Below are 108,900 nucleotides of genomic sequence, written 5' to 3'. Positions count from 1 at the left end.
CCAAGGAAGCCTTCTGGCCGACCCTGCACACCTTCTGGGAGCGCGCCACCTTCAACGAGGACGACTGGCAGGTGTTCTGCAAGGTCAACCGCGCCTTCGCCGCGCGCACCGCGCTGGAGGCCGCCGAGGGCGCCATCGTCTGGCTGCACGACTACAACCTGTGGATGGTGCCGGCCTACCTGCGCGAGCTGCGCCCGGATCTGCGCATCGCCTTCTTCCACCACACCTACTTCCCCTCGGCGGACGTGTTCAACGTGCTGCCCTGGCGCCGGCAGATCGTCGGCAGCCTGCTGCAGTGCGACTACATCGGTTTTCACATCCCGCGCCAGGTGGAGAACTTCGTCGACGTCGCCCGCGGCGTGTTCCCGCTCAAAACCCTGGAGCGGCAGAGCTGCGCGCCGCGCTTTATCACCTACGGCTGCGCCGTGGGCCTGGAGCGCATGACCACCGCGCTGGACACCGGCACCCGCCAGGTCAGGCTCGGCGCCCACCCGGTCGGGCTGGATATCGACCGCGTGCGCAGCGCCCTGGCAGCGCCGAAGATCAAGGAGCTGATGGCGCATCTGCGCGAGGAGATGCAGGGCGTGAAGCTGATCCTCTCGGTGGAGCGCCTCGACTACACCAAGGGCATCCTGGAAAAGCTCAACGCCTACGAGCGCCTGCTGGCCGACAACCCGGAGCTGCTGGGCAAGGTCACCCTGGTCAGCGTGTGCGTGCCGGCGGCCAAGGAAATGACCATCTACGACGAGCTGCAGACGCAGATCGAACAGGCGGTGGGCCGGATCAACGGCCGTTTCGCCCGCATCGGCTGGACACCGCTGCAGTTCTTCTTCCGCAGCCTGCCGTTCGAGGAAGTCAGCGCCTGGTACGCTATGGCCGACGTGATGTGGATCACCCCGCTGCGCGACGGCCTCAATCTGGTGGCCAAGGAGTTCGTCGCCGCCCAGGGCCTGCTCGGTGGGCGCGGCGTGCTGGTGCTGTCGGAATTCGCCGGCGCCGCGGCCGAACTCAAGGGCGCGCTGCTGACCAACCCGCACGATCCGGCCGACCTGGCGCAGACCTGCTACCTGGCGCTGAACCTGCCCGCAAGCGAGGCCCAGGCCCGCCTGCGCGAGCTGTTCGATATCGTCTGCTACAACGACATCCGCCGCTGGGGCGAGGAGTTTCTCGCCGGGGTACAAGTGCAGGAAGAGCCAGAGCCGTTGACGCTGGCGAGCTAGAAAGCTCCTCGCGGCTGAAACGGAATGCTGCCCAGCCGCTCCTACACCGCTCATTGCCGCGGTAGGAGCGGCTTCAGCCGCGACGGCGTAGCCCGGAACGATCCACTTCCCCCCGGATTTCGGGCTACGTTTGCCGAGAAGCTCGCCGTCAACCCTGCTGGCTATCCACCGCGCAGTTGATCATCCAGGACACACCGAAACGGTCGGTGAGCATGGCGAAACGCGTGGCCCAGAAGGTGGCCTGCAACTCCATCTGCACCGAACCGCCAGCCGACAGCGCGGCATACAGGCGCTCGGCCTCGGGCACGTTGTCCACCTGCAGGGAAACGGAACAGCCCTTGATGCCCTCATAGGGGTACTGCGGCAGATTGTCGGAGGCCATCAGCAGCTGGTCGCCGACCGTCAGGCACACGTGCATGATGCGTTGCTGGTACTCGGCCGGGACCTCCATCTCCTCCGGGCTGTCGGCGTAGCGCATCATTTCCAGCTGGCCGCCGAAAACTTCCGCGTAGCGGTTGAAGGCGGCCTCGCACTGGCCGTCGAACATCAGATAGGCATGAATCTTCATCACAGCACTCTCCTTAGTTTTCAATGCCGATGCGCGCGCGAATGCGGTCTTCCTGCTCGCGCAATTCGGGGGTGAACTCTTCGCCGAAATCCTCGGCCTCGAAGATCTGGCGGATCTCGATCTCGGAATCGCCGGGCATCGGGTTGGGGCAGCGCTTGACCCACTCGATGCATTCAGCGAGCGAGGCCACCCGGAAGATCCAGAAGCCGGCGATCAGCTCCTTGGTTTCCGCGAAGGGGCCGTCGATCACCGTGCGTTGACTGCCGGCAAAGCGCACCCGCGCGCCCTTGCTGCTGGGCTGCAGACCTTCGCCGGCGAGCATCACGCCGGCCTCCACCAGTTCCTCGTTGTAGCGCCCCATCGCCGCCAGCAGCTCCTCGCTGGGCATCACACCGGCTTCGGAATCCGCGGTGGCCTTGACTATCACCATGAAACGCATCGCCTGTCTCCTTGTTCGAGTCGAAGTAGCGCAGGGGTCTCCCTACGGCTGACACTGAACCCATGGCTGGGGTTCTGAAGACTAGTCGAGCGGGCGACGGACGATTCGACAGCGATCAGAAAAAAATTTCAGGCCGCGGATAAAGACGACGGAGGCGTGCATGGCGAAATCCTTTCCGAACCATCAACGAAGCGCCGAGCACAATCCCGTAACGAGCGCCGTGCGTAGCGGTGCAGGCAACCAGGGCATGCGGACGCTGGCCATCCGATCTGGCGGGCGCAAGGAGCCATCATCAAGGGCCGGAAGCGCCCGATATCCTTTGGCCGCGACAGGCGCGACCATTATCGGACTCTCCGGCTGGACGGTACGACCAGTGCCGATTGGCACTGGTCGCCATCTTCGCTGGATCAACCGGCCGTAACGGTCATGCCGCCATCTGCCATGACCACCGATCCGACGATGAAGCTGGCCCGATCCGAGGCGAGGAATGCCACCACCTCGGCGATCTCCTCCGGTTGAGCCGCACGGCCGATGGGGGCGGCCTCGCCATGCTGCGCCAGGAACCCCGGGCCATCCTCGACCACGTCGTTGAGGATGTTGGTGATGACGTCGCCGACGCCGATGGCATTGACCCGGATGCCGTGCTCGATGGCTTCGAGTGCCAGGGTGCGGGTCAGCTGAGCCAGCGCGCCCTTGGAGGCGGTGTAAGCAGCAATGGTCGGGAAGGCGAAGTAGGAGGCGTAGGAGGCGATGTTGATGATGGCGCCCGACTTGTTCGGCATCATTGCCTTGACCGCCTCGCGGGAATGCAGGAAGGCCGCGGTGGCGTTCACCGCCTGGATACGCTCCCAATCTTCGCGCGTCATATCGATCACCAGCTTGTTGATGATGATGCCGGCGTTGTTGACCAGGATGTCCAGCCGGCCGAACTTCTCCACAGCCAGCCCGACGGCGCGCTCGGCGGCTCCGTCCTCGGTGATGTCAGCCACCAGCGGCACCAGCCCTGGGCGAGCGAGCTCCTCGACGGCAGGGTTAAGGTCCTCGGCGATGACCTTGGCTCCCCTCGCGTGCAGCATCAGTGCGATGGCCTTGCCGATACCGCTGGCTGCACCGGTAACCAGTGCAACTTTGCCGGCGACCTCTTGGATAACGGTGTTGTTGATAACAGTCATGGTGATCTCCTTCGTCACGAGCCAGCGAGAAATTCGCGGCCCAGCACCCTGAGGCGCTGTCGTTTTCGACGGGCTCACTGTCTCGCAATGCCATGAGTCGGGCTTTGGGATAATTGCCGGCGATGTCGGAGTTTTGCGCTGAACTGGTCCTGTCGGAGAAGGGCTGCTACGCCTGTATGTCCCTGTGGGCAAGCGAGTGTTCACGGCCTGTCGTTGAGCCCGGGATAAGATGGGATCAACGTTCGAGGGAAGAGAAATGATTCAGGGCCGGCCCCCTGCGCTGGCGGGCGCTGAGATCAAGGCTGAAGGGCTCTGCAAGCCGACGGACGAATCTATCAACAGGCTTATGTTCTGTTCGTGCGCGTCGAAAACGGCAAGCCGGCTTCCAGCCGCGCATGCCTCGATCCGGCCAGGGCTGCGATCGTCCTGGACGCACCAGAGTCGGGCTGGTGGACCGAGCGCTGCAACCTGCTCGAAAACGGCGCGCTGCGTTACCCTAACGGTGCCGCCCCCTGCGCGGGGCATCGCCGATGGAGAACCTGTGGGCCCTCTCGAATCTGACGAGCGCGCTGCCAGCGGTCAGCAACGCATCGCCGCCGAATCGATGCCGCAGCACCTACCGGGCATGCCTCGCCTATTGCCGGCACGCCCGCAGCTGCAGGACACCGTGATGCAGCTGTACAGCCATCACACCGTTACCGACCCGGTTCTGGTTCCTGCGGTTGTGGAGCCGTTGCTGGTGCTGGTTCTGGCCGGATCGGCCAGGGTCGAGGAGCGTTCACTCGGCGGGCAATGGCAAGCGGCAGAGGTGCAGGTCGGCGACTTCTTCCTGACCAGCACCAGCGAACCCTATGAGATGCGCTGGCAAACCCACGGCGCCGATTGCTTCGAGGTGATGCACCTCTATCTGGGTTTGCCGCTGATCGATCTGGCTGCACGCGAGGTGCTGGGCGATCAGCAAAGGTCGGTAACCTTTCGCGATATCTCCGGTGCCCGCGATGAGCGGGTGACCGCCATGTTGCAGCAGATACGCAAAGAGCTGGTCGACGAGCAGCAACCCAGCCCTCTGTTGGTGAATTGCCTGACCCAGGCGCTCGCGGTGCATCTGGTACGCAATTACCTGGATCCGCACAGCCAAACTCGTAGAGCCAATGCGCTGCAGGCGTACAAGCTTCGCCGTGTGGTCGAGGCGATGAACGAGCGCCTTGCCGAAGATTTCAGCCTGGCCTACCTGGCTCAGATTGCGGATCTCAGCGAATACCACTTCAGCCGGATGTTCAAACGCGCCACCGGCCTTTCACCCTCGCAGTATTTCATCCGTCTGCGCATGAACCGCGCCCGGAGTCTGCTGCTCGAGACCGACCGCAGCGTCATCGACATTGGGCTGGAGGTCGGGTATTCCAGCCCGAGTCACTTCTCGCAAGTGTTTCGCCGGGAGGTGGGCGTCACCCCCAGCGCCTATCGGCAAACCTGAGCCACGCAAGATCTCAGAGATTCTGGGGCAAGAAGCGCTCACTCAGATCCAGGGTTCGACCGGCAACGCGGAATTGTCCTCGCCCCTGGTAGTGCAACGTGGCCGGCTCGGTGACGGTCGATGCCACATGCCCCTTGACGACTTCCCAGATGAACAGACCGTACTCGTCAATCTGGCTGTCATCGGCCAAGCGGCACTCGAAGCTTGCGTAGCATTCGTCGATGAGGGGCGCCTTCACCCGCGTTGCAGGCGCCGCCGTCAGGCCACAGGTTGCGAATTTGTCGGAGGATCCGCCCGAACTGTTGCCCACGGCGACGACGGCCTCGACCAGGTCGGCGGTCGGTACGTTGATCACGCATTCCCGGCTTCGGCGGATCAGCTCATGACTATGGTTGCCTTCCCAGATGTAGCAACCGAATAGCGCAGGCCTGAACTGCATCATCATGTGCCAACCCATGGTCATGATGTTGCGCTCACCTCGCCAACTGGAGGTGACCAGGACTATCGGGCCCGTCTCGAGATGACGTCGGGTTTCGACCAGCGGAAAGTCGGTTTTCTGATAGCGGCGCATGCCCGTCTCCTCTGCTTGAACAATGGAGCGCCAGGCTCCCGCAGTCCCGGCGCCTTTGCTGTCGCGAGCCTGCCTACCCTGTCGGGGAATTGCGGCCAGAAGAAGCCGGGCATCTGCGCGGCTTTTGATGCGCCTGGGACACGAGGTCCGACGACCACGGACTCGAATGGCGACTGGTTATAGTCGATCACTTGCGAGGCGCCGTGACGCGGGGATGGCTGGTGCCAGCAAGCGGAGCAGTCATCCGCTCAACGGATAGTGAGGTGGGCCGCCAGGAAATCCATGAACACTCTGACCCTGGTGGGCAACCGCCCCCCTTGCCCCACGTAGACCGCGTGGACCTCGGTTTTCACCGCGGGCAGGTAATCCTCCAGCACCGGCAGAAGCCTGCCTGCGGCCAGATCCTGCTCGACCTGACAGAAGCCGACGCGCGCGAGGCCGAGCCCCAGGAGCGCCAGGTCGCGGACGCCGTTGCCATCACTGACTCGAGCGTTGCCCGCCACCGGCACAGAGATCGCCTCGCCATTCTTTTCCCTGAAGCCCCACTCCATGGAAGGCTGGCTGAAGGTGAACCCCAAGCAGTTATGGGCCGCGAGCTCCGACGGCACCTGCGGGGTGCCGTGCGCTTCGAGATAGGCAGGCGATGCCACGATCAGGGTCCGAGTCTCCCCCAAACGTCTGGCGACCAGGTTCGAGTTCTTGAGCGGGCCACTGCGGATCGCGACGTCCGCGCGGGAGCTGATCAGGTCGACTACCTCGTCGCTCAGGTACACCTCTACCGAGACCCCTGGGTGGTGCTCGAGAAACTCGTTCAGCAGCGGCAGCAGATACAGTCGGCCGATGTCCACGTTGCAGTTGACCCGCACGATTCCCTGAGGCGCCGAACTGGCTGCAGCCTCCTGCTCCGCCTCATCGAGAGCGGCCAGGATGGTCAGGCAGCGCTCATAGAAGGCGGCCCCTTCGGGGGTCAGCAGTTGCCGACGCGTCGAGCGATTGAGCAGGCGGGCGCCGAGTCTGCTCTCCAAACGAGAAACCAGCTTGCTCACCGCCGAGGGGCTCATCGCGCAGCTTTTGGCCGCTGCCGTATAACCGCCGTCCTCGACGACCCTGACGAAGACGCTCATTTCGGCGAAGCAGTTTATGTCTAGCCGTCTCATATGAATTCAAGTCACAAGTGGTATGCCTGAGGGCCGGCTATATCGGCCGGATCATCGCTCTTACGCTGTTTCCCAGAGCCCGAGCTGAACCTCGAAATTCAGCAACAGACGTGCCACCGCAAGCGGAAATGTGTCGGGAGGATGAGATGAACAGCAAGGTCAAACTGATCCTGATCTACGAAGGAAACGACGAAGAAGCCATCGGCCCTGCGTTGGCGAGATGGGCCTCGGTGGTTATAGCGCAACGCGCCGAATTCGACTGCTGCCTGCTCGATACCTCTCAGCAGCGAGCAGCGCTTGGTCAACTCGCCAGGGCCGATGCCTTCCTGATCCTCGCGTCGGAACAAAGCCATGGTTACTCCGCCGAACTGAAGGCCTTCATCGACCAGGCGACGATTCGCTGGCAGGCCAGGCCGGTGGCCTTCATTGGCTACGGCGGTGAATCGGGTGGCATGAACGCCATAGCTCAGCTTCGCCAGGTCCTGGCGGGGCAGCACGCCGTTCCCATCTGCAGCGTAGTCACACTGCCCAATCCGTGGGCGCTATTGGATGAGAATGGATCTTGTCGCTTGTCGGATCAGGCAAGAATTCCCATGGCACGCATGTTGGTTCTACTTAACTGGTGGGCAATAGCCCTGAGGTCAGCACGGGAGCAAAAGCCTTATGAGCTGGTGAGCCAGTAACGGCACTTATGCAGGATTAGGCAATAACTGCGCAGTAATCGATTAACGACTACCAGTCCCTTAACCCTAATCTTTTTCCAGGCCCATTTGCGGGTGAACAGTGAACCGGAGAGGAAAAGACCATGAAGAATGTTGAAGGCAAGGTCATCGTCATTACTGGCGCCAGCAGCGGTATTGGTGAAGCCACTGCACGGCTGCTGGCCAGCCGCGGAGCGAAGGTGATGCTGGGTGCTCGGCGCACTGACCGTCTCGAGCAGATTGCAGGCGAGATTCAGGGAGCCGGTGGGACTGCCGCGTTTCGGGCCCTCGACGTGACCAGCAGACAGGACGTCCGGGACTTCATTGACTTCACCGCCACGCGCTTCGGTCGGGTCGATGTCCTGATCAACAACGCGGGTGTAATGCCGCTTTCCAAACTCGAAGCACTCAAGGTGGACGAGTGGGACCGCATGATCGATGTCAACATCCGTGGGGTGCTGCACGGCATCGCAGCGACTCTTCCGCTGATGCAGCAGCAACGCGCCGGGCAGATCATCAACATCGCCTCGATTGGTGCATACGCCGTCAGTCCGACCGCGGCTGTCTACTGTGCGACCAAGTACGCCGTGCGAGCCATTTCCGAGGGCCTCCGGCAGGAGGTCGGCGGCGACATCCGGGTGACCGTCATCGCACCTGGCGTAACCGAATCCGAGCTGGCTGACAGCATCTCCGATGAGGGCGGTCGCGCCGAAATGGTGGAATTCCGCAAGATCGCCATCCCTGCCGAGGCCATAGCTCGAGCAATCGCCTATGCCGTCGAACAGCCCGCGGACGTAGACGTCAGCGAGCTGATCGTGCGGCCCACGGCGAGCCCCTTCTGACCGTTGAGCAACTACGCGGCTGGCCTTCTGTGAGGCCAGCTAGCGCGCAGGCTCGCGCAGCCGCATCGCCAAGACCAGGCAAGTCGCATCTTTCCCAAGCAGAGGATCAGCAAAATGGCGAAACCGTCGGGAGATCAGAACAAGAACGTTGGCATGTGGGTGACCGCGGATGGCCGCATTCGTCACGAGCTGCTTGCCGGTGGCCGCTATGACGAAGCCCGCGGCAAGAAGAAAAGTGCCTATCAGGGGCGCTACTGGCTTGAGGGCGACCATATCGAATACGTGGACGATACCGGCTTCACCGCAGATGGCGAGTTCCGTGATGGTGTGCTCTACCACGCCGGGATGGTTCTCTATCGCGAAGAGATGGAATCCTAACTAGGAGCTGACCGTCCGCTATTGGCCGAAAGCAGCCATCCTCAAAACAACCTCAAAGCATCCCGCCCCAAGGCGAGCGGGTTGCTATTCAGAAGGCGCTTCAAAACCTGCAAGCCATTGCCCGGCGCGCGCACCATACCGGCCCGCCTATCAGGGCGCCAGGCGCTCGCGCAGCCAACCCTCGCCCTGCAGGCGGTAGTTGAGGCGGTCGTGCAAGCGGCTCGGGCGGCCCTGCCAGAATTCGATGCGCTCGGGCAGCAGGCGGTAGCCGCCCCAGTACGGCGGGCAGTGCGGCGCCTGGTCATGAAAGCGCCGCTCGGTCTCGGCCAGCAGCCCTTCGAGCTCGTCGCGCCCGGCGATCACCCGGCTCTGCGGCGAGGCCCAGGCGCCAATGCGGCTGCCCAGCGGACGGACCTGGTAGTAGGCGTCGGACTCGCCGGGGGTGACCCGTTCCACCCGCCCTTCAATGCGCACCTGGCGCTCCAGGCTGGGCCAGAAGAAGGTCATCGCGGCGAACGGACGCGCCGCCAGCTGGCGCCCCTTGGCGCTGTCGTAGTTGCTGAAGAAGGTGAAGCCGCGCTCGTCGAGGCCCTTGAGCAGCAGCACCCGGCAGTGCGGGCGGCCCTCCTCGTCCACCGTGGCCAGGGTCATGGCATTGGGTTCGACCGGCAGTTGCTCGGTCTTCACCGCCTCGGCGAACCATTGGTGGAACAGGGCGAATGGTTCCAGCGGGGCCTGGGCTTCGCTCAGGCCGTCGCGGGTGTAGTCGCGGCGCATATCGGCCAGCGTCTGGGTCATGGCAGTTCCTCACGATGGGGAAATGCCGCCAAGCTTACTCCGACTTGCTGCTTTTTCCTTGATCTACGGCAGCCACCTTGGGTCCGGCGGCGGGGTCTGCCTTGGCCGGCCGGCTGTACTTGGCGATCAGCCCATGCATGGTGTCGCGCGAGGTCAGGAGGATTTCCACGCGGCGGTTGAGGGCACGGCCGGCGGCGCTGTCGTTGGCCGCACGCGGCGCATCGGAACCGAGGCCCAGCACCTGCAGGCGGTTCTGCTTGAGGCCGCTCAGGCGGAAGATCGAGGTCACGGCGCGCGCACGCTGGTCGCTCAGCTCGCGGTTGCGGCCGGCATCGCCGCTGCTGTCGGCATGCCCGAGCACCACCACCGCGACGTCTTCGTCGGCTTCCAGCAGCTTGGCCACGCGGGTGATCGGGCCGAGGCTCACTGGCAGCAGCATGTGCGGGCGGTCCGGGTTGAACGAGCCCTGCACCGGAGCGGTGACCACCAGCAGGTTCTCGCGCCGTTCGAACTCGAAGTGGCTGCCCTTGACCGCCTCGCGCAAGCGCGGCTCGTACTCGTCGAGCCAGGCGCGGGTCACCTGCGGCGGCGGCATGACCGCCGCTTTGGCGACTTCCTTCTTTTCCGAGCCGGCGCAACCGGCGATCAGCAGGCAGCAGGTGAAAGCGAAGATCTTATTGGCGCGCATGAAGCCCCCAGGTTCTAACAGTCAAAGCGGATTTATTCACAACTTATGTTGCCGGGCAGTGTAGACCGGCCGTTACAGGCATTGCGCCAACTCGCGCGCAAGTTTCTGCGCACGTGGGTCCATCAAGACGAACGGTCCCAGATTGTTGGTGACGAAGCCGAATGCCACGTCGCGCTCCGGGTCGGCGAAACCGCTGGAGCCGCCCGCGCCGGGATGGCCGAAGGCGTAGGGCCCCATGCCGTAGGTGGCGTTGGCCAGTTGGGCCTGGTCGAGCATGCAGCCGAGGCCGAAGCGGGTACTGGTGAGCAGCGTGCGGTCCTCGCCGACACAGTGCTCACGGGTCATTTCTCCGAGCAGCTCGCCATCGAGCAGGCTGCCGTCGAGCAAGCCGGCGTAGAAGCCGGCCAGGCTGCGCGCGTTGCCGTGGCCATTGGCCGCCGGCTGCTGCATGCGCCGCCACTCGGGCTTGTTGGTGCTGGTCATGATCGACGGCGGGTTGGTGAAGGCGCGCGTGCTCAGCGCCGTCGGCTCGCTCATCATCACCTTGAGCAGGCGCTGCGCCGCGGCATCGCCGAGGTTGCCCTTGCCGCGGGCGATATGGGCGACGCGATCGAATTCGCTGTCAGCCAGGCCGACATGAAAATCCAGCCCCAGCGGGCGGGCGATGCGCGCGGCGATGCTGTCGCCGGGCCCGCGCCCTTCGACGCGGCGGATCAGCTCGCCGATCAGCCAGCCATAGGTAATGGGTGCGTAGCCATGGCCCTCGCCCAGCGGCCACCAGGGTTCTTCGGCGGCCAGCGCGGCGGTCATGGTCGGCCAGTCGTACAGCGCTTCGGCCGGCAGCATCTGATGCAGCGCCGGCAGGCCGGCCTGATGGCAGAGCAGGTGGCGCAGGGTGATGCGCTGTTTGCCGGCGGCGGCGAACTCGGGCCAGTAACGCGCCACTGGCGCGTCCAGCTCCAGCTTGCCCTCGCCGACCAGCTGCAGGGCGACCACGGCGGCGAAGGGTTTGGTGCAGGAGAACAGGTTGGCGATGGTGTCGCTGTGCCAGGCCTGCTGGCCGTCCTTGTCCATCACCCCGGCCCACAGGTCCACCACGGTCTCGCCGCCGATCTGCACGCAGAGCGCGGCGCCGCGCTCCTGCGGGTCGTCGAACAGCGCGGCGAAGGCCTCCTTCACCGCTTCGAAGCGCAAGTCGAAATAACCCTGAACCTGCACGCCTGACTCCTAGCTCACTGAATTGCCGCGCATTGTTCCAGCCCGCGGGCGCCTTGGGAACCGCTGGCAATCGGCAATCAGCCCGCAGCCCGCGGGCTTCAGTGAATTTCCCGACGAAAGGGCGGCAGCGCGTTGAGAATCGCCTTGCCGTAGCGCTGGGTGACCACCCGGCGGTCGAGCAGGGTGATGGTGCCGCGGTCGGCCTCGGTGCGCAGCAGGCGGCCGCAGGCCTGGACCAGACGCAGGGAAGCGTCGGGCACGGCGATTTCCATGAAGGGGTTGCCGCCGCGCGCCTCGATCCACTCGGCCAGCGCCGCCTCCACCGGGTCGTCCGGCACGGCGAAGGGAATCTTGGCGATCACCACGTGCTCGCAATAGGCGCCGGGCAGGTCGACCCCCTCGGCGAAGCTGGCCAGGCCGAACAACACGCTCTCCTCACCGGAATCGACCCGCGCCTTGTGCTTGTTCAGGGTCTCCTGCTTGGACAGGTTGCCCTGGATGAACACCCGCTTGCGCCAGTCGCGGTCGAGGCCGTCGAACACCTCCTGCATCTGCTTGCGCGAGGAAAACAGCACCAGGGTGCCGCGACTGCCCGCCACCAGGCCGGGCAACTCGCGGACGATGGCCGCGGTGTGCGCCGCCGCCTCGCGCGGGTCGGCCTTGAGGTCGGGCACCCGCAGCACGCCGGCATCTGCATGGTGGAAGGGGCTCGGCACCACGGCGCTGACCGCCGCCTTGGGCAGGCCGGCGCGCATGCGGTAACGGTCGAAGGTGCCCAGGGCGGTCAGGGTGGCCGAGGTCACCAGGGCGCCATGGGCGACGTTCCACAGGTTGCGGCGCAGGGTCTCGGCGGCGAGGATCGGGCTGGCGTTGACCTCGATGTCGAACAGCGCGCCGCCATCGGCCAGGGTCAGCCAGCGCGCCATCGGCGGGCTTTCCTCGGGGTCTTCGGCGGTGAAGGCCAGCCACAGTTCCCAGTTGCCCTTGGCCCGCGCCAGCAGGCTGCCGAACAGCGGGTACCACTCCTCGGCCTGGTGGCTGGCGATGCCGTTGGCGCCCTCGCCGTCCATGGCCTCCTTGAGCAGTTCGGTGACGCCGGTGAACAGATCGTTGAGCTTGGAAAAGCCCTTTTTCAGCTCCAGGCCCAGCTCGCGCAGGTGCTCGGGGACCACGCCGCCGACGAAGCGGTGACGCGGGCGCTCGCGGCCTTCCATGTCCTCGCCGGCCTTGAAGTCGGCGAGCTGCTCGCAGGCGGCGAACATGAACTGCTGCTGGGTCTTGAGCTCGCGGGCCAGCTCCGGCACCTGTTCGATCAAGCGGCCGAGATCGCCCGGCAGCGGGTTCTGCGCGAGCAGCTTGGTCAGGTTCTTGTCGATCTGGGTCAACCAGTCGGCGGTGGAACGAAGGCGGGTGAAGTGGGCGAAGTGGCCGATGGCCTTGTCCGGCAGGTGGTGGCCCTCGTCGAACACGTAGATGGTCTCGCGCGGGTCGGGCAGCACGGCACCGCCGCCGAGGGCCAGGTCGGCCAGCACCATGTCGTGGTTGGTGACGATCACGTCGACCTTGCCCATGCCTTCGCGGGCCTTGTAGAAGGCGCACTGCTGGAAGTTCGGGCAATGGCGGTTGGTGCACTGGCTGTGGTCGGTGGTCAGCTGCGACCAGCGGCTGTCCTCCAGCTCCTCGGGCCAGCTGTCGCGGTCACCGTCCCACTTGTTGCCGGCCAGCTTCTCGATCATCGCGGTGAACAGCTTCTGGCCCTGCTCGTCGACATCGATGCGAAAGCCTTCCTCCTCGAACAGCTGGGCGGTGGCGCTCTGCGCGGCGCCGTCCTGCAGCAGGTGGTCGAGCTTGGACAGACACAGGTAGCGGCCACGGCCCTTGGCCAGGGCGAAGCTGAAATTCAAGCCGCTGTTGCGCAACAGGTCCGGCAGGTCCTTGTGCACGATCTGCTCCTGCAGGGCGACCGTGGCGGTGGCGATCACCAGGCGCTTGCCGGCCGCCTTGGCGGTAGGAATGGTGGCCAGGCTGTAGGCCACGGTCTTGCCGGTACCGGTGCCCGCCTCCACCGCGACCACGGCGGGCTCGCCCAGGCGCTTGCCCTCGTCGTCGGTCTTGATCGCGCCGAGCACCTTGGCGATCTCGGCGATCATCAGGCGCTGGCCATAGCGCGGCTTGAGCGACTTGGCCTCGAGAAAGCGGGAATAGGCGCCCTGGATCTGGGACTTGAGTTCGGTACTGAGCATGGGATCTAGGGCGAAAAAGGCTGGATAAATTTTCAGTGTTTGAGCATCGGCCGCTATCATAGCGCGCTAATCGCTTCGGCGCAGATTCCATCGCGCCGCCCCTACCTCGACCGGAGACGCCGCATGACGCCTTACGCCCCGCTCTACACCCTGCACCTGTTGGCCGCCCTGATCTGGGTCGGCGGCATGTTCTTCGCCTGGATGATCCTGCGCCCGGCCGCGGTTCAGGTGCTGGAGGCGCCGGCGCGGCTGCGCCTGTGGCTGAGCGTGTTCCAGCGCTTCTTCGTCTGGGTGTGGGCGGCGGTGCTGGTGCTGCCGGTCAGCGGCGTGGGCATGCTGCACCTGGGCTACGGCGGTTTCGATGCGGCGCCGCGCTACGTGCACATCATGATGGGGCTGTACCTGGCCATGCTGGCGCTGTTCCTGCGCATCCAGGCCTTGCAGCTGCCGGAACTGCGCCGCGCGGTGGAAGCCGAGAACTGGCCGGCCGGCGGCGAGGTCCTGGGCAGGATTCGCAAGGTGGTGGGCAGCAACCTGCTGATCGGCCTGCTGCTGGTGAGCATCGCGGCGCTGCGGCCGGGCTTCTGAGGCAAGCAGGCGAGCCCGCGCGGGATCGTCGGGCCAAGCCTTGCGGGCTGCCTGTTGGGCTTCGCCGGGCTCAGCGCCAACCTACCCATCGGCGCGCATCGCGCACCGGGCGGGCAGAGGCGCGCGGCTAGAAGCGCACCACCTGCAGTTCGCCTTCGCGCCCCGGGCTGCCTTGCCGGCCGGGCTGGCCCGGCTGGCCGTCGGCGGCGCCATCGACGCTGTACAGCAGACAGCCCTTGCTCGCACCACCGCGCCCGGCCTTGCCGCCGACGCCGGGCACACCGCCGGCGCCGCCATCGAGCAGCACCTGGATGCTCTCCAGCGATGCCGCCTCCGGTACCTCCAGGCGCACCCGACCGCCCGCGGCGCCGGGTTTGCCGTCGCCGCCGTTCTGGCCGTCGTGGCCATGGCTGGCGCGCCCCCAGGTGCAGCCGCCGGCCTGGCCGTTGGCGCCGTCCAGGCCGCGATAGCCCGGCGCCCCGCGACCGCCGCGCACGTCCAGGGTCAACGACTGGATACTGGCCTGCTGCAGGCGCAGGCTCAGCTCGCGTCCCGCCGTGGCCGGCTTGAGCACCCCACCCGGCGCGCCCTGAGCGCTGATCCAGACGTCCGCGGCGACCGTCGCCTGGAGCACCTCGAGACGCAGCGGCTGCTCGCCGGGGGCGATGCCGATGCGCGCCGCGGGCCCCAGATGCAGTTCGCCGATATGCAGCTCAGTGACGCCGGCCGGAATCAGCAGGGTGCCCTGCTCGGCCACTTCCAGGCGTGCCAGCTGCAGCCGCGCCTCGGTCGCGGGCAGGCGCAACAGGCTGTGGGAAGCGACGCTGAGGTGGTTTTCGGCCCAGGCCGAAGCGCTGGCGAGGCACAGCAGCAGGGCCAGGTTACGCATGGGCCACCTCCTCGCCGCCGAGCAGCGCCGGCTCCTGCTCCGGCATGGCCGATTGCAGGGCAAGCAGGTGGAACACGCCAAACAACAGGATCTGCACGCGATCCTGCCAGGGGTTGGTGCGCCCCTTGAGCAGGGCGGCGAACAGCCAGAGTTCCAGGCCATGGATCACCAGCAGCAACGCCGCCAGCAGATAGAGCAGTTGCTCGAAGGGGCTGCCCAGCCATTTCGCCAGGGCCGCGCCGAATGCCAGCCAGAACAATCCGGCCAGCGCCTTACCCAGCATCGTCAGTGCTTGCATCCCCGCCCTCGCCTGCTCTTTTTCTAGTTGTGCCGCACCTTAACCGCTTGCCTCCCGCATGACCAGAGCCGGAAAAACACGGGGGCCTTGCGGCCCCCATTGGCAACACGCACCGCTAGCGCGACACGTGCAGCTCGACGCGCCGGTTCTCGGCCCGCCCGGCATCGCTGCCGTTGTCCGCCACCGGCTGACTCTCGCCGCGGCCTTCGGTGCTGACCTTGCCGGCCGGCACGCCCTGGGCGATGAGGAAATCCGCCACGCTGCGCGCACGCCGCTCGGACAGGCCCTGGTTGTAGACATCGCTCCCCACCGAGTCGGTATGCCCGACCACCCGGACGCTGACCAGGTTGGCGCCGGTCAGGCGCGTGGCGACGTCGGCGAGCAAACCGCGCGCCTCGCCGGTCAGCTCGGCCGAATCGAAGGCGAACAGCACGTTGCCCAGATCGCTAAGGACGATGACCTCGGCCTGCGGCGTCTCCATCGGCGGCGCCTCGGCGACGCTGGCCGGGTATTGCGGTAACGGGCAGCCGTTATGGCCGACCGCGGTACCGGCGGGGGTGTCGGGACAGCGGTCGCGGCGGTCGAATACGCCATCGCCGTCCTCGTCGCCGTCCTGCGCGTAGCAGACGATGGTACCGAGCAGCGCACCGGCGACCGCGCCGCCTGCTGCCCAGGTGGAACTCTCGATTGCACCCAAGCCGCCACCGGCCAAGGCACCAATCGCACTGCACAGGGGCCAGTTCCCCTGGTTGAGCGGCGCGTCTCCCGTACTGGAAGTCGTGGCACAACCGGAAAGAACACTGCTGACCAAGAGAAGGGGGATAAACCTGGGAAGGTTCGCTCTCATGGTGGGGTTCTCCTGTGTTACCGGCCTTATGCCGGTATCACTGGAGTAAAGACGGCCGCCCCCCGCTGCACAAGAAAGCCCGCACTGCCCAGGCAACCCTGGACAGCGCGGGCTCGGTTGCCACGCGGGGCCGGCTCAGGGCTGAGCTTCGACCTCGGCTTCCACCCGACGGTTGATGGCGCGGCCGTCGCTGGTGGCGTTGTCGGCCACCGGGCGGCTTTCGCCATAGCCCACGGCCTGCACGCGACCGGACTCGACCCCGTACTGGTTGACCAGCACGTCACGCACCGCACCGGCACGGCGCTCGGACAGCCCCTGGTTGTAGGCATCGCTACCCACCGAGTCGGTGTGTCCTTCGACCACGGTGCTGGTCTGCGGGTATTGCTTCATGAAATCGGCCAGGGCTTTGATATCGCCATAGCTCTCTTCCTTGACCTGGGCCTTGTCGAAGTCGAACTTGACGTCCAGCTCGACCCGCACCGCCTCTGCCGGTTCGGCCACCACGACCTCCTCGACCACCACTTCCTCGACCACGGCAACCTGCTCCTCGGCGCCATGCACCCAGCAGTAGGCCGCGGCCATACCGGCGCCGAGCACGGCGCCGCCGCCGGCCCAGGTGGAACTTTCGATGGCCCCCAGCGCCGCGCCGCCAACACCGCCCACCGCCGCACAGGTGGGCCAGTCGGACTTCTGCAGGCCGGCACAGCCGGTCAACAGGGTACTGGCCAGAATCAGGGGTACAGCTTTCCTTGTGATGCTCATACTTTAGGTCTCCAATGTTCATCGGCCCATAACCGACTCAAGAGTAGTAAAGACAGGAGTTATGCAATCCGCCAGCTATAGAAGGCATAGCGCATAATTTCTCCTCGCTCTAGGCCGATTGCCGGCGCCACGTTAGTCTTTGCCGCCCTGTTCGAGGATGTTCGATGACTGCCAGCCCCTCTTCCCGTACCCCGCAGCAGGCCCTGGCCGCCCTGCTCGCCCGCTATACCCCGGAGAAACTGCTGCTGGTCGGGGCCAGCGAACTGCCCGCGCTGAGCGCCTTCCACGGCGCTCACCCGCAGTGCCGGGTGGCCACGGCGCCGGCCGCCGCCCTGCCGGCCGAGCTGGCCGCCCAGCGCTTCGACCTGGCGCTGCTGGTCGACTGCCTGGAACACCTGAGCAAGCGCGACGGTCTGCAACTGCTCGGCGGCATCCGCAACCTCAACGCCAGCCGCGTCGCCGTGCTGGTCGACCTGCAGGCCGCAGACTGGCGGGAAACCGATTTCTTCGCCCTGGCCATGCAGGCCAGCGAGCAGTTCCAGCGCGAAGGCCAGACCCTGCACCTGTTCACCTACGACCTGCTCGACTACAAGCAGGTGCCGGACTGGCTGAACGCCAAGTTCTGGGCCAACCCGGAAAACTTCGGCAAGTACTGGTGGTAACGCCATGAATCCACTCGACCCCGTTTGCCCCTGCGGTAGCGGCAACCCCCTCGGCCACTGCTGCGGCCCCTACCATGCCGGCACCGCCGCGCCCAGCGCCGAACTGCTGATGCGCTCGCGCTACAGCGCCTACGTGCTGGGCCTGGTGGACTACCTGGTCGCCACCACCCTGCCGGCCCAGCAGAGCGCGCTGGATCGCGCCGCCATGGCCGCCTGGAGCGCGCAGAGCACCTGGCTCGGCCTGGAGGTGGAAAGCAGCGAGCTGTTCGGCGGCCAGCCCGAGCATGCGCAGGTCTGCTTCGTCGCCCGCTGGCACGACGCGCAGGGCGAGCACAGCCACCGCGAACGCTCGGCCTTCGTCCAGGTCGGCGGGCGCTGGTATTTCCTCGACCCGAGCGTGCCGCTGAAAGCCGGACGCAACGATCCCTGCCCCTGCCGCAGCGGGCAGAAGTTCAAGAAATGCTGCGCCGGCTACCTGGCTTGAACGCTCGCACCTGACGCCTGCGGCCTTTTCTGCTTGAGTTGTGGGCGCCCGCCGGCACGTTGCCGGGCGCGGACGCTCAACAAGGAGAAAGGCATGCACAAGCGAAGTGGTGTGGCGATCATCCTGGCCAGTCTGCTGTTCGGCTGCGCCAGCCAACCGTCCGGACAGCAGGGGGAGCGCCTCGATCTGGGCGACAGCGCGCGCGTCAGCCGCCTGTTCGCCTACCCCAACAACTGCAGCGTGATCTGCTACCGCGACTGGACGCTGGAGCAGACGGTGCAGCATTACCTCGAACAGAGCCTGGCGCGCGACGGTTACGCCGACGCCCGGGTGACCATCCACCGCCAGGGCGAGCGCCTCTACGCCGACTTCGCCGGCACGCCCAAGGGCTACGGGCAACCGCTCAAGCAACTGCTCGACGCCGGCGACCTGGCCTACGATGGCGCCAACCAGCTCAACCGCGACGGCAAATGGCAGTACGACTGGTACTTCTTCCTGCCCTTGGGCATGGCCCTGGACAACCGCAAGAGCGTCGAGCTGCTGCATTTCCCCCCGGACTATTCGCTGACCCAGGCACAGGACTACCTGCGCTCCAGCACTACCGATCGCTGGGCCGCGCTGCTGGTCAGCAACGGCGTGCCGGCGACGCAGACCCCGGCCTACCAGACCATCGTCGATATCGCCCCGATCGCCGCGCCGGCCAGCGCCGGCAGCGCCCTGCAAGGGGTCTACGGTTATTTCAACGACTACCAGCAGCGCATGGTGCGCGAGCTGAGCGCCGGCAAGGGCGGCGCCAGCCTGCCCATGGTCGCCTTCGGCAGCCCGGTGCGCGACTGGGTCAAGCAGCAGTATGGCGTGCAGCTGGCGGTGCTCGGCCTCGGCCAGATCGAGGCCGCACCGGGGCAGCAAGTGTCGGTGCTGGGCGCCAACCACCCCAGCTATATCTGGTACGCCGCCGATCCGGCCAACAACCAGGGCAGCCAGGCCAAGGCCGATGCCACCGGCATCCGGGTCATGGGCCAGGATCTCAGCGCCGCCTGCTGGCAAGCCGGCATGGGCCGGCAGCCCGCCGGCGATCCGCAGCAGACGCTCGCGAGCTGCACGCAGAAATGGCAGGTCACCGACCAGTTGCAGACCTGCGAGCTGTTCTACGTCTCGGTGCGCAAGCTCAAGCCCGAAGACGCCGAGGCCAAGTGCCAGGCGAGCTGAAACGACCGGGCCCGCAGTGGCGGGCCCGGTGTCATTCCTGCAGTTTCAGGTGCGAGGTATCCGGCGGCGGCGCGGCCGGGGCAGCCTTGGCCTGGCCCATGTCGCTGCCTACAGGCGCCAGGCTGAACTGCGACAGATCGACCTGCGGTGCAGCGGCCTCGGGCTTGGCGTCCTGCAGATCGGCGCCGACCGGTGCGATGCCGAAATCCGGCGCGTCCACCTCGCTGAAGGCGGCCATGTATTCGTCGCGCGGCGCCACCCGCAGGCGGCCGCCAGTGGCACTCGCCAGCGGCGCGGCAGGCGCAGGCTCGGCGGCGGGCGGCGGCGCCAGTTCCACCTCCTCCACCGGCAGGTCCATATCCACCACCTCGACCCGCGCGCCGGCGCGCTCCAGGGTGGCGCGATACTTCTCCGCCCCGGCGGCATCGAGGTTGTTCTTGATCACGATGCGCCGCCCGGAAAACAACTGGGCGATGCGCTGGGCATCGGCCTGGAACAGCTTGGCCAGATTGGCCTTGACCAGCTCCGGTTGGGCGCCCGGCACCAGTTGCCCGGAGAAGGCGATCTCGTAGCGACTCATGGTCACACTCCTGTCCTATTCGGCCCTCAGTATGGCGCAGGTTTTTTGACGCTAACACCGCAGGCGTCTCATCCACCGCTTTTCGGCCGACTTGGGCAGAAACCTGCGGCAACCTCGCGGCAAAAAATAATGATGGAGTGCCCAGGTTGCAGCCGAGCGGTTGCTTGTTACACTGGGGGCGTTATTGGGGGTATGACATGCTTTCTCAGGCGCAAACGATAAGAATTATCAGCCTATTGATGTTTTTTGGCCTGTTCTCGGGCCTCGCAGGATGCTCCACCTGGATGACAGGTGGTTTCAAGGACCCGGACGTCCAGCTCATCAAAGTTGATGTAATCAAGGCCAGGCTGCTCGAACAGGAGTTCCGCCTGCGTTTTCGCATCGACAATCCCAACGGCGTCAGCCTGCCGGTGCGCGGCCTCGACTACGCCGTGCACCTCAACGAGATGAAACTCGCCGAGGGCTATTCCAACGAGTGGTTCACCGTGCCCGCGCACGGCCACCACACCTTCGAGGTGCCGGTGCGCACCAACCTCTGGCGCCACGTGCGGCAGATCGTGAAGATGCTGGAGAAACCCGACGAGCCGATCCGCTATCGCCTGCAGGGCGAAGTGAAAACCGGCATGTTGTTCGGACGCAGCGTGCACCTGTCGCGCAATGGCGAGATAATTCCCGGCGATTTCATCCCGGAGTAACCGCCATGAGCAACCAACCCCACGTCCACGGCCCCGACTGCAACCACGATCACGACCATCATCACGATCATGACCACGTCCACGGCCCGCATTGCAACCACGGCTATCAGGAGCCGGTTCGCAACGCGCTGAAGGACGTAGGCCGCAACGACCCTTGCCCCTGCGGCAGCCAGAAGAAGTTCAAGAAATGCCACGGCGCCTGAAGCCCCGATGAATGCGCCGACCCTCGCCCTGCTGCTCGCCGGTCTGCTGCTGATCGCGGCTCTGGCCGCCTATGCCTGGCATCTCTGGCGCCGCGTCTGGGCGCAGCAACGCAGCCAGGCCGCCGCCCAGCAGGAGCGCCAGCAGCGCCTCGGCGGCGACCTGACGATTCTCGCTGGCAGCCTGCTCGACGAGCAGTTGCCGCTGATCGAAGGCGCCATCCGCATCAAGGTGCTGCTGGACAACTACGACAGCGAACTGAGCCGCGACAGCCGTTGCCAGGTGTTCCATCTGCTGTTCGAGGCCACCGCCGAGGTGCCCACCCATGGCGCCTGGAAGGCGCTGGACAAGCACGAGCGGCGGCGCTTCGAGAAGCGCTTCAACGAGCTCGAGCTGCAGCACAAGGCCGCCGCCCGTACGGCCGCCCGCTGGTTGCTCGACGAAGGGCTGAAGAGCGCTCGGCGAAACGCCTGAGCACCTCTTGCCAGGCTCTGCGCCCCTCATTACCGTGGCGACTTCATGGCCGATCAGCAGCGATCGGCCCGTCGCGCGCAGCCGCCACACCCCGACCTATCGCCTGCCAAGGAATTTCGCCATGCGCACGCTGGCCTGCCTGACCCTTGCCGCCTCGCTGACCGGCCTCGCCGGCTGCCAGTCCCTGCTCAACAGTCGTTATGCCGACAGCGTGCCGCCGACGCGCGGTGTGGAACGTATCCAGGGCCTGGCGGAAAGCGCCTCGATCCGCCGCAACGCCCTTGGCATGCCGCTGATCGAGTCGGGCACCTTCCACGATGCGCTGTTCGCCCTGGGCTACGTGCATGCCGGCGACCGCCTCAGCCAGATGGTCGGCATGCGTCTGCTGGCAGAAGGGCGCCTGGCGGAAATGGCCGGCCCCGGCGTGCTGGAGATGGACAGGTTCATGCGCGCGGTGAACCTCAAGCGCAGCGCCGAGGAGCTCTATGCCGGCGCCTCGCCGCGGCTGAAACGCTTCTTCGAGGTCTACGCGCGCGGCGTCAACGCCTACATGTTCCGCTACCGCGAGCGCCTGCCGATGGACCTGGCCGAGTCCGGCTACCGGCCGGCCTACTGGAAGCCGGAGGACTCGGTTCTGCTGTTCTGCCTGCTCAACTTCGGCCTGGCGGTCAATCTGCAGGAGGAGATCGCCGCGCTGGTCATGGCCCAGCAGGTCGGCGCCGACCAGCTGCCCTGGCTGCTGCCGATCTACCCCGACGAGGCGCTGCCGTTCGACGAGGCGCAAAAGCTCGCCGGCCTCGACCTCAAGGGCCAGCTGCCCGGCCTGCAGGCCGTCGGCCAGGCCGCGGCGCAGATCGCCGCGCAGCACATGCTCGGCGTCGCCGCCTCGAACAACTGGGCCATCGCTCCCGAGCGTACGCGCGGCGGCAAGAGCCTGCTGGCCAACGACACCCACCTGCCGCTGGCGATGCCCTCGCTGTGGAATTTCGTGCAGATCCGCTCGCCCAAGTACCAGGCGGCCGGCATCTCGCTGGCCGGCGTGCCGGCCGTGGTCGCCGGCTACAACGGCAAGCTGGCCTGGGGCATGACCATGGTCATGGGCGACAACCAGGACCTGTTCCTCGAACGGGTCAAGCGCGAGGGCGGCCGCCTGCTGTACCTGGCCGACGGCCAGTGGCTGCTGGCCGGCGAGCGCCAGGAGACCTTCTTTATCAAGGGCCAGCGGCCGATCCGCGAGACACTTTACGAGACCCGCAACGGCCCGCTGCTGAACTCGGTGCTGGGCGAGCGCAAACACGCGCTGCAACCAATGCGCCTGGAGAGCGGCTACGGCCTGGCGCTGAAGACCACCCAGTTCGAGCGCGACGCCAGCCTCGACGCCTTCTTCGACCTGTCCCGCGCGCAGTCGGTGGACGCGGCCTTCGAGGCCACCCGCGAAATCCGCGCCATGCCGCTGAACATCGTCTTCGCCGACGCCCAGCACATCGGCTGGCAGGTCACCGGGCGCTACCCGAACCGCCGCGAGGGCCGCGGCCTGCTGCCCTCGCCCGGCTGGGACGCACGCTACGCCTGGGACGGTTTCACCGACCCGATGCTCCACCCCTACGACCAGGACCCGCCGCAGGGCTGGCTGGGCAGCGCCAACCAGCGCAGCGTGCAACCGGGCTACGGCATGCAGCTGTCCAGTTCCTGGTACTACCCCGAGCGCGCCGAACGCATCGCCGAACTGGCCGGCAGCGGTCAGCATGACGGCCGCAGCATGATCGCCATGCAGTACGACCAGACCTCGCCCTTCGTCGCCAAGCTGCAGGCCATGTTCAACGACCCGGGCATGCAGGGCCCGCTGCGCGACGCCATCGCCGCCCTGCCGGCCGCCCAGCGCCCGCGCGCCGAGGAAGCCCTGCAACGCCTGCTGGCCTTCGACGGCAGGTTGGCCGCCAGCTCCGCCGATGCGGCGATCTACGCCGCCTTCCTGCATGAAAGCGCACGGCAGACCTTCCTCGACGAACTCGGCCCGGACAGCAGCCCGGCCTGGCAGGCACTGGTGCAGACCGCCAACACCTCCTACTCGGCGCAAGCCGACCACCTGCTCGGCCGCCCCGACAGCCCGTTCTGGAACGACCTGCGCACCCCGCAGCAGGAAGACAAGCCGGCCATCCTCGCGCGCAGCCTGGCCGCCAGCATCGAGCTGCTGGAAAGCCGCCTGGGCCAGGAGCGCAGCGCCTGGCAATGGGGCAAGCTGCACAGCTACGCATGGATCACCGAGACCACCCGCCTGGCGCCCTATATGAGCGCCAGCCAGCGCGCCAGCATCAATGCGCTCAAGAGCTACCTGGACCGCGGCCCCTACCCGGCAGGCGGCGACCACAGCACGCTCAACGTCTCGGCCTATGCCTGGGGCCAGGACTTCGACACCTGGCTGGTCCCGGCCATGCGCATCGTCGTCGACTTCGCCGCCGCCGAGCCGCTGCGCGGCGTCAACAGCTCCGGCCAGTCGGGCAACCCGGCCAGCCCGCACTATGCCGACGGCATCGAGGCCTGGCTCAAGGGCGGCTACATGAGCTTCCCGTTCCGGGCAGAGAACCTGGACAAGGTCTACGGCAACCAGCGCCTGCTGCTGATGCCGGCCAGGTGACGACCGTTCGTCGGGTGGTGCTGAACCTTTCCGTCGGCGCCTCACTCAGACTATTCGACTTACTCCATAGATCATCGTTTAAGGCGCCTCTGGCGCCTTTTCTTTTGCCTGCGCAAAAGTCGCGGCCAAAAGATGGCCTTTTTACATCATCGAATTGAACTTACCGCCGACGCCGGGTTCGGAACCTGTGCATCGATTGAAAGCTCCTGGCGCCTCTGGCGCCTTTTTTTATGGCCTGCCATCCCTGGCGCCCCCTACGGGCCGTCGCTGCGCGACGTTAAAAATGCCTCCCTGGCATTTTTTGTCCGCTCCTCGCGCCCGTCGCTCTCTAGCCTGCACTTTTCCCCTGGATCGACGTAAGCTCTAGCGCTTTACGTTTCCCCGCTTTGCAGCGCCGACCCGCATCAAGGAGCCCGAGATGAGCAACCGCCAAGCCGAAATCGCCGCCGCCCTGGAGGTGGTGCCGCCCTTTGCCGACGAAACCGCCCTGGTCGCCGAGATCGAACGGCGCAAGGCCTTTATCAAGCAGTGCCTGCGCAACTCGGGGCTGAAGGTGCTGGTGCTCGGTATCAGCGGCGGCGTCGACTCGCTGACCGCCGGGCGCCTGGCGCAGTTGTCGGTGGAGGAGCTGCGCGCCGAAACCGGCGATTCGGCGTACCGCTTTATCGCTGTGCGCCTGCCGCACAACGCCCAGCACGACGAGCACGACGCCCAGGACTCGCTGAAATTCATCCGCGCCGATGAAGAGGACACCGTCAATATCGCCAGCAGCGTGCTGGGGCTGGGCGAACAGGTCACCCACCTGCAGAAACTGAGCGATGCGCGCCGCGACTTCGTGGTCGGCAATATCAAGGCGCGCATCCGCATGGTCGCCCAGTTCGCCATCGCCAACGCCAACAACGGCCTGGTGATAGGTACCGACCACGCCGCCGAGGCGGTGATGGGTTTCTTCACCAAGTTCGGCGACGGCGCCTGCGACCTGGCGCCGCTGTCCGGCCTGGTGAAGCATCAGGTGCGCGCCATCGCCAGGCACCTAGGCGCACCGCAGCACCTGGTGATGAAGACCCCGACCGCTGACCTGGAAGAACTGCGCCCGGGCAAGCCGGACGAGGAAGCCCATGGCGTCAGCTACGCAGAGATCGACGCCTTCCTGCACGGCGAAACGGTCAGCGAGGCGGCCTATGCCACCATCGTCCGCACCTTCGATGCCACCCGCCACAAACGCGAGCTGCCGCTGGTGCCCTGAGTGCCTGCGCCGCGGGCTGGAATGCCCGCGGCAGGCTACGCTGTTTTGAAGTAACGGCCCGCCCCTAGTCGCGCGGGCTCGAGCCACTTCAGCCGGGGTACGCCGCATGTCGCCGAACGCCACGCCAGAACGGATCTTTAACCGTACCCTGCTCGACACCCTGATCCGCGCTGGCATGATCGCTGCCCTGGTGGTGGCCTGCTTCGAGGTGTTCAGCCCCTTCCTCAGCCTGATGTTCTGGGCGCTGATTCTCGCCGTCACCCTCTATCCGCTGCACAACCTGCTCAAGCCCCGCCTGGGCCACAGCGACAGCCGTGCCGCCACCTTGATCGTGATCCTGGCGATCGCCGTCCTGCTGATCCCCATCTACCTGCTCGGCACCTCGCTGACCGAGTCGGTGCAGGCGGCAATTGCCACGGTCAAGTCGGGCGCCGTGCATATCCCGCCGCCACCGGATGCGGTCGCCCAGTGGCCACTGATCGGCAAGCAACTGCATGGCTTCTGGGCGCAGCTCGCCTCCGACCTGACCGGCGTCGTGCAACGCCTGGCCCCGCATCTCAAAGACATGACCCTGGGCCTGCTCGGCAAGCTTGCCGGGGTGGGAGTCGGCATGCTGGTCTTCATCGCCGCGCTGATGATCGCCGGCATCATCATGGCCTACGGCGAAAACGGCCATCGCAGCGCCCGCCGCATCTCGGCGCGGATATTCGAGCCGGGTCGCAGTGATCAGCTGGTCGAGCTGTGCACAGCCACCATCCGCGCCGTGGCCCAGGGCGTGATCGGCATCGCCTTCATCCAGATGCTGCTGATCGGCGCCGGATTCATCTTCATGGGCGTTCCCGGCGCCGGCCTGCTGGCCCTGGCCGTCTTGCTGCTGGGGATCATGCAGCTGCCGGCCACGCTGATTACCCTGCCGGTGATCGCCTTCGTCTTCTTCAACGAAGGCGCCACCCTGGCCAGCATCGTCTTCGCCATCTACGTGTTCGTCGCCGGCCTCGCCGACAACGTGCTCAAGCCGCTGCTGCTCGGCCGCGGCGTGGACGTGCCGATGCCGGTGGTGCTGGTCGGCGCCCTGGGCGGCATGGTCAGCGGCGGCATCATCGGCCTGTTCATCGGCCCGGTGCTGCTGGCGGTGGGCTACAAACTGTTCTGGCAATGGGTCGACACCCCGCCCGCCAGCAGCGCGGCTGGCCCGCGGGATGGCGATTAAGCAGCGCCGCGCCTGGGCATTGCTGGCCGCAGCCAGCCTGGCTGGCTGCGTGCGCCTGGGGCCGGACTTCCAATCGCCGCGGCAGGCCTGGATCGACCACTGGGACAGCCAGGCGCTGAACGCGGCCAGCCAACAACACCCGCAGCCGGACAACCGGCAATGGTGGACGCAGTTCGACGACCCGCTGCTCGAGCGCCTGATCGCCGAGGCGGACGTCCACAACCCCAACCTGCGCATCGCCGCCCTGCGCATCCTCGAGGCCCGCGCCCAGCTCGGCATCGCCCGCAGCGGGCGCTACCCGCAACTGCAGCAGGCCAGCGCCGACGCCTTCTACCTGGACCGCAACCAGTACGGTGGTGACACCGAGCTGGACAGCAGTGCCTGGCAGTACGGCGCCGGCTTCGACATCGGCTGGGAGCTGGACTTCTGGGGGCGCTACAGCCGCGCCATCGAATCCGCCGATGCCAGCTACTTCGCCGCCCGGGCCAACTACGAGGACGCCCTGGTGCTGCTGCGTGCCCAGGTGGCGCAGACCTACTTCGCCCTGCGCACCGCCGAGGCGCGCCTGGGCATCGCGCGCGACAACGCCAGGCTGCAGCAGCGCAGCCTGGAGATCACCGAACGCCTGTTCAACAGCGGCAACAGCGACGAACTCGACCTGCAGCAGGCCAAGACCCAGTACCTGGGCACCCTGAGCAGCGTGCCCGAGCTGGAGGCCCAGGCGGCGCAGACGCGCAACGCCCTCGCCGTCCTGATCGGCCAGCCGCCGGGCAGCCTGCCCGAGCTGAGCGCGCAGACCGGCCTGGTGCCGCTGGTCGACCAGGCCCTGCTCGACGACGTGCCGGCCAACCTGCTGCTGCGCCGCCCCGATGTACGCGCCGCCGAACTCCAGGTGGCCGCCCAGTCCGCCCTGATCGGGGTGGCCGAGAGCGACCTGTACCCCTCGCTCAGCCTGCTCGGCAGCATCGGTTGGTCGGCCAGCAGCCAGGCCGGCAGCCCCGATACGGTGAGCCTCGGCGCCGGCCCCAGCCTGACCTGGAACCTGTTCGACCACGGCCGCCTGCGCAACAACGTGCGCGTGCAGGATGCGCGCCTGCAGCAACTGATCGAGGCCTACCGCGACCGCGTGCGCCAGGCCGCGCGCGAAGCCGACGACGCCGCCACCGGCCTGAGCAAAGCCCTGGAGCGCGAACGCATCCTGCGCCAGGCCGCGTTCTCGGCCCAGCGCTCGCTGACCCTGGCCAGCGCCCAGTACCGCGAGGGCTACTCCGACTTCCAACGGGTGCTGGACGCTCAGCGCGCCCTGTTCGTCCAGCAGGATGGTTATCTGGTGGCGCGCAGCGCCGCACTGAGCAACCTGATCGACCTCTATCGCGCCCTCGGCGGCGGCTGGTACAGCAGCCAGCCATTGCTCGACGACGCCACCCGCGAGCAGATGCGCCAGCGTACCGACTGGGGCGAGCTGCTCGACGAACAATCACCACCGTCCGCCCAGGCAGCCACGCCATGACCGACAGCCCGGAAACTACCGACCAGCCAGCCGCCAAACCCGCGGGCAAGGAGCAAGATCCCAGCCGCCGCGGGGTGCAGATCACCCTCGCCGCGATCGGCCTGACCCTGGTCTGGTACCTGCTGGCCGACCGCTTCACCCCCTATACCCAGCAGGCGCGGGTGCAGGCCTACGTGGTCGCGGTGGCACCGGAGGTGGCCGGGCGCATCCAGCGGGTGCTGGTCGGCAACAACCAGACGGTCGAGGCCGGCCAGGTGCTGTTCGAACTCAACCCGCAGCCCTACGAGATCGCCGTGGCCAAGGCCCGCGCCGAGTTGGAAAACATGCGCGGCCAGGTCGGCGCCAGCACCGCCGCCATCGACTCGGCCCTGGCCTCGCAGCGCGCCGCCGAGGCCGGCGAGCTGGAAGCCAGGCAGGATCGCGAGCGTCTGGAACGCCTGTATCGCGAAGACCCCGGGACCATCTCCCTGCGCCGCCTGGAAATCTCCCGGGCCAATTTGCAGCAGGCCATCAGCCAGGTGGCCGCGGCCCGTGCCGAAGTGCAGCGCGCCCGCGAAAGCGAGGGTGGCAGCGGTGCGGACAACGCCCGCCTGCGCAGCGCCGCCGCGGCACTCGAGCAGGCCGAGCTGGATCTGAGCAAGACCCAGGTACGCGCCGCCTCCGCCGGGCTGATCACCGACCTGCGCAGCGAAGTCGGCCAGTATGCGGCGGCCGGCAGCCCGCAGATGACCCTGATCGGCCTCAACGACCTATGGATCAGCGCCGAGATGAGCGAGAACAACCTCGGCCACCTGCAGCCCGGCACGGCGGTTGCCATCGTCCTCGACGCCCGCCCCGGGCATGTCTATCGCGGCCGTGTGCGCAGCATCGGTTACGGCATCAGCGTCGGCCAGAGCACCCCGCCCGGCAGCCTGCCGACGGTGGAGAACAGCCGCGACTGGCTGCGCGCGGCACAGCGCTTCCCGGTGATCATCGAGTTCGCCGAGGGCGAACTGGGCGACTACCAGGGCCTGCGCGTCGGCGGCCAGGCCGAGGTGATGGCCTTCCCCAGCGAGGGCAACCCGCTGAACCTGCTCGGCCGCGCCTTTCTGCGCGTGATGAGCTGGCTGTCGTTCGCCTACTGATGGCCGGCCCGACCGATCCACGCCCGCAGCGCGCCCTGCGCCTGGCCTGCGGGGTGGCCTGTGGCACCGTGCTGGGCTTCGGCCTGGGCCTGCCGCTGCCGTTTCTCACGCCGGTGCTGGTGCTGCTCCTGCTGGCGATGAGCAACCAGCCGCTGACCCTCAGGGCCAGCCTGAGCCTGGCCCTGGTGGCCGCCCTGACCTGCGGCAGCGGCCTGCTGCTGAGCCCGCTGCTGCGTCACTCGCCGTTCAGCGGCGTGCTGCTGGTGGCACTCGGCCTGTTCTTCAGCTTTCGTTTCGCCCTGCGCGGCGGCAATGGCCTGCTGTCGACCTTGCAGGTCATCGGCCTGACCCTGATTACCGCCGCCGGCACCAGCTCCATGGCGCTCGGCCAGGAAGTGGTGATCGCGCTGATCAAGGCCGTGCTGCTGACCACCCTGTGCGTGGCGATCGGCCACTGGCTGTTTCCCGAACCCGCAGGACTGCCGCCCGCCGCCAAGCCGGCGGCCATGGGTCAGGCGCGTTCCGAGTGGATCGCCCTGCGCGCCATGCTGGTGGTGCTGCCGGCCTGGCTGCTGGCGCTGATCGACCCCGCCAGCTACATACCGCTGGTGATGAAAGCGGCCAGCCTCGGCCAGCAAGTGTGCGGCACCAGCGCCCGCGACGCCGGCCGCGAGCTGCTCGGCTCGACCCTGCTCGGCGGCGCGCTGGCCATAGCCTTCTGGGCACTGCTGAGCATCCTGCCGCACCTGTGGCTGTTCTTCCTGCTGATGCTGCTGTTCATCCTGCTGCTGGCGCGGCGCCTCTACCAGTTGGTGGCCAACCGCCTGAGCCCCGGCTTCTGGCTGAACAGCGCGATGACCCTGATCATCCTGCTGGGCCAGTCGGTGCAGGACAGCGCCCTCGGCAAGGATGTCTACAGCGCCTTCGCCATCCGCATGGGCCTGTTCGTCCTCGTCACCCTGTACGCCTGCGCGGCGGTTTACCTGATCGACCGGCGCGTCACCATGCCCCCTGAGGAAAAGCCATGTTCCTGAACCTGCTGATCGGCCTGCCCATGACCATGCTGTGCCTGCTGCTGCAGGCCGTGATGGTCGCCCTCAGCCTGCGTCGTTATATCGACTATCGGCATGGCCTGAGCCGGCCATCGCTCGGCAGCACCATCCTGACCCTGAGCCTGGTGATGCTGTTCATGCTGTTCGGCAACTTCCTGCAGATGAGCATCTGGGCAGGGCTGTACGTCGTGCTCGGCGAATTCGAAACCTTTGCCCAGGCCCTGTACTTCTCCGGCGTGACCTTTTCCACCCTGGGTTACGGAGATCTGGTGCTCTCCCCGCCGCGGCAGCTGCTGAGCGCACTGGAGGCGGCCAACGGCATCCTCATGTTCGGCGTCTCCACGGCCGTGCTGACTGCCGCACTCGGCGACGTGCTCAAGCACTACGCCCAGCAGCGCAAGACCGCACAGGAGCCCTGAGGCACTGCGCCGGCTGGCAAACGGCTAACCGCTGGTCGCCAGCCGCTTATCGAGCGGGGCAAAGACGAAAAAGCCGAGCAGAGGCTCGGCTTTTTCGGATGCAGCGGCCATTCAGGCCTTGGGCAGGGTCACGCCCAGCTGGCCCTGGTACTTGCCGCCGCGATCCTTGTACGACACCTCGCAGGCCTCGTCCGACTGCAGGAACAGCATCTGCGCCACGCCCTCGTTGGCGTAGATCTTCGCCGGCAGGGTGGTGGTGTTGGAGAACTCCAGGGTCACATGGCCTTCCCACTCCGGCTCCAGCGGCGTGACGTTGACGATGATGCCGCAGCGCGCATAGGTGCTCTTGCCCAGACAGATGGTCAGCACGTCGCGCGGGATGCGGAAGAACTCCACGGTGCGGGCCAGGGCGAAGGAGTTCGGCGGGATGATGCAGACGTCGCTCTTCACGTCGACGAAGCTCTTCTCGTCGAAGTTCTTCGGGTCGACGGTGGCCGAGTTGATGTTGGTGAACACCTTGAATTCGTCGGCGCAGCGCACGTCGTAGCCGTAACTGGACACGCCGTAGGAGATCAGCCGCTCGTTGCCTTCGGTGCGCACCTGGCGCTCGACGAAGGGCTCGATCATGCCGTGCTCGAGAGCCATGCGGCGAATCCACTTGTCCGATTTGATGCTCATGGCGAGGTGTCCTGAATGGGCGGTGGCGAAAAAAGTGAGCGCATCTTACCGACCCCGGCGCCCCGCTTCAAAGGCTGTCGACCGGCGTCACGACCGGCCGCCGCGAGTTATTTGCAAGAAAGACGCACGCAGCATTCGCACTCGACGATAAAAACACGTATGGTGTGCCCACTGTGCTGCATGTGTCACCGCGAATCGCTACTAGATGCCTAGATCTCGATCCAAACATCGTCCGACTCCTAGTACTCGTTGCACTCAGTCCCGGCCTGGGCTTTTCCAGGGCTGTTATTACTTTTGTTAGGAGACATCACATGTCCAATCGTCAGACTGGCACCGTTAAGTGGTTCAACGATGAGAAAGGCTACGGCTTCATCACCCCGCAATCCGGTGACGACCTGTTCGTACACTTCAAAGCCATCCAGAGCGATGGTTTCAAGAGCCTGAAAGAAGGCCAGCAAGTGACTTTCGTGGCCACCCGTGGTCAGAAAGGCATGCAGGCTGAGGAAGTTCAGGTTGTCTAACCTGAGCTGACCCGCTTGAAAAGAGCCCCGCCTAGTGCGGGGCTTTTTTATGGCCAGAAGAAATACCGGCCAATGGGAGACGACTGCAGGAATGCCAGAGGAGGCATGGCGATTCAGATCAGCCCCCCCTCCCGCCCCTCGGGCACCCTCTCCCATAAATGGGAGAGGGTCATCAGAAGGCCGCTTTCAGTCGTCGCTGATCTCGATGCTCGGCATCGCCGGCTGGCCGGCCTGGGCGATGCGCGCGCCGACCTTGCGCGCCAGGTCCTGGTAGATCATGGCGATCTGGCTTTCCGGATCGGCGATGGTGGTCGGCTTGCCGTCGTCGGCCTGCATGCGGATGGCCATCGACAGCGGCAGGGACGCCAGCAGCTCGACACCGTATTGCGCCGCCAGCTTCTCGCCGCCACCCTCGCCGAACAGGTGCTCGGCATGGCCGCAGTTGGAGCAGATGTGCACGGCCATGTTCTCCACCACGCCCAGCACCGGGATATGCACCTTGCGGAACATCTCCACGCCCTTCTTGGCATCCAGCAGGGCCAGGTCCTGCGGCGTGGTGACTATCACGCTGCCGGCCACCGGCACCTTCTGCGCCAGGGTCAGCTGGATGTCACCGGTGCCCGGCGGCATGTCCACCACCAGGTAATCCAGGTCGTTCCAGGCGGTCTGGGTGATCAGCTGCAGCAGCGCGCCGCTGACCATCGGCCCGCGCCAGACCATCGGCGTGTTGTCGTCGGTGAGAAAGGCCATGGACATCACCTGCACGCCATGCGCCTCGAGCGGCACGAACCACTTCTGTTCGCGCACCTGCGGCCGCGTGCCTTCGGCGATGCCGAACATGATGCCCTGGCTGGGGCCGTAGATATCGGCGTCGAGAATGCCCACCCGCGCGCCTTCGCGGGCCAGGGCCAGGGCCAGGTTGGCCGCGGTGGTGGACTTGCCCACCCCGCCCTTGCCCGAGGCCACGGCGATCACGTTCTTCACCCCGGCCAGTGCCGGCACCTGGGCCTGGCCCTGGTGCGACTCGATCAAGCAATCGACCTGCACCCGTGCACTGTCGACGCCATCGAGGCTCTCCAGCGCCATCTGCAGCATCTGCGCCCAGCCGTTCTTGAACAGCCCGGCGGCGTAGCCCAGCTGCAGACGCACATTGACCTGGCCACCCTGGATCTCGACCTCGCGCAGACAGCCGGCGCTGACCGGGTCCTGGTCCAGATGGGGGTCGGTGAACCGACGCAGACAGGCTTCGACCGCTTCGCGGGTGACGGCACTCATGCAAGAACTCCAAGAACAAGGCAGGGCAGAAACAGGCGCCCATCATAGCAGCAGCGCCATCGGGCGATGGAGCACGGCGCTTTTCCGTGGCGCAGGTAGCTTGAAGCTTGTCGCTTCCCTTATAGTTGCCGACTTCCCTCGTTTTACCAGTGCAGCCGATCACCATGACCGAAGCCCGCAAGATTCTCGTTACCAGCGCCCTCCCCTACGCCAACGGCTCGATCCACCTCGGCCATATGCTCGAGTACGTGCAGACCGACATGTGGGTGCGCTTCCAGAAACTGCGCGGCAACCAGGCGATCTACGTGTGCGCCGACGATGCCCACGGCTCGGCCATCATGCTGCGCGCCGAGAAGGAAGGCATCACCCCCGAGCAGCTGATCGCCAATGTGCAGGCCGAACATACCGCCGATTTCGCCGACTTCGGCGTGGACTTCGACAACTACCACTCGACCCACTCGCAGGAGAACCGCGAGCTGTCGGCGGCGATCTACCTCAAGCTGCGCGACGCCGGGCATATCGCCACCCGCTCGGTGACCCAGTACTTCGACCCCGAGAAGGGCATGTTCCTCGCCGACCGCTTCATCAAGGGCACCTGCCCCAAGTGTGCGGCCGAGGACCAGTACGGCGACAACTGCGAGAAATGCGGCGCCACCTACGCCCCCACCGAGCTGAAGGACCCGCGCTCGGCGATCTCCGGCGCGGTGCCGGTACTCAAGGACTCCAAGCACTTCTTCTTCAAGCTGCCGGACTTCGAGGCCATGCTCAAGCAGTGGACCCGCAGCGGCAGCCTGCAGGAGGCGGTGGCCAACAAGATCGCCGAATGGCTCGACGGCGGCCTGCAGGAATGGGACATCAGCCGCGATGCGCCCTACTTCGGCTTCGAGATTCCCGACGAGCCGGGCAAGTACTTCTACGTCTGGCTGGACGCACCGATCGGCTATATGGCCAGCTTCAAAAATCTTTGTGCGCGCCGCCCGGAGCTTTCCTTCGACGCCTTCTGGAACAAGGATTCGACCGCCGAGCTGTATCACTTCATCGGCAAGGACATCGTCAACTTCCACGCCCTGTTCTGGCCGGCCATGCTCGAAGGCGCCGGCTACCGCAAGCCCACCGCGGTCAATGTGCACGGCTACCTGACGGTGAACGGGCAGAAGATGTCCAAGTCGCGCGGTACCTTTATCAAGGCCAGGACTTATCTCGATCACCTGAACCCGGAATACCTGCGCTACTACTACGCCAGCAAGCTGGGTCGTGGCGTCGATGACCTCGACCTGAACCTCGAGGACTTCGTGCAGAAGGTCAACTCCGACCTGGTCGGCAAGGTGGTCAATATCGCCAGCCGCTGCGCGGGCTTTATCCACAAGGGCAACAATGGGGTGCTGGTCGCCGCCAATCCCGAGCCCGAGCTGTGGGCCGCCTTCCAGGCCGCCGCACCGAGCATCGCCGAGGCCTACGAGGCGCGCGACTTCTCCCGCGCCATGCGCGAGATCATGGCCCTGGCCGACCGCGCCAACGCCTGGATCGCCGACAAGGCGCCCTGGGCGCTGAACAAGGTGGAAGGCAAGCAGGCCGAAGTGCAGGAAATCTGCGCCCTGGGCGTCAACCTGTTCCGCCAGCTGGTGATCATGTTGAAACCCGTGCTGCCGAAACTGGCCGCCGACGCCGAAGCCTTCCTCAATGTCGCCCCGCAAACCTGGGCCGACCTAGCGCTGCCGCTGGCCAACCACCAGCTCAACCCGTTCAACCCGCTGCTGACCCGTATAGAGCCCGCGAAGATAGACGCCATGATCGAAGCCTCCAAGGAAGACCTCGCCGCAGAAAGCGCCAAGCCTGCCGGTAACGGCGAGCTGACCAAGGACCCGCTGGCCGCCGAGATCGCCTTCGACGCCTTCGCCGCCGTCGACCTGCGTATCGCCCTGATCGAGAAGTGCGAGTTCGTCGAGGGCGCCGACAAGCTGCTGCGGCTGTCACTGGATATCGGCGACGCCAAGCGCAACGTGTTCTCCGGGATCAAGTCCGCCTACCCGGACCCGAGCAAGCTGGAAGGCCGCCTGACCCTGTACGTGGCCAACCTGGCGCCGCGCAAGATGAAGTTCGGCGTGTCCGAAGGCATGGTGCTGGCCGCCGGTCCCGGCGGCGAGGAAATCTACCTGCTCAGCCCGGACAGCGGCGCCAAACCGGGCCAGCGCGTCAAGTAAGCGCCAGCTAGGCTTATAGGCGTCGAACAAGCCGGCCAATGCCGGCTTGTTTGCTTCTGCGCGCTTCCCGATAATAAGCGCCCTTTTTCTATGGCCTTTTCGAGCACAACGGCAACCCGATGACCGAACTCGTCCTGATCATGGTCAGCGCCATCCTGGTCAATAACTTCGTGCTGGTGCAGTTCCTCGGCCTGTGCCCCTTCATGGGCGTGTCGAAGAAGATCGAGACGGCCATCGGCCTGTCCCTGGCCACCACCTTCGTGCTGACCCTGGCCGCCATGTGCAGCTACCTGGTGCAGCAGTACGTGCTCAGGCCGCTGGACCTGGAGTTCCTGCGCACCATCAGCTTCATCCTGGTGATCGCGGTGACCGTGCAGTTCACCGAGATGGTGGTGAACAAGACCAGCCCGCTGCTGTACCGCGTGCTGGGCATCTTCCTGCCGCTGATCACCACCAACTGCATCGTTCTCGGCGTGGCCCTGCTCAACGCCAACAAGGCCGAGTTCACCTTCGTCACCGCCACCGCCAACGGCTTCGCCGCCGGCCTGGGCTTCTCCCTGGTGCTGGTGCTGTTCGCCGCCATGCGCGAGCGCATCGCCATCGCCGACGTGCCGAAATCCTTCCAGGGCGCGGCCATCGGCATGATCACCGCGGGCCTGATGTCGTTGGCGTTCATGGGCTTTACCGGGTTGATCAAGCTATGAACCTGGTTCTCGTCGCCGTCCTCGCCCTGCTCGGCCTGTGCCTGCTGGCCGGCGCCATCCTCGGTTTCGCCGCGGTGCGCTTCAAGGTCGAGGGCGACCCCATCGCCGAGCAGATCAACGCCCTGCTGCCGCAGACCCAGTGCGGCCAGTGCGGCTACCCTGGCTGCAAGCCCTACGCCGAGGCGATCGCCGGCGGCGACAAGATCAACAAGTGCCCGCCCGGCGGCGAGGCGACCATCGCCGCCTTGGCCGATCTGCTCGACGTCGAGCCCGAGCCGCTGGACGCGGTGGAAGGCGAGAAGCCGCAGATGGTCGCCTATATCCGCGAGGCCGAGTGCATCGGCTGCACCAAGTGCATCCAGGCCTGCCCGGTGGACGCCATAGTCGGTGCGGCGCGGCAGATGCACACGGTGATCGTCAGCGAATGCACCGGCTGCGACCTGTGCGTGGAGCCCTGCCCGGTGGACTGCATCGACATGCTCGAAGTGGGCGGCAGCGTACAGAGCTGGAAATGGGACAAGCCGCTGGCGCCCGGCCAGTTGATCGCCAGCGACCGGGAGCAGGCGGCATGAGCGCGCAAGAGCGTATCTGGGATATCCCCGGCGGCATCCATCCGGCCGAGCGCAAGGAACTGTCCAACCGCACCCCGATCCAGCAGGCGCCGTTGCCGGCCCGCCTGAGCTTGCCGCTGGGCCAGCATATCGGCGCCGTCGCCGAGCCTTGCGTGGTGGTCGGCGAGCGGGTGCGCAAGGGGCAGAAGATCGCCGAGGCCACCGGTTTCGTCAGCGCGCCGCTGCATGCGCCGACCTCCGGCACGGTCAGCTTTATCGGCCCGCAGCCCTACCCGCATGTCTCCGGCATGCTGGCGCCGGCCATCGTCATCGACAGCGACGGCCTGGACGAGTGGATCGAACTGACCCCGCATCCCGACTACCGGCATATGGACTCCGCCGAACTGCTGGCGCTGATCCGCGACGCCGGCATCAGTGGCCTGGGCGGCGCGGGCTTCCCCACCGCGGTGAAGCTCACCGCGCGGCCGACGCAGAAGATCCACACGCTGATCATCAACGGCACCGAGTGCGAGCCCTATATCACCGCCGACGACTTGCTGATGCGCGAACGCGCCGCTGAGCTGGTTTCCGGCATCGATATCCTGGTGCAGCTGATCCAGCCCGAGCAGGTGCTGATCGGCATCGAGGACAACAAGCCCGAGGCCATCGCCGCGGTGCGCGGTGCCTGCAGCGAGCGCAGTTACCAGGTGCGGGTGTTCCCCACCAAGTACCCCTCCGGCGGCGAGAAGCAGCTGATCCAGATCCTCACCGGCGTCGAGGTGCCCAGCGGCGGACTGCCGGCCGATATCGGCATCCTCTGCCAGAACGTCGGTACCTGCGTGGCCGTGCACGAGGCCGTGGTGCACGGCAAGCCGCTGATCTCGCGCATCACCACCCTCACCGGCGAGGCCCTGGCGCGCCCGGGCAACGTCGAGGCGCTGCTCGGTACGCCAGTCGGCGAGCTGCTGCAGTTCGCCGGGCTCGACCGGAGCAAGCTCAATCGCCTGATCATGGGCGGACCGATGATGGGCTTCACCCTGCCCAGCCTCGAGGTGCCGCTGATCAAGACCGCCAACTGCCTGCTGGCCAGTACCGCCGCCGAGCTGCCGCCACCGCCGCCGGCGCTGCCCTGCATCCGCTGCGGCGAATGCGCCGAAGCCTGCCCGGCCAGCCTGCTGCCGCAGCAGCTGCACTTCTTCGCCCTGGGCCAGGAGCATGAGCAGCTCAAGGCGCACAACCTGTTCGACTGCATCGAGTGCGGCGCCTGCGCCTACGTCTGCCCCTCGAGCATTCCGCTGGTGCAGTACTACCGCGCGGCCAAGGCGGAAATCCGCGAGCTGGAACAGAAGCAGCTCAAGGCCGAGCACTCCAAGCAGCGCTTCGAGCAGCGCCAGGAACGCCTGCGCCGCGCCGAGGAACAGAAGGAAGCCGAGCGCAAGGCCCGTGCCGAGAAGGCCGCCCGCGCCAAGGCGGCGCAGGCCGAGGCGCCGCCGGCTGCCGCCGCCCCGGCCGACGAGGCGCTGAAGAAACTCAAGATCGAGGCCAGCATGGCCCAGGTTGCGCTGAAGAAGGCGGAAAAACAGCTGGCAGCCCACGACACGCCGGAGCTGCAGGCGCAGGTCGCCGAGCTGCGCACCGCTGCCGAAGCCGCACAGAAGGCCCTGGCCGACGCACAAGCGGCTGCCCCTGCCCCGGCGCCCAAACCGGCCGGTGACGATGCGCTGAAAAAGGCCAAGATCGACGCCGCCATGCTCAAGGCCCAGCTGCGCAAGCTGGAAAAGATCGAGACCCCGGACAACGACCAGCAGGCCGAACTCGCCCGTGTGCGTCAGCAACTGGAAGCAGCCGAGAAGGCCCTGGCCAGCCTGGAAAGCCAGACGCCCGCACCGGCCGCTAAACCGGCCGGCGACGAAGCGCTGAAAAAGGCCAAGATCGACGCCGCCATGCTCAAGGCCCAGCTGCGCAAGCTGGAGAAGATCGAAAACCCGGACGACGACCAGCAGGCCGAAATCGCCCGTGTGCGCCAGCAGCTGGAAGCCGCCGAGAAGGCCCTGGCCAGCCTGGAAAGCCAGACGCCCGCCCCCGCCGCCAAGCCGGCCGGCGACGAGGCGCTGAAGAAGGCCAAGATCGAAGCCGCCATGCTCAAGGCCCAGCTGCGCAAGCTGGAAAAGATCGAAAACCCGGACGACGACCAGCAGGCCGAACTCGCCCGCCTGCGCCAGCAGCTGGAAGCCGCCGAGAAGGCCCTGGCCAGCCTGGACAGCCAGGCGCCCGCCCCCACCGCCAAACCGGCCGGCGACGAGGCCCTGAAAAAAGCCAAGGTCGAGCTGGCGATGAAGCGTGCCGAACTGAAGAAGGCCGAGAAGACCGGCGCCGACGAAGCCGCACTGCAGCCGCTGCGCGATGCCTTGGTCGCCGCCGAGCAAGCCCTGCACGCCGCCGAGGCGGCCTCGGACAAGCCGGCGCCGGAGCTGGTACGCCGCGAACGCCCCGGCGTGGACGAAACGCTGAAAGCCCTGAAAACCGAAGTGGCCTTCGCCCGCGCCGACCTGCGCAAGCTGGAACGCGACGACAACGCCGCCAGCGAGGCGCTGGAACAGGCCCGCACGCGCCTGGCCGAGGCCGAACGCCAACTGGCCGAATACCAACCCTGATATCCGCCCCGAACGCAATCCGGGGACAAACACCACACCCGACAGCGCAGCGACAGCAACGACCGGAGCGCCAATGGCCCTGCCCCGCATCACATCGCCCCACGCCAAGGGCAGCAATCGCACCCAGCAGGTCATGCTGCAGGTGCTGCTGGCCACGGTGCCGGGCGTTCTCGCCCTGACCTGGCTGTTCGGCGCAGGCACCCTGTTCAATCTGATCCTGGCCAGCCTGTTCGCCCTGGCGTTCGAGGCGGCGATCCTGGCCGCGCGTCAGCGTCCGCTGGCGTTCTTCCTCAAGGATTACAGCGCCCTGGTCACCGCCGTGCTGCTGGCCCTGGCGCTGCCACCCTACGCGCCCTGGTGGCTGACCCTGGTGGCGGTGGGCTTCGCCATCGTCTTCGGCAAGCAGCTCTACGGCGGCCTTGGGCAGAACCCCTTCAACCCGGCCATGCTCGGCTACGTGGTGGTGCTGATCTCCTTCCCGGTGGAGATGACCAGCTGGCCCGTGCCGCATGGCGTCGCCCTGCTCGATGGCCTGCAGCACATCCTCGGCATCGCCGCGCTGCCCGACGGCTGGGCCCAGGCCACCGCGCTGGACGCGCTGAAGGTCAACAAGAGCCTGACCATGGACGAGCTGCGCGCCGCCAACCCGGCCTTCGGCCACTTCGGCGGCGCCGGCAGCGAGGCGGTCAACCTGGCCTTTCTCGCCGGCGGCCTGTACCTGCTGCACAAGCGCATCTTCAGCTGGCACGCGCCGGTCGGCATGCTCGGCGCCCTGGCCGTGATGAGCCTGCTGTTCTGGAACGGCAGCGGCTCGGACTCCAACGGCTCGCCGCTGTTTCACCTGCTCAGCGGCGCCACCATGCTCGGCGCCTTCTTCATCGTCACCGACCCGGTGTCCGGCGCCACCAGCAACCGCGGGCGCCTGGTGTTCGGCATCGGCGTCGGCGTGCTGGTCTACGTGATCCGCGCCTGGGGCGGTTACCCGGACGCAGTGGCCTTCGCCGTGTTGCTGATGAACCTGGCCGCACCGACCATCGACTACTACACCCGGCCGCGCAGCTACGGCCACCGCAAGCCCAATAGCGGCTTCAAGCTGGGAGAATGAGCATGCTGCCGGAAATCAGCCGCTCGATGCTGAAGAACGCCCTGGTGCTGGGTCTGTTCGCCATCGCCACCGTCGGCAGCGTGGCCCTGTTGCAACAGGCCACCGCCAGCCGCATCGCCGCCGCCGAGCGCGAGGCGCAGGTGCGCGCCCTGGGCGAGATCCTGCCGGCCGGCAGCTACGACAACCACCTGCTGGACAACCGCATCGAGGTCAACGCCCGCGAACTCGGCCAGCGCAGCCCGCAGTCGGCCTACCTGGCGCTCAAGGACGGGGCGCCCAGCGCGCTGATCCTGCCGGTCACCGCTCCGGACGGCTACAGCGGCGCCATCCACCTGCTGGTCGGCATCTTCGCCGACGGCCGCCTGGCCGGCGTGCGCGTGCTCGGCCACAAGGAAACCCCGGGGCTGGGCGACAAGATCGAACTGGCCAAGAGCCAGTGGATTCGCAGCTTCGACGGCAAATCCCTGAGTAACCCCGGCGCAGAGGGCTGGGCGGTGAAGAAGGATCGCGGCGAGTTCGACCAGTTCGCCGGTGCCACCATCACCCCGCGCGCGGTGGTCAAGGCCGTGCACGGCGCCCTGCAGTATTTCGACGCACACCGCGCCCAGCTGCTGGGCCTGGCGGAGGACGCGCAATGACCAGCTACCGCGAGATCACAATCAACGGCCTGTGGAAGAACAACCCGGCGCTGGTGCAACTGCTCGGCCTCTGCCCGCTGCTGGGGGTGAGCAACTCCACGGTCAACGCCCTCGGCCTGGCGCTGGCCAGCGCGGTGGTGCTGGTGTGCTCCAACACCGCGGTGTCGCTGGTGCGCGGCGTGGTCAACACCGCCGTGCGCCTGCCCGCCTTCGTCATGATCATCGCCGCGCTGACCACCTGCATCGAGCTGCTGATGCAGGCCTTCACCTACGAGCTGTACCAGATCCTCGGCATCTTCATCCCGCTGATCACCACCAACTGCGTGATCCTCGGCCGCGCCGACGGCTTCGCGGCGAAGAACGCCCCGCCGCGCGCCGCCTACGACGGCCTGATGATGGGCCTGGGCTTCGGCGCGGTGCTGGTGCTGATCGGTGCCGCCCGCGAGCTGCTCGGCACCGGCGCCCTGCTGGCCAATATGCACCTGCTGTTCGGCCCGGTTGCGGCCGACTGGCAGATCACCCTGGTCAGCGACTACAAGGGTTTTCTCCTGGCCATCCTGCCGCCGGGCGCCTTTATCGTCCTCGGCCTGCTGATCGCCGGCAAGAACCGCATCGACCAGGTATTGGCCGAGCGGGCCAAGGCCGCCGCCCCCGAGGCGCCCGCGCCAAGCCGTCGCGTGCGAGTGACCGGAGTGATCGAGTGAACGCCGCCAAACGCCTGGAAATCTTCCGCCGTCTGCACGAGGACAACCCGGAGCCGAAGACCGAGCTGGCCTACAGCACGCCCTTCGAGCTGCTGGTAGCCGTCACCCTGTCGGCCCAGGCCACAGACGTCAGCGTCAACAAGGCCACCGCCAAGCTGTTCCCGGTCGCCAACACCCCGGAGGCCATCCATGCCCTGGGCGTCGAAGGGCTTAGCGAGTACATCAAGACCATCGGCCTGTACAACAGCAAGGCGAAGAACGTCATCGCGGCCTGCCGCATCCTCATCGAGAAACACGGCAGCCAGGTGCCGGACAACCGCGAGGACCTCGAAGCCCTGCCGGGCGTCGGCCGCAAGACCGCCAACGTGGTGCTCAACACCGCCTTCCGCCAGCTGGCCATGGCGGTGGACACCCATATCTTCCGGGTCAGCAACCGCACCGGCATCGCCCCCGGCAAGAACGTGCTGGAGGTGGAGAAGAAGCTGCTCAAGTTCGTGCCCAAGGACTATCTGCTCGACGCCCACCACTGGCTGATCCTGCATGGCCGTTACGTCTGCACCGCGCGCAAACCGCGCTGCGGCGCCTGCCGCATCGAGGATCTGTGCGAGTACAAGGCGAAGACCTCGGACGATTGATCGACCATTGATCTGGGCGATCATCCGATTGAAAAAATCTTTTTTACCCGCTCTATTTTTGCCGCTATAAGGTGCGCAAATGGCCCCGGAGCCTGGAGTGGAACATATGAGCACTGACAAAGAAGACCTCGAACTGGACGAAGACTTTGTCGCGGAAGAATCGGACGATGCCGAGCCTGCGGTGGAAGTCGCCAAGACCAACCTGACCAAGCGCCGCATCATCGACAACTTCCTCGAAGAGCGACGCCTGCACAAGCAGCTGGCCGAGTACGACTTCGACATCTGAAGGTCGAGTCGGATAAAAAAAGCCCCGCACAATGCGGGGCTTTTTCGTGGCGGCGATAACCTCAGTCCTTGCGCGACGGCGACAGCAGCTCGATCTTGTAGCCGTCCGGATCTTCCACGAAAGCCAGGATGCTCGAACCGTGCTTCATCGGCCCCGGTTCGCGGGTGATCTTGCCGCCGCGCGAGCGGATGTCCTCGCAGGCCTTGTAGACGTCGGCCACTTCCAGGGCGATATGGCCGTAGCCGGTGCCCAGCTCGTAGCTGTCCACGCCCCAATTGTGGGTCAGTTCGATCACGCTGTTGTGCGCCTCGTCGCCGTAACCGACGAAGGCCAGGGTGAACTCGCCGTCCGGGTAGTCCTTGCGGCGCAGCAGGGTCATGCCCAGCACTTCGGTGTAGAAGGCGATGGATTTGTCCAGGTCGCCGACGCGCAGCATGGTATGCAGCAGTCTCATCAGGTTTCTCCTCAGCGATTGGCCGTGATCTCGGCTCTAAAAAGAAACCCCGGCTCGTGGCCGGGGTTCCTCTGACACGGTGCAAGCAGTCTATCAGATCAGCTTGCGGCCCTTGCCGGCGGCGATGCGCATGCGCAGGGCGTTGAGCTTGATGAAGCCGGCCGCGTCCTGCTGGTTGTAGGCGCCGCCATCTTCTTCGAAGGTGGCGATATTGGCGTCGAAAAGCGAGTCGTCGGACTTGCGCCCGGTGACGATGACGTTGCCCTTGTACAGTTTCAGGCGCACCACGCCGTTCACGTTGGCCTGGGAGGCGTCGATCATCTGCTGCAGCATCAGACGCTCCGGGCTCCACCAGAAACCGTTGTAGATCAGGCTGGCGTATTTCGGCATCAGCTCGTCTTTCAGGTGGGCCACTTCACGGTCGAGGGTGATCGACTCGATGGCGCGGTGGGCGCGCAGCATGATGGTGCCGCCGGGCGTCTCGTAGCAGCCGCGCGACTTCATGCCGACATAGCGGTTTTCCACGATGTCCAGACGGCCGATGCCGTTGGCGCCGCCAATGCGGTTCAGCTCGGCCAGCACCTGAGCCGGCGTCATGGCCTTGCCGTCGATGGCGACGATGTCACCGGCCTGGTAGGTCAGCTCGATATAGGTCGGTGCGTCCGGAGCTGCCTCAGGCGAGACAGTCCATTTCCACATGTCTTCTTCGTGCTCGGTCCAGGTGTCTTCCAGCACGCCGCCCTCGTAGGAGATGTGCAGCAGGTTGGCGTCCATGGAGTACGGCGACTTCTTCTTGCCGTGGCGCTCGATCGGGATGGCGTGCTTCTCGGCGTAGTCCATCAGCTTCTCGCGCGACAGCAGGTCCCACTCGCGCCAGGGGGCGATGACCTTCACGCCCGGCTTCAGTGCGTAGGCGCCCAGCTCGAAGCGCACCTGGTCGTTGCCCTTGCCGGTGGCGCCGTGGGAGATGGCGTCGGCGCCAGTCTCGTTGGCGATCTCGATCAGGCGCTTGGCGATCAGCGGACGAGCGATGGAGGTACCCAGCAGGTACTCGCCTTCGTAGATGGTGTTGGCGCGGAACATGGGGTAGACGAAATCGCGGACGAACTCTTCGCGCAGGTCGTCGATGTAGATTTCCTTGACGCCCATCGCCTGGGCCTTGGCACGGGCCGGCTCGACCTCCTCGCCCTGGCCGAGGTCGGCGGTGAAGGTCACCACTTCACAGTTGTAGGTATCTTGCAGCCACTTGAGGATCACCGAGGTGTCCAGGCCACCGGAATAGGCCAGAACTACCTTTTTGACGTCCGCCATGCCATCACTCCACGGGTTGTACGGTAAAACCCGTGATTCTACTGACCCTGCGGGCCAATTTACAGGGGCGCGACAGCTTGTGACGACGAAGCGACGCCGTTTTTCGCCTCAGGACGGCGTGCTGCCGGCCGGATCGGCCGGGGCGCTCGGCGCAGCGTCAGGCGTCGTGCTCGGTGGCGCGACCTCGGCCGGCGGCAGGCGCTCCAGGCGCAGGGTGGCGCGGCGGTTCTTGGCGCGGTTGGCCTCGCTGTTGTTGGGTGCCAGCGGGTAGCGCTCGCCATGAAAACGCAGGGTGATCTGCTCCACCGGCACACCGCCGGCCACCAGGTACTCCTGCACCGCCAGGGCGCGGCGGCGCGACAGGTCGCGGTTGGTCAGGCGGTTGCCGCTGTTGTCGGCGTGACCGTCGATCTGGAAGCTGTTGATGCTGGGGTCGGCCTTGATGAAGTCGAGCACGATGTCCAGCTTGGCGCGGGCCATGCCGTCCAGCTCGACACCGCCGCCGGGAAAGCCTATCTGCGCCTGGCGGATCTGCTCGAAGTTGACCGGCAGCAGCTTGGCCGTGCAGGCCTGGTAGTCTTCGTAGGCCTTGTGGAACTTCACCGGCAGCAGGCGCACCTCGAGGCTATCGCCGCCGTTGAGGGTGCGGTGGCGCACCAGCGGGCTGCGCCCTTCCAGCAGACCGGTGAGCAGCCGCGCGCCCTGCTCATGGGAGCTATTGAACGGTACCTCGCCGTTGCCGACGCTGACCACGCCCAGGTGGATGTCGCCGCGCCCCGGTTGCCAGGGCGCTGCCGCCGCCAGCAGGGTCGCCGAGCCGGCGCCGAGCCAGCGTTCACGCGCCTTGAGGCGGAAGGTCACCTGCTCGCCGGCACGGCGCACGAACTCGCCGCTGCCGAACTGACTGATCGGCTGGCTCAGGCGGCACTCGAACTGATCGCCCTCGACCTTCCATTCCACCTGTTCCAGGCGGGTCTGAAAGCTGACGGCGTGCGCCGGCAGGCTCAGGGCCAGGCCGGCCAGCAGACAGGGAAGGACAAGACGGGGCTGGCGCACGACGGGCTCCACGAATACACGGTTCTCCCTAGGTATCGGTGCCTTGGCGAAAAACTGTAGGGGCGAATTGCTTCGCGCACCGCTCGTGTCGGCACGCAAAATCCGCCGGCGCGACGTCGTCCGTCCCGCCCACAGCGCATTTTCCGGCGGTTTCCGGTAGCATTCCGCTCACGTTTTACCCGCCTGGAAGCCCCCATGTCCGACCGCCTGACTCTCCTGCGTCCCGATGACTGGCACATTCACCTGCGCGATGGCGCGGTGCTGCCGCACACCGTCGGCGACGTCGCGCGCACCTTCGCCCGCGCCATCATCATGCCCAACCTGGTGCCGCCGGTACGCAACGCCGCCGAGGCCGACGCCTACCGCCAGCGCATCCTGGCCGCGCGCCCGGCCGCCAGCCGCTTCGAGCCGCTGATGGTGCTCTACCTCACCGACAACACCAGCCCCGAGGACGTGCGCCAGGCCAAGGCCGCCGGCTTCGTCCACGCCGCCAAGCTGTACCCGGCCGGCGCCACCACCAACTCCGATTCGGGCGTGACCAGCATCGACAAGATCTTCCCGGTGCTGGAAGCCATGGCCGAGGTGGGCATGCCGCTGCTGGTGCACGGCGAGGTGACCCGCGCCGAGATCGACGTGTTCGACCGCGAGAAGGCCTTTATCGATGAGCACCTGAGCCGTGTGGTCGAGCGCTTCCCCACGCTGAAAGTGGTGTTCGAGCACATCACCACCCGCGACGCGGTGCAGTTCGTCGAGGCCGCGCCGGCCAACGTCGGCGCCACCATCACCGCCCATCACCTGCTGTACAACCGCAACCACATGCTGGTCGGCGGCATCCGCCCGCACTTCTATTGCCTGCCGATCCTCAAGCGCAACGTGCATCAGGAAGCCCTGCTCGACGCCGCCGTGAGCGGCAGCCGCAAGTTCTTCCTCGGCACCGACTCGGCGCCGCACGCCAAGCACGCCAAGGAAGCCGCCTGCGGCTGCGCCGGCTGCTACACCGCCTATGCCGCCATCGAGCTGTATGCCGAGGCCTTCGAGCAGCGCGGTGCGCTGGACAAGCTGGAAGGCTTCGCCAGCTGCCACGGTCCGGACTTCTACGGCCTGCCACGCAACAGCGACTCGATCACCCTGGTGCGCCAGGACTGGACAGCCCCGGCCAGCCTGCCGCTGGGCGAGCAGACGGTGATCCCCCTGCGCGCCGGCGAAACCCTGCGCTGGAAGCTGCTGGAGGGCCAGGCGTGAGCGAAGAGCATTACGACGACGAACTCGATCCCAGCCTGCCGTCCGGCCCGCGCACGCCCATGGCGGCGCGCTTTCGCGGCTACCTGCCGGTGGTGGTCGACGTCGAGACCGGCGGTTTCAACTGCGCCACCGACGCCCTGCTGGAGATCGCCGCAACCACCATCGCCATGGACGAGAGCGGCTTCCTCTACCCGGATCACACCCACTTCTTCCGCATCGAGCCCTTCGAAGGCGCCAATATCGAGGCGGCGGCGCTGGAGTTCACCGGGATCAAGCTGGATCACCCGCTGCGTATGGCGGTGAGCGAGGAGCACGCCCTCGGCGAGATCTTCAAGGGCCTGCGCAAGTCGATCAAATCGGCCGGCTGCAAGCGCGCCATCCTGGTCGGCCACAACAGCAGCTTCGACCTGGGTTTCCTCAACGCCGCGGTGGCCCGTTGCGGCATCAAGCGCAACCCCTTCCACCCCTTCTCCAGCTTCGACACCGCCACCCTGGCCGGCCTCGCCTACGGCCAGACCGTACTGGCCAAGGCCTGCCAGACCGCCGGCATCGAGTTCGACGGCAAGGAGGCGCACTCGGCGCGCTACGACACCGAGAAGACCGCCGAGCTGTTCTGCGGCATCGTCAACCGCTGGAAGGAAATGGGCGGCTGGGACGAATTCGACCAGTAAGCCGTTGCGCGGCAATCAGTCCCCACCAGAAACCGGCCTCGCGCCGGTTTTTTGCCGATGCCCCATCGCGTCTGGCCGCCCGGCCTCGCAGGCTGCAGCCCAGTGATGCGCACCACCCGCCGCGGCCACTCGACCCTTTTGCCTGCTGCCGGCCGTCGCCAGGCGCAGTCAACAACTCTTCCGGATTTTTTCTGGCCGCGGCCGCCACGACGGCAACCGTTCGTCAGCCAGCCAGGTCTCTAGCGCGGGCATTTGCAAGAGTTCTTTGACAAGCATTCTCATTAACATTAGTATCCGTCGCATCAAACAGATCCACCAAGACGAGCCTTGCTTATGTACGTCTGCCTCTGTGAAGGTGTCACCGATACGCAAATCCGCGACGCGGTCTATGAAGGCTGCTGCAGCTACCGTGAAGTGCGCAGCACCCTCGGCATCGCCAGCCAGTGCGGCAAGTGCGCCTGCCTGGCCAAGCAGGTGGTCCGCGAAACCATCGGCGAAGTGCAGAGCAGCCAGGCCGCCCTGGCCTACCCCGCCGGCTTCGTCGCCGCCTGAGTCAGCCCGCTCGCATAAGAAACCGGATCGGCGATCCGGTTTTTTTATGCCCTGCCATCCCTGGTACGCCCGCCAAGGCCGCTGAAAACGCGCCCCCGCAACCCGGATGCAATCCGGGGCAGGCGTCCCGATTGCATGCGGCATACGCCAGGCCAATAAAAAACCGGATCGAGGATCCGGTTTTTCGTTGGGGCGAAGAACCTTGGACTCAGCGATAAGCCTCGAACAGCCCCGTCGCCCCCATGCCGCCGCCAACGCACATGGTAACGATGCCGTAGCGCAGCTGGCGGCGCTGCAGCTCGCGCACCAGATGGCCGACCTGGCGCGAGCCGGTCATGCCGAAGGGGTGGCCGATGGAGATGGAGCCGCCGTTGACGTTGTACTTGGCGTTGTCGATCTCCAGCTTGTCGCGGCAGTACAGGCACTGCGAGGCGAAGGCTTCGTTGAGCTCCCACAGGTCGATGTCGTCGACCGTCAGGCCTTTGGCCTTGAGCAGCTTGGGCACCGAGAACACCGGGCCGATGCCCATCTCGTCGGGCTCGCAGCCAGCCACAGTAAAACCACGGAAATACGCCTTGGGCGTCAGGCCCAACTCGAGCGCTTTCTCCAGGCTCATCACCAGGGTCATGGAGGCGCCGTCGGACAGCTGCGAGGCATTGCCGGCGGTGACGCTGCCGGCCGGATCGAAGGCCGGCTGCAGCGCGGCCAGGGATTCGAGGCTGGTGTCCGGGCGGTTGCAGTCGTCCGCCTCGACCACGCCGTCGACGATCCGCTTCTCGCCGCTGGCCTTGTCCTCGACCTGGTACTTCACCGCCATCGGTACGATTTCGTCGGCGAACAGCCCCTCGGCCTGGGCGCGGGCGGTGCGCTGCTGGCTCTGCAGGGCATAGGCGTCCTGGGCCTCGCGGGTGATGCCGTAGCGGTTGGCGACGATCTCGGCGGTCTTGCCCATGGGGTAGTAGATGCCGGGGTTGTCCTTTTGCAGCAGCGGGTTGAACAGCTGGTCCATGTTCATGCTTTTCAGGGTCATGGTGATGGACTCGACGCCACCGGCGACGATGATCTCGCTGCAGCCGGAGGCCACCTGGTTGGCGGCGATGGCGATGGCCTGCAGGCCCGAGGAACAGAAGCGGTTGAGGGTCATGCCCGCCACCGGGTTGCCCAGGCGCGACAGCACCGCGACGTTGCGGCCGATGTTCATGCCCTGCGCGCCCTCGTTGGAGCCGGCGCCGACGATGCAGTCGTCGACCTGCTTCGGATCGATGCCGTTGCGCACCAGCAGCGCGTCGACGCAGTGGGCGGCCATGTCGTCCGGCCGGGTCAGGTTGAACTTGCCGCGAAAGGACTTGGCCAGGCCAGTCCGCACGCTGTCGACTATCACCACTTCACGCATGACGCACCTCGTTGTTATTGGATGGAGGATATGGCGAAGATAAATCCGTCCGATCCCGGGGCGCGACCATCATTGATCCGGCGTATGCACCTCAATCCTTGGCGAAGGCCGCCTCGATCGCCTGGTTGATGGTGCGCAGCACCTTGACCCGGGCAAAGCGCTTGTCGTTGGCTTCCACCAGGGTCCAGGGGGCGATCTCGGTGCTGGTGCGGTCGACCATGTCGCCCACCGCGTCGGCGTATTGCGGCCACTTGTCGCGGTTGCGCCAGTCTTCCTCGGTGATCTTGAAACGCTTGAAGGGGATCTGCTCACGCTCCTGGAAGCGCGCCAGCTGAGTGTCCTGGTCGATGGACAGCCAGAACTTGACCAGGATCGCCCCGGCGTCGCTCAGTTGCTCCTCGAAGTCGTTGATCTCGCCGTAGGCGCGCAGCCAGTCGGCCTCGCTGCAGTACCCCTCGACCCGCTCCACCAGCACCCGGCCATACCAGCTGCGGTCGAAGATGGTGAACTTGCCGCGCGCCGGGATATGCCGCCAGAAACGCCACAGGTAGGGCTGGGCGCGCTCTTCCTCGGTGGGCGCGGCCACCGGCACGATGCGGTACTGGCGCGGATCCAGCGCGCCGGTAACGCGGCGTATGGCGCCGCCCTTGCCGGCCGCGTCGTAGCCCTCGAACACCGCGATCAGCGCGTGCTTGCGCATGCGTTTGTCGCGCATCAAACCGGACAGACGCGCCTGCTCGACGGTCAGTTGCTCCTTGTAGTCGTCCTTGTCCAGCGCCTGGGTCATGTCCAGGCTGGCCAGCAGAGCGCTGCTGTCCAGGCTCGACACCAGCGGCGCGGCATGCGGCTGGCGCTGCGCTCGCTGCTGGCTGGCCAGCGCCGCCTGCAGCCCCTCGAGGAGGATGCGCCCGACGGTCAGGCTGCGGTAATACTCATCGACCCCCTCGACCACGTACCAGGGCGCGTAGTCGCGGCTGGTGCGGCGCAGCACACGCTCGCCGTAGTGGACGAACTTGTCGTAGGTCTTCGACTGCTGCCAGTCCAGCGGGCTGATGCGCCAGCTGTGCAGCGGGTCGTCCTTGAGCGCCTCCAGGCGCGCCTTCATATGCTGCTTGGACAGGTGGAACCAGAACTTGAAGATCAGCGCGCCCTCGTCGCAGAGCATGCGCTCCAGGCGCTCGGCGCCATCGATGGCCTGATCCAGCACGGCGTCCTTGAAGCGCCCATGCACCCGGCCCTGAAGCATCTGGCTGTACCAGTTGCCGAAGAACACGCCGATGCGCCCCTTCGGCGGCAGCTGACGCCAGTAGCGCCAGGCCGGCGGCCGGGCCAGTTCCTCGTCGGTCTGCACGTCGAAGGTGCTGACCTGGATCAGCCGCGGGTCCATCCACTCGTTGAGCAGCTTGACCGTCTCGCCCTTGCCGGCGCCCTCGATGCCGTTGATCAGCACGATCACCGGAAAGCGCGCCTGCTGCTTCAACTCGTACTGCGCCTCCAGCAGCGCCTCGCGCAGCGCCGGCTCTTCGGCTTCGAACCTGGCTTTATCGATGCTGCGGCCGATTTCGGCGGATTCGAACATGCGGCAACCTCCCTGGAATTATCACCACAGCGTAACGGATGATGCCCGCCTTTGCCCGTCGGCGCGGCGCGGTAGAATCGCCGCACGATCCAGCGGAACCCCTCCATGTCAGAACCTCATCACGCCCAGCTCGACTGGGACGAACGCGGCCAGCCCCTGTCGCGCCACTTCGGCGACGTCTACTTCTCCCAGCAAGACGGCCTGGAAGAGACCCGCTACGTCTTCCTCGCCAACAACGACCTGGCGGCGCGCTTCGCCGCCCTCGGCGACGGCGAGTGCCTGTGCATCGGCGAAACCGGCTTCGGCACCGGGCTGAACTTCCTCTGCGCCTGGCAGCTGTTCGAGCAGCAGGCGCCGGCCGGTGCGCGCCTGCACTTCGTCAGCGTGGAAAAGTACCCGCTGCAACTGGCCGACCTGCAGCGCGCCCTGGCCCTGTGGCCGGAGCTGGCGCCCCAGGCCGAGCAATTGCTGGTGCAGTACCGCGCCATTCACCCCGGCTACCAGCGCCTGCTGCTGGCCGATGGCCGCATCGCCTTGACCCTGCTGATCGGCGACGCGTTGGAGCAGCTGGCGCAACTGGATGCACGCATCGACGCCTGGTTCCTCGACGGCTTCAACCCGGCGAAGAACCCGCAGATGTGGACGCCCGAGCTGTTCGCCGAACTGGCGCGGCTGTCCGCTCCCGGCGCGACCCTGGGCACCTTCAGCAGCGCCGGCGTGGTGCGCCGGGCGCTGAACGACGCCGGCTTCCGGATGAAACGTGTACCCGGCCTGGGCAAGAAATGGGAGGTACTCAAGGGGCGCTTCATCGGCGCCACGGGAGACGAGACCAACCCCTGGTTCGCCCGCCCCGCGAACCAGGCGCGGGACAAACACGCGGTGGTGATCGGCGCCGGCCTGGCCGGCTGTGCCACGGCCGCCAGCCTGGCCGCACGCGGCTGGCGGGTAAGCCTGCTGGAACGCCACGGCGAGGTGGCCGCCGAGGCCTCGGGCAACCCGCAGGGGGTGCTCTACCTCAAGCTCTCGGCCCACGGTACGGCGCTGTCGCAACTGATAGTTGCCGGCTTCGGCCACACCCGACGCCTGCTCGAACGCCTGCAACGCGGCGCCAACTGGGACGCCTGCGGCGTGCTGCAACTGGCCTTCGATGCCAAGGAAGCCGCGCGTCAGGCCAAGCTGGCCGCGGCCTTTCCCAGCGAGCTGCTGACGCCGCTGACGCGCGAGCAGGCCGAGGCCCTGGCCGGCATCGGCCTGCCGGCCGGCGGCCTGTTCTACCCGGACGCCGGCTGGGTGCACCCGCCGGCGCTATGCCGGCTGCTGGCCGCGCATCCTTCGATCGACCTGCTGACGCACAGCGAGGCACTGGAGCTGCGGCGCCACGACGACCAGTGGCAGGTGCTGGCAGGCCAGCAGGAGCTGACCCGCGCGCCGGTGGTGGTGCTGGCTGCCGCTGCGGAAATCCGCCGCTTCGCACAGAGCGCCGGCCTGCCGCTCAAGCGCATCCGCGGGCAGATCAGCCGCCTGCCGGCCAATTCGGCCAGCAGCGCCCTGCGCACCGTGGTCTGCGCCGACGGCTACGTCGCCCCGCCACGCGCAAATGAGCACACCCTGGGCGCCAGCTTCGACTTCCACAGCGACGACCTGACGCCGAGCGTCGCCGAACATGCCGGCAACCTCGAGCTGCTCAAGGACATTTCCACCGATCTGGCCGAGCGCCTGCAGGCCGACCAGCTCGACCCGGCGCAGCTCGAAGGCCGCGCCGCCTTCCGCTGCACCAGCCCGGACTACCTGCCCATAGTCGGGCCGCTGGCCGATGCCGAGGCCTTCGCCGAACGCTACGCGGTGCTGGCCAAGGACGCCCGCCAGGTGCCGCAGGCGCCCTGCCCCTGGCTGCCCGGCCTGTACGTCAACAGCGGCCACGGCTCGCGTGGGCTGATCACCGCGCCGCTGTCCGGCGAGCTGATCGCCGCCTGGCTGGAAGGCGAACCCCTGCCGCTGCCGCGCGCGGTGGCCGAGGCCTGTCACCCCAATCGCTTCGCGCTGCGCCGCCTGATCCGCGGCGAGTAAGTCCCTTCCTGGCACCTTCCCGCGACACTGCGTCGCGGGGCTGGTGGCTGCTCGCCGAAAATACCTAATGAAACAAATTCGTATTTACATTATCTTTACAGGCTATTTCTAATCCCTCCTGCCGTATCGGAGCCGTCGCATGCACCGCAAGACCCGCCTCTGCCTCGCCATCAGCCTCGCCTGCCTGGGCAGCAGCGCCCTGGCCGAAGATAACCGCGAGCAACAGCTCGAACTGGACGCCATGACCATCAGCGCCACCCGCGGCCACAGCCAGGTGGGCAAGACGCCGCAGAAGATCACCGTCATCAGCCGCGAGCAGATCGAGCAGCAACTGGCGATCACCAGCGACCACGGCCAGGTGCTGAGCAACCTGATTCCCTCCTATTCGCCGAGCCGGCAGAAGCTGAGCAACGCCGGCGAGACCTTCCGCGGCCGCGCCGCGCTGGTGATGATCGACGGCGTGCCGCAGTCCACGCCGCTGCGGGCCGGCGGCCGCGACGGCTACACCATCGACCTGGCGATGGTCGAGCGCATCGAGGTGATCCACGGCGCCAGCGCCGAGCATGGCCTGGGCGCCACCGGCGGCATCATCAACTACGTCACCCGCCGGCCACAGGGCGGCAGCCTCAGGCAGCACGCCGGCATCAGCCTGGAGGCGGGCGACGACTTCGATGGCGACGGCCTGGGCTACAAGCTGGACTACCGCGTCGAAGGCAACCAGGGCAGTTGGGACTACCTGGCCGCCATCAGCGGCCAGACCCGGGGCATGTTCTACGACGCCGACGGCGAGCTGATCGGCGTCGACGACACCCAGGGCGACATCATGGATTCCACCAGCAGCGACCTGCTGGTCAAGCTCGGCTACTGGTTCGACGCCGAGCAGAACCTCGAACTGATGGTCAACCGCTTCCAGCTCGAGGGCGAGCACGACTACGTCAACGTGCCCGGCAACCGCGCCGCCGATGTGCCGACCACCTCGCGCAAGGGCCAGCCGCCGGGCAAGGCGCCGCAGAACGAGGTGCTGGCCACCAGCCTGACCTACAGCAATGCCGACCTGGCCGGCAACCAGTTCACCGCCCAGCTGTACAGCCAGCGCTTCCGCGCCCGCTACGGCGGCAACATCCTGCCCAGCTTCCAGGACCCGGCCATCGCCCCGGTCGGCACCCTGTTCGACCAGTCGCAGAACGAGTCGGACAAATACGGCGGCAAGCTCTCGCTGAGCCGCGACGACATGTTCGATGGCCTGCTCAAGCTCACCGGCGGCCTGGACTTCCTGCAGGACACCACCAGCCAGATGCTGATTGCCACCGACCGCGAGTGGGTGCCGGAAACCGTGTTCAACAACCTCGCGCCCTTCCTCCAGGCCGAGGTGCGTGCCCACGAGCGCCTGACCCTGCACGGCGGGGTGCGCCACGAGTTCGCCAAGCTGGAGGTCGATCCGTTCCGCACCATCGCCTCCACCACCACGCCGCCGGGCGGCGTATCCGTCGAGGGCGGCGAGCCGGACTTCGAGGAAACCCTGTACAACGTCGGCCTGGTGTTCCAGGCCAGCGACTGGGCGCAGGTGTTCGCCAACTACTCGGAAGGCTTCGGCATGCCCGACGTTGGCCGCGTGCTGCGTGGCATCAACCAGCCCGGCCTGAGCGTGGACAGCTTCCTCGACCTGCAGCCGATCGTCACCGACAACCGCGAGATCGGCCTGCGCCTGAACCATGGCCCCTTCGATGCCGAAATCAGCTACTTCGAATCCGACTCCGACCTCGGCTCGCGCCTGGAGAGCGTCGGCGGCGTGTATCAGGTGCGTCGCGAACGCACCGAGATCGACGGCATCGAGGCCAGCGCCGGCTGGCAGATCGACGCCGTGCATCGTCTGCAGGCCAGCTACGCCAAGCTCAACGGCCAGTCGGACACCGACGGCGACGGCAAGGTGGACACCGATCTGGACGGCGCCAATATCGCCCCCGACCGCTACGGCATGAGCTGGCAGGCCAAGTGGAGCGACAAGCTCAACACCCGGGTGCAGGCCAACCACTATGCCAGCCGCAGCTTCGACACCCCCGGCCTGGACTTCGACGGCTACAGCCTGGTGGATGCCTCGGTCGGCTACCGCCTGCCGGTGGGCGAAGCCAGCCTGGGCGTGGAGAACCTGCTCAACCGCGACTACATGACCTACTACGCGCAGGCGGCCAGCACCCGCAACGACCAGTACTTCGCCGGCCGTGGTCGCACCTTCACCCTCGGCTATCAGCTCGACTTCTGAGTCGCCCCCCGACGGCCGCGCCAGGCGGCCGTCGCTGACTCAGGCGGTGCGCGCCGCTGTCAGCACCGCCTTGGGTTTGCGAAACACCAACACGTTGCCCGCCATCACCAGCGCCAGGCCCAGCAGCGCCGGGGCCGTCCACTGGTAGCCCTCGACGAACACCGAGATATTCAGCGCCACCACCGGGAACAGCACGGTGCAGTAGGCCGCGCGCTCGGGCCCCATGCGCCCGACCAGGGTCAGGTAGGCGGTGAAGCCGATCACCGAGCCGGGAATCGCCAGGTACAGCAGCGAGCCGATATAGCGCGCGTTCCATTCGAAGGCGAACGGCGTACCGCTGACCAGGCAGATGCCCACCAGCATCAGCGCGCCATAGAGCATGCCCCAGGCATTGGTGGTCAGTGGCTTGAGCCCCGCCTTCTGCTGCAGGCTGGAAAGCATGTTGCCGGCGGAGAAGAACAGCGTGCCGAGCAGCGCCAGGCCGATGCCCAGCAGGCTCTCGCGGCTGGTTTCGTGGCCGGCCAACTCCGGCCAGAACAGCAGCCCCAGGCCGGCCAGCCCCAGCGCGCCGCCGAGCAGCACGTTGGCGGCGATCCGCTGCCGGAAGAACAGTCGCGCGTTGAGCGCGTTCCACAAGGTGGCGGTGGAGAAGATCACCGCCACCAGGCCGCTGGGTATCCACTGGCTGGCGGTGTAGAAGCAGAGGAAATTGAGGCAGAACAGACACAGCCCCTGCACCAGGCAGATCGCCTGGCCGCGCCGATCCAGCGCCTGCAGCCGCCCGCTGAGCCAGAGCAGGGCGAACAGCACCGCGGCGGCCAGGACGAAGCGGTAAGCGATGGAGGCGGCGACGGCCACCTCGCCCATCTGGAACTTGATGGCGATCCAGGTGGTGCCCCAGATCAGCACGGTAAGCAGGTAAAGCGACAGATTCATCGAGCATCTCCCATGACTGCCGCCAGTCTGCGGCCAGCCCGCGGGGGCGCGCTTGCATAAAGTTGCGCTTTTAAACCTGCGCCATCACTGCCTGCCATCGCCGCCCAGGCTTTATCATGCGGGCTTTGCCAATCAGGTCATTCCCTCCGCATGCTGTCCGCCGTCGCGCGCTACCAGAAACTGCTGTCCAGCGCCCTCGCCCGCTACTTCCCCCGCACCACCGCTTACCTGCGCGCCGAGCGTGAGGCCGCCCAGCCGCGCCAGCCGGCACGTAAACCGGCGAAGAAGAAAACCGCCGGCGGCAAAGCCGGCAAGCGCCAGCAAAAGGCCGACAAACCCGGCCCCGCGGGTATCTACCCCGCTGCCAGGCTCAAGGTGGACGATGCGCAGATCCAGGCCATGCGCCAGCGCGTCGCCGAGGCGGTGCGCGCCGGGCTGATCGGCGCCCCCTCGGACGAGCAATGGGCGATGATCCTCTGCCGCGCGCCGCTGACGCGCATCTTCGCCGGCGCCGGCTCGGGCAAGTCCAGCACCCTGGTACTGCGCGTGGTGTTCATGCTCTGCCACCTGCATATCGACCCGGCGCGGCTGACGGTGATTTCCTTCACCAACGCCTCCTGCGCCGAGCTGCGCGAACGCCTGCAGCGGCTGCTGGACTTCTGGCGCTACCCGCACGATACGCGCCAGTGCGTGCGCACCTTCCACTCGGCGATGGCGACGCTGGCCAAGGAAGAGCTGGGCAACCCGCGCTGGTTCGAGCAACTCGACGAACCCGGCGAGGAACCGGACAACCCGCTGGCCGGCGGCCGCCTGCGTCCGGCGCAGCAGCGCCTGCTCAAGCAGGCCTACCAGAGCGCCTATGCCGCGGACGCGCGCTTTCGCAGCCTGGTGCATCGCCTGCTCAGGCTAGCCGCGCCGCAGGAGCCGCCGCAGGGCAAGCCCAAGGCGCCGCTGGACGCCTGCAAGCTGGCCGGCGAATTCGCCGCGCAGCCGCTGTTCGAGCTGCTACACAGTCAGGCCGGTTTCGCCGAAAGCCTGGGTCTGCGTCTCGACCGTCTGGACGTCAAGGCGCTCGACTGCGGCGCGCGCGAGCGCGACTTCATCGAGGCCATGCAGCTGTTCCACGGGCACTTCGACGCCCTGCTGCAACGCCAGGGGCTGATGAGCTTCAACGGCGCCTTCCAGCGACTGAGCGAGCGCCTGCAGCGGGACGGCGGCAAACCGGGCCAGGCTCTGCTCGCCCTCGGCCATCTGCTGATCGACGAATTCCAGGACATCTCGCCGCAGATCCTGCAGTGGCTGCAAGCCGTACACAGAGAACTCGCCCGACATGGCGAGACGCTCAGCCTGATGGCCATCGGCGACGACTGGCAGTCGATCTACGGCTGGCGCGGCAGCTCGCCGGAGCTGTTCATCGACTTCGACCGCCACTTCCCCAGCAAGGGCCGCGGCAAGAGCACCACCCTGCTACTGAGCACCAACTACCGCAGCGTCGAGGCGGTGATCCGCGACGGCGAACGGGTACTGGCCGGCGTGGCACGCAAGCAGGACAAGACCAGCATCGCGCACAAGGCCATGCAGCCGGGCGATCACGGCGTCAAGCTGATCCAGCGTTTCGAGCTGGCCAGCGGCATGCCGCGCCTGCTCGCAGACATCGGCGCGCAATGCGCCCACGTCGCCACGCGCGCCAACGCCGACCGCACCGCCGTGCTGCTGCTGAGCCGGCGCAACGAGCCGCTGCAGCAGATCCGCGCGCAGCTGGACAAGCAACTGCCGGTCAAGACCATGACCATCCACCGCGCCAAGGGCCTGCAGGCCGAGGTGGCGATCATCCTCGACGACTGCCTGCCGGCGGAGCCACACCCGCTGCGCAACGCCCTCTACGCCCACTGCGGCTTCTTCGCCGGCAGCTACGATCAGGCCATGCAGGACGAGGCCCTGCGCCTGGCCTACGTGGCCATCACCCGCGGGGTGAGTCGGGTGCTCTGGTATACGCGCAAGGCGCAGGGGGCGACGCGCGCGCTTCAGGGCGGCTGAGCCGACGCCGAGCAATGCGCCGGGACTTTTTCGCCGGCAGGCAAGAATTGCCTGGAGCAGCTCCTGACGCCGCCCGTGACGGCCCCGAGGCGTGCCGCCAAGGCCGGTTACTGCTCCTGCAAAACCGGCGTTTCCGCCATCCCTGGCGGTCAAATGGCTGACAACAAAAAATCGTCAGGAACGATTTTTGACGTCGCTTGCGACGGCCCCAAGGGTTGCCGCCATGGATGGCAGGCAACAAAAAACCCGCCGAAGCGGGTTTCTTCCCAACCATCCGACATCCTGTCGGTGGCCATCCGGGCCTGGTCATCGTCCTTGATCCTCAGCGATCCGTCGCTGCAGGGGATGGGTGTAGATTAAGGCGCCAGCCGGGGTGGCGACAGCGGCCAATGCCGCCGGCGCGTGTAAGACATTGGCTATAGCGCCTCAGCGCGCCCGCCCGATCATCCGCCCCAGCACGTCTGCCTCGCCCTGGCGGCGATGAACCAGGGCCATCGCCGCGTGGCCGAGGATCAGCGCCAGCAGCAGCCAGCCGAGGTTGCCGTGCAGCAGGTTGGCCGGGGCCATCAGCCATTCGGTCTTCGGCCCGCTGAAACCGGCCATCAGTTCGATGCCGAAGACGCTGAACTGGCGTCCGGAGCCGTACTGGCGCAGCAGCGCGAGCAGCGGCACCAGCAGCATCAGCGCATACAGCGCCAGGTGACCGAGCCGCGCCATGGCATTAAGCGAGGCCGGCCGCCGGCTGCGGTTGGCCAGCGCCCAGAGCAGACGAACCAGCACCAGCGCCATCAGCAGCACGCCGGTGGGCTTGTGCGTGGCCCAGGCGAATTCGTCGAGGCTGGATTCCGCCAGCAGCAGGTGAACGAGGGTGGTGAAGAATTGCCAGCCCAACAGGGCGGCCATGCCCCAGTGCAGGATGCGGCTGACCAGGCCGTAGTGCTGGGCAGAGTCGTGGAGTGACGACATCGTGGTTCCTCTCGAATGTCAGAAGCGGGTGAACACAGCCTCAGGCAACAACCCGGCGCAGCGCCTTGACCTCAAGCAAGGCCGGCAGCCGGAGTCATTACCGACCCGGTTCGGCGCACAGGGTGCCGCATGTCACGGGCCGCCGGCCGCGCCCAGATGTAAACAACTGTGTCGACGCCCGGCACACCGGGCGCCGGCTCAGCGCTCTCGCAGCGCGGCGTGGGCGTCTCGCCAGGCCTGCTGCCGGGCATCCTGCCAGATGCGCGCATGCAGGCGCGCCATGCCGTCGGGGTCGTTGAGCAGCCGCCAGCGGGTCGCCTCAACGCTGCCATGCGGGCCGGCGGCGAGGATTTCCGCAAGGCGCGCCTCGCGCAGCGCCTCGGCCGCCGGCACCACCTTGGCGTGGCGGGCCCGGGCCATGGCGCAGACCAGGGCGTTGTACAACGGGTCGACCGCCGCGCGCAGGAAGCCCTGCTGCAGCGCCCGCGCACTGTTCAACCGTTCGTACTCGGCGGTGCTGCGCAGCTCGCGCGGCACCTGGTGTTCCTCGGGGATGAGGAACAGTCCGGCGCGGCGGGTGGCCAGCCCCGGCGCGGTACGACTGGTCAGCACCGAGACCAGCGGCGAAAGGATCAACGACACCACGATGGGCGCCAGCCACCAGAGAAAATCCGGGTTGAGCCAGGCCACCAGGGCGGTCCAGGCGACGCCGATCAGCACCTGCGAGCCGTGCCGGCGCAGCGCCTCGCTCCAGGGCGTGGCGTCGTCGACGCGCTGCGGCGAATTCCACTGCACCGACCAGCCGAGGAAGGCGGCGGTGACGAACAGGCTGTGGAACAGCATGCGCACCGGCGCCAGCAGCACCGAGCAGAACGCCTCCAGCAGCATCGACAGCAGCACCCGCAGGCGCCCGCCATAGGCCTCGGCGCCCTGGATCCAGATCAGCAGCACGCTGAGCAGCTTGGGCAAGAACAGCAGGATCATGGTCGCGGAGAACAGCGCGATGGCCTCCTCCGGCTGCCAGCGCGGCCACAGCGGGTAGAGCTGGTTGGGCTGCAGGAAATACTCCGGCACCATCAGCGTGTGGATCGCCAGCAGGCCGGTGGACAGCAGCAAAAACAGCAGCCACAGCGGCGCCGACAGGTAGGACATGACCCCGGTGAGGAACACCACCCGGTGCACCGCGTGCATGCCGCGCACCAGGAACAGGCGGAAGTTCATCAGGTTGCCCTGGCACCAGCGGCGGTCGCGCTTGAGCTCGTCGAGCAGGTTCGGCGGCAGCTCTTCGTAGCTGCCGGGCAGGTCGTAGGCGATCCACACGCCCCAGCCGGCGCGACGCATCAGCGCGGCCTCGACGAAGTCGTGGGAGAGGATCGCCCCGGCGAAGGCGCCGGTGCCCGGCAGCGGCGCCAGGGCGCAGTGCTCGATGAAGGGTTTGACCCGGATGATCGCGTTGTGCCCCCAGTAATGCGACTCGCCGAGCTGCCAGAAGTTGAGCCCGGCGGTAAACAGCGGGCCGTAGACGCTGGTGGCGAACTGCTGCAGGCGCGCGTAGAGGGTGTCCATGCCCGAGGCCTTGGGCGCGGTCTGGATGATGCCGGCGCCGGGGTTGGCCTCCATCAGGCGCACCAGGCGGGTCAGGCATTCACCGCTCATCACGCTGTCGGCGTCGAGCACCACCATGTAGCGGTAGTTGCTGCCCCAGCGACGGCAGAAGTCGTCGATGTTGCCGCTCTTGCGCTTCACCCGCCGCCGGCGACGGCGGTAGAAGATCTGGCCGAAGCCCTCCACCTCGCGACACAGCTCCAGCCAGGCCTGCTGCTCGGCGACGCAGATGTCCGGGTCGTTGCTGTCGCTGAGGATGAAGAAGTCGAAGTGATCGAGCTGGCCGGTTTCGCGCAGCGACTCGAAGGTCGCGCGCAGGCCGGCGAACACCCTGGGCACGTGCTCGTTGGCGATCGGCATGACCAGCGCGGTGCGCGCCCGCGGCGAGATCGGCTCGTCGCCGCAGCTGCTGGCCGAGATGCTGTAGCGGTCGCGCCCCTTGAGCAACTGGAAGAAGCCCATCAGCGCGGTCCAGAAGCCCATCGACACCCAGCAGAACAGCAGGGCGAACAACGCCAGGATGCTGGTCTGCACCAGATACGGCAGGATCTGCCGCGCCGATTCCTGCCAGGGCTGCTCGAACACCAGGCCCAGGTCGACCAGCGACCAGCCCTGGTAGGGCAGCACCGACTTCATGTACCAGGTGGCGACCACCGTCTGCACCAGCATCAGCACCAGCAGCGCGCTGCGCCGCACGGCGGCGACGTGGCGCCAGTGCGCCTCGCTGAAATCCTCGGCCTCGCGGGTACGCGGTCGCGGCGCCGGCTGCTCGCCCTTCAGGCGGCGCCAGCCGCGCTGCAGGATGTTGGTCTGCCAGGGCTCGGGCACCATGCGCGTACGCTTGATCGGCGGGGTGGAATCGATGGCGGGACGGCCCTGGTGATCCTGCACGATGCGGCAGCCGCGTTCGAGCGCATCCGGCCAGCCGAGCGCCAGGCGCGCCGGCACCGAGTCGAGCAGTTCGCGGGTTTCCCCGAGCGCCTCGGGCGGCGCCGGCTCCGGAGTCTGCAGCGCGTGGTGCAACGCGGCCAGGTCGCCGCCCTGCTCGAGTTGGCGCGCCAGTGCCTGCTGGCGCTCGGGGTCGAGCGGCAGTTCGTCGAGGTAATGCTGGATCAGCGTGGCGTCAGGGGAGTTATTCATGGGCAGGCAGCTGATAGCTCCAGGTTTCCGACAGGGGTTTGCCGTCCTCGACCAGGGCGGCGCGCATTTCCACCGGCTGCGCCGGGTCCTTGATCTTGACCCGCAGGGTCAGGCGCCAACCCCGGCTCACCGGGTTGTAGCGCAGGCTGTTTTCCAGCAGCTCGGCGTTGCCGTCGACGCTGGCCTGCACCGTCGGCGGCGCCTCGGCCTTGCGCTTGGCCAGCCGCGGGCCGACGAAATCCACCAGCAGGGCGGTGCTGCCGTCGGGCTGGCGGATCAGGTTGGCCTGCTTGACGTCGCCCTCCGACAGCCGGGTCTGGCTGACCCAGGCCAGCTGCGGGTCGTGCAGCGCCGCCTCGTCGCGACTGAAGTGCAGGCGGTAGGCGATATCCAGCGGCTGGCCGACCGCGGGCAGCGTATCGGGGCGCCACAGGGCGACGATGTTGTCGTTGGTCTCGTCGGGGGTGGGAATCTCCACCAGCTCGACGTGGCCCGGGCCCCAGTCGCCGAGGGTCTCGACCCAGGCGCTGGGACGCAGCTCGTAACGGTCGTCGAGATCCTGGTACTGGGCGAAGTCGCGGCCGCGCTGGAGCAGGCCGAAGCCGCGCGGGTTGTCAATGCGGTAGCTGCTGACGTTGAGCCGCTGCGGGTTGTTCAGCGGGCGCCAAAGCCACTCGCCGTTGCCGGCGTGGATGGCCAGGCCGTCGGAGTCGTGCAGCTCGGGCCGGTAGTTGGGCCGCGGCCAGGGCTGGTTGGCGCCGAACAGGTACATGCTGGTCAGCGGCGCGATGCCGAGCTTCTCCACCGAGTCGCGCAGATACAGCTTGGCCTCGACGTCGAGCACGCTGTCCGCGCCCGGCTTGATTTCCATGCGGTAGGCGCCGGTGGCGCGCGGCGAGTCGAGCAGCGCGTAGATCACCAGGCTGCGTCGGTCGGCCTGCGGTTGCTCGATCCAGAACTCGCTGAAGCGCGGGAATTCCTCGCCGGACGGCAATGCGGTGTCGATCGCCAGGCCGCGTGCCGACAGGCCGTAGACCTGGCCCTTGCCGACGACGCGGAAGTAGCTGGCGCCGAGCACGCTCATCAGCTCGTCGTGCTTGTCCGCCGCGTTCAGCGGGTGGATCACCTTGAAACCGGCGAAACCGAGGTTCTCCAGTTCGCCGGGCTGCACCGGCAGATCGGCGAAGTCGAACATGGCCGGATCGTAGCGAATCTCGCGCACGCCCGTGGCGGTGACTTCGTTGATCTTCACCGGCAGGTCGAAGTGCATGCCCTGGTGGAAGAAATACAGCTGGAACGGCGTCTTGCCGTCGCGCCAGTGCGCCTGGTCCTCGCGAAAGCGCAGCTTCTGATAGTCGGCGAAGGCCAGCTCGCGCAGCGCCCCCGGCAGATTGCTCTGCGGCGCGTTGTAACCCTCGGCGGCCAGGGCCTTGGCCTTGACCGCCACATCGTCCAGATCGAACGCCCAGCTGTGGGCGGCGAACAGCAGGGGAACCGCCCAGAGGGCCAGCTTGCCGGCCTTGCCCAGACGGGTTGCAGAACAACGACTCATTGACACAGGGCCTCCGGGGCGACACGGATTGACGGGCAGCGGCCGCCCCACGGGGCGCCGCTGCACGGAAATTGAAATCAGGCGAATGATGCAAAGACAACGCGAGCGCCGTGCAGACGGCCAACCGGACGGCGGCGCCCCTGCATGCGCGTTTTTTCTGCGCATTATCACCAGATCGCGGTATCCGGCACAGGGGCCCGCACAGCTATATTTTCGCCTGCCCGCAGCACCCGCTCAGTCGCGCGGCAGCAGCTCGAAGCGCGCCTCCTGCACAGTGGCCGAATCCAGCCCGAGCTGCACGCGGAACGTCCCCGGTTCGCTGATGTGACGCAGCTCGGCATCGAAGAAACGCAACATGCCCTCGTCGATCTCGAAGCTCAGCTCGCGCGCCTCGCCTGCTTCCAGCTTGACCCTGCGAAAATCCTTGAGTTCCTTGACCGGGCGGATCACCGAGGCGGCCTCGTCGTGCAGATACAGCTGCACCACCGTGGCGCCGGCGCGCGGGCCGCGGTTGTGCAGGGTGACGCTGACCTGGATCTTCTCGCCCGGGCGCAGGCGCTCGGCGGACAGCCGCGGCGGCGACAGCGAGAACTCGCTGTAGCTCAGGCCGTAGCCGAACGGATAGAGCGGGCCGTTGCGCTCCTCGAAGTACTGCGAGGTGTAGTTGCCGGGATCCCCGCCGTACGGCCGGCCCAGGCGCAGGTGGTTGTAGTAGGTGGGGATCTGCCCCACCGAGCGCGGGAAGGAGATCGGCAGCTTGCCCGCCGGGTTGTGCGCGCCGAACAGCACGTCGGCGATGGCGTGGCCGCCCTCGATGCCGCTGTACCAGGTCTCGAGTATGGCGTCGGCGTTGGCCTGCTCCCAGCCCAGGGACAGCGGCCGGCCGTTCATCAGCACCAGCACCAGCGGCTTGCCGGTGGCCTTGAGCGCGCGCAGCAGGGCCTGCTGGCTGTCCGGCAGGTCCAGGCGGGTGCGGCTGGAGGACTCGTGCGACATGCCGCGGGCCTCGCCCACCGCGGCGACTATAACGTCGGCCTGCTGCGCCACGCGCACCGCCTCGTCGAGCATGGCCGCGGGGCTGCGCGCGTCCTGCACCACCTCCGGGCGGTCCCAGTTGAGGTGGTTGAGGTACTCGACCACCCGCGCATCGTCGGTGACGTTGGCGCCGCGCGCGTACAGCAGCTGGCCCTGGCCGCCGAGCGCGGCCGCCATGCCCTGGCGCAGGGTCACCGCCTGTTCGGCGCGGCCGGCCGCCGACCAGCTGCCGAGCATGTCCACCTGGGAGTCGGCCAGCGGGCCGATCAAGGCGATGCGCCTGTCCTTGCGCAGCGGCAGGGTGGCGTCGCGGTTTTCCAGCAGCACCAGGGCGTCGCGCGCCATCGCCCGCGCCGCGGCGCGGTGCAGACGGTTTTCGGCGTAGACCTCGGCGGGATCGTCGGCGGCGCGGCCGATGCGCCGGAACGGATCGTGGAACAGGCCGAGGTCGTACTTGGCGCCCAGCACCGCGGCCACCGCCTCGTCGAGCAGCGCCTCGTCCACCTCGCCGCTGCGCACCAGGCCGGGCAGCTCCTCGAGGTAGAGGCTGTCGGCCATGCTCATGCCGATACCGGCCTTGAGCGCCAGGCGCGCGGCCTCGCGGCCGTCGGCGGCGACGCCGTGGCGGATCAGCTCGGAGATGGCGCCGTGGTCGCTCAGCACCACGCCGCGAAAGCCCCAGTCGCGACGCAGCAGGTCGCGCAGCAGCCAGCTGTTGGCCGATGCCGGCACGCCGTTGATCGCGTTGAGCGCCACCATCACCCCGCCGGCGCCGGCCTCCAACGCCGCGCGGTAGGGCGGCAGGTAGTCCTGGTGCATGCGCAGCGGGCTCATGTCGACCACGTTGTAGTCGCGCCCGCCCTCCACCGCGCCGTACAGGGCGAAGTGCTTGACGCTGGCCATGATGCGCTGCGGATCGCTCGGCGCGGTGCCCTGGAAGCCGCGCACCATGCGTGCGGCGATCTGCGAGACCAGCTGCGGGTCCTCGCCGAAGCCTTCGGAGGTGCGCCCCCAGCGCGGGTCGCGGGAAATGTCCACGGTGGGCGCGAAGGTCATGTCCAGGCCGTCGGCACTGGCCTCCAGCGCCGCGATGCGGGCGCTGTTCTCGATGGCCTCGAGGTCCCAACTGGAGGCCAGACCGAGGCCGATGGGAAAGGTGGTGCGATGGCCGTGGATCACGTCGTAGGCGAAGAACAGCGGGATGCCCAGGCGGCTGCGCAGCGCGGCCTGCTGCATGGGCCGGTTGTCCTGGCGGGTCACCGAGTTGAAGGTGCCGCCGATGCGCCCGGCGGCGATCTCCTCGCGGATGCGCTCGGCGCTCATGTCGCCGCCGATGCTGATCAGGCGCAGCTGGCCGATCTTCTCCTGCAGGCTCATGCGCGCGATCAGCTCGCTGATCAGCACGTCGCGCTCGGCCACCGGCGGCGCCGCGAGGAGCAGGCCGGGAGCGGCGATCAGGGTGGCAAACAGCAGGTGGCGCAGGCGTTTCATCGAGGTCGGCATCCGGGCACGAGGGCTGGGCAAAATTGTCGCCACGATACTCCGACTCCGCGCGGCGCGCGCCGGGGGCGGGGAAAAATTTCGCGCTTGCACAAAGTTGCGCTTTTTCTCCCCCGGGGGCTGGCGAGGCGGCAGCGGCGGCGTAGCATGGCGGCATCAGGGGGACGGCGATGGCGCAACTCGATCACTTGCAGGTATTTCAGAGCATGAGCCGCTCGGCCAATGCGCGCCTGCACGCCCTCGCCGAGCTGGGCCACGGCCTGGCGGTGGCGCGCTGGAGCAATGCCCACGACGCCCGCGACTACCTGGCGCCCAGCCATCACACCCTGTCCTGCTACCTCGCCGGCGGCACCGGCACCTTCCGCCGCGAGCGGCCGGGCGCCAAGGGCGCACCGGACAAGCTGTGCATCCTGCCGGCCGAGCACCAGTCGGCCTGGATCATCAACGGCGAGATCCAGCTGGCCCACCTCTATGTAGACCAGGAGCGCTTCGCCCTCGGCGCGGTCGCCCTGCTCGATCGCGAACCGCGCAGCCTGCAGCTGGAGGAAGCGACCTTTCTCGACGACGCCGCGCAGGCCGCGCGCTTTCGCCGGCTGTGCGCACTCGACTGGAGGGAGCCGGGCGAGCGCCTGCTGGCCAGCAGCCTGGCCCACGAGCTGCTCGACCACGCCCTGCTCACCCAGGTCGGCCTGCGCCAGGGCCTGCGCCTGAAGGGCGGCCTGGCCCCTGCCCTGCGCAAACGCCTGCGCGACTTTATCGAACAACACCTGACCGAACCGCTGCCGCTGGGCCAGCTGGCCGCGCTCTGTGCGCTGTCGGAATACCACTTCGCGCGCATGTTCCAGGCCAGCTTCGGCCTGCCGCCGCACCGCTACGTGCTGGCCCGGCGCCTGGCGCGCGCCTGCCACTTGCTGCGCCAGTCGGCGCTGCCGCTGGGCGAGGTCGCCCTGGCCTGCGGCTTCGCCAGCGCCAGCCACTTCAGCAATCGCTTCCGCCAGGCCCTGGGCGCGACGCCGGGGCAGTACCGCGCCGCCTTCGAGCCCTAAGCCGACTGCACGTCGGCAATCGCCTCGCGGCGTCTGCTAATCGCGCCGCGGCTGTGCGAAAATCTGCGGCTTTGCATTGCCGCGGCCGAGTCATGCGCCTATCACCTGCGTCCCCGGGGTTTCGCTGATGCCCCTGGATATTCACCAGCTGCGCCAGGAGGACTGGCGCTCCGAGTTCGGCGCCGGCGACCTGCGCCGCGGCATCGCCTACGCCGAGGAAAAGCGCAGCAAGCTGCTCAGCCTCAAGGACAACAGCCTGCTGGCCAGCTGCCGCGGCGCGGCCGGGCACACCTACCAGCAGCGCATTACCCTGCACCCCTATGGTCGCCGCTGGAGCGTCACCGGCCACTGCAACTGCCCGGTGGGCTTCAACTGCAAGCACGTGGTCGCCGCCCTGCTCACCCTGGAGGCGCAGCAGCGCGGCGGCGGCGATCTGTCCGAGATCATCGTGGCGACCAAGGAAGTGGCCGAGCAGCGCCTCGAAGGCATCGCCCCGACCCCGCAACTGAGCCTCGGCAGCCAGGTGCGCGTGCATTTCGACGCGCGCAAGGGGCGCATGCAGGAGCAGACCCAGCACCGCGCCGCGCTGGCCTTCGATTACGCCGGGCACCGGGTGTTCGGCAAGCCGGCCAAGGACCTGGTCAAGCGCCTCGATGCCGACACCAACCTGCGCCTGATCCGCGACGCGCAAGCGGAAGCGGCGCTGCGCAAACGCCTGGAAGGCCTCGGCCTGCAGGTGGCACTACGGCAGAGCGAGGCGCTGCCGGCCGAGGCCGGCGAGCCGTTCGAGCTGGACAGCGAGCGCGACTGGCTGGATTTCGTCCAGCAGCAGCTGCCGCAGCTGCGCGCCGAGGGCTGGCAGATCCACATGCGCCCGGACTTCCAGTACAACCTGGCGGAGGTCGACGACTGGTACGCCGAGGTCGAGGAAGACCCGCAGCAGAACTGGTTCGACCTGGAGCTGGGCATCGAGGTGGAGGGGCAGCGCCTGAGCCTGCTGCCGATCCTGCTCCAGGCCATCCGCCGTACGCCCTGGCTGCTGGCCCCCGAGACGCTGGCCCAGCGCGCCGACGAGGACCGCCTGCTGGTCAGCCTGCCGCAGGGCGGCAAGCGCATCGCCCTGCCCTTCGCCCGCTTGAAGCCGCTGCTGGCCACCCTCGGCGAGCTGTATTTCCGCGACCCAGGCGAGGATGTAGGCCGCCTGCGCCTGGGCCGCGCCGACGCCGCGCGCCTGGCCGAGCTGGCCGCCGGCCCGGCACTCAGTTGGCAGGGCGGCGACGAACTGCGCGGCTTCGCCCAGCGCCTGCAGCAACTGCAGAGCCGCGAGGTGGTCGCACCCGAGGGCTTGCGCGCCGAGCTGCGGCCCTACCAACTGCAGGGCCTGAACTGGATGCAGACCCTGGCCGAGCTGCGCGTCGGCGGCGTGCTGGCCGACGACATGGGTCTGGGCAAGACCCTGCAGACCCTGGCGCATATCCTCTGCGAGAAGCAGGCCGGGCGCCTGAGCCAGCCGGCGCTGATCGTCATGCCCACCAGCCTGATTCCCAACTGGCAGGACGAGGCCGCGCGCTTCGCCCCCGAGCTGCGCGTGCTGGCCCTGCACGGCGCCAGGCGCCGCGCGCTGTTCGAGGAGATCGAAGCGCACGACCTGATCCTCACTACCTACGCCCTGCTGCCGCGCGACCTCAAGGCGCTGAACCGGCATGCCTATCGCCTGCTGATTCTCGACGAGGCGCAGAACATCAAGAACCCGCGCAGCAAGGCGGCCACCGCCGCCGGCCAGGTGCGCGCCGAGCTGCGCCTGTGCCTGACCGGCACGCCGCTGGAAAACCACCTGGGCGAGCTGTGGTCGCTGTTCCACTTCCTCATGCCCGGCTGGCTGGGCGACGCCAAGGCCTTTACCCGCGACTACCGCACGCCGATCGAGAAACGCGGCGACGCCCAGCGCCTGGCCCACCTGGTCGGGCGCATCCGCCCCTTCCTGCTGCGCCGCAACAAGGAACAGGTGGCCCGCGAGCTGCCGCCGAAGACCGAGATCACCCACTGGGTCGAGCTGACCCAGCTGCAGCGCGACCGCTACGAGACCCTGCGCCTGGCGATGGATCAGAAGGTGCGCGCGGAGATCGCCCGCCAGGGCCTGGCGCGCAGCCATATCGTCATCCTCAAGGCGCTGCTGCGCCTGCGCCAGAGCTGCTGCGACCTGCGCCTGCTGGGCGACGGCGCGGCCGAGCTGAGCGCCGCCGACTCGGGCAAGCTCAGCGCCCTGCTGGAGATGCTCGAGGAACTGGTGGACGAGGGTCGTCGGGTGCTGCTGTTCTCCCAGTTCACCTCGATGCTGGCGCTGATCGAGACGGAACTGGCGGCGCGGCAGATCGCCTACGCCAAGCTCACCGGCAGCACCCAGGACCGGCGCACGCCGGTGCAGCGCTTCCAGGCCGGGGAGTTCCCGGTATTCCTGATCAGCCTCAAGGCCGGCGGCAGCGGCCTCAATCTGACCGCCGCCGACACCGTGATCCACTTCGACCCCTGGTGGAACCCGGCTGCCGAGGCCCAGGCCAGCGACCGCGCCTACCGCATCGGCCAGGACAAGCCGGTGTTCGTCTACAAGCTGATCGCCCGCGGCAGCGTCGAAGAGAAGATCCAGCAGCTGCAGCAGGCCAAGGCCAGCCTGGCCCAGGGCGTGCTGGAGGGCGGCAGCCAGGGCCAGTGGCAGCTGAACGAGGCCGACCTGGCGGCGCTGTTCGCCCCGCTCGACTAGCAGGCCGTTGAAAAACGTAGGCGAGGCAGCCAGTGCAAGGCAAAAACAGGCGAAAAAGCGGAGTTTACGAGCTGTAAATGAGCATTTTGAGCCTGTTTTTAACGCAGCAATGGCAACGCAGGTAGTTTTTCAACAGCCTGCTAAAGGCCCTGGCCCTTGTCGTCGCAGGGTGGATCACGCTTTATCGATCCACCATGGCGCCGGCATAGGTGGATGCAAAGAGCCTGATCCACCCTACGCCTCAATCGGAGGTATCGTCGCGCTCGGCTTCGGCATCGGCGCGGTTGCGCGCCTTGCCGCGCGCCGCCGGGGCGGCCACCGCCGGGTAGCGGGCCGAGGCATAGCGCACCACCAGAATCGCCAGGGCCAGCAGCAGGATGGCGCCGGACACCATCACCACGCCCCAGTCCGGCTTGTGGTTGTGCGAGATGTCGGAGATCAGCAGGCGGGTCAGCGCGGTGATGGCCACATAGATCATGAAGCGGATCGGCATGTGGTTGGTCTTGAAGTAGATCCCCACCATCGCCGCCAATTCCAGGTAGATGAACAACAGCAGGATGTCGTCCACCGTGATCTGGCCGTTGTCGAGCATGCCGATAAAGGTCATCACCCCGCCCCAGGCGGTGATCGCGCCGATGGCGAACAGCGCCAGGTAGTGGAAGGCCTCCATCAGCAGGTTGCCCAAGGACTCGGCCAGGCCATGCATGCCCGCGCGCAGACGTTCCGCCCAATTCATCCGTACTTCTCCCCCAAGACCCGACATGACGACCCGAGCCACCGAAATGGCGGCTCGCCGGCTTCGTGCATGCAGGAAAAACACCAGCCTCAGGATGATGCCGGCGGACGCGCAAAAGGCACAGGCGCAGATTGCCGCAGGGCGGCTACAGCAGCCAGCCGAGCCCCCCGGCGACCAGCAGCGGCGGGGCGGCCGGCAGCGCCCAGCGCTGACGCCAGGCCAGCAGGGCGACCAGCAGCAAGGCGGCGAGCATCAGCTGGCACAGCCACAATAGCGCGCCGATCTCGCCGCCCTGGCGCAGGCTGCACAACCCCAGGGCGAGGCCGCAGCAGGATGCCGCAGCCAGGCGCAGGCCGTGTTGACGCGCGCGCCCCGGCTCGCCGCCGAGCAGCGCTTTGTGGTGGCGCGGCATGGCCAGGCACAGGGCGAGCATGCCGAGATAGGCCAGGGCGAAGGCGAGCAACATCACAGCGCCTCCGCGGCCGGCTCGCGCGGCGCGCGCACCGGCCTGGCCTGCGGCTGCGCGCCCAGGCGCCAGGCGCACAGGGCGCAGAGCAGGCCGGCGAACAGCAGGACGGCGTCGACCCCGGCCAGTGCCCAGTCGCCGCGCGCCAGGCTGGCCAGCAGATGGCCCTGCGGCGCGAGCAGCACCGACAGCAGCGGCAGGCCGAGCGCCAGCAGCGCGCCGAGGCGCAGTTGCCGGCGCAGCAGCTGCGGGCTGTGGCGCTGCCACACTGCCCACAACGCCAGCAGCGCCCAGCTGGCGACGAACACCCAGGCCTCGGCGCTGGCCCGCGCCGCGAGGTCGTCCGGCAGCAGCCGATTGCCCCACAGCAGCGTCAGGCTGGCCAGCGGCAGGCCGGCGAACACCGCGCCGTTGAGCGCCCGCACCAGGCCGATGCCAGGCCCGCCGCGGGCCGCGCGCTTGCTCAGCCAGACCCGGCTGCCGGCCACCAGCATGGCGCAGCCGGCCAAGCCCAGCAGCAGGTAGAGCGCACGCACCAGGGCGCCGCCGAACTGCGCCATGTGCAGGCCGACCAGCCACAGGTAAGTGCCGTAGCCGGCCGGCGCGCGCTGGACGTGGAGCAACTCGCCGCTGCTCGCGTCGAAGCTGAGGGTGTCGGCCGGGATGGCGATTCGTGAGCGGTCGCCGCGACGGATCTCCACCACCGCTGCGGCATCGTGCGGGTGATGCACGCTGATCCGCCCCGGCTCGCCGCCCTGCCAGTGGGCGCGCGCCCGGTCGATCAGCGTATCGAGGGAAACCGGCGTCGGTGCCGGACGCTGCAGCTCCTCGCGGTGATAGCCGCCCATCACCTCGCTGAAGAAGTGCCCGATGTCGCTCTTGTAGGCCACCTGGGCGCCGGCCGGCATGTAGGAGGCGACGAAGACCGCCACGCCGGTGTAGGCCAGCACCAGGTGGAAGGGCAAGCCGGCGACGCCGAACAGGTTGTGCGCATCCAGCCAGGCGCGCTGGCCGTTGGCGGCCGGGCGCAGGGTGAAGAAATCCTTGAAGATGCGCCGGTGGATGATCACCCCGGAGACCAGCGCCACCAGCATGAACATGCCGGCCAGGCCGACCAGGTAGCGCCCGGCCATGCCGCCGTGCAGCTCGTAGTGCAGCTTGAAGAAGAAGTCGCCGCCCTGCGTCTCGGGCAGGGGTTGCAGGCTGTGCGGGGCGAAGGCGCGGCGCTCGATGCGCTCGCTGCCGTCCACTTCCCAGGCCAGCTGCCAGAAGGGCTCGCGCGCGCTCGGCGGCACTATCCAGAAGGCATGCAGCCGGTCCGCGACGTTGGCCTGCAGCCAGCCGCGCAGCTGCTCGGCGCTCAGCGTGGCCTCCTGCGGCTGGTGCAGCGCCGGACGCATCCAGCGCTCCAGTTCCTTGTCGAAGCAGGCCACAGTGCCGCTGAACAGGATGACGAACAACAGCCAGCCGGGCAGCAGGCCGCCCCAGGTGTGCAAACCGGCCATGGATTGACGCAGGCTCATGGGCGCGCTCCGAACTCGGCGGGAAGGAAGGCGGCCAGGCACAGCAGCAGCGCCAGCCCGAGCGGCAGCGACCAGGCGCGCAGGGCGCTACGCGCGGCGAACACGTAGATCACCGCGGCGGTCCACACGGCGAAGCACAACAGGCTGGCGAACACCACGCGGTCGGCGCGCGCCAGCGGCAGGTAGACGGCGAAGAACGCGGTAAAACCGTAGGCCAGGGCATAACCGCCGAACAGTGCGGCCAGTATTCGCGAGGCGATGCTCCAGGGGGTCGGGGAAGGTTGCTTGCTCATGGTCGGCTCGTTGTTCGCTGATCGGGCTGGGGCCGGCGCCCGCATGACGGGCGCCGGCCTGGCGCGCTAGAAGCTGTGTAGCCCACGGTGCCCACCAGGGTGAACGGATCGGTGCGGGTATTGGTGTAACTGCCGAAGGTCTGCTGCAGGCCGTCGAGGAAGATGCTCGGCGCGCTACCGCGAATCATCGACCAGTCGCCGCGGCTGTCCAGGCCGTAGGTTTCGCCGCGCATACCGGCGGTATAGCGCAGGGCGTCCTGCACGGTCAGCGAACCCAGGTCGCGGATGCGGTCGGCGGTGATCACGCTGACCGACTGCGGCGTCTCCAGCAGCGGCGTATCGGTCTTGGTGCCGGTGGCGCTGCGGCTCGCCACGTAGCCGGCCACCGGACCGTTGGCGCGCTCGGCTTGCGGGGGCGCGACAACGCTCTGCGCCTCGAGCTCGATGGCCTCCTCCGCGGCCAGCACCAGCAGCGGGCTCAGCGCCAGCCCCAGGGTCGCCAGGCGAACCGAGCGGGTCAGGGAACGGTGGACAGCAGGGGCAGGCATTGCGACTCCTTGGGCAAGGTGAGGGCGGTGTAAGGCGGCGACATATTAGTGAGAAGTGTTTTTATTTGAAATATCAATTGTGAAAATGACCGACTCCGCCAACCGGCGCCAGCTCTCGACAGCGGCTGGCCATGGCGGTCTGGATGCGTTCATCATCGCGGGAACAGGTCAAACCGTGCCGGCACGTCGCAGGGGTAGGCCCGAACGCCGTTGCGATTGCTGCACGGCAAGCTGGCCAAATGGCAGCGAGTTCTTTATGCTCGCCACAACTGTACAAATAACCAGTTAAAAACTGATCGACACGCATGAAGGCAGACGAGGTGATGAATGGCCGTCGAAGTGGTGTACCGCAGCAGCCGCGACCCGGAGCGCTTGTTTATGGATAAGGCCGAAGCCGACCGTCACGACAAGATGCTGGAACTGGCCGAGCGCCTCAGCCAGGCGCTGCACAAGGCGGTGCCGTCGCTCAGCGAGGAACAGGGCGAGGAGCTGGGCATCTTCATGGCCAAGAACCGCGAGATTTTCGCCAAGGCCTTCAAGAGCCAGCCCGATGCCCTCGACGAGCTCGACGACAACGCCGCCAGCGAGTGATGCGCTCCCCCTGGCCCCGCCGCCCACCTGGGTGGCGGGGCTTTTTTCATGACTAGCCATCAAGGGGTTGGAGTAGAACAGGCAGGGCCGTCCAGGCCGCTGGCGGCATGCACCGGGAAATCCGGCAAGCTCGTTATGGTTTGTCGCGTTCCGTGGCCCCGGATAGCCTCAGCGGCGCTCAGCTGTCGGTACGCGGCACCGCCGACGATGAATCGCCATCCCTGGCAGCACCGCTCGCCCGATACTGCGCCGCGGCAAACTCCAGCCAGTTCGGCAGATCGCGCCGGCGAATACCCTCGCGCTGCGCGCGGGTCAGCTGCTCGAGCATGTACTGGCGCATCGGCTCGTTGCCTGCAGCCAACGACAGCGCCAGGTCGCGGTCGCCCCACTGACGGATGCGGCGAAACAGCCACCAATGGAAATACAGCCCGGCGGCCGTGGTGACGACGATGATGAAGTAGTCCATGGCATGTCTCCTCGCCCGCCACGCTAATCCAGCCCCCTGCTGGCGCCAAGTGCGGCATTGCCGCAGGGCCGTGGACTAGGCTGTGTGCGAGGAGTCAGGCCATGATCCAGTGCAAACGGGTGTATCTCGATGCCGGCGCAGACGATGGCCGCCGCGTGCTGGTCGACCGTCTGTGGCCGCGCGGCCTGGCCAAGGACCGGCTGCCACTCGATGCCTGGCTGCCGCAGGTGGCGCCCTCCAGCGCGCTGCGCAAGGCCTTCGGTCATCGACCGGAGGATTTCGAGAACTTCTGCAGCGCCTACCGGCGGGAACTGGCCAGCCATCCCGAACACTGGCAAGCGCTGCTGCACTGGGCCGCCAGCGGCCGCCTGACCCTGCTCTATGCCGCGCGCGACGAGACGCACAACAACGCGCGGGTGCTGGCGGACTTTCTCGAAGACGAGTTGGAGCGCCATGCTCCAGCGAGTTCGCCGGTGTGCTACCAGGGCGAGTTCGGCGGCGGTTGACCGACGCCCGGTGCCGAGCTAGCCTGCAGCCTTTCCCGTCATACCGAAGCCTATTTCGATGACTTCCCTTACGCGCAATCTCCCTGCCGCCAACGCCGCCCCGCGCAGCGCTGTGGCTCTGCTTTGCGCGCCTCCACCTGTCTGCCGCGCCGGCACCCCTCCTCCCCCGCCGGCCAGCGTCTAAGCGGGCCATCCCCGCGACCATTGCGCTCCGTTTGTCATCGGTCTGACCGAGGCGCGTCTGCGCGCACGGGGCTTATGCGGATTTTTCGACAGGTGCTTCACCATGCGATTCGATACCACCTCACTGGCCGCTTGCGGCTCGACGGCACTGTTCGTGCCGCTCTGGTCCGGCGGCGCGATCTTCGCCCGCCTGGGGCTTGATCACGCCTCGCCCTTCGCCTTTCTGATCCTGCGCTTTGCCCTCGCCTGCCTGGCGCTGGCGCTGATCGCCGCCTACTCGGGCACCTGGCTGCCCGAACGCGGCCTGCGCTGGCCCACGGCCAGGGCCGGACTGCTGATGATCGGCGGCTACAGCCTGTGCTACCTGCTGGCGCTGGACAGCGGCATCACACCCGGTGTGCTCGCCACCCTGCTCGGCGTGCAGCCGATCCTCACCCTGATGCTGCTGGAGCGGCGCGCCTCGCCGTTGCGCCTGGCCGGTCTGCTGCTGGCCCTGCTCGGCCTCGCACTGATCGTCGGCGACAGCCTGCTGCATGCCTCGCTGCCGCTGGCAGGCGTGCTGCTAGCGCTCGCCGCGCTGGTCTGCATCACGCTCGGCGCCATCGCGCAGAAGGGTCTGAACCAGGCGCCCATGCGCGCCCTGCCGCTGCAGTACGGCCTGTGCCTGCTGGCCAGCCTGGCGCTGCTGCCGACCCAGGAATGGCGGGTGCAGTTCGATGCCGGACTGCTCCTGCCGCTGCTGTGGATGGGCCTGGTGATCTCGGTGGGCGCGCAGCTGCTGCTGTACCGGCTGATCCGCGCCGGCAACCTGGTCAACGTCACCAGCCTGTTCTACCTGGTGCCGCTGGTCACCGCCCTGCTCGACTACCTGCTGCTGGGCAACCTGCTGTCGCCCAGCGCCATGGCCGGCATGGCGGCGATCCTGCTGGGCCTGGCGTTGGTGTTTCGCTTCGCCCCGCAAGGCCGATAGGTCTCGGCCCGGCGTCACGCCGGGCCATCACTCCGGCTGTTGCAGCGCCTCGACCAGCGCCTTGAGAAAGCGCGCCGCCTCGCCGCCGGTGACGGCGCGGTGGTCGAAGGTCAGCGACAACGGCAGGATCGGGTGCACCACCACCTGGCCATCGACCGCCACCGGCTCGTCGCGGATGCCGCCGGCGCCGATGATCGCCACCTGCGGCGGCACCACCACCGGGTTGGCGTAGCGGCCGAACAGGGTGCCGAAGTTGGACAGGGTCAGGGTCGCGCCCATCATCTCCTGCGGCGGGATGGAACGTGCGCGCACGTCGGCGCGCAGGCGTGCCACGCCCTCTTTCAGATCCTCGGCGCTGCGCGCGCCGACGTTGCGCAGCACCGGCACGAACAGGCCGTCGGGGGTGTCCACGGCAATGCCCAGATCGAGCTGGGCATGGCGCTTGATCGACAGACCCTTGCCGTCGAACCAGCTGTTGAGCACCGGCTCGGCCGCGCAAGCCACGGCGATGGCCTGGGCGATGCGCACCAGCGGGTCGCGGGCCTCGCGCCAGCGGTGCAGGTCGGCGTCGCCGACTATCACCACCGGCACCACCTCGGCATGCGCGCGGGCCATGTTCAGCGCCATGCTGCGCCGCACGCCACGCAATTTCTCGCCGCCGAAGCGCTCGCGCGCGCCCTGGCTGGCGCCTTCGACATCGGCGCGGGTGATCAGGCCGTCGGCGCCGCTGCCCTGCACGGCGCCCAGGTCGACGCCGAGCTGACGCGCCAGCTGCCGCACCGCCGGCGTCGCCCGCGGCGCCAGGTGCTCGCGGGTGCTCGGCGCAGCGCCGACGAAGAAGTTGTCCGCGCCAGCCTCGCCACCGCCTTCCAGACGGCCGACCACGGTGCCGGCGTCGGCCTCGCCCTCGTAGGCGGCCAGCGGCTCGCCGACATGCAGGAGGTCGCCTTCCTTGCCGAAGGTCTTCACCAGCACCCCGTCATAGGGCGCGGGGATGTCGACTATGGCCTTGGCGGTTTCCACCGACACCAGCAACTGATCGGCCTTGACCGTGTCGCCGGCCTTGACGTGCCACTCGACGATCTCGGCTTCCTGCAGGCCCTCGCCCAGGTCGGGCAGTTTGAAATATTTCATCGTGCGTTCTCCCGTCGATTCGCTGGGCCGTCTTCAGGCGTACTCCAGCACCGTCTCGCAGGCGGCGAGGATGTCCTCGACGCCAGGGATGTACAGCTGCTCCAGGCGATACAGCGGCGGCGGAATATCCGGCGCGGTGACCCGCTGGATCGGCGCCTGCAGGTCGAGTAGCGCGCGCTCGTAAAGGCTGGCGGCGATTTCCGCGCCGACCGCGCAGCTCTTCGGCGCCTCGTGGACGATCACGCAGCGCCCGGTCTTGCGCACCGAGGCCTCCAGGGTGTCGAGGTCCAGCGGCTTGACGCAGGCTACGTCGATTACCTCGGCGGCGACGCCGCGCTCGGCCAGCCGATCGGCGGCCTGCAGCGTCTCGTGCACGCTCGCGCCCCAGCTGACCAGGGTCAGGTCGCCGCCCTCGCGCAGGGTGAAGCAGCTGTCCAGCGGCAGGCGTCTGCCGTCGTCGGCCAGCGGCTGCGGGTTCATCCGGTACAGCCGGGTGGGTTCGAGAAACACCACCGGATCGGGGTCGTCGATGGCCGCCAGCAGCAGGCCGTAGGCGCGCGCCGGCGACGAGGGGATGACCACGCGCAGGCCGGGAATATGCGCCAGTAGCGCTTCGGTGCTCTCGCTGTGGTGCTCGGGGGCGCGAATGCCGGCGCCCATCGGCGTGCGCAGCACCAGCGGGCAGCTGAGACGACCGCGGGTGCGGTTGCGCAGGCGGCTGGCGTGGCAGATCAGGTGATCCAGGGCCGGGTAGATAAACCCCATGAACTGGATCTCCAGCACCGGCTTGAGCCCCTGCGCCGCCATGCCGACGCCGAGCCCGGCGATCATGGTCTCGGCCAGCGGCGTGTCGATCACCCGCTTGAAGCCGAACGCCTCGCGCAGCCCGGCGGTGGCGCGGAACACCCCGCCGTTGACGCCGATGTCCTCGCCCAGCAGCACCACGTTGTCGTCCTCGGCCATGGCCCGGTGCAGGGCCAGGTTGACCGCTTCCAGCAGGCTGACCTTCTTTTCGCTCATGGCTGGCCTCTCACTCATGGTCCACCTCCCGCCGCACGGCGCGCTCGCGCAGCCATTCGCGCTGCTCGGCCAGGGCCTGCGGCCATTGGCCGTAGACATGCTCGAGCGCCGCCTCGGCCGGCGGCATGGGCGTCGCCTCGAAGGCCTCCACCGCGCGCTGCACCTCGGCCTGGCACTCGCCGACCAGGGCCTGCTCGCGCTGCGCATTCCACACGCCCTGGCTGACCAGAAAGGCCTGCAGGCGCGCCACCGGCTCCTCGCGCCAGGCCTGCTTGACCTCTTCGGCCGGGCGATAGCGGGTGGCGTCGTCGGCGGTGGTGTGGTCGCCCAGGCGGTAGCTGAGGCACTCGATCAGGGTCGGCCCCTTGCCCTGGCGCGCCCGCTCCAGCGCCGCCTGCACCCGGTCGTACACCGCCAGCACGTCGTTGCCGTCGACCTGCTCGCCGGGGAAGCCGGCGCCGATCGCCTTCTGCGCCAGGGTCGGCGCGCCGCACTGGATGCGCCGCGGCACCGAGATGGCCCACTGGTTGTTGTTGACCACGAACACCACCGGCAGCTGCCAGGCGCCGGCGACGTTGAGCGCCTCGAGAAAATCGCCCTTGCTGGTGGCGCCGTCGCCGCAGGTGGTGACGGCGACGCGGTGCTGGCCGCGGATCTTGAACGCGCTGGCCACGCCGCAGGCGTGCAGGGCCTGGGTGGCGATCGGCACGCAGAGCGGGAAGTCCTCGGCCACCGCCGGGTCGACATAGGCGCTGCCGCGCTCGTCGCCGCCCCAGTAGAGCAGGATCTCCTCCATGCGCACACCGCGCATCACCTGCACCGCGGTGTCGCGGTAATAAGGCACCAGCACGTCGTCGGCGCGCATGGTCGCGCCGATGGCCACGCCTATGGCCTCCTGGCCGATGGTCGGCGCGTAGGTGCCGATGCGCCCGGTGCGCTGCAGGGCCACCGCCTTCTGGTCGAACAGGCGGGTCAGCAGCATCTGCCGGTACAAGCGGATCAAGAGTTCGAAGTCGTCGCTCCAGGCCGGCAGCTCGGCGCAGGGCGTGCCGTCAGCGGCAAGGTAGCGGGTATGCGGCAGTTTCGGCTGTTCGGACATGGCAGTCTCCTCGGCATCTTGTGGACACCTTGCTGGCCCCGGGCTGGTGGCCTGGGGCCGGATGCGCCGCCACGCGGGTGGGCGTGGCGCGCGCAGCGGGCCCTCAGGGCCCGTAAAGCAAGCGTTCGGCCAGGCTGTCGGCGACCCGCGCCGGGGAGCGCTTGTCGGCCTGGGCATGGGCGTAGATCTCGGTCAGACGCAGGCTGATCTGCGCCAGATGGGCGGTGATCGCCGCCAGCTCCTCGCCGCGATGGCGCAGCGCGACGTAGATCAGCCCACCGGCGTTGAGCACGTAGTCCGGCGCGTAGAGGATGCCGCGTGCCTCCAGCTCGTCGGCGATCTCCGGGTTGGCCAGCTGGTTGTTGGCCGCCCCGGCCACCGCCGCGCAGCGCAGCTGGCCGACGGTCTGGCCGTTGAGCACGCCCCCCAGGCCGCAGGGCGCGAGGATGTCGCAGGGGGTGGTGAGCAGCGCCTCGCTGGCCACCGGATGGGCGCCGAGCTGCTCCACCGCCAGCTGCACCCGGCCGGGGTCGAGGTCGCTGACCAGCAGCTCGGCGCCGGCCGCATGCAGTTCCTCGGCCAGGGCGAAACCGACGTTGCCGAGGCCCTGGATGGCGATGCGCAGCCCCTCCAGATCGTCGCTGCCAAGGCGCGCCTGGGCAGTGGCGCGAATCCCGGCAAACACCCCCAGCGCCGTATGCGGCGAGGGATCGCCCTCGCTGGTGGTGCTGGTGGCATGGCGGGTGTGCTGGGCGATGCAATCCATGTCGACGCTGGAAGTGCCGCTGTCCATGGCGGTGATATAGCGCCCGTTCAGCGTCTCGATAAAGCGGCCGAAGGCCTCGAACAGCGCCGCGCGGTTGGCCACGTGGGGTGGACGGATGATCACCGCCTTGCCGCCGCCGTGGGCGATGCCGGCCAGGGCGGCCTTGTAGCTCATGCCCTGGGCCAGGCGAATGGCGTCGCGGATGGCGCTCTGTTCGTCGGGATAGGCCAGGTAGCGGCAGCCGCCGAGGGCCGGGCCGAGACGAGTGTTGTGGATGGCGATGACGGCCTTGAGGCCAGTGGCCGGATCCTGCGCCAGGTGCAGGGCCTCGAGGCGGGCGGCTTCCATCATGCTGAACATGGGCGAGCTCCCGGTCTGACTTTAGGCCTCAGTATAGGTGGCTGGGCGGAGACTGGACGCGGATCGGCCGAAGGGCTACAAGAGCAGGAGTCACCGGAGATAGCGATGAGCCCACGCCAAGCCTGCCTGCTGTGCCTGGAGCGCGATCCGCCCGAACCGTTCGAGGCGGCGCTGTGGGTCGCCGCCGAACACGATGGGCAAGTACAGCCGGCGCAGGTGCTCGGCGAACTGCACGGTCTGCAGCTGCAGGTCAGCGCCGGACTGCCCGCCCTGCCGGCACGCGAACTGGCCCAGCCGCTGTTGCGCCGGCTCGCCGAACTGGACTTTCAGGAAGACGACGAAGGCGTCACCCGCCCCCGCCATGCGCTGCTCCACGAGGTGCTGCGGCGCCGCCGCGGGCAACCGCTGCTGCTGGCGCTGATCGCCCTGGAGCTGGCTCGGCGCCTGGACATCCCCCTGCAGGGGGTGAACTTCCCCGGACATTTCCTGTTGCGCGTGCCCGGCGCCGATCACCTGCTCGACCCCTGCGGCGGTCGCCGCCTGTATACCCGCGACTGCCGCGAACTGCTCTACCGCCAGCTAGGCCCGGATGTCGCGCTCAGCGCCACGCACCTGCACAGCGCCGACGCCCGCGCCATGCTGCAGCGCCTGTCGCGCAACCTGCGCCTGTTGCACCTGCAGCAGGACGACGACCTGGCCGCCCTCAAGGACGCCGAACGGGTGCTGCAGATCGGTCCCGCGAGCATGGTCGACCATCTGGCGCGCGCCGACATCTACCGCAATCTGGCTTGTCCACAGGGCGAACGCTACGACCTCGAACGCGCCCTGCTGCTGTGCGACGACGCCGCCCTGCGCCTGCAGCTGAGCCAGCGCCTGCGCACGCTGGACGTTGCGCCGGCGCTGCATTGAACGGCGCCTGAGCGGCAAACCGCGCAACGTTCTGCAGTGCCCCGCACGATCTTTCGACCGGCCCGTGTAACTGGATATTTCCCGCCTACACTTTCGCTTGTTCGGCCTTCTGCCAACGCAGCGAACACCACGAACGCACGAATGACTCCACGAAGGGAAATAGCATGCAAAGACTCCTTGGTTTGTCGCTGTTGGCGGCCGTTCTGAGCACTGCCGGTTGCAGCAGCACCCTGGTGGCCCCCGAGCAGTATTCGGGTTTCTTGCAGGACTACAGCCGCCTGAGCGAGCAGCAATCGCCGTCCGGCGCCAAAGTGGCGCGCTGGATCGACCCGGATCTGCAGATCGCCCGCTACAACCAGCTCTTTCTGGAGCCCAGCCAGTTCTACCCGCAGCCGCAACCCAGCGCCCGTCTGTCCCAGGAGACCCTGCACGGCATCACTCGCTACTTCGACACCGCGCTGCGCCGCGAGCTGAGCAAGGTCATGCCGCTCACCGACTCGCCCACGGCCGGCACCCTGGTGCTGCGCCCGGCCATCACCGCGGTCTCGGCCTCCACCGAGGGCCTCAAGCCCTACGAAGTCATTCCCATCGCCCTGGTAGTGGCCGCCGCCAGCACCGCGGCCGGCACCCGCGACCAGCAGGTGGAGATCGCCGTCGAGGCCGCGGTCATCGACGCGCAGAACAGCCGCGTCGTCGCCCAGGTGGTGCGCAAAGGCAGCGGCCTGGACCTGGAGAACGACGAGCAGGTGATCAGCCTCGACAACGTCAAGCCGGTGATCGATGTCTGGGCCAACGACATGCGCCAGTCCGTCGAGCAGCTCAAGGCCAAGCGTTGAGAACCGCTCTGCCGGCACCGCTGCGGATCGTCCGGGCGGTGCCGTACGCAGAACAGCTGCATTAGGGAGGCAATATGCTGGACTACTTCGCCTTGGGCGTACTGATCTTCGCCGCCGTGGTGCTGTTCTACGGCATCATCGCGATCCACGATATTCCCTACGAGATCGCCGTGCATCGCAACCACCCCCAGCAGGACGCCATTCATGTGGCGGGCTGGGTCAGCCTGTTCACCCTGCATGCGATCTGGCCCTTCCTGTGGATCTGGGCGACGCTCTACCGCGAGGATCGCGGCTGGGGCTTCGCCACCACGGCCAAGGAGGATACGGCGCGCCTGCAACAGCTGGAACAGCAGGTGGCAGCGCTCCAGGCCCGTCTGGATGCGCTGGAACAGCCACCCGCCGAAGCACCATTGGAGGCGAGGGACTGAGCCATGGACCTGCTGCTGATACTCACCTACACCGCCATCTGCGTCGCCATCTTCAAGATCTTCAAGATCCCGCTGAACAAGTGGACGGTGCCCACCGCGGTACTGGGCGGCATCGTGCTGATCGGCACGCTGATTTTCCTGATGAACTACAACCACCCCTATTCCGAGGTCTCGCGCAGCTATTTCGTCAGCACCCCCATAGTGCCGGCGGTGAGCGGCCAGGTGATCGAGGTGCCGGTGCGCGGCAACCAGCTGCTGGAAGAGGGCGACGTGATCTTCCGCATCGACCCGCTGCCCTTCGAAAACCGCGTGCGCTCGCTCAAGGCCCAGCTGGTCTCGGCCAAGGGCGACCAGTTCCGCGCCAGCGAACTGGCCAGGCGCAATCTGGGCAACCGGCGCGATGTGGATATCACCACGGCGCGCGTGGACGATCTGCAGGCGCAGCTCAATATCGCCCAGTTCGAGCTGGACAACACGGTGGTGCGGGCACCGTCGCGCGGCTACGTGACCCAGGTGGTGCTGCGCCCCGGCGTCTATGCGGTGAAGATGCCGCTGCGGCCGTCGGCGATCTTCATTCCCCACGAGGAATATTTCTACGTAGCCTGGATGCGCCAGAACAGCCAGCTGCGCCTGACCTTGGGCGACTCCGCCGAGATCGCCCTCGACGGCCTGCCCGGCCAGGTGTTCCAGGCGCGGGTCAAGCAGGTGCAACCGGTGATCGCCGAGGGCCAGGTGCAGCCGGGCGGCCACCTGATCGGCGTCACCGGCGCCATGCCGGCCGGACGGGTGCCGGTGTTGCTGGAAATCATCGACCCGGCCTTCGAACCCTACAAGGAGCTGATACCGGGCGGCGCCTATGGTCAGGCGGCGCTCTACTCCGAACACTTCCCCCATGTGGCGATCCTGCGCAAGGTGCTCCTGCGCATGGCCGCCTGGATGAACTACATCTTCCCGTTCCACTGACGCCCGCAACCCGGCGGCGCCTGGCACAGGCGTCGCGTCATGACACAGAGGAGTCCATCATGTTCGAACCCGGCCACCTCAACCGCAAGAAACAACCCGGCATGCCGGGCGTCCCCGATTACGATATCGACGTCTACTACGAGGTGCGCCACGACCCCAAGGAGGGCGTGCTGCTGCACTTCAGGCTGTCCGGCCAGGTTGCCGGCCAAAGCGTTGCCGAGGAGTTCGACATGCACCGCGACACCGCCTTCAACTTCGCCAGCCGCCTGGCCAAGGCCGCGGTGAAGCTGGGGCTGCCGCCCAATGCCAGCCCGATCATGCGCAGCCATGGCGAGTACGACGCGATGTTCGCGGACATCCGCAAGAAGCTCAACGTCAACCCCGGTGACCCGGTGGACTTCGACCACCTGGACAAGGACGGATTCTGACCCTTTAACCAGCGCTCGTTTCCCCCCACCCACGCGCAGCGCGAGGACCGGAACATGGCCGACGCCAGCAAGAAGATGGGCCTGATCGGCCTGACCACCCTGGTGGCGGTCAACATGATGGGCTCCGGCATCATCATGCTGCCCTCGAGCATGGCCCAGCTCGGCGCGGTATCGCTGCTGTCCTGGGTGGTCACGGCGGTCGGCTCCATGGCCATCGCCTACGGCTTCGCCCAGTGCGGCATCTACTGCCCGCGTCCCGGCGGCATGTCGGCCTATAGCGAGGAAGCCCACGGCAAATCCGCGTTCTTCCTCTGCTCCTACCTGTACTTCCTGTCGCTGGTGATCGGCAACGTGGCCATCGGCATTTCCGCGGTCGGTTACCTCACGCCCTTCTTCCCCTGGCTGGGCAGCAGCGCCGGCGCCCTGGTGCTCGGCACCATCGGCCTGATCTGGCTGACCATCCTGGCCAACCTCGGCGGCCCCAGCCTCACCGGACGCCTCGGCGCGGTGACCGTCTGGGGGGTGATCATCCCGGTGGCCGGCCTCGGCCTGATCGGCTGGTTCTGGTTCCAGCCCAGCCTGTTCATCGAGGCCTGGAATCCCAACGACCTGAAAGTGGGCGACGCCATCGCACAGAGCATCCCGCTGACCCTCTGGGCCTTCCTCGGCATGGAGTCGGCGGCGCAGAACTCCGACGCGGTGGACAATCCCAAGCGCAACGTACCGCTGGCCTGCCTGCTCGGCACCCTCGGCGCCGCCGTGGTCTACGTGCTGTCGACCAGTGTGATCCAGGGCATAGTCCCCAACCCGGAACTGGCCAACTCCAGCGCCCCCTTCGCCCTGGTCTACGCGCGGATGTTCAACGACGGCGTCGGCAACGTCATCATGGCCCTGGCGGTGATGGCCTGCCTCGGCTCCCTGCTCGGCTGGCAGTTCACCCTGGCGCAGACGGCCAAGGTCACCGCCGAACAGGGCATGTTCCCCAAACTCTTCACCCGGGTCAGCTCGCGCGATGCGCCGCTGCTGGGCCTGCTGTTCTGCGGCGTGCTGCAAAGCCTGATCGCCCTGTCGACCATCTCGCCCAACGCCAGCGCCCAGTTCAACAAGCTGGTAGGCCTGGCCGCGGTGACCAACATCATCCCCTACGTCACCTCGCTGACCGGCCTGCTGGTGATCATGCACAAGGCCCAGGTGACACCCCAGGTATTTCGCCGCAACAGCCTGATCCTGCTGGTGGCCATGCTCTACTGCTTCTACGCCCTGTACGCCTCGGGCCTGGATGCGGTGTTCGGCGCGGCGCTGGTGATGGTGGTCGGCTACCTGCTGTTCGGCGCCATCGCCAAGCGCTTCGTCGGCGCCCTCGACAGCCTTGGCCGGCCCTAGGAGACTCGGCATGTCTATTCCCTACCTGGTCCGGCTGCTACTGCTCTGTGCCTGGTTGCCGGCCATCGCCAGCGCCGCCACCCTGGAGCGCATCCACGACAGCGGCCAGCTGGTGCTGGGCTTCGTGCCCGGCAACCCGCCCTTCTCCGACGGCGACGCCCAGCAGGCCGACGGCTATGCCATCGAGCTGTGCCGCCGCGTCGCCAGTCAGGTGCAGGAGCAACTGGCGATGCCGGCGCTACGCCTGCGCTATCAACCGCTGACCACCACGGACATGCTCGACGCGGTGGCCGCCGGGCGCGTCGATATCCTCTGCGCGCCCGTGGTGGAGAGCCTGGAGCGGCGCCGCCAGGTCAGCTTCTCGCTGCCGATCTTCACCGCCGGCCTGGGCGTGGTGGTGCGTCAGGACGCACCGGCGACGCTGCTGCTGCCACTCAAGGGCGAGGCGGCGCACAGCGGCCCGACCTGGCGCGCCACCATCAACCGCGGGCTGAGCCGCCACCGCTTCGCCGTGCTCAAGGGCACGATCAGCGTCGACTGGGCGCGCACGCGCATTCGCCAGCTCGGCCTGCAATCCGAGCTGGTCGAGGTCGACAGCAATCGGGAGGGGGTCGAGCAGGTCGTCAGCCGCCGGGTCGACGCCTTCTTCGCCGACCGCCTGGTGCTGCTCAACTACCAGGCCCAGCATCCGCAAGGTGCACAGCTGTGGGTGCCGGAGCGCCTGTTCGAAGTGGAAGCGGTGGCCATGCCGCTGGCCCGAGACGACGAAGACTTCCGCCTGCTGGTGGATACCGCACTCAGCCGGCTAAACCGCTCCAGCGATGGCGAGGCGCTCTACCGCCGGTTCTTCGGCGAGCTCAGCGAGCAGAGTCGGCTGATGTTGCGGCTCAACTCGCGGCCCTGAGCCCGCGCTCAGGCCGAGGCGGCCAGGCTGTGGAAACTGAAGTAATAACGCAGGGCGTCGACCATCTCGACGTAGTCGGCCGGCGGCGCCACCAGGGCGAAGCCGGAGTCGTAGCTGCCGGGGGTGACGTCCTCGCGGCACCACTGGCAGGTGGCGGAGAAGTCGACGAAGTGCTGGCCGTGCTGGCCGGGGATCTTCAGACGCATGTCGAAGCGCGCACCCACCAGCATCGGCAGCTGGCTGATCAGCATCAGGCCGTCCAGTGAGACATTGCCGATGGAGCCCATCGGCTTGTCGGTGATGCGGTTGAACACCTTCAGGTAATAGGGCAACTGATGGCGTTCGATTCGACGTTGGCTGCGCATGCTGGCGAATCGCTACAAGGGGCTTTGAGTATGGCCCCGAAGCCGCCGCTTAACCAGCCTCAGCCACAGCGCTCGGCGATGCGCGTGCGCAGCTGGCGACGAGCGGTGTCGGTCTCTTCATCACTGTAATAAATGCGCTCGCCGTTGGCGTCGGTGCGGTAGTAGCTGAAGCCTTCCGGAATCTGCGCCAGGCGCCGGCGCAGGTCGCGGCATTCGGCGGCGCGCGCCTCGCGCTGTTCGGCCGCGGCGGCGGCGGCCTGCTGCTGCTCCTCGCGGCGGGCATCGAAGAAGCGCTGGCTGCGCGCCTCGCGCTCGCGGGTGTGTTCGTCGCGTTCGACCACCTGGGGCTTGACCTCCACCGGCTCGGCGCCGGCGCCCGGACGCTGACCGAAATGCACGCGGCCCTGGGCATCGGTCCAGCGATAGATTTCCGCTGCGGCCAGGGCCGGCAGCAACAGGGCGACAAGCAGCAGGCTGCGCATGCTGATCCTCCGTGAACAGGTGGCCCAGCTTAAACCGCCGCGCAGCCGGCGCAAATGGCTGATGATCGGCTCACAATGGCGCCGGCGTAACCTTGGCCGGCTCCGCCGGATTGTGGTGGCCGAGCTGCTCCAGGGTCTGCAGGCGCGCGCGGGCGCGGTAGGCGTATTCGCTGGTCGGGTAGCGGCTGATGATGAACTGGTAGGTCTGCGCCGCGTCGACGAACAGATTCTCGCGCTCCAGGCACTGGCCGCGCAGCAGCGAGATTTCCGGCTGCAGGTAGCCGCGCGAACGGCTCTTGCGTTCGGCCTTCGACAGCTCCAGGGCGACGCAGGCGCAGTCGCCATCCTCGTAGGCGCGATAGGCGTTGTTCAGGTGATGGTCGAGCGACCAACGGGTGCAGCCCGTGGCGACCAGCGCCAGGGTCAGGATGATCAGGGTTCGCATGGGCAATTCCTCCGCTGAGCAGTGTATCGACTGGCGCCGGGAAAACTGAACCGCCGCAAACCTCCGATGGGTTGTGCCGCGCCCGCCTTGGCGCTGGGCGGGCGGCTGACTAGACTGCGGCGCATCGGCCGACTCCGGCCAAGGAGCCCGCATGCCGCGCACTCACCTGATCCCATTTATCGCCCTCGCCGCCCTGCTGAGCGCCTGTGCCCCCACGACGCCGCTGTTTATCGCCCAGGTCACTACCAACGAGGTGGTCGAGTACAAGGCGCTGAAGACCAAGCGCATGACCGCCGCCATCGAAGATGAAGGCGACCTGCTCACCTACAGCGCCATGGCCATCCGCGACGCCCACAGCGACAAGGCCGAGGCCCTGTACCTGGACGGCTACCGCGACCGCCAGCTGAGCGGCGAGGTGCGCGCCATCGCCCTGTACCAGATCGGCCTGATCTACATGAACCGCTTCAACGAGCAGCGCGACGACGCCAAGGCGCTCAACTACTTCTACCGGGTGCTCAACGAGTTCCCCGCCAGCCGGGCCGCCGGCCGGGCCGAGCAACGCATCACGCTGATCCGCCAGCGCAGCCAGGAGCCGCTGCACAAGACCTCGCGCGAGCTGCTGGCGCACTGGCAGCCGAGCCAGAACCTCGACCTGTACCAGAGCAGCCTCGACCCGGACATGACCCTGCTGTCGCGCCGTGCCGTGCTCAAGGGCCGCGTCGCCGAGGCCGAGGAGCTCTACCTGCTGGGCCTGGCCGACCCGCACGTGCCGGCCGGGATCAAGGAAAAGGCGCTGTACCAGCTGGCGCTGATGCACATGGCGGCGGACAACCCCGACGCCGACCGCGCCAAGGCCATCGCCTACCTGCGCCGCCTGCTGGTGCAGTACCCGGACGGCGAGCTCAACGCCAAGGCCGCCCGCCACCTGGACATGGTGCTGAATCCAGCCGTGCGCTGAGCGGCGCCCGCCCTTCGTTCACCTCCTGGGACTAAGCTGACCCATATCAAGGCAGGCGCCTGCAAGGCGCGCTGCAATGCCCGGGTCACCCTCGCGAGGTACAGACCATGAAACTGCAACGACTGCTGGCGGTCATCGACCCCAACCGCGACAGCCAGCCGGCGCTGCAACGCGCCGCCTGGCTGGCCCGGCACAACCCGGCGCAGCTGCACCTGCTGCTGGTGGACTATCACGCCGGCCTCGACGGCCGCCTGTTCGACAGTTCGATCCAGGCCAAAGGCCGCGCCGCACTGCTGGAGCAGCACGGCCAGTGGCTGGAGCAACGCATCGCGCCGCTGCGCAGCGGCGGTCTCGAGGTGCAGGTGGACATCCGCTGGGGCAAACGCCTGGACAAGGAGGTGCTGGCCAAGGTCGCCGAACTGCAGCCGGACCTGGTGCTCAAGTCCGCCGCGCACAACAGCCTGCTGCGCCGCCTGCTGCTGACCGACAGCTGCTGGCAGCTGATCCGCCATTGCCCGGTGCCGCTGTGGCTGGTGCACCACGCCGAGTGGCAGGGGCGCAGCCTGTGCGCCGCCCTCGATCCGCTGCACAGTGCCGACAAGCCGGCGGCCCTGGATCACCAGCTGATCCGCACGGCCATGGAGCTGAGCCAGCGCTTCGCCCTGCAGGCCCACTACCTGCACTGCCACGCGCCGCTGCCGCGCACCCTGGTGTTCGACGCGGCGATGGTCGCCGACTACGACAACTATGTGCGCGACAGCGCGAAAAGCCACCGCGAGGCCTTCGAGCAGCTGCTCGGCCAGTACCCCATCGCCCTGCCCGACACCCACCTGCTGGAAGGTTTCACCGAGGAAGTGCTGCCGCGTTTCGTGCGCGAGCACAATATCGACCTGCTGCTGATGGGCGCCATCGCCCGCGGTCAACTCGACACCGCCCTGATCGGCCACACCGCGGAGCGGGTGCTGGAGGCCGTGGAGTGCGACCTGCTGGTGCTCAAGGCGGATTCGTCACGTAGTGCAACGGAACAATGACTACAGCGAATCGCCGTAGTAGCCTCGCCGGCACATTCCATTAGGGAGTCCGCGCATGACCTTTCGCCGCACCAAAATCGTCGCCACCCTGGGCCCGGCCAGCAACTCGCCGGAAGTGCTCGAGCAGCTGATTCTCGCCGGCCTCGACGTGGCCCGCCTGAACTTCTCCCACGGCACGCCCGACGACCACAAGGCCCGCGCCCAGCTGGTGCGCGACCTGGCGGCCAAGCACGGCCGGCACGTGGCGCTGCTCGGCGACCTGCAGGGGCCGAAGATCCGCATCGCCAAGTTCGAGAACAAGCGCATCGAGCTCAAGGAAGGCGACCTGTTCCGCCTGTCCTCCAGCCACTCGCGCACGGCCGGCACCCAGGACGTGGTCGGCATCGACTACCCGGCGCTGATCCAGGACTGCGACGTCGGCGACGAGCTGCTGCTGGACGACGGCCGGGTGGTCATGCGCGTCGAGCTCAAGGGCGCCGACGAGCTGCACTGCCGCGTGCTGATCGGCGGCCCGCTGTCGGACAACAAGGGCATCAACCGCCGTGGCGGCGGCCTCACCGCGCCGGCGCTGACCGAGAAGGACAAGGTCGACATCAAGCTGGCCGCCGAAATGGACCTGGACTACCTCGCCGTGTCCTTCCCGCGCGACGCCGCCGACATGGCATATGCCCGCCGCCTGCTCACCGAGGCCGGCGGCACGGCCTGGCTGGTGGCCAAGATCGAGCGCGCCGAAGCGGTGGCCGACGACGAGACGCTGGACGGCCTGATCCGCGCCAGCGATGCGGTGATGGTGGCTCGCGGCGACCTCGCCGTGGAGATCGGCGATGCCGAGCTGGTCGGCATCCAGAAGAAGATCATCGCCCACGCCCGCCGCCTGAACAAAGCGGTGATCACCGCCACGCAGATGATGGAGTCGATGATCCACAGCCCGATGCCGACCCGCGCCGAGGTCTCCGACGTAGCCAACGCCGCGCTGGACTACACCGACGCGGTGATGCTGTCGGCCGAGAGCGCCGCCGGCGAATACCCGGTGGAAGCGGTCGAGGCCATGGCCCGCGTCTGCCTCGGCGCGGAAAAGCACCCGACCAGCCAGAAGTCCAGCCACCGCATCGGCCGCACCTTCGAGCGCTGCGACGAGAGCGTGGCCCTGGCCACCATGTACACCGCCAACCACTTCCCGGGCGTCAAGGCCATCATCAGCCTGACCGAAAGCGGCTACAGCCCGCTGATCATGTCGCGCATCCGCTCGTCGATCCCGATCTTCGCCTTCACCCCGCACCGCGAGGCGCAGGCCCGCGTGGCGCTGTTCCGCGGCGTCTACACCGTGCCCTTCGACCCGGCCGCACTGCCGGCCAACAAGGTCAGCCAGGCGGCGGTGGACGAGCTGCTCAAGCGCGGCGTGGTCGAGCCCGGCGACTGGGTGATCCTGACCAAGGGCGACAGCTACCACGGCACCGGCGGCACCAACACCATGAAGATCCTGCATGTCGGCGATCCGATGGTTTAAGGCACAGCTGAACGCGAAAGGCCGCTCGAACGAGCGGCCTTTTGCTTTTTCTGTGGGAGGCGCTTTAGCGGCGGTGCGCGCGACGCCACCCCCTACGCGAACCTGGAAAAATCCGGCTTTCTGCGCTGCATAAAGGCCGACAGCGCCTCGATGGCCTCGGGCGAGCGCAGGCGTTGGCCGAACAGTGCGCCCTCCTCCTCGATCACCCGGCGCAATTGCTCGCGATCCGGTGCGCGCATCAGGCGCTTGCTGTCGGCCAGCGCCGCAGGCGCCAGGTCGAGAAAGCGCAGCGCCATCTCGCGCGCCTTGGCCAGGGTCGCCGCGCCGTCGTCCAGCGCCTGGTTGGCGATGCCCCAGGCCGCCGCCTGCTCGCCGCTGAAGCTCTCGCCGAGCAGCAGCAGTTCGGCGGCGCGGGCGTGGCCGAGCAGACGCGGCAGGATCAGGCTGGAGCCATACTCCGGGCACAGGCCGAGGTTGACGAAGGGCATCTTCAGCTGCGCGTCGCGGCTGACGTAGACCAGGTCGCAGTGCAGCAGCAAGGTGGTGCCGATGCCCACCGCCGGCCCCGCCACCGCCGCCACCACCGGCTTGCTGAACTCGAACAGCGCGCGCATGAACTGGAACACCTCGCTGTTCAGCCCGCTCGGCGGCGCCTGGATGAAGTCGGCGACGTCGTTGCCGCTGGTGAAGCACTGCTCGCCGCCGGTGAGCAGCACGGCGCGCACCGAGCCGTCGCGGTCGGCCTCGTCCAGGATTTCGGCCATGCCGGCGTACATGGCGCGGGTCAGCGCGTTCTTCTTGTCCGGGCGCTGCATGCGCAGGGTCAGCAGCGCACCGTCGCGCTCGATTTGCAGGAATTCGCTCATAGATGCTCCGAGGTCGTAGGCGCATGGATCCGTCTGAGCCGCGCACCGGAGGCCCGCTGTGATCGGCGCCAGTGTGCCCAGCCTGGATGGCCCCGCGCATCCTACATACGGGTTAGAAACAGGTCGGCGAACATCTGGCTACGCGGCAAACCGGCCATATAAAGGCGCCGCGCGAAGCTGTCGACCGTCGTGGGATGGCCGCAGAGTAAAGCGAGGGTCTGCCGCGAAACAAGGCGCAGTTCGGCCAAAGCAGCCGGCAACTGCGCCGCCGTCACCAGCTCGATCTGCAGCTGCGCATGCTCGGCAGCCAGCGCCTGCAGCTCGCCGGCCAGGTAGTGCTCGGCCGGCTCATGGGCCGCATGCAGCAGGCGGATGGCGCCGCGATGCTCCTGGCGCAGCGCCTCGCGCAGCACACCGTAGAGCGGCGCCAGGCCGGTACCGGCGGCCAGCAGCCAGAGCGGCCGCGCCTGCCAATCGGGATCGTAGTGCAGCGCGCCGCCGCGCAACTCGCCCAGGCGCAGGTCGTCACCGAGCTGCAGGCGTCGCGCGGCGTCGCAGAAGGCGCCGGGCTGGCGGCAGTCGAGATGGAATTCCAGCCAGGCGTCCTCGCCCGGCAGGCTGGCCAGGGAATAGGGCCGCGCCACGCCGTCTGCGCTCCACAGCAGCAGGTGCTGGCCGGCCTGGTAGCGCAGCCGTCGCTCGGGTTGCAGGCGCAAGCGCAGCACGCTGGGGCTCAGCCAGTCGAGGCCGACCACCCTGGCGGCCAGGCCGTCGCGTTGCGGGTCGAAGGGCTCGACCTGCAGATCGCCGCCGACCTGACACTGGCAGGCCAGGCGCCAGCCCTCGGCGCGCTTGTCGGCGGCCAGCGCCTCGGGCTGCAGGTCCAGCGGCTCGCCGGCCAGGCAGCGCACCAGGCAGGCGTGGCAGCTGCCGGCGCGGCAGCTGTAGGGCACGGCGATGCCGCCGACCAGCAGGGCATCGAGCAGATTGGCCTGTTCGGCCACCTGCAATAATTTGGCGCCAACGCGCAGTTCAGGCACCCGCTCTCTCCCAGCTGGCATCGCAGCGATTGCGGCCGCCGCGTTTGGCCTGGTACAGCGCCTGGTCGGCGCGCTGCAAGGCCTCCTCGAGGTCGTCGCCGGCGGCAAGCAGGGTCATGCCGGCGGACAGGCTGAGATTATCCACCTTTATCCCCACCGGTTCAGCCTGGGCGAAGGCTTCGCGCAGGCGTTCGCAGCAGGCGGTGAACTGGTCGGCATCGGTATTGGGCAGCAGCAGGACGAATTCCTCGCCGCCGTAGCGGGCGATGACGTCGCCGTCGCGCAGGCAGGCGCGCGCCACCGCGGCGAAAGTCTGCAGCACGCGGTCGCCGGCGGCGTGGCCATGGGCGTCGTTGATGCGCTTGAAGTGGTCCAGATCGATCAGCGCCAGGCCGTGCTGGCGACCGGCGCCGAGATGCTGCAGCTCGCGGCCGGCCAGACGGAGGAAATGCCGGCGGTTGAACAGCCCGGTCAGCTCGTCGGTGGCCACCAGGTCCTCGAGCTGGCGCATCATGCCGCGCAGGGTGTCCTGGTGCGCCTGCAGGGCGAAGCGGCGCTGACGCATGCGTTGGCGCATGGCCTGCACATAGCCGGTGAACAGGCACAGCCAGACCAGCAGGATGAACAGCACGCCGACTTGCAGCAGCGCCAGGCTGGGATCGCCGAGCTGCTCGCGGTAAGCCTGGATCAGGATCATGCCGGCGAAACCGAAGAAGGCGAACGCCGCGCAGCGCGCGAACACCCGCGGCGGCAACTGGAACACGCCGAACAGCAGGATCAGCACGTAGAACACCAGCAGGCTGCCACGCGCGCTGTCGAAGAAGGCCAGCAGCAGCGGCTGCCAGGCCAGCGCCAGGAGCACCTGCACTTCGGTCAGGCTGGGGTCTGCGAAACGCAGGTTGCGCCCGGACAGAAACAGCCAGAGCAGCACCAGCTGACTGGCAAATATGCCCAGGGTCAGCCCGACAGCCGTGGCCAGGGAACCGCGAAACAGGCCGGCGAGAACGGCGAACCAGCACACCAGCGCCATCATCGCGTAAGTGGCGAAGGCCATGGCGAAGCGCTTGAGCAGCAGGCTCTGCAGGCTGCGTTGCGTTACCCGGTGGCTGGTTGGGCTCATGGGCTCCATCCCATACTGGCATCTGGCCGTTACTCTACCCCCGTGATCACAAATTGCCTAGCGCGCCGATAACCGCCCACAGCTAGCAGCATCGACCTTCGGCGGCTGTGCCCTGTGCGACCGGCGCGCTATACTGCCGCGCCTTTTTTGTTGCCTGCCAACCCTGGCGGCAACCCAAGGGGCCGTCGCGGAGCGACGTCAAAATTGCTCCCGGCATTTTTTGTGGCCCGCCAAGCTTGGCGGCCACCTGAGCAGACCGTCGCGGGGCGAGGTGAAATACCGTTCCCGACCATTTTTCGCCGTTGCGCCGGGTCATGATTCGGCGCTTCCTTATAGATGTTCCCTGATAGAGGAGCGCCCCCATGACCGTGATCAAGCAGGACGACCTGATCCAGAGCGTCGCCGACGCCCTGCAGTTCATCTCCTATTACCACCCCGTCGACTTCATCCAGGCCATGCACGAGGCCTACCTGAAGGAAGAGTCGCCGGCCGCCAAGGATTCCATGGCGCAGATCCTGATCAACTCGCGGATGTGCGCCACCGGCCACCGCCCGATCTGCCAGGACACCGGCATCGTCACCGTGTTCATCAAGGTCGGCATGGACGTGCGCTGGGACGGCGCCACCATGAGCGTCGACGACATGATCAACGAGGGCGTGCGCCGCGCCTACAACCTGCCGGAAAACGTCCTGCGCGCCTCGATCCTGGCCGACCCGGCAGGTGCCCGCAAGAACACCAAGGACAACACCCCGGCGGTGATCCACTACTCCATCGTCCCCGGCGACAAGGTGGAAGTGGACGTCGCGGCCAAGGGCGGCGGTTCCGAGAACAAGTCGAAGATGGCCATGCTCAACCCGTCCGACTCGATCGTCGACTGGGTGCTCAAGACCGTGCCGACCATGGGCGCCGGCTGGTGCCCGCCGGGCATGCTCGGCATCGGCATCGGCGGTACCGCCGAGAAGGCCGCGGTGATGGCCAAGGAAGTGCTAATGGAGCACATCGACATCCACGAGCTGAAGGCCCGCGGCCCGCAGAACCGCATCGAGGAGCTGCGTCTGGAGCTGTTCGACAAGGTCAACCAGCTGGGCATCGGCGCCCAGGGCCTGGGCGGCCTGACCACCGTGCTCGATGTGAAGATCATGGACTACCCGACCCACGCCGCCTCCCTGCCGGTGTGCATGATCCCCAACTGCGCCGCCACCCGCCACGCCCACTTCGTGCTGGACGGCAGCGGCCCGGCCGAGCTGGAAGCGCCGGATCTGTCCGCCTACCCGGAAATCGTCTGGGAAGCCGGCCCGAGCGCGCGCCGGGTCAACCTCGACACCCTCACCCCGGAAGAAGTGCAGAGCTGGCAGCCGGGCGAGACCGTGCTGCTCAACGGCAAGATGCTCACCGGCCGCGACGCCGCGCACAAGCGCATGGTCGACATGCTGAACAAGGGCGAAGAGCTGCCGGTGGACCTCAAGGGCCGCTTCATCTACTACGTCGGCCCGGTCGATCCGGTGCGTGACGAGGTGGTCGGCCCGGCCGGCCCCACCACCGCCACGCGCATGGACAAGTTCACCCGGCAGATCCTCGAGCAGACCGGCCTGCTGGGCATGATCGGCAAGTCCGAGCGCGGCCCGATCGCCATCGATGCGATCCGCGACAACAAGGCCGTGTACCTGATGGCCGTCGGCGGCGCCGCCTACCTGGTCGCTCAGGCGATCAAGAAGTCGCAGGTGCTGGCCTTCCCCGAACTGGGCATGGAGGCGATCTACGAGTTCGAGGTCAAGGACATGCCGGTGACCGTGGCGGTCGACACCAAGGGCGAGTCGGTGCACATCACCGGCCCGGCGATCTGGAACAAGAAGATCGCCGACAGCCTGGCGGTGGAAGTGAAGTAAGCGCCCCCGCCGACGACAGACCCGGCCGCGTGCCGGGTTTGTCGTTTCTGGCCCCGCCAGCGCTAAGTGCGCATCCGCAGCGACGGTATTTTGGCTCGGCAAAATGCCACCAAACCGTCAGTCGCATTTCTCGCGCCCTTCGTCTTCCGCCCCGTCCTAGAGCGGTTCGCGCGCTATAAAAGCCCTATGCTGCAACTCCCAGAGTTCCGCCGCAGGGAGAGCGCCATGTCCAGTTTCGTCAGTTTTCTTCGCCGGCCGCTGCTGGCCGGCCTTGCCACCCTGCTGCTGAGCAGCCAACTGGCCCTGGCCGCCCCGTCGCACTCGCTGAAAGCGCCGCGGCCGCTGGTCTGGGCAGACTTTCTCGGCCTCAACGCGCAGCTGCACTGGTTCTCGGAAAGCGCCTATCGCCAGCAGATCGCCAAGCTCAAGGCGCTCAACCTGCAGTGGGTGCGCCTCGGCCTGCACTGGATGCTGCTGGAGCCGAGCCCCGGTCAATGGCGGCTGGACGAGCTCGACCGGCTGATCCAGGTGATGCACGAGGAGCAGCTCAAACCGCTGATGTACCTGGTCGGTTCGCCCGCCTTCGCCAGCTCGGCGCCGGCCGGGGCGAGCAATGTCGACCAGTACCCGCCGAGCAACCCGCAGCTGTTCGCCAGCAGCCTGGCGCACCTGGCCGGGCGCTATCCGCAGGTCCAGGCCTGGCAGGTCTGGAACGAACAGAACATCCCGCCGTTCTGGCAGCCGGCGGAAGACCCGCTGCACTATCGCCAGTTGCTGGAAAGCAGCCTCGATGCCCTCGGCGCGGTACGTCCGCAGGCCACCCAGGTGATGGGCGGCCACGCCTACTACAGCCAGATGCCGGTACGCGGCGGGCTGATGCTCGAGGCGCTGATGCACCTCGGTAGCCTCAAGCCGAACCGGGTCACCGCCTATCACCCCTACTCGCAGGAACCGGAGGGCGACGTGCCCGGTGCCGGCGACTTCCTGCTCAACGCCGGCACCCTCAACCAGCATCTGCGCCTGCTCGGCAGCGGGCCGATCTGGGCCACCGAGTTCGGCTGGTCGAGCTACGCCGGGCCGGTGGAGCTGCAGCCGATCATCGGCGAACAGGGCCAGGCCGACTACATGCTGCGGCGCCTGGCGCTGATGAGCGCAATGGACTTCGACAAGGTGTTCCTCTTCACCCTCAGCGACCTGGACGCCCGCGCCACGCCGCGCGACCGCTTCTACGGCCTGCTGCGCCTGGACGGCAGCGAAAAACCCGCCTACCTGGCGCTCAAACGCTTTCTGCAGATCGCCGGCCCGAGCCTGACACCACTGACTCCGCCGGCCTTCGCCGACGCCCCGACGGGCATGCTCAGCATCGCCTGGCAACGCGCCGACGGCCGCTGGCTCTGGCTGTTCTGGGCCCAGCAGGCCGGTACGGTGCGCCTGCAACGAAGCGGCAGCGGCACCCTGCACAACCCGCTGCGCGGCACCAGCCAGACGCTGCGCAGCAGCGGTGGCGGCATCAACGTCAACGTGACCCGCGAACTGCAGATGCTGGTGCTCTAGACGCGCGCAGGCGGCAACCGGGCATCCATAGCCATTATGTTATGGATGCCATAGCCACAATCGAATTCATCAATGTCGAGCAGTGCCCGATCATGCATCCCTGTCAGCCATATCACTCAGGGATCCCCACCATGACCATGCTCAAACGCCTCTTCCAGCAAACCCGCCCGGCCCCGAAGCCGGCAGCGCCGGCCGTGCCGGAGCATCCGAACTTCTGGATGTACCAGTGATTCAACCGGCGCCGACCACCCGCAGCGGCACCGCGCGCCCGGCCTTCTGCGCCAGGTAGCGGGTGCAGCTGACGCGTAGGAAGGAGGCGAAGTTGACCACCTCGCCGCGAAAGTCCATGACCTCGTCGTAGAGCTTGGCGATCAGCTGGTTGGTGGTCATGCCGTCGACTTCGGCGATCTCGCGCAGGATGTCCCAGAACTGGTTTTCCAGGCGCAAGGTGGTCACCACGCCGTGGATGCGCAGCGAACGCGAGCGCGATTCGTAGAGGATGGGGTCGGCCTTTACATAGAGTTCGCACATGAGCGTCGCCTCCTGGAAACTTGTGGCAGCGTCGTAGCCCGGATGCAATCCGGGGAATATCGGCAATGATGCGCCGCGGATGGCGTCCGGGCTACGGCTCGACTACAGGCGAATCTCGGTGCCGAGCAGCTTGAGGAAGCCGGCCAGCCAGGCCGGATGCGCGGGCCAGGCCGGCGCGGTGGCCAGGTTGCCCTGCACGTGAGCCTGATCCACCGGGATATCCACGTAGCGGCCGCCGGCCAGCGTCACTTCCGGCGCGCAGGCCGGGTAGGCGCTGCATTCGCGGCCCTCCAGCACGCCGGCGGCGGCCAGCAGCTGGGCGCCGTGACAGACCGCGGCGATCGGCTTGTCGGCCTTGGCGAAGGCTTTTACCAGCGCCAACACTTCGCCATTCAGGCGCAGGTACTCCGGGGCACGGCCGCCGGGAATCAGCAGCGCGTCGTAATCCTCGGCCTTGACCTTGGCGAAGTCGAAATTGAGGGCGAAGTTGTGCCCCGGCTTCTCGCTGTAGGTCTGGTCGCCCTCGAAGTCGTGGATGGCGGTGCGCACGGTCTGCCCGGCGACCTTGTCCGGACACACCGCATGCACGCTGTGACCGACCATCTGCAGGGCCTGGAAGGGCACCATGGTTTCGTAGTCTTCGGCGTAGTCGCCGACCAGCATCAGAATCTTCTTGGCAGCCATGATCGTCTCCTGGGGGTGGATGCAACGGAGCCATTATTCGCCCCTACTTGCTCCGACAGGTAACAGCCCGGTACTACTCCCGTGCGCCCGTGCAGGCCGATGGTCGTTGCCGCGGGTTGGTACGCGCGGCGCCGCCAAATCAGATGCCGATCTTGTCCAGCGCCTGGCCGACCGAGCGCCAGAAGCCGCGCTGCGGGCGCTCCCCCTGCTGGTGATGGGCAGCGATGCGAGCCGGCGGCTGCACCAGGCGGGTGGCGCCCAGTTCGCGCTCGGCCAGCTCGGCCGACACCAGCTGCAGCGGGCCATCGCCACCGCCGTCCAGGGCGCCGCTGTGCGGCGGCGGGCCGTCCTCGTCGTAGCGCAGGTAGTAGGTGCCGCCCACCGCGGCATCCAGGCTGAAGCTGGAGATCAGGGTGAAGTCCAGCGGGCCGTCGGCCAGCAGGGTCCAGAAGCTGCCGGCCAGCGGCCGGCGCATTTCCAGCCGATGGTTGGCCGCCTCGAACTCCAGCACCAGGTAGCCGTTGCTCGGTAGGCTGCCGATCAGCTGGTTGTCGAGAAACAGCCCCGGCGCCTCCAGCTCCTGATCGGCCCAGTCGTTGCGTGGACGGTACAGATAGACCAGGGCGTGGTTCTCGTCGCTCAGCGCGTGGGGGACGAAGGCTTCGCCGTCCAGGTCGCCGAAGAAGGCGCCGGGGGTCGAGCAGCCGACCAGCAGGACGGCGAGCAAGGGCAGCAGCAGGCGGCGCATCGAGCATTCCTTGTGAGGGGCATGCACGCAGCTTAGCCGGCCCGCGCACGGGCCACACCCGACAAAAGTGCGGCCTGTTCAGAAGGCGCCGTGGCGCCCCTTGCCGTCGCGAAAGCGCCGCGCGCCCTCCGCCGTCTCGCCGCTGGCCACCACCGCCAGGCCGCCGCGGAATTCGCCGGCCAGCGCCTCGCTCAGCGGCAGGTCCCACTGCGCATAGACACTGGCGCGGTCGGCCAGCAGGCAGCGCTGGGGGAAGGCGGCGAGCTGCGCCGCCAACTGCTGCGCCGCCGCCAGCGCCTGACCGGGTGCCACCACGCGGTTGACCAGGCCCATCTGCAGCGCCTCGTCCGCCGCCACCGGGCGGCCGCTCAGGATCAGATCCAGCGCCCGGCCCTGGCCGACGATACGCGGCAGGCGCACCGTGCCGCCGTCGATCAGCGGCACGCCGAAGCGCCTGCAGAACACCCCGAGCAGCGCATCCTGCGCCATCACCCGCAGGTCGGCGAGCAGCGCCAGCTCCAGGCCGCCGGCCACGGCATGGCCCTCGATGGCGGCGATCAGCGGTTTGCCGAGCTGCATGCGACTCGGCCCCATGGGCGCATCGCCCTGCTCGTCCAGGCGATTGGCACGCTCGCCGCCTTCGGCCACCGCCGCCAGGTCGGCGCCGGCGCAGAAGGTGCCGCCGCTGCCGGTCAGCACCGCCACGCGCGCTTCATCGTCCGCCTCGAAGGCGCGCAAGGCCGCGGCCAGCGCCTCGGCCGTGGGGCGGTCGACGGCGTTGCGCGCCTGCGGCCGGTCGATGCTCAGGGTGGTCACCGGGCCGTTCTTCTCGACTATCACCGACATTAAGCTGCACTCCGCTGGCTGAACGAAAAAAGGCCGGCATCGCTGCCGGCCTTCGAGCCTAATCCGCCTGCGCGGGCGCGTCAGCCCGGCTGGCCGATCAGAGGGCGTACTTGTGCAGATTCGCCATCATTTCCCGGAGCGCCTCGACGTTGTCGGCCGGGTGCGCGGCGCCCTCGAAGTCGCAGATGCGCTGCCACTGCGCGGCCACGTCGTCCGGGCTGAAGCCGGCCTTGGGGTCGAAGCCGGCGCCCAGGCTGCGCTCCCAGCGCACCTTGCCGACCCAACCGCCGCCGACCTCGAACAGGCCGCCGGTGTCCTGGCAGTTCTGGCTGCCCAGGTACACCACCAGCGGGCTGACCAGTTCGGGTTTGAGCTGCTCGAACACCTGCGGCGGAATCAGCCCCTCGGTCATGCGGGTGGCGCCGGTGGGGGCGATGGCGTTGACCAGGATGTTGTTCTTGCGCCCCTCGATGGCCAGGGTGCGGGTCAGGCCGTAGAGGCCGAGCTTGGCCATGCCGTAGTTGCTCTGGCCGAAGTTGCCGTAGATGCCGGAGGTGGACGAGGTGAAGATCACCCGCCCGTAGTTCTGCTCGCGCAGGTGCGGCCAGGCGGCGTGGGTGGTCTTGTAGGCGCCTTCGACATGGACCTTGTAGACCAGCTCCCAGTCGGCGTCCTCCATCTTGTGGAAGCTCTTGTCGCGCAGGATGCCGGCGTTGTTGACCAGCACGTCGATGCGGCCGAAGTGATCCAGCGCGGTCTGCACTATCTTGTCGCCGTCGGTCACCGAGTCGTGGTTGGCTACGGCATCGCCGCCGAAGGCCCTGATCTCTTCCACCACCTTGTCCGCCGCCGAGGCATTGGCGCCCTCGCCGTGGGTGCTGCCGCCGAGGTCGTTGACCACCACCTTGGCGCCATGGCGGGCGAACAGCAGCGCGTGGGCGCGCCCCAGACCGCCGCCGGCGCCGGTGACGATGACGACCTGATCCTCGAAACGAACCGCTTCACTCATGGCAGAAACTCCTCGGCAGTGGGCAATGGCAGCGAGTGTCACGCAGGGCCGCTGCGCTCACAACGAACCGGCCTGACGCTGAATGGTGCGCGATAAGGCGCCGGGATGGTCAGGCCGGACGGATCAGGCGCAGATGGTCGTACAGGTGCAGCACATGGGCCTGGGCGTACTCGGCGTGGCTCAGCGCGCCGTAGGCGAAATGCGGCTGCAGAGCGCCAGTGTGCGCGGCGAAGCGCTCGAAGGCGGCCTGCAGACGCTGCAGGGCAGCCGCCTGGCTGGCCGGCTCGGCCAGCGGCGCGGCGCCGGGAATCGCCTCGGTCAGCAGATGGCGCATGCCGCCACGGGCGCTGAACAGGGCGAAGGCGGCCGGGCCGAGGCTGTGGCGAAACCAGGCCGGTTTGAGCTGCGGAAAACCGTCCAGGGAATACTCGATGCTCTGCGCGCAGTGGTTGAATACTTCGCTCGGGCTCCAACCCTGCAGGCTGACCAGTGGCCGGCCGGCCAGCTCGGCCAGCAGGCGCTGCGCCGCCGCCAGTTCGACGGCAGCCGGCGCCGGGCCGCCGGGCAGCGCCCAGAAAACAGCGCCGAGGGCCGCCACGCCGCCGACGGCGGCACCTCTCAACAGGGTACGGCGCTGCATGCTGCGGTCTCCAGCCGTTGGCGAAACTCGAGGTAATGGGCGAGCACCAGCTCCGGCGCCTCGGTTTGCGGGTAGTGGCCGATGCCGTCGAGCAGCACCGTGTCGGGCTGCTCGATCAGCTCGCGGTAGCGCGCCACCATATGCGCGCCGGAGATCGGATCGACCGCGCCGTCGATCACCCGCATGGGCACCGTGGTTTCCTGCATGGCCGCCACCCAGCGTGCGCGGTTGGCGCGGCGATCGAGGATGTAGCGGATCAGCCGGTGCATCACCTTGGGCCCGTCGTTATGTGCGATCAGCGCCCAGAAGGCGTCCAGCTCGGCCTCGCTGGGCGGCGTATGCGGGCCGAACACCTTGGCGAAGTTCTGCGCCAGGGTGCGCCGCGAGAACAACCGGCCGAGCAGCGGCCCCAGCGGGCCGAGCAGCAGTTTCTGGGTCAGCACCGGATAGTGGGTCTCGGGAAACAGGCCACCGTTGAGGAACACGCAGCTGGCCAGTTGGATGCGCCCGTCCTGATGGCGGGCCAGCAGCTCCTGGGCCACGCTGTCGCCGTAGTCGTGGGCCAGCACATGCAGCGGGCGCGTCTCGCCCAGGTGGGCCAGCAGCGCCTGCTGCAGGTCGGCCTGCTCCAGCAGGCTGTAGGCATGGCCGCGCGGCTTGGCCGAGTAGCCGAAGCCGAGCATGTCGCAGGCGATCAGCCGGTACTGCTGCGCCAGCGGCTGCCACAGGCGGTGCCAGTCCCAGCTGGCGGTGGGAAACCCGTGGATCAGCAGCAGCGGCTCGGCTGCCGCTTCGCCCGCCGTCCAGTAGCGAATCGCGTGCGGGCCGAAACGCAGCTCCTGCCCCTGGGCGCGCCAGGCGTCCAGGGCGATGCCGGGCAACGCCGTCACTGCGCGTAGCCCGGGTTGCAGCGGTCGAGCTTGCGCAGCAGCGCCGGCCAGGGCAGCGCGCCGCCCATGCCCTGCGAGCTCTTCATCACCCCGGCGAGCATCGCCCGGGCGCCGTCGAGAATCTGCTGCGGGATATGGATCAGCTCGCCGCCACCGCTCTGCGCCATGACCTGGATCTCGCAGGCGCGCTGCAGGGTAAACATGCCGAGGAAGGCGTCGGCGATGCTGCCGAAGGCGGTGAGCAGGCCGTGGTTGGGCAGGATCATGAAGTTCTTCTCGCCCAGGTCGGCCTGCAGCCGCGCCTTCTCGTCATGGTTCAGCGCCACGCCCTCGTAGCCGTGGTAGGCCAGGCTGGAAAGGACGAACAGCGACTGCTGCGACAGCGGCAGCAGGCCCTGCTGCTGCGCCGACACGGCGATGCCGGCGGCGGTATGGATATGCAGCACGCAGCCGACGTCGTGGCGCACCTCGTGCACGGCGCTGTGGATGGTGTAGCCGGCCGGGTTGATGTCGAAGGGGCTGTCCATCAGTTTGTTGCCGGCCAGGTCGACCTTGACCAGGCTGGAGGCGCTGATCTCGTCGAACATCAGGCCGTAGGGGTTGATCAGGAAGTCCTCGGTGCCCGGCACCTTGGCCGAGATGTGGGTGAAGATCAGGTCGTCCCAGCCGTACAGGGCGATCAGTCGGTAGCAGGCGGCCAGGTCGACGCGGGTCTGCCATTCGGCGGCGGATACCTGGTTCTTCACGTCGGGCAGATTCAGCGGAGCGTTCACGGCGGTCACCTCGATCTTGTTGTGGTTCGGCGGTGTCCGCAGTCTAGCCGCGCATGGGCCCTGCGATAGTTGCCCTGGCAGCCAAGCTGCTGACCCTGCGGGTCAATGACCCGAGCGTACGGGCTGCGATAAGGCGTCATTCGCCGCTCTTATGGAAGGCCATGCTCCATTCTGCGTCGACAGGGCACGCGGTTTTGCAGGAGCGGATTTATCCGCGAATGTCACGGCTGAAGCCGCTTCCACGGCCAATCATCGACAAAGGGGCCTTAGAGCAGGGCGATCAGCAGCGGCGCGGCCTGCCCCCGCAGGAAGGCGGCCGCAGCGGCCAGGCGGACTTTCTCGCCGCGCTGGAACGGCGGGGCGTGGTGCGCCGGCCATTGCTGGAGTCGGATCTGCGCTGGGATATCGCCTTTATCTGGCGGCGCGACGCCTACCTGTCACGCGCGGCGCAGGCCTGGCTGGAGCTGCTGGACGAGTCCCCGGCGCCGTAGGCCGCCTGCGGGGTCAGCCCTGCAGCGCGGCGGCGAAGGCCTGCAACCAGGGCTCGGCGTCGCGTTCCGGGGTGACCGTCTCGCTGGCGTCCAGGCGCAGCATCTCCACCACTTCGCGCAGACCCAGCTCGGCGTACAGCTCGCGCACCAGCTCACCGCCGCCGCAGAAGCTGTCGTAGCTGGAATCGCCCAGCGCCAGCACCGCGCCGGGCAGCCCCTGCCAGGCCGGCAGGCGGTCGCGAATGGCACCGTAAAGCGGCAGCAGGTTGTCCGGCAGCTCGCCCATGCCGGTGGTGGAGGTCACGGTGAGAAAGGCCTCGGGGCCGAAGGCCAGCAGCTCTTCCAGGCTCAGGTTCGGCTTGTGCCAGGCCTCCAGCCCGGCGGCCTGGAGCAGGCGCTCGGCGTGGCGGGCAACTTCTTCGGCGGTGCCGTAGACCGACCCCGAGAGGATGGCGACTTTCATGACAACTCCTGAAACAGTGGCAAAGGCGGCGCATTATGCCGCAAGTGGACAGCCCGACCCGATGTTTTAGAATGCAGCGCACATACCCTGCGGAACCGCGCCCATGATCAACGCCAAACTGCTGCAACTGGTAATCGACGCCTCCAACGACGGCATCGTGGTGGCCGAGCAGGAGGGTGACGACAACATCCTGATCTACGCCAACCCGGCCTTCGAGCGCCTCACCGGCTACGCCAGCGAAGACATCCTCTACCAGGATTGCCGCTTCCTGCAGGGCGACGACCGCGACCAGCCCGGCCTGGACGCCATCCGCCAGGCGGTCAAGACGCAGCAGCCGTGCCGGCAGATCATCCGCAACTACCGCAAGGACGGCAGCGCCTTCTGGAACGAGCTGTCGATCACTCCGGTTTTCAACGAAGGCGACCAGCTGACCTACTATATAGGTATCCAGAAGGACGTCACCGAGCAGGTCGAGGCCCAGCAGCGCGTCAAAGCGCTGGAGGCGGAGCTGGCCGAACTCAGGGCACGCCTGGATAACTGACGAACGCACACAACTCTCGCTGCGGGACGCGGTCTGAAGGTGCTGGACTCTAGGTAGTATCCGCCATGCAAAGCGACCCGCTGCTGACCCAAGCCGAGTTGGATTTCATCCAGCAACTCAGCTCGCCACAACCCCGCAAACGCCGCCCCAGTGAAGCGCAAACACGGCGCCTGGCCATCGGCGCACAATTGCGCGAACTGCTCAACCAGTTGAGCAGCGACGAACAGCTCAGCCTGGACACCCACAGCGACAATCAGCACCTGAGTTTTCCCTTGCGCCTGATCCAGGACGGCCAGAGCGGTTCACGCCTGGAGCTGGACGCACCGCTGATCTTCGAGCAAGGCGTCAGCGAACGTCCATGGCGCCTGTCCCTCACCGCCCCGCTGCCCCTGCTGGACCGACGAGAGCGCCCCAGCGGCCTGCAGGTCGTGGAGCTGTCGAACAACGGCATGCTGGTGCAGCACAACAATCCCGGCAACCCGGCCAAGGATCAGCTGCTGCAGCTGCTGTTGCCGCAACAGCGCCGCGTGCAGTTGCGCGCCCGCCTGGTACGGCGCATCGGCAAGGCCCGCTACGCCTACAGCCTGCAAACCCTGCACGACGAAGACGAGCAGACGCTGCGCCAATACCTCTTCGAACAGCACAGCGACCGCCAGCGGCGCAGCGACCCGGTCACCTGAGCGCCGCCGCGGAAGAAAAAATCCGATAGCCGAAGGGGATAGGAGAGGGCTGGCTATCGGATTGCGCAGTCGGTCGAGCTTCCGCCGTGCAGCCTCAGCGGCCGCGAGTCGCGACGGTAAGCCCTACACACGATCACAATGTACAATTCTTGTACAACCAATTTTCGTCACCGACAAGCGTTTTCGCGCACGCTCACGCGCCCGGCTCCCGGCAGACGGGATAAGCGGCACGTGCGGACGGGGATCAGGTATCGAGGTGACCGGCGAGAAACTGCTGCAGACGTCGCTGCATCAGCCGCCCTTCATTGCCCAGGCAGGCAATCGGCGAACCGGCCAGGCTCTCCTCGGCCAGGTCGGCGCTGTCGCCGGCCAGCAACAGCGGGCAGTCCAGCGCCAGCGCCAGGCGCGACAGCTGCCGCGGCAGCTCGTCGCTGGGCGGCTGGTTGCTGAACAGCACCAGCGCCTGCGGCTGCATCTTCTCGCACACCAGCGGCAGCTCGGCCAACGGCTGGCCGACGCCGAGCACGCTGACGCCGATATCGAGGCTGCCCAGCAACAGCGCGGCGACCAGCAGCTCCAGCTCGCGACAATGCCCCGGCAAGGCGGCGAGCAGCACCCTTTCCTCGACGCTGCCGCGACCCAGTTGCAGGCGCTGCAGGCAACGTCCGCGCAGGAAGCTGTCGAGCAGCAGCCATTCGCTGCACTGGCCGAACTCGTCCTGGCGCAGCAGCAGGGTCTGCCACACCGGCATGAGGATGTCCTGGAACACCACCGGCAGCGGGTAGGAGGAGAAGATCTGGCCGTACAGGCGCTCCAGGCGCAGCTCGTCGAAATCGCCGAGGGCGCGGCGGACCTGCCCCTGCCACTCGCTCCATTCGCCGGCGCTGACTTCCTCGTAGGCCGGCGTCGCCGCGCTGCGAGCGCCGGCGCTCTTGGCCAGGATCTTGCCGACCTTGCTCACCGCCACGCCGCGCTCGATCCAGGCCAGGATGCTGCGCACCGCCTCGATGTCGGCCTGCGAATAAAGGCGATGGCCGCTGTCGGTGCGGGTCGGCTGGATCAATCCGTAGCGTCGTTCCCAGGCCCGCAGGTGACCGGGTTGACGCCGGTCAGGCGCGAGACTTCGCGGATCGGGAACAACTCTTCCTGTTTCAGGGCGCTGGACGCGAGCAGAGGGGCACCGGCGAGTTCAGGCATGGCTTCGGGCATCGCGGCAGAAAAGGTGCCGGCATTGTAACCCAGGCCCCGACGCGCTTACATTGTACAAAACCTGTACAAGGTATCCCCATGCGCGATCCCACCTGGCCACTCACCCTCTACTACGACGGCGCCTGCCCGCTCTGCGCCCGCGAGATCGCCCTGCTGCGCCGCCATGCCGCCCGCGAACGGCTGCAGCTGGTGAATATCGCCGCCGCGGACTTCGACCCGCAGCCGCTGGGCCTGGCGCTGTCGACCCTGCAGGCCCGCCTGCATGCACGCTGGGCCGACGGCCTCTGGCTGGTCGGACTCGATGCCAGCCTGGCCAGCTGGCAGGCCGCCGGCCTCGGCGCCTGGGTCGCGCCGCTGGGCTGGCGCGCGCTGCGCCCGCCGCTGGAGTGGGGCTATCGGCTGTTCTGCCGCCTGCGCCCGCACCTGGCGCGGCTGCCGCACCCCGATGGTGCGCGGCGCTGCCGGCAGAACGCGGCCTGCACGCCGCCACGCCCGCCATCGCACGACGCTGGCTAATTGGCGCAAAAGCGGAATAATCCTTGCTGCATTCCTACCCGGCGCATCACCCCGCGCCGCGTACGCCCCAGGCCACACCCCGGCCACGGGCCAGCTTCGAGGAGATACACGATGTCCCCGGTTACCCTGATGGTGGCGCGCCGCGTCGCCCACGGCCGCTATCACGACTTCATCGCCTGGCTGCGCGAAGGCGAACACCTGGCCACCGACTTCCCCGGCTACCTCGGCTCCGGCGTGCTGGCGCCACCGTCCGGCGACGACGAATTCCAGATCGTCTTTCGTTTCAGCGACGAGCAGACCATGGCCTCCTGGGAGCATTCCGCCTCGCGCCAGGCCTGGCTGCAGCGCGGCAGCGGGCTGTTCGCCCAGCCCCAGGAAAAACGCGCCGTCGGCCTCGACGCCTGGTTCGGCAGCGTGCACCGCCAGCCGCCGCGCTGGAAGCAGAGCATCGCCATCTGGCTGGCGTTCTTCCCGGTCTCGCTGGCCTTCAATCTGCTGTTCGGCCCGGCGCTGGGCGACCTCTCGCTGGTCGTCCGGGTGCTGCTGAGCACCCTGGCCCTGACCCCGCTGATGACCTACCTGTTCATTCCCCTGGCCACCCGCCTGCTGGCGCCCTGGCTGCTGGCCGACAGCGGGCGCCTGGACGCACGCCAGGACCTGCCCGGCAAACCCTGATCAGAGCGGCAGGCGCAACCCGGCGTGGCCCTGGTGCAACGCCGGTCGAGCGATGATTTCGTCGTGCGCCTCGCTCTGCAGCAGGTACAGAGCATCCACCCCGCACTGGCGCAGACGCCGCTTCAGCGGCGCCAGCGCCAGGCTGGGCGGCCCCAGCCAAGGGCGACGCCCGTCGGCACACAGCGCCCGCGCGCGGTAACCCGCCGCGCGCAGCACCAGCACCTCGATGCGCAGCACGCTCCCCGCGCGCCAGGCCGCACGCAACTCGCGCCAGCTCATCCACACCCCACACCTATACAGAGACAAGTTTTTTGTACATGCAAAGAGCAAATTTTCTACAGGCCAGAGAAAATTAAAAACCCTTGAAGCTCAATGAAATAGCGAAAACAAGCGCTTTTCCTGAAAAACCACAGGCGCGGCATGGTTGTACAAGTTGCCGAGCTGGTATAGCTTTACTCCAGGTTCGGCCGGTGCCGTTTCCCTACTGGTCAGGTAACCCGAAGCGGTGCCGCTGAACCCTCCCTTATTCCGCCAGGGCCCGAAATGAGCGCTGCCAGCCTTCCCATCCTGATCACCGGCGCCAGCCAGCGAGTCGGCCTGTACTGCGCCGAACGCCTGCTCGATGCCGGCCAACCAGTGATCCTCAGCTACCGCCACGAACGCGAGGGCGTGCAGCGCCTGCGTCAGCGCGGCGCCCTGTGCCTGCCGGCGGACTTTCGCGACGAGGCCAGCATCCTCGCCTTCGTCGACGCGGTGAAATGCCACACCGACGGCCTGCGCGCCATCGTCCACAACGCCTCGGACTGGCTCAGCGAGACGCCGGGCGACGAGGCGGCGGCCTTCAAGCAGCTGTTCGCCGTGCACATGCTCGCGCCCTACCTGATCAACCTGCACTGCGCCGAGCTGCTGCAGCGCGCCAGCCCGGCCGACATCGTCCATGTCAGCGACGACGTGACGCGCAAGGGCAGCGCC

General features: G+C 67.5%; 109 protein-coding genes and 3 pseudogenes (2 of these 112 running past the window's edge). 59 read left to right on the top strand and 53 right to left on the bottom strand.

Translation table 11 applies throughout. From position 1 onward, the window contains the following. Positions 1–1,220, top strand: the 3' portion of a protein-coding gene (gene ggpS, locus AC1G9C_RS06690) for a glucosylglycerol-phosphate synthase (protein ID WP_480409758.1). 1,039 nt of this gene lie to the left of the window's left edge; the window shows 1,220 of its 2,259 coding nt (coding positions 1,040–2,259); its start codon lies off the left edge, out of view; its stop codon occupies positions 1,218–1,220. Positions 1,221–1,368: 148 nt separating this feature from the next. Here ggpS and AC1G9C_RS06685 read toward each other — a convergent pair whose 3' ends face one another. The 3 genes from AC1G9C_RS06685 to AC1G9C_RS06675 form a co-directional block, all read right to left on the bottom strand. Then, positions 1,369–1,788 (bottom strand): VOC family protein, encoded by a 420-nt coding sequence (locus AC1G9C_RS06685; protein ID WP_480409757.1) that lies wholly within the window; start codon positions 1,786–1,788, stop codon positions 1,369–1,371. Between the two features lie 13 nt (positions 1,789–1,801). Continuing rightward, positions 1,802–2,227, bottom strand: a complete 426-nt coding sequence (locus AC1G9C_RS06680; RefSeq protein ID WP_021443521.1) for a YciI family protein — start codon at positions 2,225–2,227, stop codon at positions 1,802–1,804. A gap of 407 nt (positions 2,228–2,634) precedes the next feature. Next, complete coding sequence (locus AC1G9C_RS06675; protein ID WP_021444272.1) at positions 2,635–3,399, bottom strand: SDR family NAD(P)-dependent oxidoreductase; 765 nt, start codon at positions 3,397–3,399, stop codon at positions 2,635–2,637. Positions 3,400–4,003: 604 nt separating this feature from the next. Here AC1G9C_RS06675 and AC1G9C_RS06670 point away from each other — a divergent pair. Then, positions 4,004–4,873, top strand: a complete 870-nt coding sequence (locus AC1G9C_RS06670) for a helix-turn-helix domain-containing protein (protein ID WP_480410392.1) — start codon at positions 4,004–4,006, stop codon at positions 4,871–4,873. Between the two features lie 13 nt (positions 4,874–4,886). On the opposite strand, the gene AC1G9C_RS06665 is transcribed toward AC1G9C_RS06670, so the two are convergent. Next, positions 4,887–5,444, bottom strand: a complete 558-nt coding sequence (locus AC1G9C_RS06665; protein ID WP_031303175.1) for a flavin reductase family protein — start codon at positions 5,442–5,444, stop codon at positions 4,887–4,889. 248 nt (positions 5,445–5,692) lie between these two features. After that, on the bottom strand, positions 5,693–6,601 hold the full coding sequence (locus AC1G9C_RS06660; protein ID WP_480409756.1) for a LysR family transcriptional regulator: 909 nt from the start codon (positions 6,599–6,601) through the stop codon (positions 5,693–5,695). Between the two features lie 146 nt (positions 6,602–6,747). Between AC1G9C_RS06660 and AC1G9C_RS06655 the strand changes: the two genes are divergently transcribed. From AC1G9C_RS06655 to AC1G9C_RS06645, 3 genes are all read left to right on the top strand, one after another. Continuing rightward, positions 6,748–7,284, top strand: coding sequence for an NADPH-dependent FMN reductase (locus tag AC1G9C_RS06655; protein ID WP_480409755.1), 537 nt, complete (start codon positions 6,748–6,750; stop codon positions 7,282–7,284). Between the two features lie 122 nt (positions 7,285–7,406). Further along, a complete protein-coding gene (locus AC1G9C_RS06650; protein ID WP_003239675.1) occupies positions 7,407–8,144 on the top strand; it encodes an SDR family oxidoreductase in 738 nt (245 codons plus the stop codon). A 114-nt stretch (positions 8,145–8,258) separates the two neighbouring features. Then, positions 8,259–8,522, top strand: a complete 264-nt coding sequence (locus AC1G9C_RS06645) for an Atu4866 domain-containing protein (RefSeq protein ID WP_480409754.1) — start codon at positions 8,259–8,261, stop codon at positions 8,520–8,522. A 150-nt stretch (positions 8,523–8,672) separates the two neighbouring features. Here AC1G9C_RS06645 and pdxH read toward each other — a convergent pair whose 3' ends face one another. From pdxH to dinG, 4 genes are all read right to left on the bottom strand, one after another. Beyond that, entirely contained in the window at positions 8,673–9,320 is a 648-nt protein-coding gene (gene pdxH / locus AC1G9C_RS06640; RefSeq protein ID WP_021442376.1) for a pyridoxamine 5'-phosphate oxidase, read from the bottom strand. A gap of 34 nt (positions 9,321–9,354) precedes the next feature. After that, on the bottom strand, positions 9,355–10,008 hold the full coding sequence (locus AC1G9C_RS06635) for an OmpA family protein (RefSeq protein WP_480409753.1): 654 nt from the start codon (positions 10,006–10,008) through the stop codon (positions 9,355–9,357). Between the two features lie 72 nt (positions 10,009–10,080). Then, complete coding sequence (locus AC1G9C_RS06630; RefSeq protein ID WP_397498268.1) at positions 10,081–11,226, bottom strand: serine hydrolase domain-containing protein; 1,146 nt, start codon at positions 11,224–11,226, stop codon at positions 10,081–10,083. Between the two features lie 98 nt (positions 11,227–11,324). Further along, positions 11,325–13,469, bottom strand: coding sequence for an ATP-dependent DNA helicase DinG (gene dinG, locus AC1G9C_RS06625; protein WP_457787684.1), 2,145 nt, complete (start codon positions 13,467–13,469; stop codon positions 11,325–11,327). Positions 13,470–13,592: 123 nt separating this feature from the next. Here dinG and AC1G9C_RS06620 point away from each other — a divergent pair, with 123 nt between their 5' ends. Next, positions 13,593–14,057 carry a CopD family protein gene (locus tag AC1G9C_RS06620; RefSeq protein WP_480409752.1) on the top strand — a complete coding sequence of 155 codons (465 nt, stop codon included), beginning with the start codon at positions 13,593–13,595 and terminating at the stop codon, positions 14,055–14,057. 127 nt (positions 14,058–14,184) lie between these two features. Here AC1G9C_RS06620 and AC1G9C_RS06615 read toward each other — a convergent pair whose 3' ends face one another. The 4 genes and pseudogenes from AC1G9C_RS06615 to AC1G9C_RS06600 all read right to left on the bottom strand — a co-directional run. Continuing rightward, entirely contained in the window at positions 14,185–14,946 is a 762-nt protein-coding gene (locus tag AC1G9C_RS06615; protein ID WP_457787686.1) for a collagen-like protein, read from the bottom strand. After that, positions 14,939–15,244, bottom strand: a complete 306-nt coding sequence (locus AC1G9C_RS06610) for a DUF1145 domain-containing protein (RefSeq protein WP_122108690.1) — start codon at positions 15,242–15,244, stop codon at positions 14,939–14,941. Before AC1G9C_RS06610 ends, AC1G9C_RS06615 begins: the two co-directional genes overlap by 8 nt. A 115-nt stretch (positions 15,245–15,359) precedes the next feature. Next, positions 15,360–16,091 carry a PA1041 family peptidoglycan-binding anchor lipoprotein gene (locus tag AC1G9C_RS06605; RefSeq protein ID WP_480409751.1) on the bottom strand — a complete coding sequence of 244 codons (732 nt, stop codon included), beginning with the start codon at positions 16,089–16,091 and terminating at the stop codon, positions 15,360–15,362. A 135-nt stretch (positions 16,092–16,226) separates the two neighbouring features. After that, positions 16,227–16,580: pseudogene (locus AC1G9C_RS06600) on the bottom strand (OmpA family protein); the annotation flags it as partial. Between the two features lie 437 nt (positions 16,581–17,017). Here AC1G9C_RS06600 and AC1G9C_RS06595 point away from each other — a divergent pair. From AC1G9C_RS06595 to AC1G9C_RS06585, 3 genes are all read left to right on the top strand, one after another. Further along, a complete protein-coding gene (locus AC1G9C_RS06595) occupies positions 17,018–17,515 on the top strand; it encodes a DUF6231 family protein (protein ID WP_122108693.1) in 498 nt (165 codons plus the stop codon). A gap of 4 nt (positions 17,516–17,519) precedes the next feature. Then, on the top strand, positions 17,520–17,999 hold the full coding sequence (locus tag AC1G9C_RS06590) for a YchJ family protein (RefSeq protein WP_480409750.1): 480 nt from the start codon (positions 17,520–17,522) through the stop codon (positions 17,997–17,999). 93 nt (positions 18,000–18,092) lie between these two features. Further along, on the top strand, positions 18,093–19,208 hold the full coding sequence (locus tag AC1G9C_RS06585; protein WP_480409749.1) for a hypothetical protein: 1,116 nt from the start codon (positions 18,093–18,095) through the stop codon (positions 19,206–19,208). Positions 19,209–19,239: 31 nt separating this feature from the next. Here AC1G9C_RS06585 and AC1G9C_RS06580 read toward each other — a convergent pair whose 3' ends face one another. Beyond that, positions 19,240–19,788, bottom strand: coding sequence for a hypothetical protein (locus AC1G9C_RS06580; RefSeq protein WP_480409748.1), 549 nt, complete (start codon positions 19,786–19,788; stop codon positions 19,240–19,242). Positions 19,789–19,985: 197 nt separating this feature from the next. Here AC1G9C_RS06580 and AC1G9C_RS06575 point away from each other — a divergent pair, with 197 nt between their 5' ends. The 10 genes from AC1G9C_RS06575 (at position 19,986) to AC1G9C_RS06530 (ending at position 30,354) form a co-directional block, all read left to right on the top strand. Then, positions 19,986–20,483, top strand: coding sequence for an LEA/WHy family protein (locus tag AC1G9C_RS06575; RefSeq protein WP_480409747.1), 498 nt, complete (start codon positions 19,986–19,988; stop codon positions 20,481–20,483). A gap of 5 nt (positions 20,484–20,488) precedes the next feature. Continuing rightward, on the top strand, positions 20,489–20,686 hold the full coding sequence (locus AC1G9C_RS06570) for an SEC-C metal-binding domain-containing protein (RefSeq protein WP_480409746.1): 198 nt from the start codon (positions 20,489–20,491) through the stop codon (positions 20,684–20,686). A gap of 7 nt (positions 20,687–20,693) precedes the next feature. After that, positions 20,694–21,158 carry a DUF2489 domain-containing protein gene (locus AC1G9C_RS06565; RefSeq protein ID WP_021444499.1) on the top strand — a complete coding sequence of 155 codons (465 nt, stop codon included), beginning with the start codon at positions 20,694–20,696 and terminating at the stop codon, positions 21,156–21,158. Between the two features lie 121 nt (positions 21,159–21,279). Next, a complete protein-coding gene (locus AC1G9C_RS06560) occupies positions 21,280–23,793 on the top strand; it encodes a penicillin acylase family protein (RefSeq protein ID WP_480409745.1) in 2,514 nt (837 codons plus the stop codon). A 418-nt stretch (positions 23,794–24,211) separates the two neighbouring features. After that, positions 24,212–25,039, top strand: coding sequence for an ammonia-dependent NAD(+) synthetase (nadE, locus tag AC1G9C_RS06555; protein ID WP_480409744.1), 828 nt, complete (start codon positions 24,212–24,214; stop codon positions 25,037–25,039). A 106-nt stretch (positions 25,040–25,145) separates the two neighbouring features. Next, positions 25,146–26,249 (top strand): AI-2E family transporter, encoded by a 1,104-nt coding sequence (locus tag AC1G9C_RS06550; protein ID WP_480409743.1) that lies wholly within the window; start codon positions 25,146–25,148, stop codon positions 26,247–26,249. After that, positions 26,239–27,759: an efflux transporter outer membrane subunit gene (locus tag AC1G9C_RS06545; protein WP_480409742.1), complete on the top strand. Its 1,521-nt coding sequence runs from the start codon at positions 26,239–26,241 to the stop codon at positions 27,757–27,759. Before AC1G9C_RS06550 ends, AC1G9C_RS06545 begins: the two co-directional genes overlap by 11 nt. Further along, positions 27,756–28,883, top strand: a complete 1,128-nt coding sequence (locus tag AC1G9C_RS06540) for an HlyD family secretion protein (RefSeq protein ID WP_480409741.1) — start codon at positions 27,756–27,758, stop codon at positions 28,881–28,883. The genes AC1G9C_RS06545 and AC1G9C_RS06540 overlap by 4 nt, the downstream gene beginning before the upstream one ends. Then, positions 28,883–29,917, top strand: a complete 1,035-nt coding sequence (locus AC1G9C_RS06535; protein ID WP_480409740.1) for a DUF2955 domain-containing protein — start codon at positions 28,883–28,885, stop codon at positions 29,915–29,917. Before AC1G9C_RS06540 ends, AC1G9C_RS06535 begins: the two co-directional genes overlap by 1 nt. After that, positions 29,908–30,354 carry a potassium channel family protein gene (locus AC1G9C_RS06530; protein ID WP_021446085.1) on the top strand — a complete coding sequence of 149 codons (447 nt, stop codon included), beginning with the start codon at positions 29,908–29,910 and terminating at the stop codon, positions 30,352–30,354. The genes AC1G9C_RS06535 and AC1G9C_RS06530 overlap by 10 nt, the downstream gene beginning before the upstream one ends. Positions 30,355–30,465: 111 nt before the next feature. Here the strand turns inward: AC1G9C_RS06530 and dcd are convergent, their stop codons facing one another. Then, entirely contained in the window at positions 30,466–31,032 is a 567-nt protein-coding gene (dcd, locus tag AC1G9C_RS06525) for a dCTP deaminase (RefSeq protein WP_021446086.1), read from the bottom strand. 311 nt (positions 31,033–31,343) lie between these two features. Here dcd and AC1G9C_RS06520 point away from each other — a divergent pair, with 311 nt between their 5' ends. Further along, positions 31,344–31,553: a cold-shock protein gene (locus AC1G9C_RS06520; RefSeq protein WP_004423761.1), complete on the top strand. Its 210-nt coding sequence runs from the start codon at positions 31,344–31,346 to the stop codon at positions 31,551–31,553. A gap of 186 nt (positions 31,554–31,739) precedes the next feature. Here AC1G9C_RS06520 and apbC read toward each other — a convergent pair whose 3' ends face one another. Next, positions 31,740–32,828, bottom strand: coding sequence for an iron-sulfur cluster carrier protein ApbC (gene apbC / locus AC1G9C_RS06515; protein WP_021446087.1), 1,089 nt, complete (start codon positions 32,826–32,828; stop codon positions 31,740–31,742). 164 nt (positions 32,829–32,992) lie between these two features. Here apbC and metG point away from each other — a divergent pair, with 164 nt between their 5' ends. From metG to AC1G9C_RS06470, 9 genes are all read left to right on the top strand, one after another. After that, complete coding sequence (gene metG, locus AC1G9C_RS06510; RefSeq protein WP_480409739.1) at positions 32,993–35,029, top strand: methionine--tRNA ligase; 2,037 nt, start codon at positions 32,993–32,995, stop codon at positions 35,027–35,029. 119 nt (positions 35,030–35,148) lie between these two features. Further along, positions 35,149–35,733, top strand: a complete 585-nt coding sequence (gene rsxA, locus AC1G9C_RS06505) for an electron transport complex subunit RsxA (RefSeq protein WP_457787695.1) — start codon at positions 35,149–35,151, stop codon at positions 35,731–35,733. Beyond that, positions 35,730–36,305 (top strand): electron transport complex subunit RsxB, encoded by a 576-nt coding sequence (rsxB, locus tag AC1G9C_RS06500; RefSeq protein WP_021446090.1) that lies wholly within the window; start codon positions 35,730–35,732, stop codon positions 36,303–36,305. Before rsxA ends, rsxB begins: the two co-directional genes overlap by 4 nt. Then, positions 36,302–38,938, top strand: coding sequence for an electron transport complex subunit RsxC (gene rsxC / locus AC1G9C_RS06495; RefSeq protein ID WP_480409738.1), 2,637 nt, complete (start codon positions 36,302–36,304; stop codon positions 38,936–38,938). The genes rsxB and rsxC overlap by 4 nt, the downstream gene beginning before the upstream one ends. Before the next feature lie 73 nt (positions 38,939–39,011). Continuing rightward, complete coding sequence (locus AC1G9C_RS06490) at positions 39,012–40,043, top strand: RnfABCDGE type electron transport complex subunit D (RefSeq protein ID WP_480409737.1); 1,032 nt, start codon at positions 39,012–39,014, stop codon at positions 40,041–40,043. A 2-nt stretch (positions 40,044–40,045) separates the two neighbouring features. Then, a complete protein-coding gene (gene rsxG / locus AC1G9C_RS06485) occupies positions 40,046–40,681 on the top strand; it encodes an electron transport complex subunit RsxG (RefSeq protein WP_031302995.1) in 636 nt (211 codons plus the stop codon). Further along, the gene (locus tag AC1G9C_RS06480) at positions 40,678–41,385 is read left to right on the top strand and encodes an electron transport complex subunit E (protein WP_021443588.1); all 708 of its coding nucleotides are present in this window, start codon (positions 40,678–40,680) and stop codon (positions 41,383–41,385) included. The genes rsxG and AC1G9C_RS06480 overlap by 4 nt, the downstream gene beginning before the upstream one ends. Further along, complete coding sequence (gene nth, locus AC1G9C_RS06475; protein WP_021443587.1) at positions 41,382–42,020, top strand: endonuclease III; 639 nt, start codon at positions 41,382–41,384, stop codon at positions 42,018–42,020. The genes AC1G9C_RS06480 and nth overlap by 4 nt, the downstream gene beginning before the upstream one ends. Positions 42,021–42,126: 106 nt before the next feature. Continuing rightward, positions 42,127–42,306 (top strand): PA3496 family putative envelope integrity protein, encoded by a 180-nt coding sequence (locus AC1G9C_RS06470; RefSeq protein ID WP_017677837.1) that lies wholly within the window; start codon positions 42,127–42,129, stop codon positions 42,304–42,306. Between the two features lie 61 nt (positions 42,307–42,367). Here the strand turns inward: AC1G9C_RS06470 and gloA are convergent, their stop codons facing one another. The 3 genes from gloA to AC1G9C_RS06455 all read right to left on the bottom strand — a co-directional run bounded on the left by gloA (position 42,368) and on the right by AC1G9C_RS06455 (position 45,127). Then, on the bottom strand, positions 42,368–42,760 hold the full coding sequence (gene gloA / locus AC1G9C_RS06465; protein ID WP_021443586.1) for a lactoylglutathione lyase: 393 nt from the start codon (positions 42,758–42,760) through the stop codon (positions 42,368–42,370). 93 nt (positions 42,761–42,853) lie between these two features. Then, positions 42,854–44,071: an argininosuccinate synthase gene (locus tag AC1G9C_RS06460; RefSeq protein ID WP_021443585.1), complete on the bottom strand. Its 1,218-nt coding sequence runs from the start codon at positions 44,069–44,071 to the stop codon at positions 42,854–42,856. A gap of 108 nt (positions 44,072–44,179) precedes the next feature. After that, positions 44,180–45,127 (bottom strand): flagellar protein MotY, encoded by a 948-nt coding sequence (locus AC1G9C_RS06455; protein ID WP_480409736.1) that lies wholly within the window; start codon positions 45,125–45,127, stop codon positions 44,180–44,182. A 195-nt stretch (positions 45,128–45,322) separates the two neighbouring features. Here AC1G9C_RS06455 and pyrC point away from each other — a divergent pair, with 195 nt between their 5' ends. From pyrC to AC1G9C_RS06440, 3 genes are all read left to right on the top strand, one after another. Further along, on the top strand, positions 45,323–46,369 hold the full coding sequence (gene pyrC, locus AC1G9C_RS06450; RefSeq protein WP_480409735.1) for a dihydroorotase: 1,047 nt from the start codon (positions 45,323–45,325) through the stop codon (positions 46,367–46,369). Continuing rightward, a complete protein-coding gene (gene rnt, locus AC1G9C_RS06445) occupies positions 46,366–47,040 on the top strand; it encodes a ribonuclease T (RefSeq protein ID WP_021443379.1) in 675 nt (224 codons plus the stop codon). The genes pyrC and rnt overlap by 4 nt, the downstream gene beginning before the upstream one ends. A gap of 333 nt (positions 47,041–47,373) precedes the next feature. Next, entirely contained in the window at positions 47,374–47,592 is a 219-nt protein-coding gene (locus AC1G9C_RS06440; RefSeq protein WP_021443380.1) for a bacterioferritin-associated ferredoxin, read from the top strand. Between the two features lie 208 nt (positions 47,593–47,800). On the opposite strand, the gene AC1G9C_RS06435 is transcribed toward AC1G9C_RS06440, so the two are convergent. Both AC1G9C_RS06435 and pap read right to left on the bottom strand, forming a co-directional pair. After that, positions 47,801–48,985: a thiolase family protein gene (locus tag AC1G9C_RS06435; RefSeq protein ID WP_122108710.1), complete on the bottom strand. Its 1,185-nt coding sequence runs from the start codon at positions 48,983–48,985 to the stop codon at positions 47,801–47,803. 91 nt (positions 48,986–49,076) lie between these two features. Continuing rightward, positions 49,077–50,564 (bottom strand): polyphosphate:AMP phosphotransferase, encoded by a 1,488-nt coding sequence (gene pap / locus AC1G9C_RS06430; RefSeq protein ID WP_021443382.1) that lies wholly within the window; start codon positions 50,562–50,564, stop codon positions 49,077–49,079. A gap of 105 nt (positions 50,565–50,669) precedes the next feature. Between pap and mnmC the strand changes: the two genes are divergently transcribed. Together mnmC and AC1G9C_RS06420 are read left to right on the top strand one after the other, a co-directional pair. Then, positions 50,670–52,631 (top strand): bifunctional tRNA (5-methylaminomethyl-2-thiouridine)(34)-methyltransferase MnmC2/FAD-dependent 5-carboxymethylaminomethyl-2-thiouridine(34) oxidoreductase MnmC1, encoded by a 1,962-nt coding sequence (mnmC, locus tag AC1G9C_RS06425; protein WP_480409734.1) that lies wholly within the window; start codon positions 50,670–50,672, stop codon positions 52,629–52,631. Between the two features lie 139 nt (positions 52,632–52,770). Further along, positions 52,771–54,891 carry a TonB-dependent receptor gene (locus tag AC1G9C_RS06420; protein ID WP_480409733.1) on the top strand — a complete coding sequence of 707 codons (2,121 nt, stop codon included), beginning with the start codon at positions 52,771–52,773 and terminating at the stop codon, positions 54,889–54,891. Between the two features lie 39 nt (positions 54,892–54,930). Here AC1G9C_RS06420 and AC1G9C_RS06415 read toward each other — a convergent pair whose 3' ends face one another. Next, positions 54,931–55,827, bottom strand: coding sequence for a DMT family transporter (locus AC1G9C_RS06415; RefSeq protein WP_480409732.1), 897 nt, complete (start codon positions 55,825–55,827; stop codon positions 54,931–54,933). A gap of 150 nt (positions 55,828–55,977) precedes the next feature. On the opposite strand from AC1G9C_RS06415, the gene AC1G9C_RS06410 reads away from it, so the two are divergent. Together AC1G9C_RS06410 and AC1G9C_RS06405 are read left to right on the top strand one after the other, a co-directional pair. Continuing rightward, a complete protein-coding gene (locus AC1G9C_RS06410; protein WP_480409731.1) occupies positions 55,978–57,864 on the top strand; it encodes a UvrD-helicase domain-containing protein in 1,887 nt (628 codons plus the stop codon). A 153-nt stretch (positions 57,865–58,017) separates the two neighbouring features. Continuing rightward, positions 58,018–58,224 carry a hypothetical protein gene (locus AC1G9C_RS06405; RefSeq protein ID WP_480409730.1) on the top strand — a complete coding sequence of 69 codons (207 nt, stop codon included), beginning with the start codon at positions 58,018–58,020 and terminating at the stop codon, positions 58,222–58,224. Positions 58,225–58,290: 66 nt separating this feature from the next. On the opposite strand, the gene AC1G9C_RS06400 is transcribed toward AC1G9C_RS06405, so the two are convergent. The 4 genes from AC1G9C_RS06400 to bglX form a co-directional block, all read right to left on the bottom strand. Continuing rightward, positions 58,291–58,830, bottom strand: coding sequence for a cytochrome b (locus tag AC1G9C_RS06400; RefSeq protein WP_480409729.1), 540 nt, complete (start codon positions 58,828–58,830; stop codon positions 58,291–58,293). A gap of 198 nt (positions 58,831–59,028) precedes the next feature. Beyond that, on the bottom strand, positions 59,029–61,575 hold the full coding sequence (gene mdoH / locus AC1G9C_RS06395; RefSeq protein ID WP_480409728.1) for a glucans biosynthesis glucosyltransferase MdoH: 2,547 nt from the start codon (positions 61,573–61,575) through the stop codon (positions 59,029–59,031). Then, positions 61,568–63,127: a glucan biosynthesis protein G gene (locus tag AC1G9C_RS06390; RefSeq protein ID WP_480409727.1), complete on the bottom strand. Its 1,560-nt coding sequence runs from the start codon at positions 63,125–63,127 to the stop codon at positions 61,568–61,570. Before AC1G9C_RS06390 ends, mdoH begins: the two co-directional genes overlap by 8 nt. Before the next feature lie 234 nt (positions 63,128–63,361). Continuing rightward, positions 63,362–65,653, bottom strand: a complete 2,292-nt coding sequence (gene bglX / locus AC1G9C_RS06385) for a beta-glucosidase BglX (RefSeq protein ID WP_480409726.1) — start codon at positions 65,651–65,653, stop codon at positions 63,362–63,364. 179 nt (positions 65,654–65,832) lie between these two features. Here bglX and AC1G9C_RS06380 point away from each other — a divergent pair, with 179 nt between their 5' ends. Beyond that, a complete protein-coding gene (locus tag AC1G9C_RS06380) occupies positions 65,833–66,708 on the top strand; it encodes a helix-turn-helix domain-containing protein (protein ID WP_480409725.1) in 876 nt (291 codons plus the stop codon). Positions 66,709–66,835: 127 nt separating this feature from the next. Further along, positions 66,836–69,466: a DEAD/DEAH box helicase gene (locus AC1G9C_RS06375; protein ID WP_480409724.1), complete on the top strand. Its 2,631-nt coding sequence runs from the start codon at positions 66,836–66,838 to the stop codon at positions 69,464–69,466. A gap of 241 nt (positions 69,467–69,707) precedes the next feature. Here AC1G9C_RS06375 and AC1G9C_RS06370 read toward each other — a convergent pair whose 3' ends face one another. The 5 genes from AC1G9C_RS06370 to AC1G9C_RS06350 form a co-directional block, all read right to left on the bottom strand. After that, on the bottom strand, positions 69,708–70,202 hold the full coding sequence (locus AC1G9C_RS06370; protein ID WP_021444933.1) for a phosphate-starvation-inducible protein PsiE: 495 nt from the start codon (positions 70,200–70,202) through the stop codon (positions 69,708–69,710). Between the two features lie 145 nt (positions 70,203–70,347). Beyond that, entirely contained in the window at positions 70,348–70,668 is a 321-nt protein-coding gene (locus tag AC1G9C_RS06365; protein WP_480409723.1) for a DUF3325 domain-containing protein, read from the bottom strand. Further along, complete coding sequence (locus AC1G9C_RS06360; protein ID WP_480409722.1) at positions 70,668–72,191, bottom strand: PepSY-associated TM helix domain-containing protein; 1,524 nt, start codon at positions 72,189–72,191, stop codon at positions 70,668–70,670. Before AC1G9C_RS06360 ends, AC1G9C_RS06365 begins: the two co-directional genes overlap by 1 nt. Beyond that, on the bottom strand, positions 72,188–72,484 hold the full coding sequence (locus AC1G9C_RS06355; RefSeq protein WP_021443557.1) for a hypothetical protein: 297 nt from the start codon (positions 72,482–72,484) through the stop codon (positions 72,188–72,190). Before AC1G9C_RS06355 ends, AC1G9C_RS06360 begins: the two co-directional genes overlap by 4 nt. After that, positions 72,481–73,032 (bottom strand): TonB-dependent receptor plug domain-containing protein, encoded by a 552-nt coding sequence (locus AC1G9C_RS06350; RefSeq protein WP_480409721.1) that lies wholly within the window; start codon positions 73,030–73,032, stop codon positions 72,481–72,483. Before AC1G9C_RS06350 ends, AC1G9C_RS06355 begins: the two co-directional genes overlap by 4 nt. A gap of 327 nt (positions 73,033–73,359) precedes the next feature. Between AC1G9C_RS06350 and AC1G9C_RS06345 the strand changes: the two genes are divergently transcribed. Further along, complete coding sequence (locus AC1G9C_RS06345; RefSeq protein ID WP_122108721.1) at positions 73,360–73,623, top strand: YebG family protein; 264 nt, start codon at positions 73,360–73,362, stop codon at positions 73,621–73,623. 178 nt (positions 73,624–73,801) lie between these two features. On the opposite strand, the gene AC1G9C_RS06340 is transcribed toward AC1G9C_RS06345, so the two are convergent. Next, positions 73,802–74,089: a hypothetical protein gene (locus AC1G9C_RS06340; protein WP_480409720.1), complete on the bottom strand. Its 288-nt coding sequence runs from the start codon at positions 74,087–74,089 to the stop codon at positions 73,802–73,804. A gap of 101 nt (positions 74,090–74,190) precedes the next feature. On the opposite strand from AC1G9C_RS06340, the gene AC1G9C_RS06335 reads away from it, so the two are divergent. Both AC1G9C_RS06335 and AC1G9C_RS06330 read left to right on the top strand, forming a co-directional pair. Next, on the top strand, positions 74,191–74,595 hold the full coding sequence (locus AC1G9C_RS06335) for a DUF488 domain-containing protein (RefSeq protein ID WP_480409719.1): 405 nt from the start codon (positions 74,191–74,193) through the stop codon (positions 74,593–74,595). 286 nt (positions 74,596–74,881) lie between these two features. Continuing rightward, entirely contained in the window at positions 74,882–75,748 is an 867-nt protein-coding gene (locus AC1G9C_RS06330; protein ID WP_480409718.1) for an EamA family transporter, read from the top strand. Between the two features lie 27 nt (positions 75,749–75,775). Here the strand turns inward: AC1G9C_RS06330 and AC1G9C_RS06325 are convergent, their stop codons facing one another. From AC1G9C_RS06325 to AC1G9C_RS06310, 4 genes are all read right to left on the bottom strand, one after another. Further along, positions 75,776–76,882 carry a dihydrolipoamide acetyltransferase family protein gene (locus AC1G9C_RS06325; protein ID WP_480409717.1) on the bottom strand — a complete coding sequence of 369 codons (1,107 nt, stop codon included), beginning with the start codon at positions 76,880–76,882 and terminating at the stop codon, positions 75,776–75,778. Positions 76,883–76,915: 33 nt separating this feature from the next. Next, the gene (locus tag AC1G9C_RS06320) at positions 76,916–77,902 is read right to left on the bottom strand and encodes an alpha-ketoacid dehydrogenase subunit beta (protein ID WP_480410391.1); all 987 of its coding nucleotides are present in this window, start codon (positions 77,900–77,902) and stop codon (positions 76,916–76,918) included. Between the two features lie 10 nt (positions 77,903–77,912). Further along, a complete protein-coding gene (pdhA, locus tag AC1G9C_RS06315) occupies positions 77,913–79,001 on the bottom strand; it encodes a pyruvate dehydrogenase (acetyl-transferring) E1 component subunit alpha (protein WP_480409716.1) in 1,089 nt (362 codons plus the stop codon). Positions 79,002–79,104: 103 nt separating this feature from the next. Then, positions 79,105–80,127: a Leu/Phe/Val dehydrogenase gene (locus AC1G9C_RS06310; RefSeq protein ID WP_397498311.1), complete on the bottom strand. Its 1,023-nt coding sequence runs from the start codon at positions 80,125–80,127 to the stop codon at positions 79,105–79,107. Positions 80,128–80,232: 105 nt separating this feature from the next. Between AC1G9C_RS06310 and AC1G9C_RS06305 the strand changes: the two genes are divergently transcribed. The 7 genes from AC1G9C_RS06305 to AC1G9C_RS06275 all read left to right on the top strand — a co-directional run bounded on the left by AC1G9C_RS06305 (position 80,233) and on the right by AC1G9C_RS06275 (position 85,978). Continuing rightward, the gene (locus AC1G9C_RS06305; RefSeq protein ID WP_457787724.1) at positions 80,233–81,036 is read left to right on the top strand and encodes a SirB1 family protein; all 804 of its coding nucleotides are present in this window, start codon (positions 80,233–80,235) and stop codon (positions 81,034–81,036) included. Between the two features lie 164 nt (positions 81,037–81,200). Beyond that, positions 81,201–81,872: a DUF3313 domain-containing protein gene (locus AC1G9C_RS06300; protein ID WP_480409715.1), complete on the top strand. Its 672-nt coding sequence runs from the start codon at positions 81,201–81,203 to the stop codon at positions 81,870–81,872. A gap of 74 nt (positions 81,873–81,946) precedes the next feature. After that, positions 81,947–82,300, top strand: coding sequence for a DUF3302 domain-containing protein (locus AC1G9C_RS06295; protein ID WP_480409714.1), 354 nt, complete (start codon positions 81,947–81,949; stop codon positions 82,298–82,300). Between the two features lie 3 nt (positions 82,301–82,303). Beyond that, a complete protein-coding gene (locus AC1G9C_RS06290; protein ID WP_457787727.1) occupies positions 82,304–83,263 on the top strand; it encodes an HlyD family secretion protein in 960 nt (319 codons plus the stop codon). Positions 83,264–83,322: 59 nt separating this feature from the next. Then, positions 83,323–83,691: a DUF5064 family protein gene (locus AC1G9C_RS06285; protein ID WP_122108731.1), complete on the top strand. Its 369-nt coding sequence runs from the start codon at positions 83,323–83,325 to the stop codon at positions 83,689–83,691. Between the two features lie 54 nt (positions 83,692–83,745). Then, positions 83,746–85,074 (top strand): putrescine-ornithine antiporter, encoded by a 1,329-nt coding sequence (gene potE, locus AC1G9C_RS06280; protein ID WP_122108732.1) that lies wholly within the window; start codon positions 83,746–83,748, stop codon positions 85,072–85,074. A gap of 10 nt (positions 85,075–85,084) precedes the next feature. Further along, on the top strand, positions 85,085–85,978 hold the full coding sequence (locus AC1G9C_RS06275) for an amino acid ABC transporter substrate-binding protein (protein ID WP_021442480.1): 894 nt from the start codon (positions 85,085–85,087) through the stop codon (positions 85,976–85,978). Between the two features lie 8 nt (positions 85,979–85,986). On the opposite strand, the gene AC1G9C_RS06270 is transcribed toward AC1G9C_RS06275, so the two are convergent. The 3 genes from AC1G9C_RS06270 to AC1G9C_RS06260 form a co-directional block, all read right to left on the bottom strand. After that, a complete protein-coding gene (locus AC1G9C_RS06270) occupies positions 85,987–86,343 on the bottom strand; it encodes a PilZ domain-containing protein (protein WP_021442481.1) in 357 nt (118 codons plus the stop codon). Between the two features lie 59 nt (positions 86,344–86,402). Beyond that, entirely contained in the window at positions 86,403–86,825 is a 423-nt protein-coding gene (locus AC1G9C_RS06265; protein ID WP_122108733.1) for a DUF4124 domain-containing protein, read from the bottom strand. A gap of 70 nt (positions 86,826–86,895) precedes the next feature. After that, positions 86,896–87,270, bottom strand: coding sequence for a tetratricopeptide repeat protein (locus tag AC1G9C_RS06260; RefSeq protein WP_480409713.1), 375 nt, complete (start codon positions 87,268–87,270; stop codon positions 86,896–86,898). 151 nt (positions 87,271–87,421) lie between these two features. Here AC1G9C_RS06260 and AC1G9C_RS06255 point away from each other — a divergent pair, with 151 nt between their 5' ends. The 3 genes from AC1G9C_RS06255 (at position 87,422) to pyk (ending at position 90,766) form a co-directional block, all read left to right on the top strand. Continuing rightward, positions 87,422–88,228 (top strand): tetratricopeptide repeat protein, encoded by an 807-nt coding sequence (locus tag AC1G9C_RS06255; RefSeq protein WP_480409712.1) that lies wholly within the window; start codon positions 87,422–87,424, stop codon positions 88,226–88,228. A 107-nt stretch (positions 88,229–88,335) separates the two neighbouring features. Beyond that, positions 88,336–89,259 carry a universal stress protein gene (locus AC1G9C_RS06250; RefSeq protein WP_480409711.1) on the top strand — a complete coding sequence of 308 codons (924 nt, stop codon included), beginning with the start codon at positions 88,336–88,338 and terminating at the stop codon, positions 89,257–89,259. Between the two features lie 55 nt (positions 89,260–89,314). Then, positions 89,315–90,766, top strand: coding sequence for a pyruvate kinase (pyk, locus tag AC1G9C_RS06245; RefSeq protein ID WP_122108735.1), 1,452 nt, complete (start codon positions 89,315–89,317; stop codon positions 90,764–90,766). 92 nt (positions 90,767–90,858) lie between these two features. On the opposite strand, the gene AC1G9C_RS06240 is transcribed toward pyk, so the two are convergent. From AC1G9C_RS06240 to AC1G9C_RS06230, 3 genes are all read right to left on the bottom strand, one after another. Beyond that, on the bottom strand, positions 90,859–91,632 hold the full coding sequence (locus tag AC1G9C_RS06240; protein WP_122108736.1) for an enoyl-CoA hydratase: 774 nt from the start codon (positions 91,630–91,632) through the stop codon (positions 90,859–90,861). A 101-nt stretch (positions 91,633–91,733) separates the two neighbouring features. After that, on the bottom strand, positions 91,734–92,672 hold the full coding sequence (locus tag AC1G9C_RS06235; protein ID WP_480409710.1) for an iron-sulfur-binding ferredoxin reductase: 939 nt from the start codon (positions 92,670–92,672) through the stop codon (positions 91,734–91,736). After that, on the bottom strand, positions 92,665–93,792 hold the full coding sequence (locus tag AC1G9C_RS06230) for a GGDEF domain-containing protein (RefSeq protein ID WP_122108738.1): 1,128 nt from the start codon (positions 93,790–93,792) through the stop codon (positions 92,665–92,667). The genes AC1G9C_RS06235 and AC1G9C_RS06230 overlap by 8 nt, the downstream gene beginning before the upstream one ends. Before the next feature lie 362 nt (positions 93,793–94,154). Here AC1G9C_RS06230 and AC1G9C_RS06225 point away from each other — a divergent pair, with 362 nt between their 5' ends. After that, positions 94,155–95,678: a fumarate hydratase gene (locus AC1G9C_RS06225; protein WP_021442401.1), complete on the top strand. Its 1,524-nt coding sequence runs from the start codon at positions 94,155–94,157 to the stop codon at positions 95,676–95,678. 225 nt (positions 95,679–95,903) lie between these two features. Continuing rightward, a complete protein-coding gene (locus AC1G9C_RS06220; protein ID WP_480409709.1) occupies positions 95,904–97,232 on the top strand; it encodes a glycoside hydrolase 5 family protein in 1,329 nt (442 codons plus the stop codon). A 231-nt stretch (positions 97,233–97,463) separates the two neighbouring features. Here the strand turns inward: AC1G9C_RS06220 and AC1G9C_RS06215 are convergent, their stop codons facing one another. The 8 genes from AC1G9C_RS06215 to AC1G9C_RS06180 form a co-directional block, all read right to left on the bottom strand. Beyond that, entirely contained in the window at positions 97,464–97,763 is a 300-nt protein-coding gene (locus tag AC1G9C_RS06215) for a ribbon-helix-helix domain-containing protein (protein WP_021442219.1), read from the bottom strand. 102 nt (positions 97,764–97,865) lie between these two features. After that, on the bottom strand, positions 97,866–98,450 hold the full coding sequence (locus AC1G9C_RS06210) for a DJ-1/PfpI family protein (protein ID WP_397498394.1): 585 nt from the start codon (positions 98,448–98,450) through the stop codon (positions 97,866–97,868). A 136-nt stretch (positions 98,451–98,586) separates the two neighbouring features. Next, the gene (locus AC1G9C_RS06205; RefSeq protein WP_457787735.1) at positions 98,587–99,195 is read right to left on the bottom strand and encodes a DUF2846 domain-containing protein; all 609 of its coding nucleotides are present in this window, start codon (positions 99,193–99,195) and stop codon (positions 98,587–98,589) included. A 78-nt stretch (positions 99,196–99,273) separates the two neighbouring features. Next, positions 99,274–100,041 (bottom strand): crotonase/enoyl-CoA hydratase family protein, encoded by a 768-nt coding sequence (locus tag AC1G9C_RS06200; protein WP_480409708.1) that lies wholly within the window; start codon positions 100,039–100,041, stop codon positions 99,274–99,276. Between the two features lie 97 nt (positions 100,042–100,138). Continuing rightward, positions 100,139–101,050, bottom strand: a complete 912-nt coding sequence (locus AC1G9C_RS06195) for an SDR family oxidoreductase (RefSeq protein WP_457787737.1) — start codon at positions 101,048–101,050, stop codon at positions 100,139–100,141. A 109-nt stretch (positions 101,051–101,159) separates the two neighbouring features. Then, positions 101,160–101,690 carry a DUF1569 domain-containing protein gene (locus AC1G9C_RS06190; protein ID WP_480409707.1) on the bottom strand — a complete coding sequence of 177 codons (531 nt, stop codon included), beginning with the start codon at positions 101,688–101,690 and terminating at the stop codon, positions 101,160–101,162. Continuing rightward, entirely contained in the window at positions 101,669–102,580 is a 912-nt protein-coding gene (locus AC1G9C_RS06185) for an alpha/beta fold hydrolase (RefSeq protein WP_480409706.1), read from the bottom strand. Before AC1G9C_RS06185 ends, AC1G9C_RS06190 begins: the two co-directional genes overlap by 22 nt. Further along, positions 102,577–103,353 carry a class II aldolase/adducin family protein gene (locus AC1G9C_RS06180; RefSeq protein WP_397498330.1) on the bottom strand — a complete coding sequence of 259 codons (777 nt, stop codon included), beginning with the start codon at positions 103,351–103,353 and terminating at the stop codon, positions 102,577–102,579. The genes AC1G9C_RS06185 and AC1G9C_RS06180 overlap by 4 nt, the downstream gene beginning before the upstream one ends. Before the next feature lie 293 nt (positions 103,354–103,646). Here AC1G9C_RS06180 and AC1G9C_RS06175 point away from each other — a divergent pair. Continuing rightward, positions 103,647–103,844: pseudogene (locus tag AC1G9C_RS06175) on the top strand (LysR substrate-binding domain-containing protein); the annotation flags it as partial. A gap of 13 nt (positions 103,845–103,857) precedes the next feature. Here the strand turns inward: AC1G9C_RS06175 and AC1G9C_RS06170 are convergent. Beyond that, entirely contained in the window at positions 103,858–104,307 is a 450-nt protein-coding gene (locus AC1G9C_RS06170; protein WP_021443845.1) for a flavodoxin, read from the bottom strand. Positions 104,308–104,410: 103 nt separating this feature from the next. On the opposite strand from AC1G9C_RS06170, the gene AC1G9C_RS06165 reads away from it, so the two are divergent. Further along, entirely contained in the window at positions 104,411–104,848 is a 438-nt protein-coding gene (locus tag AC1G9C_RS06165; protein ID WP_397498332.1) for a PAS domain-containing protein, read from the top strand. Positions 104,849–104,913: 65 nt separating this feature from the next. Next, a complete protein-coding gene (locus AC1G9C_RS06160; RefSeq protein ID WP_397498333.1) occupies positions 104,914–105,528 on the top strand; it encodes a PilZ domain-containing protein in 615 nt (204 codons plus the stop codon). 244 nt (positions 105,529–105,772) lie between these two features. On the opposite strand, the pseudogene AC1G9C_RS06155 reads toward AC1G9C_RS06160, so the two are convergent. Next, a pseudogene (locus AC1G9C_RS06155) lies at positions 105,773–106,725 on the bottom strand (MerR family transcriptional regulator). Positions 106,726–106,815: 90 nt separating this feature from the next. Between AC1G9C_RS06155 and AC1G9C_RS06150 the strand changes: the two are divergent. Next, positions 106,816–107,253: a thiol-disulfide oxidoreductase DCC family protein gene (locus tag AC1G9C_RS06150; RefSeq protein WP_480409705.1), complete on the top strand. Its 438-nt coding sequence runs from the start codon at positions 106,816–106,818 to the stop codon at positions 107,251–107,253. A 111-nt stretch (positions 107,254–107,364) separates the two neighbouring features. Beyond that, positions 107,365–107,928: an antibiotic biosynthesis monooxygenase gene (locus AC1G9C_RS06145; RefSeq protein WP_021445783.1), complete on the top strand. Its 564-nt coding sequence runs from the start codon at positions 107,365–107,367 to the stop codon at positions 107,926–107,928. On the opposite strand, the gene AC1G9C_RS06140 is transcribed toward AC1G9C_RS06145, so the two are convergent. Further along, positions 107,929–108,207 carry a DUF6482 family protein gene (locus AC1G9C_RS06140; RefSeq protein ID WP_457787744.1) on the bottom strand — a complete coding sequence of 93 codons (279 nt, stop codon included), beginning with the start codon at positions 108,205–108,207 and terminating at the stop codon, positions 107,929–107,931. Between the two features lie 264 nt (positions 108,208–108,471). On the opposite strand from AC1G9C_RS06140, the gene folM reads away from it, so the two are divergent. Beyond that, positions 108,472–108,900, top strand: partial view of a dihydromonapterin reductase gene (gene folM / locus AC1G9C_RS06135; protein ID WP_480409704.1) — the 5' portion only. 282 nt of this gene lie beyond the right edge of the window; 429 of the gene's 711 nt are visible here — the first part of the coding sequence; the start codon lies at positions 108,472–108,474; its stop codon lies off the right edge, out of view.

This window comes from Pseudomonas sp. ABa2, assembly GCF_056676075.1.
The sequence above is the reverse complement of the archived record's forward strand: the minus strand, read 5'-3'. Positions and strand labels throughout refer to the sequence as shown.

Excerpts from the sequence above, each read along its gene's own strand:
- AC1G9C_RS06685 (WP_480409757.1), bottom strand. The coding sequence starts at position 1,788 with ATGAAGATTCATGCCTATCTGATGTTCGACGGCCAGTGCGAGGCCGCC.
- AC1G9C_RS06680 (WP_021443521.1), bottom strand. The coding sequence starts at position 2,227 with ATGCGTTTCATGGTGATAGTCAAGGCCACCGCGGATTCCGAAGCCGGT.
- AC1G9C_RS06675 (WP_021444272.1), bottom strand. The coding sequence starts at position 3,399 with ATGACTGTTATCAACAACACCGTTATCCAAGAGGTCGCCGGCAAAGTT.
- AC1G9C_RS06670 (WP_480410392.1), top strand. The coding sequence starts at position 4,004 with ATGCCGCAGCACCTACCGGGCATGCCTCGCCTATTGCCGGCACGCCCG.
- AC1G9C_RS06665 (WP_031303175.1), bottom strand. The coding sequence starts at position 5,444 with ATGCGCCGCTATCAGAAAACCGACTTTCCGCTGGTCGAAACCCGACGT.
- AC1G9C_RS06660 (WP_480409756.1), bottom strand. The coding sequence starts at position 6,601 with ATGAGACGGCTAGACATAAACTGCTTCGCCGAAATGAGCGTCTTCGTC.
- AC1G9C_RS06655 (WP_480409755.1), top strand. The coding sequence starts at position 6,748 with ATGAACAGCAAGGTCAAACTGATCCTGATCTACGAAGGAAACGACGAA.
- AC1G9C_RS06650 (WP_003239675.1), top strand. The coding sequence starts at position 7,407 with ATGAAGAATGTTGAAGGCAAGGTCATCGTCATTACTGGCGCCAGCAGC.
- AC1G9C_RS06645 (WP_480409754.1), top strand. The coding sequence starts at position 8,259 with ATGGCGAAACCGTCGGGAGATCAGAACAAGAACGTTGGCATGTGGGTG.
- pdxH (WP_021442376.1), bottom strand. The coding sequence starts at position 9,320 with ATGACCCAGACGCTGGCCGATATGCGCCGCGACTACACCCGCGACGGC.
- AC1G9C_RS06635 (WP_480409753.1), bottom strand. The coding sequence starts at position 10,008 with ATGCGCGCCAATAAGATCTTCGCTTTCACCTGCTGCCTGCTGATCGCC.
- dinG (WP_457787684.1), bottom strand. The coding sequence starts at position 13,469 with ATGCTCAGTACCGAACTCAAGTCCCAGATCCAGGGCGCCTATTCCCGC.
- AC1G9C_RS06620 (WP_480409752.1), top strand. The coding sequence starts at position 13,593 with ATGACGCCTTACGCCCCGCTCTACACCCTGCACCTGTTGGCCGCCCTG.
- AC1G9C_RS06615 (WP_457787686.1), bottom strand. The coding sequence starts at position 14,946 with ATGCGTAACCTGGCCCTGCTGCTGTGCCTCGCCAGCGCTTCGGCCTGG.
- AC1G9C_RS06610 (WP_122108690.1), bottom strand. The coding sequence starts at position 15,244 with ATGCAAGCACTGACGATGCTGGGTAAGGCGCTGGCCGGATTGTTCTGG.
- AC1G9C_RS06605 (WP_480409751.1), bottom strand. The coding sequence starts at position 16,091 with ATGAGAGCGAACCTTCCCAGGTTTATCCCCCTTCTCTTGGTCAGCAGT.
- AC1G9C_RS06595 (WP_122108693.1), top strand. The coding sequence starts at position 17,018 with ATGACTGCCAGCCCCTCTTCCCGTACCCCGCAGCAGGCCCTGGCCGCC.
- AC1G9C_RS06590 (WP_480409750.1), top strand. The coding sequence starts at position 17,520 with ATGAATCCACTCGACCCCGTTTGCCCCTGCGGTAGCGGCAACCCCCTC.
- AC1G9C_RS06585 (WP_480409749.1), top strand. The coding sequence starts at position 18,093 with ATGCACAAGCGAAGTGGTGTGGCGATCATCCTGGCCAGTCTGCTGTTC.
- AC1G9C_RS06580 (WP_480409748.1), bottom strand. The coding sequence starts at position 19,788 with ATGAGTCGCTACGAGATCGCCTTCTCCGGGCAACTGGTGCCGGGCGCC.
- AC1G9C_RS06575 (WP_480409747.1), top strand. The coding sequence starts at position 19,986 with ATGCTTTCTCAGGCGCAAACGATAAGAATTATCAGCCTATTGATGTTT.
- AC1G9C_RS06570 (WP_480409746.1), top strand. The coding sequence starts at position 20,489 with ATGAGCAACCAACCCCACGTCCACGGCCCCGACTGCAACCACGATCAC.
- AC1G9C_RS06565 (WP_021444499.1), top strand. The coding sequence starts at position 20,694 with ATGAATGCGCCGACCCTCGCCCTGCTGCTCGCCGGTCTGCTGCTGATC.
- AC1G9C_RS06560 (WP_480409745.1), top strand. The coding sequence starts at position 21,280 with ATGCGCACGCTGGCCTGCCTGACCCTTGCCGCCTCGCTGACCGGCCTC.
- nadE (WP_480409744.1), top strand. The coding sequence starts at position 24,212 with ATGAGCAACCGCCAAGCCGAAATCGCCGCCGCCCTGGAGGTGGTGCCG.
- AC1G9C_RS06550 (WP_480409743.1), top strand. The coding sequence starts at position 25,146 with ATGTCGCCGAACGCCACGCCAGAACGGATCTTTAACCGTACCCTGCTC.
- AC1G9C_RS06545 (WP_480409742.1), top strand. The coding sequence starts at position 26,239 with ATGGCGATTAAGCAGCGCCGCGCCTGGGCATTGCTGGCCGCAGCCAGC.
- AC1G9C_RS06540 (WP_480409741.1), top strand. The coding sequence starts at position 27,756 with ATGACCGACAGCCCGGAAACTACCGACCAGCCAGCCGCCAAACCCGCG.
- AC1G9C_RS06535 (WP_480409740.1), top strand. The coding sequence starts at position 28,883 with ATGGCCGGCCCGACCGATCCACGCCCGCAGCGCGCCCTGCGCCTGGCC.
- AC1G9C_RS06530 (WP_021446085.1), top strand. The coding sequence starts at position 29,908 with ATGTTCCTGAACCTGCTGATCGGCCTGCCCATGACCATGCTGTGCCTG.
- dcd (WP_021446086.1), bottom strand. The coding sequence starts at position 31,032 with ATGAGCATCAAATCGGACAAGTGGATTCGCCGCATGGCTCTCGAGCAC.
- AC1G9C_RS06520 (WP_004423761.1), top strand. The coding sequence starts at position 31,344 with ATGTCCAATCGTCAGACTGGCACCGTTAAGTGGTTCAACGATGAGAAA.
- apbC (WP_021446087.1), bottom strand. The coding sequence starts at position 32,828 with ATGAGTGCCGTCACCCGCGAAGCGGTCGAAGCCTGTCTGCGTCGGTTC.
- metG (WP_480409739.1), top strand. The coding sequence starts at position 32,993 with ATGACCGAAGCCCGCAAGATTCTCGTTACCAGCGCCCTCCCCTACGCC.
- rsxA (WP_457787695.1), top strand. The coding sequence starts at position 35,149 with ATGACCGAACTCGTCCTGATCATGGTCAGCGCCATCCTGGTCAATAAC.
- rsxB (WP_021446090.1), top strand. The coding sequence starts at position 35,730 with ATGAACCTGGTTCTCGTCGCCGTCCTCGCCCTGCTCGGCCTGTGCCTG.
- rsxC (WP_480409738.1), top strand. The coding sequence starts at position 36,302 with ATGAGCGCGCAAGAGCGTATCTGGGATATCCCCGGCGGCATCCATCCG.
- AC1G9C_RS06490 (WP_480409737.1), top strand. The coding sequence starts at position 39,012 with ATGGCCCTGCCCCGCATCACATCGCCCCACGCCAAGGGCAGCAATCGC.
- rsxG (WP_031302995.1), top strand. The coding sequence starts at position 40,046 with ATGCTGCCGGAAATCAGCCGCTCGATGCTGAAGAACGCCCTGGTGCTG.
- AC1G9C_RS06480 (WP_021443588.1), top strand. The coding sequence starts at position 40,678 with ATGACCAGCTACCGCGAGATCACAATCAACGGCCTGTGGAAGAACAAC.
- AC1G9C_RS06470 (WP_017677837.1), top strand. The coding sequence starts at position 42,127 with ATGAGCACTGACAAAGAAGACCTCGAACTGGACGAAGACTTTGTCGCG.
- gloA (WP_021443586.1), bottom strand. The coding sequence starts at position 42,760 with ATGAGACTGCTGCATACCATGCTGCGCGTCGGCGACCTGGACAAATCC.
- AC1G9C_RS06460 (WP_021443585.1), bottom strand. The coding sequence starts at position 44,071 with ATGGCGGACGTCAAAAAGGTAGTTCTGGCCTATTCCGGTGGCCTGGAC.
- pyrC (WP_480409735.1), top strand. The coding sequence starts at position 45,323 with ATGTCCGACCGCCTGACTCTCCTGCGTCCCGATGACTGGCACATTCAC.
- AC1G9C_RS06440 (WP_021443380.1), top strand. The coding sequence starts at position 47,374 with ATGTACGTCTGCCTCTGTGAAGGTGTCACCGATACGCAAATCCGCGAC.
- AC1G9C_RS06435 (WP_122108710.1), bottom strand. The coding sequence starts at position 48,985 with ATGCGTGAAGTGGTGATAGTCGACAGCGTGCGGACTGGCCTGGCCAAG.
- pap (WP_021443382.1), bottom strand. The coding sequence starts at position 50,564 with ATGTTCGAATCCGCCGAAATCGGCCGCAGCATCGATAAAGCCAGGTTC.
- mnmC (WP_480409734.1), top strand. The coding sequence starts at position 50,670 with ATGTCAGAACCTCATCACGCCCAGCTCGACTGGGACGAACGCGGCCAG.
- AC1G9C_RS06420 (WP_480409733.1), top strand. The coding sequence starts at position 52,771 with ATGCACCGCAAGACCCGCCTCTGCCTCGCCATCAGCCTCGCCTGCCTG.
- AC1G9C_RS06415 (WP_480409732.1), bottom strand. The coding sequence starts at position 55,827 with ATGAATCTGTCGCTTTACCTGCTTACCGTGCTGATCTGGGGCACCACC.
- AC1G9C_RS06410 (WP_480409731.1), top strand. The coding sequence starts at position 55,978 with ATGCTGTCCGCCGTCGCGCGCTACCAGAAACTGCTGTCCAGCGCCCTC.
- AC1G9C_RS06405 (WP_480409730.1), top strand. The coding sequence starts at position 58,018 with ATGGCTGACAACAAAAAATCGTCAGGAACGATTTTTGACGTCGCTTGC.
- AC1G9C_RS06400 (WP_480409729.1), bottom strand. The coding sequence starts at position 58,830 with ATGTCGTCACTCCACGACTCTGCCCAGCACTACGGCCTGGTCAGCCGC.
- mdoH (WP_480409728.1), bottom strand. The coding sequence starts at position 61,575 with ATGAATAACTCCCCTGACGCCACGCTGATCCAGCATTACCTCGACGAA.
- AC1G9C_RS06390 (WP_480409727.1), bottom strand. The coding sequence starts at position 63,127 with ATGAGTCGTTGTTCTGCAACCCGTCTGGGCAAGGCCGGCAAGCTGGCC.
- bglX (WP_480409726.1), bottom strand. The coding sequence starts at position 65,653 with ATGAAACGCCTGCGCCACCTGCTGTTTGCCACCCTGATCGCCGCTCCC.
- AC1G9C_RS06380 (WP_480409725.1), top strand. The coding sequence starts at position 65,833 with ATGGCGCAACTCGATCACTTGCAGGTATTTCAGAGCATGAGCCGCTCG.
- AC1G9C_RS06375 (WP_480409724.1), top strand. The coding sequence starts at position 66,836 with ATGCCCCTGGATATTCACCAGCTGCGCCAGGAGGACTGGCGCTCCGAG.
- AC1G9C_RS06370 (WP_021444933.1), bottom strand. The coding sequence starts at position 70,202 with ATGAATTGGGCGGAACGTCTGCGCGCGGGCATGCATGGCCTGGCCGAG.
- AC1G9C_RS06365 (WP_480409723.1), bottom strand. The coding sequence starts at position 70,668 with ATGTTGCTCGCCTTCGCCCTGGCCTATCTCGGCATGCTCGCCCTGTGC.
- AC1G9C_RS06360 (WP_480409722.1), bottom strand. The coding sequence starts at position 72,191 with ATGAGCCTGCGTCAATCCATGGCCGGTTTGCACACCTGGGGCGGCCTG.
- AC1G9C_RS06355 (WP_021443557.1), bottom strand. The coding sequence starts at position 72,484 with ATGAGCAAGCAACCTTCCCCGACCCCCTGGAGCATCGCCTCGCGAATA.
- AC1G9C_RS06350 (WP_480409721.1), bottom strand. The coding sequence starts at position 73,032 with ATGCCTGCCCCTGCTGTCCACCGTTCCCTGACCCGCTCGGTTCGCCTG.
- AC1G9C_RS06345 (WP_122108721.1), top strand. The coding sequence starts at position 73,360 with ATGGCCGTCGAAGTGGTGTACCGCAGCAGCCGCGACCCGGAGCGCTTG.
- AC1G9C_RS06340 (WP_480409720.1), bottom strand. The coding sequence starts at position 74,089 with ATGGACTACTTCATCATCGTCGTCACCACGGCCGCCGGGCTGTATTTC.
- AC1G9C_RS06335 (WP_480409719.1), top strand. The coding sequence starts at position 74,191 with ATGATCCAGTGCAAACGGGTGTATCTCGATGCCGGCGCAGACGATGGC.
- AC1G9C_RS06330 (WP_480409718.1), top strand. The coding sequence starts at position 74,882 with ATGCGATTCGATACCACCTCACTGGCCGCTTGCGGCTCGACGGCACTG.
- AC1G9C_RS06325 (WP_480409717.1), bottom strand. The coding sequence starts at position 76,882 with ATGAAATATTTCAAACTGCCCGACCTGGGCGAGGGCCTGCAGGAAGCC.
- AC1G9C_RS06320 (WP_480410391.1), bottom strand. The coding sequence starts at position 77,902 with ATGAGCGAAAAGAAGGTCAGCCTGCTGGAAGCGGTCAACCTGGCCCTG.
- pdhA (WP_480409716.1), bottom strand. The coding sequence starts at position 79,001 with ATGTCCGAACAGCCGAAACTGCCGCATACCCGCTACCTTGCCGCTGAC.
- AC1G9C_RS06310 (WP_397498311.1), bottom strand. The coding sequence starts at position 80,127 with ATGTTCAGCATGATGGAAGCCGCCCGCCTCGAGGCCCTGCACCTGGCG.
- AC1G9C_RS06305 (WP_457787724.1), top strand. The coding sequence starts at position 80,233 with ATGAGCCCACGCCAAGCCTGCCTGCTGTGCCTGGAGCGCGATCCGCCC.
- AC1G9C_RS06300 (WP_480409715.1), top strand. The coding sequence starts at position 81,201 with ATGCAAAGACTCCTTGGTTTGTCGCTGTTGGCGGCCGTTCTGAGCACT.
- AC1G9C_RS06295 (WP_480409714.1), top strand. The coding sequence starts at position 81,947 with ATGCTGGACTACTTCGCCTTGGGCGTACTGATCTTCGCCGCCGTGGTG.
- AC1G9C_RS06290 (WP_457787727.1), top strand. The coding sequence starts at position 82,304 with ATGGACCTGCTGCTGATACTCACCTACACCGCCATCTGCGTCGCCATC.
- AC1G9C_RS06285 (WP_122108731.1), top strand. The coding sequence starts at position 83,323 with ATGTTCGAACCCGGCCACCTCAACCGCAAGAAACAACCCGGCATGCCG.
- potE (WP_122108732.1), top strand. The coding sequence starts at position 83,746 with ATGGCCGACGCCAGCAAGAAGATGGGCCTGATCGGCCTGACCACCCTG.
- AC1G9C_RS06275 (WP_021442480.1), top strand. The coding sequence starts at position 85,085 with ATGTCTATTCCCTACCTGGTCCGGCTGCTACTGCTCTGTGCCTGGTTG.
- AC1G9C_RS06270 (WP_021442481.1), bottom strand. The coding sequence starts at position 86,343 with ATGCGCAGCCAACGTCGAATCGAACGCCATCAGTTGCCCTATTACCTG.
- AC1G9C_RS06265 (WP_122108733.1), bottom strand. The coding sequence starts at position 86,825 with ATGCGCAGCCTGCTGCTTGTCGCCCTGTTGCTGCCGGCCCTGGCCGCA.
- AC1G9C_RS06260 (WP_480409713.1), bottom strand. The coding sequence starts at position 87,270 with ATGCGAACCCTGATCATCCTGACCCTGGCGCTGGTCGCCACGGGCTGC.
- AC1G9C_RS06255 (WP_480409712.1), top strand. The coding sequence starts at position 87,422 with ATGCCGCGCACTCACCTGATCCCATTTATCGCCCTCGCCGCCCTGCTG.
- AC1G9C_RS06250 (WP_480409711.1), top strand. The coding sequence starts at position 88,336 with ATGAAACTGCAACGACTGCTGGCGGTCATCGACCCCAACCGCGACAGC.
- pyk (WP_122108735.1), top strand. The coding sequence starts at position 89,315 with ATGACCTTTCGCCGCACCAAAATCGTCGCCACCCTGGGCCCGGCCAGC.
- AC1G9C_RS06240 (WP_122108736.1), bottom strand. The coding sequence starts at position 91,632 with ATGAGCGAATTCCTGCAAATCGAGCGCGACGGTGCGCTGCTGACCCTG.
- AC1G9C_RS06230 (WP_122108738.1), bottom strand. The coding sequence starts at position 93,792 with ATGAGCCCAACCAGCCACCGGGTAACGCAACGCAGCCTGCAGAGCCTG.
- AC1G9C_RS06225 (WP_021442401.1), top strand. The coding sequence starts at position 94,155 with ATGACCGTGATCAAGCAGGACGACCTGATCCAGAGCGTCGCCGACGCC.
- AC1G9C_RS06220 (WP_480409709.1), top strand. The coding sequence starts at position 95,904 with ATGTCCAGTTTCGTCAGTTTTCTTCGCCGGCCGCTGCTGGCCGGCCTT.
- AC1G9C_RS06215 (WP_021442219.1), bottom strand. The coding sequence starts at position 97,763 with ATGTGCGAACTCTATGTAAAGGCCGACCCCATCCTCTACGAATCGCGC.
- AC1G9C_RS06205 (WP_457787735.1), bottom strand. The coding sequence starts at position 99,195 with ATGCGCCGCCTGCTGCTGCCCTTGCTCGCCGTCCTGCTGGTCGGCTGC.
- AC1G9C_RS06200 (WP_480409708.1), bottom strand. The coding sequence starts at position 100,041 with ATGTCGGTGATAGTCGAGAAGAACGGCCCGGTGACCACCCTGAGCATC.
- AC1G9C_RS06195 (WP_457787737.1), bottom strand. The coding sequence starts at position 101,050 with ATGAGTGAAGCGGTTCGTTTCGAGGATCAGGTCGTCATCGTCACCGGC.
- AC1G9C_RS06190 (WP_480409707.1), bottom strand. The coding sequence starts at position 101,690 with ATGCAGCGCCGTACCCTGTTGAGAGGTGCCGCCGTCGGCGGCGTGGCG.
- AC1G9C_RS06170 (WP_021443845.1), bottom strand. The coding sequence starts at position 104,307 with ATGAAAGTCGCCATCCTCTCGGGGTCGGTCTACGGCACCGCCGAAGAA.
- AC1G9C_RS06165 (WP_397498332.1), top strand. The coding sequence starts at position 104,411 with ATGATCAACGCCAAACTGCTGCAACTGGTAATCGACGCCTCCAACGAC.
- AC1G9C_RS06160 (WP_397498333.1), top strand. The coding sequence starts at position 104,914 with ATGCAAAGCGACCCGCTGCTGACCCAAGCCGAGTTGGATTTCATCCAG.
- AC1G9C_RS06150 (WP_480409705.1), top strand. The coding sequence starts at position 106,816 with ATGCGCGATCCCACCTGGCCACTCACCCTCTACTACGACGGCGCCTGC.
- AC1G9C_RS06145 (WP_021445783.1), top strand. The coding sequence starts at position 107,365 with ATGTCCCCGGTTACCCTGATGGTGGCGCGCCGCGTCGCCCACGGCCGC.
- AC1G9C_RS06140 (WP_457787744.1), bottom strand. The coding sequence starts at position 108,207 with ATGAGCTGGCGCGAGTTGCGTGCGGCCTGGCGCGCGGGGAGCGTGCTG.